This window comes from Kitasatospora sp. NPDC089913, assembly GCF_044748625.1.
GTDB lineage: Bacteria > Actinomycetota > Actinomycetes > Streptomycetales > Streptomycetaceae > Kitasatospora.
In genome coordinates this window covers 113,570-201,149 of the sequence record NZ_JBIVGI010000014.1, presented here as the reverse complement: position 1 = coordinate 201,149, position 87,580 = coordinate 113,570, and the positions used below count along the sequence as shown (strand labels likewise).

Here is an 87,580-nt window from a genome sequence, read left to right as displayed (position 1 = left end):
CCGGGGCCCCCCCCCCCCGCCCGGGCCCCCCCCCCCCCCCGCGCCCCCCCCCCCCCCCCCCCCCCCGGGGGGGGGGCCCCCCCGGGGGGGGGCCCCCCCGGGGGGCCCCCCCCGCCCCGGCGGCACTGTCACCTCACGGACCGTCCGAGGGCGGGTTGCCGCCGCGAGGAACGGGGGTCGCACCCGGGCAAGGGATCAGACGGCCGCGGACAGGCCGAGGTTCTGGTAGATCTCCGTCGTGACCGTGGAGAAGTTCATGGTCATGAAATGCAGCCCGGGCGCGCCCTCGGAAATCAGTCGGCTGCACATGGCGGTGGCGTGCTCGATTCCGGCGGAGCGGACCGCCGCCGGATCCTCCTGAAGGTCGAGCATGCGTCCGGAGAAGTCCGCCGGAATGGCAGCGGTACTGAGGGTCGGAATACGGAGAAGCGACCGGATGGTGGTCACGGGCATGATCTCCGGAATTACCGGAATATCGCACCCGGCACTCTGGAGACGGTCGCGGAATCTGAGGTAGCTGTCCGCCTCGAAGAACATCTGAGTGATCGCGTAATCCGCGCCGGCCCGCCACTTGGCGAGGAAGTGGCGGATCTCGGAGTCCCAGTCCGGTGATCTCGGGTGCATTTCCGGGAAAGCGGCGACGCCGACGCAGAAGTCGCCGGACTCCTTGATCAGGCGCACCAGGTCCGCGGCGTACTCGACCCCGTCGGGGTGCCGGGCCCACGGGCCGAGCGGGTCGCCCGGCGGGTCGCCCCGCAGCGCCAGGATGTTGCGAACCCCCTGGTCGGCGTAGTGTCCGAGGATGTTCCTGAGTTCGGCGACGCTGTGGTCGACGGCCGTCAGGTGGGCGGTGGGCGTGAGGGTCGTCTCCTGGGCGATGCGGCCGGTGACCTTCACGGTCCGCTCCCGGGTCGACCCGCCGGCACCGTAGGTCACCGAGACGAAGGTCGGGGAGAGCGCCTCCAGGCGGCGGATCGCATTCCACAGTCCGGCCTCCGCCGCGGCGCTGCGCGGTGGCATGAACTCGAACGAATAGGAACGCTTCCCGGTGGCGAGGAGATCGCGCACGGATGCCGCCCGGTCGTTACGGGTGGAGGGGGTTCCGAGTGTCATGCGGAGAGAATATACGGGCCCCTGGACGGCTCGTCCCCGGTGTCCGTAGAGTGATACGGGATTGCTCGGAAATGCATCCCCCGGTGTCCGGATCCGATGCTTGCGGAGTGGATCCCCAGGGTCTCCGCACAGTGCACAATGGGGGCATGGAAAGACAGTTGCACACCCTCCCCGGACTTCCCGAATGGGACCGCTGCGCCGTGATGGGAATTCTCAACGTCACGCCCGACTCGTTCTCGGACGGCGGCAGCTGGCTGGACCCGGGCCGGGCCGTCGAGCACGGACTGTCGCTCGTCGCCCGGGGCGCCGACATGGTGGACGTGGGCGGGGAGTCGACCCGCCCGGGCGCCCGCCGGGTGCCGCTCCAGGAGGAGCTCGCCCGGGTCCTGCCGGTGGTGCGGGGCCTCGCCCGCGAGGGTGTCCTGGTGAGCATCGACACGATGCGGTCCGAGGTCGCGGAGGCGGCGGTGGACGCGGGTGCCCGGATCGTCAACGACGTCAGCGGAGGCCTGGCCGACGACCGGATGGCCAGGACCGTCGCCCGGACCGGCGTGCCCTTCGTCCTCATGCACTGGCGGGGACAGTCCCACGCGATGGACGGACTGGCCGACTACGAGGACGTCGTGGCCGACGTGACCACGGAGGTGGAACGCCAACTGGACGCCGTGGTGTCGGCCGGAGTCGACCCGGCCCGGGTGATCGTCGACCCCGGCCTCGGCTTCGCCAAGAGCCGCGCCGACGACTGGGCGCTGCTCGCCGCCCTGGACGCCTGGCACACCCTGGGGCGACCGCTGCTGGTGGGGCCGTCGCGCAAACGCTTCCTCGGCGAACTGCTCACCGACCCGGCGACCGGCGTACCCCGCCCGGCCCGGGAACGCGATGCCGCCACCGCGGCCACGGCCGTGCTGGCCGCCGCCGCGGGAGCCTGGGCGGTCCGCGTCCACGAAGTCCGGGCCACCGCGGACGCCGTGCGCGTCGAGGCCGCCCTGCACGCGCACCGGCCCGCGGCCGGTCGGCGGCCGCCGCACCGCATGAGGTAGGGCGCGGCTTCGAACCCGCGGCCGCGGGGCGACCGCCGAGCCTTCGTCCGCCGCGACCCGCGGGTCGCCGAAGACCACTCGCCTGCGGATTGCTCGCAGGGCGGCGGCCGGTTCTTGCGAATACTGCAAACCCAGGGCAGTGGTACCTTCGCAAATACGGGCGGGGAAAGGAACGACAGGCGTTATGGCACGACCGGCCGGGCGGAAGATCTACGCCCACGCCAAGCTGCGCCGGCTCCGCCGGGAGCACGGCATGAACCAGGTCGAGCTGGCCCGGGAGCTGGGCATCTCGACCAGCTACCTCAACCAGATCGAGCACAGCCAGCGCCCGTTGACCGCCTCGGTGCTGCTGCGGATCTCCCAAGTGTTCGGGGTGGACCCGGAGTTCTTCTCCGAGGCCGACGAGGAGCGCCTGGGCACCGATCTGCGGACCGCGCTCGCGGACCAGCTGTGCGGAGGCTCCGTGCCCGCCGAGGAGATCGCGGAGGTCAGCCGGGACCACCCGGAGGTGGCGCGCGCCCTGGTCGCGCTGCACCGCGGTTACCGCGAGGCGCTGGCGCGCGTCGGCGACCTGGGCGAGCCGGGGCCCGGCGCGGGCCTGCGTCCGGCCGAACCCCACGACGAGGTCCGCGACTTCTTCTACGCCCACCACAACCACATCGCCGTCCTCGACGAGGCGGCCGAGCGGACCGCCGAATCGCTCGCGACCGCCACCGCGGGACGCACGGCGGAAGCCCTGACCGCCCGGCTCGCCGAGCGGCACGGCGTGCGGGTGGTCGAGGCCGACCGCCCCCGGGTCGCCGATCTGCGACGCTACGACCCGGCGACCGCCACGCTCCACCTCTCGCCGTGGCTGACCGACGGCCGCCGCGCCTTCCAACTCGCCACCCAGCTCGCACTGCTGGAGCACCGCCCGCTGATCGACACCCTCGTGGCGGCGGCCGAGCACGACCTCACGTCACCCGAGGCGGCGGACCTGGCGCGGATCGGCCTGGCCAACTACTTCGCCGGCGCGGTGCTCATGCCCTACACCGCCTTCCACGCCGCCGCCGAGGAACTCCGGTACGACGTCGAGCTGCTGCGGATCCGTTTCGGCGTCGGCTTCGAGACCGTCTGCCACCGGTTGAGCACCCTCCAGCGGCCGGGCCGCCGGGGTGTGCCGTTCTCCTTCCTGCGCGCCGACCGGGCCGGGAACATCTCCAAACGCCAGTCGGCGACCGCCTTCCACTTCTCCCGCCTCGGCGGCACCTGCCCGCTCTGGACCGTCTACGAGGCGTTCTCCTCCCCCGGCCGGATCCTCACCCAGGTCGCCGAGATGCCGGACGGGAAACGCTACTTCTGGATCGCCCGGACCGTCTCCCACGGCGGCTACGGCCGCCGCACGGCGCGCGGCGAGTTCGCCGTCGCGCTCGGCTGCGAACTCCGCCACGCCCACCGCCTGGTGTACGCCGAGGGCGTCGCCGTCAACGCGCCCGGCGCCGCGACGCCGATCGGGCTGGGCTGCCGGATCTGCGAACGCCGCGACTGCGCGCAGCGCGCCCGGCCCCCGGCGGGCGGGCACCTGCTGGTCGATCCGGACCGGCGCGGCCAGGTGCCCTACCCCGTGCTCGGCGAGGCGGCCGACGCCGGTCACTGAGGCGCCGGCCGGACGACGGCCCGCCCCGGTGTCCGCGCCGCGCTCCCGCCCGGCCCCGCCCGAGCACCACGACTTCCCTCCGGCTCCGCCACTCCCGCGCGAGGGGCGGAGCCGACCACACCTCCGACGACGACTGGGCCTTCCGAATGAACCACCCGACCGACGAGACCCGCCTGCCCGCTCCCCGCGGCGCCACCGCCCCGTACGGGCACTGCGTGCTGCTCAAGCACGGCGAGGTGGCCCTCAAGGGGCGCAACCGGCACCTGTTCGTCCGGCGTCTGGAGGACAACCTCCGTTCCGCCCTGCGCGGCGCAGGCGGCTCGACCTGGATACGGTCCCCGCACAACATCACCGTGCTCGGCGGAGAGGTACCCGTCGGGACCCTGGTGGAGCGGGCACGCACGGTCATCGGATTCAGCTCCGTCGAGCCGGCGCTCCGCGTCCCCAGCACGATGGAGTCCGTCGAGGCCAACGCCCTGGACGTGCTGCGCACCGCCTGCGCCGGACGGGCCGCCACCGGCTTCGCCGTACGGGCCAAACGCCGGGACAAGACCTTCGCGCTGACCTCCACCCAGCTGGAGCGCCACCTCGGCGCGCTCCTCCAGCCGCGGATCGAGGGTCTGAGGGTCGACCTCACCTCGCCCGACGTCACCCTGACCGTCGAGGTCGACCACCGCGAGACGTACCTGTCGGCGGAGCGCCACGCCGGGTTGAGCGGCCTGCCGGTCGGTGCCAGTGGACGGGCCCTGGTGCTGCTCTCCGGCGGCTACGACTCGCCGGTGGCCGCGCACCGCGCCATGCGGCGCGGGCTCGCCTGCGACTTCGTGCACTTCAGCGGCGCGCCGTACACCGACCCGGCCTCCGTCTACAAGGCGTACGCACTGGCCCGCGAGCTCAACCGCTACCAGCCGCCCGGGGCCCTGCACGTCGTCGCCCTCGGCAAGGCACAGAAGCAGCTGGCCGTCGCGGGTGCCGGCCGGCTGCAGGTGGTGGCCCAGCGCCGGCTCATGGTCCGGACGGCCTCGGCCCTGGCCGCCGGCACCGGCGCGCAGGCGCTGGTGACCGGCGACAGTCTGGGACAGGTGGCCAGTCAGACCCTGGCCAACATGGTCGCCGTGGACCAGGCCGCCACCCTGCCGGTGCTGCGACCGCTGGTCGGCTGGGAGAAGCAGGAGATCATCGACCAGGCCAGGGCCCTCGGCACGGCCGAGATCTCCGTCCTGCCGGACGAGGACTGCTGCAGCCTGCTCGCCCCGCCGCGGGTCAGCACCGGGACCCGCATCGGCCACCTGCGGGCCGTGGAGAAGCGCCTCGACCTGGACGAGCTGGTCGACGCGCTGCTCGCGAACGTGCAGGTGATGCGGCCCGGCCAGGAGGAGGACCGGGCACCGGAAGCGGGCGCGACCTGCGCGGTCCCGTCCTGACCCGGTCCGCTCCCCGGCCGGCCGCCTACACGGTGGCCGGCACCGGCCGCTGCTCCGGCCCGTCGTAGGAGGCGAGCGGTCGGATCAGGGCGTTGTGGGCCAGCTGTTCGGTGATGTGGGCGGTCCAGCCGGTGACCCGGCTCATCACGAAGATCGGTGTGAACACCGGGGTGTCGAAGCCCATCAGGTGGTAGGCCGGCCCGGCCGGGTAGTCGAGGTTGGGGTGGATGCCCTTGCGCTCCAGCATCGCCTCCCGCAGCGCGCCGTGCAGGGCGGCCAGCCCGGTGGTCCCCGGGTCGGTGCTGCGGGCGATCAGGTCGTCGAGGGCGGCCTGCATGATCGGGACGCGGGAGTCGCCGTGCTTGTAGACCCGGTGGCCGAAGCCCATGATCTTCCGCTCGGCGGCGAGCGCCTCGTCGAGCCAGTCGGCGGCGCGGGCCGGGTCGCCGATCTCCTCCAGCATGTGCATCACGGCCTCGTTGGCACCACCGTGCAGCGGGCCCTTGAGCGCGCCGATCGCGGCGGTGACGGCGCTGTAGAGGTCGGACAGGGTGGAGGTGACGACGCGGGCGGTGAAGGTGGAGGCGTTGAAGCTGTGTTCCGCGTAGAGCACCAGGGAGATCTCGAAACAGCGGACCACCTCCGGGGCGGGGACGGCGCCGAAGCACATGTGGAAGAAGTTCTCCGCGTAGCCGAGGTCCGGGTCCGGCGGGATCGGCGCCAGTCCGCGCCGGCGGCGCTGGTCGGCCGCGACCACGGTGGGCAGCTTCGCCAGCAGGGTGAGCGACTTGGCGAGATTGGGGGCCGGGCGGCCGTCGTCCTCGGTCGGGTCCTCGGCGCCGAAGAAGCTGACGGCGGTGCGCAGCACGTCCATCGGGTGGCAGGTCTCCGGCAGCTTCGCCAGGACCTCGGCGGTGGTGCGGTCCAGCGGGCGCAGCGCGCGCTCACGGGCCCGGAACTCGCGCAGTTGGGCGTCGTCGGGCAGCTCGCCGTGCCACAGGAGGTGGGCGACCTCCTCGAAGGAGCGGTGGGCGGCGAGGTCCTGGACGGGGTAGCCGCGGTAGGTGAGGGAGTTGGTCTCCTGGATGACGGTGGAGATCTCCGTGGTGTCGACGACGACACCGGCGAGTCCGCGATGGATCTCGAGCATGGTGGTGCCTCCGGTGTGTCAGTTCCCGGGCGGGAGGGTGAAGTCGAAGACGGCCGAGTCGAAGGCCGAGTAGGCCTGGTAGTCCAGGAGTTCGTAGAGGCGGGAGCGGGTCTGCATGCGGGGCAGCAGGGACTCCTGGGTGCCTTCCGCGGCGAGGGTGCGCAGTCCGCCCTCGGCCGCGCCCATGGCCAGGCGCAGCAGGGTGACGGGGTAGAGGGCGATGTCGTAGCCGAGGTTCTGGAGGGTGCGGGCGTCGAGCAGCGGGCCCTTGCCGAACTCGGTCATGTTGGCGAGCAGGGGGACGTCGACGGCCTTGCGGAAGGCCTCGAACTCGGCCTCGTCGGCGAGGGCTTCGGGGAAGACGGCGTCGGCGCCGACGTCGACGTAGGCCTTGGCCCGGTCGATCGCGGCGGTGAGTCCTTCGACGGCGCGGGCGTCGGTGCGGGCCATGATCAGGAAGTCGGGGTCGCGGCGGGCGTCGACGGCGGCCCTGATCCGGCGGACCATGTCCGTGCGGGGTACGACCGTCTTGCCGTCGAGGTGGCCGCAGCGTTTGGGGTTGACCTGGTCCTCCAGGTGCAGGCCGGCCAGGCCGGCGTCCTCCATCAGCTGGACGGTGCGGGCCGCGTTCATCGGTTCGCCGAAGCCGGTGTCCGCGTCGACGAGGACCGGCAGGTCCGTGACCCGGGTGGTCCGGCCGGCGCGGTCGGCGATCTCGGTGGCGGTGGTGAGGCCGATGTCGGGCAGGCCGAGGTCGGCGGCGAGCACCGCGCCGGACAGGTAGGCGGCCTCGAAGCCGAGGTCCTGGATCAGGCGGGCGGAGAGCGGGTTGAAGGCGCCCGGCATGGTCAGCAGCCGCCCGGTGGCGAGCCGTTCGCGCAGGGCGCGGCGGCGCTGGGCCGGGGTGGTGCGGGTGTGGAGCATCAGAACAGGCCCTTCGGGAGGGTCTCGTCGAAGTCCCGGACGGCCTGGGTGTCGACGGCCGGGAACAGTTCGTCGAGGTCGGTGGCCCGCAGCTCGGCCAGGTCCGCCGCGGCGGTCAGGAAGCGGTCCTGGTCGGCGGGGGTGACCAGGCCGTCGGTGAGGGTGCGGAACTTGCGCTGGTAGGCGGGCCGGTCGAAGGGGCGGGCGCCCGCCGGGTGGGCGTCGGCGACCGCGAGTTCGTCCTCGACGACGGTGCCGTCGTCGAGAGTGACGACCACGCGGCCGCCGAAGGCCCGGTGCTGCGGGTCGGGGTGGTGGTAGCGGCGGGTCCACTCCGGGTCCTCGACAGTGGTGATCCTCCGCCAGAGCGCGACGGTCCCGGGGCGTGCGGCCCGCTCGGGGGCGTAGGAGCGCTCGTGGTGCCAGGCGCCGTCCTCCAGGGCGACCGCGAGGATGTAGGGGATCGAGTGGTCGAGGGTCTCGCGGCTGGCGGTGGGGTCGTACTTCTGCGGGTCGTTCGCGCCGGAGCCGATGACGTGGTGGGTGTGGTGGCTGGTGTGCAGGACCACCGAGCGCACCCGCTCCAGGGGGCCGGTCCTCTCGCGCATCCGGCGGGCCAGGTCGATGATCGCCTGGGCCTGGTACTCGGCGGAGTGCTCCTTGGTGTAGGTGTCCAGGATCGCCCGGCGCGCCTCGCCGGCCTCGGGCAGCAGCACGGTGTAGTCGGAGCCGGGTCCGTCGAGCATCCGGGCGAGGAAGCCGTCCTCGCCCTCGTAGATCGGGGACGGCGAGGTCTCGCCGCGCATCGCCCGGTCCACGGCCTCGATCGCGGCCTTGCCGGCGAACGCCGGGGCGTACGCCTTCCAGCTGGAGATCTCGCCCTTGCGGGACTGCCGGGTGGCAGTGGTGGTGTGCACCGCCTGCTGGACGGCCTGGTAGGTGACCTCGGTCGGCAGTCGCAGCAGGGTGCCGATCCCGCAGGCGGTGGCCGCGCTCAGGTGCGCCACGTGGTCGATCCGGTGCTCGTGCAGGCAGATGCCCTTCACCAGGGCGACGTGCACCTCGTAGGCGGCGACGATGCCGCGCAGCAGGTCGGCACCGGTGCGGCCGGTGTGCTGGGCGACGGCGAGCAGCGGCGGGATGTTGTCGCCCGGGTGGGAGTAGTCCGCGGCGAGGTAGGTGTCGTGGAAGTCCAGTTCGCGCACCGTCGTGCCGTTGGCCCACGCCGCCCACTCCGGCGAGACCCGCACCAGGCTGCCGAACACCCGGGCACCCGGCGCGGCGTGGTGGACGTGGGCGTGCGCCTGGGCCCGGGCCACCGCCACCGGGCGCCGCAGCAGCGAGGCGACCGCCACGGAGGCGTTGTCGATCACCCGGTTGACCGCCATCGCGGCGCTCTCGGGATCCAGTTCCTCGGTGCCGGCGGCGACGGCGGCGAGCTTCCAGGCGAGCTGCTCCTCGCGCGGCAGCCGGTCGGCACTCGGGTGGACACGGACGTGGTGCTCGATCACGGGGGCTCCTCGTGGGCGTGGGAACGGTTCCGGGCTTGTGCGGTCGAGCCTGCCCGCCGGAGCGCCGATGATCCAGCAGGCCAATCTGTCGAATCCGTACACGGTCGAGCTGTGAATCTGCGAATCCTGCGGACCGTTAGGATCCCCACGAACCCCTCGCCCGGTCGTCACCGGCGCCTCCTGGAGGCGGAAGGGCCCGGATTCCCGACCTTCCGAGGTGAGCACAGCGGACAGCTCCGTGCAGGAGACCCAGCGGCCCGTGGTCCAGCGACGCGCCCGGTCCGAGGACGGCTCGTGCCGTCACCATGTGGTGTGGCGGGCCGGCCCGGGGTGGCGGATGGTCAGCAGCGCGGTGCTGGGCGGCGGGACCGGCGAGCGCGGCTGGGTGCTGAACGCGCAGGTCCGGGCCGGTTACGACCGGATGGACCCCGACCGGCACCTGGCGGAGCTGGCGCGGGCGGAGGGGCTGCGCGGGCCCGGCGTCGGTCTGATGACGGCCGCGGAGGTCGACGACTGCACCTGGTCGGAGGACGGGGGCGCCGTCGCCCTGGTGACGACCGGCATCGGCGTGCCGACCTGGGCCGCCGCGCCGCCGGTCGTCCCGGCGCCCGCCCAGTACGTGCCCGGCACGATCAACATCCTCGCGGTCGTACCGGCACCGGTGTCCGACGCCGGTCTGGTGAACCTGCTGGCGACGGCCACCGAGGCCAAGGTGCAGGCGCTCCTGGACGCCGGGTACGACTGTTCCGGTACGCCGTCCGACGCGGTGTGCGTGGCCGTCCGCAGCCCGGTCGACGGTGGGCCGGCCGACCCGTTCGGCGGGCCGCGGTCGGTGTGGGGCGCCAGACTGGCCCGGGCCGTGCACCGGGCCGTGCGGGACGGGGCGGAACGCGATCGCGACCGCCGGGCCCGCGGACCGGCCGCGCCGCACCAGGGGCCGCGACCGGAGTGCGGCTGCGAGAACGTCCTGCTGGCCGGCCGCCTCACCGGGTGAGCGGCCCGAGGAGGTCCGGTCGCGGCCCTCGGGCCCCTCGCACGCGTCCCACAGCCGTGGCCCCGGGTCGCATTGCGCTTCCGACCCGCCCTCCGCGCCCCTCGGGGACCTCTCGCACCGGTACCGACAGGTCCCTCGGCAACCGCACCGGTCAGTGCCGCCCCGCTCTCCGCCGGAGGCACGAGAAGGGGTCGCCGACCAGGAGAATGGTGCGGCACAGTCCACCGGAAGTACCCGGAAGTACAGAGAAAGCGAACCCCCACATGGATCTCGGCGTGCGCTGGAAGCTGCACGGTGACGGGCGTACGCCCGCACCGGGAGCGGTCGTCCGTCCCGACGAACGGCTCTCCTGGCCCAGGACGGCGGGGCTGGGTGCCCAGCACGTGGTGGCCATGTTCGGCGCGAGCTTCGTGGCACCCGTACTGATGGGGCTGGACCCCAACCTGGCGATCATGATGTCCGGCGTCGCGACCGTGGTCTTCCTGCTCGCCACCCGGGGGCGGGTGCCCAGCTACCTCGGCTGCTCGCTCTCCTTCGTCGGCGTGGCCGCGGTGATCCGGGCCCAGGGCGGGACCAGTGCGACCGTCACCGGCGCCGTGTTCGTCGTGGGCGCGGTGCTGTTCCTGGTGGGCCTGGCCGTCCAGTGGTTCGGGGCGCGGATCATCCACGCCGCGATGCCGCCGATCGTCACCGGCGCCGTGGTCATGCTGATCGGCTTCAACCTCGCGCCCGTGACCGCCTCGACCTATTGGCCGCAGGACCAATGGACGGCGCTGCTGGTGATGCTGTTCACCGGGCTGGCCGTGGTGTGCCTGCGCGGCTTCTGGTCACGGGTGGCGATCTTCCTCGGGCTGCTCTTCGGCTACGCGATCTCCTGGCTGTTCGACCGGGTCTTCGGGAAGATCCACTCGGTGGACGCGGGCGGGCAGCTCACCGACCACTGGCGGCTGGACCTGTCCGGCGTCGGTTCGGCGGACTGGATCGGACTGCCCACCTTCCACGGCCCCTCGTTCGAGTGGTCCGCGATCCTGGTGGCACTGCCCGTGGTGATCGCGCTGGTCGCCGAGAACGCCGGGCACATCAAGGCCGTCGGCGAGATGACCGGCCGCAACCTGGACGACCGGCTCGGCACCGCGATCTCGGCCGACGGCGTCGGCTCGATGCTGTCCACCGCGCTCGGCGGACCGCCGAACACCACCTACTCCGAGAACATCGGCGTCATGGCCGCGACCCGGGTGTACTCCACCGCCGCCTACTGGGCCGCGGCCGGCTTCGCCCTGCTGTTCGGCATCTGCCCGAAGTTCGGTGCCGTGGTCGCCGCGATCCCCGGCGGGGTGCTCGGCGGCATCACCGTCATCCTCTACGGCATGATCGGCCTGCTCGGCGCGCAGATCTGGGTCAAGTCCGGGGTCGACCTGCGCAACCCGTTGAACCTGGTGCCGGCCGCCGCGGGCATCATCATCGGCATCGGCAACGTCACCCTGAAGTTCACCGACACCTTCAGCCTCAGCGGGATCGCCCTGGGCACCCTGGTGGTCATCACCGGCTACCACGTGCTGCGGGCCCTGGCCCCGGCGCACCTCAGGACGCAGGAACCGCTGCTCGACTCGGGCACCTCCTCCTACGACGCGGACGCGGGCCCGGCCGGGGAACCGGGCGAGGAGCCGGGCGGGGCCCGGCGACTCTCGCCGTAGCGGTCCGCCCCCTCGTCCCCGTGCCGTTCCCGCGGGTGACCGCCCCCGGTCGACCGCCCCCCGGCCGACCGGGGGGCGGCCGGCCGGGGGGCGTTGCCCGAAAGGGCCACGCCCGGCCCGCCCGGCTGGTCCCACAGGGCGTCAGATGGTCGAATCGCTCCGCACGTCCGGGCCGACCACCCGGTCGGCCTCCGACTCCGACGACTCGTCCACCCGGGAGTGACATGCCGTCTTCGCCCCACCACCACCGGACCACCGCCGGGATCGTGGCGCTCAGCGCGTTCGCGATCACCTGCGGCACCGCCGTCGCGGGCAGCTCCGCCACCGCCGCGGCCACCGTCCTGTGGACCCCGAGCACCGACAAGGGTCCTTCCTCCTTCGCCGGAGTGCAATGCGCGGAAGGGAAGTTCGGCGTCGTGAAGGACCCGGCCAAGGGCAGCGTGTGGCGGGCGTTCCAGGCCGCCGGCGAGGAACGCTGCGAGACGCTCGGCCCGAACCTGAAGGAGGGCAGCACCTTCTACCTCGGCTGGTCCTCCAAGCTGAACATCAAGGACAACAACAGCCGCTACGTGTTCCAGCTCAAGTGCTCGCCGAGCGCCGGCACGGCGAACCACCCGATCGAGATCGACGCCACCAACGGGCGCATCCGCCTCCAGGAGTGGGACACCCACCACGTGGCGCACACCTTGTGGACCGCGCCGACCAGCAACAACCAGTGGCACTCCTACGCCCTGAAGATCCGGCTCGGCCGGACCAACGGCACCATCGACTTCTGGTTCGACGGGGTGAAGCAGACCTTCACCACCGGCTCCGGCACCTTCAAGGGCACCACCTGGGACGGTGACCGCAACTACCTCAAGTGGGGCTCCTACCACCAGTCCACGGGGAACGCGACGAACACGTTCACCAGCCCGATCATGGCGACCACCCTCCAGGCGGCCACCGCCGGCTCCTGACCCGGGGCCCGGCAGATCCGGGCCCGACACACCGTCTCCCGGCTCCCGACCCGGGGCCCGGCGATCGGCCGGGGGCGGGACACGGCCCGGCGGACCGTCCGGCCTGCGCCGCTCCCGGCCCTCGGCTGCCTAGGGTCGGCAGGATGACGACCCCGACAGCCCCGGAGCCCCTGCTCGGCAGGCCGGAACGGCTGATCGCGCTGGCCGACGGCGTCTACGCCATCGCGATCACCCTGCTCGCCATCGACATCAAGCTCCCGGATGGCCTCGATTCCGCCGAGTTCCACCGCCAGCTGCACGAGCTCCTCCCCCAGGTCGGCGCGTACGCCCTGAGCTTCCTCGTCCTCGCGGCCTTCTGGCGCGACCACCACCGCCTGTTCCTCGGCGTCCGCCAGGTGGACGGCCTGGTGATCCGGCTGACGCTGTTCGGCCTGGGGGTGGCGGCGCTGCTCCCCTTCCCCACCTCCCTCATCGCCGAGTACGGGCGCGAACCCTCGGCCGTCGCCATCTACTCCGCGGCCGTCGCCGTCCTCGGCAGCACCCAGTTCACACTGCTGCTCGTGGTGTGGAGGCGCCCGTGGCTCCGGGCGGCGCCACTGCCGGACCGGGAGGCCCATGCATATCTGGCGGACCTCGGGGCGACGGTGGTCGTCTTCGCCGCCACGGCGCCGCTGAGCTTCCTCATCGGATCCCGGGTCGTGTGGGGCTGGCTGGTCCTGCTGCCGCTGAAGGTCGCCATCGGGCGCTGGAGCACGCGGGTCAGCCGGTCGGACGTGTGACCGCGCCCGCGCCGGGGGCATTTCGGGTACGGCGGGTGACGGCGTCGGGCACGGCGGGTGAGGGCTGTGGCCCGGACCACCCGGCGCCGCCTCCGGGGCCCGCCCGGGAGCCCGGTTTCCGCACCCGCCGGAACCGGGCCGCCACGCCTCGTCGACCGTGTGCCCGGCCTCACAGGCCCGCCGACGTGGCCCAGGCCACTTCCGGCCGGTATTCGATCTTGAAAATCGGGGCATTTGCCTTCAAATCAACCCATTTTCATGATCCATACCCACGGTAACCCCCCGCTGACGTGGCTAAACCTCCGAATCCTTGAAACACCACCCCCACCCCCGTAACTTCGAATGCGTTGCACCGAACGAGCCGCACACCAGGGCCTCACCGCCCCGGAGCCCGCACGGTGCCCGACCACGCGAGCGTCGCGTCCCGAAACCACTCCCTCCCCGGGGCCTGGTTCCGCACGCCCGCATCCCGCTCCGAAAGGAACCGCATGACCTTCCGTAACGAGACCACCGCCACCACCGCCACCAAGCGCCGCAACCGCGTCCGGATGGCACTCATGGCCGGGGCCCTCACCGCCCTGCCGGTGGCCGGCCTCGTCACGGCGAACGCCGCCTCCGCCGCCCCCGCCACCGTCTGGGACAAGGTCGCCGCCTGCGAGGCCACCGGCAACTGGGCCATCAACTCCGGCAACGGCTTCTACGGCGGCCTGCAGTTCACCAGCTCCACCTGGGCCGCCTTCGGCGGCACCGCCTACGCGCCGCAGGCGCACCAGGCCACCAAGGCCCAGCAGATCTCCGTCGGCGAGAAGGTCCTCGCCGCCCAGGGCCCCGGCGCCTGGCCCGTCTGCTCCGTCAAGGCCGGCCTCACCAAGTAACACCCCCGCCCCCTCCGTACTCCGGGGGCCGCACCACGACACACGCCGCTGACACCCGACCACCCCCACCACGGGGGAAGGTCCGGTATCAGCGGCGTCGTGCGTTCCCGGGCCGGACCGTCGGCCGGTCGGCCTCGCACCGGCCGGCCGGACGGCCGCTCAGCGCAGGTCGAACCGGTCGAGGTTCATCACCTTCGTCCACGCCGCCACGAAGTCCCGGACGAACTTCTCGTCCGCGTCCCCGGAGCCGTAGACCTCGGCCAGTGCGCGCAGCTGGGAGTGCGAGCCGAGGACGAGGTCGACGGCGGTGGCCGTCCACTTCACCGCGCCGGTGGCCCGGTCCCGCCCCTCGAAGACGTTCGCCTCCGACGCCGAGGGCTTCCACTCCGTGCCCATGTCGAGCAGATTGACGAAGAAGTCCGTCGTCAGCGTCTCCGGCCGGTGCGTGAGGACACCGTGCGGGGAGCCCCGGAAGCCGGCGTTCAGCGCCCGCATCCCGCCGATCAGGACGGTCAGCTCCGGCGCGGTCAGCGTCAGCAGGTCGGCCCGGTCGAGCAGCAGGGACTCGGGCGAGAGCTTCTCGTCGGCCCGCAGGTAGTTCCGGAACCCGTCGGCCCGCGGTTCGAGCACCGCGAAGGACTCCACGTCCGTCTGCTCCTGCGAGGCGTCGGTGCGCCCCGGGGCGAACGGGACCGTCACGGCGTGCCCGGCGGCGTGCGCGGCCCGCTCGACCGCCGCGTTGCCGCCCAGCACGACGAGGTCGGCGAGCGAGATCCGCCGGTCGCCGCTCTGCGCCGCGTTGAAGTCCCGCCGGATCTCCTCCAGCCGCCGGACCGTGTCGGTGACCTCGGGGAGGTTGTTGACCTCCCAGTCCTTCTGCGGCGCGAGCCGGATCCGGGCGCCGTTGGCGCCGCCGCGCATGTCGGTGCCGCGGTACACGGCGGCCGAGGCCCACGCGGTGGCGACCAGCTGGGGAATGCCCAGGCCGGAGTCGTGGATCCGCTTCTTGAGGTCGGCGACGTCCGCGTCCGTGACCGGCTCGTGGTCGGCGGCGGGGACCGGGTCCTGCCACAGCTGCGCCTCGGGCACCCACGGCCCGAGGTAGCGGGACACCGGGCCCATGTCGCGGTGCAGCAGCTTGTACCAGGCCTTGGCGAAGGCCTCGGCGAGCTGGTCGGGGTGCTCGTGGAAGCGCCGGCAGATCGCCTCGTAGACCGGGTCCTGGCGCAGGGCGAGGTCCGTGGTCAGCATCATCGGGGCGTGCCGCTTCGCGGGGTCGTGCGCGTCCGGCACGGCGCTCGCGGCCGCCGGGTCGGTGGGCTTCCACTGCTTGGCCCCGGCCGGGCTGGTGGTGAGTTCCCAGTCGTAGCGGAACAGGTTGTCCAGGTAACCGTTGTCCCAGCGGGTCGGCTCGGTGGTCCAGGCGCCCTCGAGTCCGCTGGTGAGGGCGTCGGCGCCGGAGCCGCTGCCGCAGGTGCTGCGCCAGCCCAGGCCCTGCTGTTCGATCGGGGCGCCCTCGGGCTCCGGGCCGACGCAGGACGGGTCCACGGCGCCGTGGCACTTGCCGAAGGTGTGTCCGCCGACGATGAGCGCGACCGTCTCCTCGTCGTTCATCGCCATCCGCGCGAAGGTCTCCCGGATGTCGACGGCGGCGGCCCTCGGGTCCGGATTGCCGTTGGGGCCCTCCGGGTTCACGTAGATCAGCCCCATCTGCACGGCGCCGAGCGGATTCGCGAGGTCGCGCTCGCCGCTGTAGCGCTCGTCGCCGAGCCAGGTGTCCTCGGGGCCCCAGAAGACCTCCTCGGGCTCCCAGATGTCCTCGCGGCCGAAGCCGAAGCCGAAGGTCCGGAAGCCCATCGACTCCATGGCGCAGTTCCCGGTGAAGACCAGCAGGTCGGCCCAGGAGATCTTCCGGCCGTACTTCTGCTTGACCGGCCAGAGCAGGCGCCGGGCCTTGTCCAGGCTGGCGTTGTCCGGCCAGCTGTTGAGCGGCGCGAAGCGCTGGGCGCCGCTGCCGCCGCCGCCCCGGCCGTCGGAGATCCGGTAGGTGCCGGCGGCGTGCCAGCTCATCCGGATGAACAGCGGCCCGTAGTGGCCGTAGTCGGCGGGCCACCAGTCCTGGGAGTCGGTCATCAGCGCGACGACGTCCCGCTTCAGCGCCTCGACGTCGAGGGTGGCGAACTCCGCCGCGTAGTCGAAGTCCTCGTCCATCGGGTCGGAGAGCGGCGAATGCCGGTGCAGGACCTGGAGGTCCAACTGCTCGGGCCACCAGTCGCGGTTGCTCCTGGGCCCGGTCGCCTTGGGGGTGGGGGAAGGAATTGCTGGGTTCTCGCTGTCGCTGCCGGACACGTCCGCCCCTTCGTCCTCAGTTGTTATCTGCCCTTTCGCCCGTATGGTCCCGCACCCGGGACCGTACGGCGGGCAGAACACGCGGGGCCTTCACCGGACGGGGCGGAGGCACGGCACGCGGCCGACGGGCGGCGCCCGGCGGCGCCGGCGCCGGGCTCAGGACCCGTCGGCGAGCCCGGCGCGCAGCACGTCGAGCCGGGCGGCGGCGCGGGCGGCCCAGCCGTCGCGCAGCTCCAGCGGCACGGTGACGGTGACACCGCTCTGCACCGGGTCGCGGATCTCGACCACGAACGGGTCGGCGGCGTGCAGCCGCAGGTAGGCGCTGCGGCCGGACTCCGGCCAGTCGGTGGCGGCGCCGTCCGGCGGCGTGCCGGCCTCCTCGGCCGCGGCGCGGGCGGAGAGCCACCCCGCGAGGTCCGCGAGGTCGGCGTCGGTGAGGTGCACCGGCAGCTGCGCGGTGACGAAACCGGTCCTGATCACGATCTCGGCCTCGTACCGGCCCTCCCGCCGGGCGCGCGCCGTCGGCCCGTCCAGCTCCACCGTGACGTTCCGCGTCCGGTCCGCCAACCTGATGATGTCCCCGCCCACGGTTGTCCCCGCTTCCGTCCGTCATCGGCCGGCCGCCCGCCGCCCCGCTCCCCCGACGGGGACCGGCGCGGCGGGCGGCCGCGGTACCGGGATCGTGCCAGGCCGCACCGACGGCCCGGCCGCCGGGCGGGCGGGCCGGTCAGCTCCACCGGCGCAGGGCGTCCAGGTACACGGCGGTACGACCGGTGGCACCCGGTGCGGGGGTGAGGACCACACCGATCTCCCGCACGTGGGCGGGGTCGGGCACCCCGGCCAGGTCCAGCCGCAGGACCCGCCCGTCCGGGCCGACGGTGACGGCGGGGCTCTCGGTCCAGCTCCAGCCGGAGGCGTCGCCGGTCCCGGCGCGCACGTACAGCCTGGCCGTGGTGCCGCCCGCCTGCTGCCCCCAGGGCGCGGTGCCGGCGGCGACGGTGAGCACGGTGGCCCCGGTCAGGTCGACGGGGGCGGTCCGCCCGAGCCGGACGGCGCCCCGCTCGGGCTCGACGTCGGCCTTGAGCGCGCTGCGGCCCTCGGCCGCTCCCTCGTCGGCGACCGCCCAGGGTCCGGCCGCCGCACCGGACCCGGACCAGCCCTCGGTGCCGTGCTCGAAGCCGGCCAGCAGGCCGCCGCGCCGCACGTCGTCGAGGTAGACCGCGGACCGGCCGCCCGCCCCGGCCGCGGGGGCGAACTCGACGCCGATCTCGCGGACGTGGGCCCGGTCCGGGACCCTGGTCAGGTCCAGGACCAGCCGGGTGGACTTGGTGTCGACGGTGACGGCACCCGAGTCCGTCCAGGTCCAGCCCGCGGCGTCGCCGGTGCCGGTGCGCACGTAGAGCTTGGCGCGGGTGCCGCCCGCCTGGTCGCCCCACGGCGCGGTGCGGGCGTCGACGCTGAGCACGGTGTCGCCGGAGAGGTCGAGCGGGCCGACCTTGTTCAGGTAGGCGGCGCCGGTGCCGAGGTCCACGTCCGCCTTGAGCGACCCGCTGCCGCGGGCGGACCACTCGGTCACCTGCCACGGGCCGGCCGCGAGGTGCCAGCCGCTCCAGCCCTGGGTGCCGCTCTCGAAGTCCTGGTAGGACACCGGCGGGTCCTCCGCCGGGGCGGCGGCGAGGTCGACCCCTCCCCGGTTCACCGTCCACGGGTCGTTCATCAGCTCGGCGCCGTTGACGTTCCGGGCCGGACTCCACTCGTTGTTCCAGGCCAGGAAGTAGGAGGTGCGCGGGAAGCGCTCGTGCAGCGCCTTCACCCACAGGTCGTAGTCGAAGGTGCCGCCCGCGCCCGCACCGGGGCCGATCTCGGTGAACGCGAACGGCTTGCCGAGCTCGAGCAGCTTCTCGTAACCGGTGATCGCGGACGGGTCGGCGGTGTAGCAGTCCAGTCCGACCACGTCGGCGTAGGCGCGGCCGACCCAGTAGGCGGTGGGGTCGGCGGAGCCGCAGTTCGGCGCGTACGTCCACAGCAGGTTGTGCAGGCCCTTGGCGGTGGTGAGGTAGTCGTAGGTGCCGCGCCACAGTGCCGCGAAGTCGGCCGGGTCCTGGCGGCCCCACCAGAACCAGTCCCCGTTCATCTCGTGGAACGGCCGGAACAGCACGGGCACCCCGGCGTCGGACAGTCGCCGCAACCCGGCCGCGACGTCGTCGAGTTCGCTCCGCCAGGCCCGGCCGGCGGCGGTGGCCGGGTCGGACAGCTGCCGGAACGCCGGCTGCGGCAGCGGAGTCCGCCACGCGGCGCCCGCCACCGGGTTCGGCAGGTGGACGCTCACCGAGACCAGTCCGCCGCGACCGGCGTGCTCGATCATCTCGCTGTCGCAGCCCGAGTCGATCGCGGTCGGCTCCCCGCCTGCGTTCCAGCCGCTCGCGTAGTCGCAGGCGAGGATCGCCGGGAACCGGCCCGTCCGGTCGGCCAGTTCGGTGACGTCCCGGTACTGGGTGGCGAAGTCCTTTCCGGACCCGGCCGCGGCGCTGCCGCTGTACCCGGCGAAGAATCCGGACGCCGTCCTGTTCCGCAGTCCCCGGTCGGGCAGGTGCGCGAGCCAGTCCAGCACCGCCCGCGCCTGCGGGCTCGCCCCCGCGTCCACCGGTGGAACGGCGGCCGCCACCGCCACCGGCGCGGCGGCGCTCCCGCCGCCCAGCACGCTCGCCACCGCGAGCAGGACCGCGACGGATCGTCGACGCAGCCTCATCAGCACCCCCCGTTGCTTTCGGCACAAGCAGGAGCATCCGTCCTGCCGATGATCACACTAGGGGCTGGACGTCCGTCCGGACGACGGCCGGTGGGGGCGTCACCCCGGCCGGACCAGACGGTTCTCGTGGGCGTAGACCACCGCCTGGATCCGGTCGCGGAGTTCCAGCTTCTGCAGGACCCGCCCCAGATGGGACTTCACGGTCGCCTCCGCCAGGTACAGGGCGGCCGCGATCTCGGCGTTGGACAGCCCCCGGCCGACCTCGACCAGCACCTCGCGCTCCCGGGCGCTGAGCCGGCCGAGCCGGTCGTCGCGCGCGGCAGCGCGGCCGTCCGGGATGTGCGGGCGGAGGGTCTCCAGCAGGCGCCGGGTGATCCGCGGCGACACCACGGCGTCGCCCGCGGCCACGGTCCGGATCGCGCCGAGCAGCTCCTCCGGCCTGGTGTTCTTCAGCAGGAAGCCGGAGGCTCCGGCGTGCAGCCCGGCGAAGGCGTACTCGTCCAGGTCGAAGGTGGTGAGGATCAGCACCCTGCTCCGCGGGGAGACCCGGACCACCTCGCGGGTCGCCTCGATCCCGTCCGTCCCGGGCATCCGGACGTCCATCAGGACGACATCGGGGCGCAGCTCCCGGGCGAGCCGGACGGCCTGCTGCCCGTCCGCGGCCTCGCCGACCGGGGCCATGTCGGGCTGGGCGTCCAGGACGGTGCCGAAGGCCATCCGGAGCAGGGCCTCGTCGTCGACGATCAGGATCCGGATCGTCATGCGGGCACCGCCCCGGCGCTGTCGAGGAGCAGCCGGGTACGGACGCCCCAGCCGCCGCCCGGGAGCGGTCCGGCCCGCAGCGTGCCCCCGTAGGCGGCCGCGCGCTCGCGCATGCCGGGGATGCCGTGGCCGGAGGGTGCGGCGGCGGGGGCTCCGGCGGAGGGTGGCGGGCAGGGGCCGTTGTCGGTGACGTCGACGGTGACGGTGCCGGGCGAGCAGCCGATCCGGACCGTCGCGCCGGTGCCGGCGGGGGTGTGTTTGAGGGCGTTGGTCAAGGCTTCCTGCACCAGGCGGTAGACGGTGAGCTGGGCGGTGGCGGGCAGGTGGCCGTGGCCGCCGTGGACCTCCAGCCGGGTCGGCAGGCCGGCGGCGGACATCTGCTCGGCGAGGGCGTCCAGTTGGGCGATTCCGGGCAGCGGGTGGCGCTCGGCGTCCGGTTCGTCGGCCCGCAGGACGCCCAGCGAGCGCCGCATGTCGGTCAGCGCCTGCCGGCCGGTCCCGGAGATCTGCCGCATCGCCGCGTCGGCCCGGTCGGGCGACCGCTGCCGCGCGTAGCCGGCGGCGTCGGCGAGCGCGACCATGACGGAGAGGTTGTGGGTGACGATGTCGTGCATCTCGCGGGTGATCCGCGCCCGTTCCTCGGCGACGGCGAGTCGTGCCCGCTGTTCCTGCTCCCGCTCCCGGTGTGCGGCCCGTTCCTCCACGGCGGCGAGGTAGGCGCGGGTGGTGCGTACGTTCGTCCCGAGGACGGCGGCGGCCACGGTCGTCGCGGTGACGGCGACGAACGGGGTGGCGAACGCGCCGTCCGGCGCCCAGCGCAGGCAGGCCAGCAGGACTCCCGCCTCCACGACGGCGGCGGCGGCCAGTGCGGTGCGCCGGTCGGAGCGCGCGGCCACCGTGTAGAGGGCCACCAGGACGGCGATGTCGGCGGGGAGTTGGACGTCCAGCAGCCACTGGACGGTGGCCGCGGCCACCACCGCGCCGAACACCGCGAGCGGGGCCCGGCGGCGCCACAGCAGGGGCAGCGCGAGGGCGGCGGTGAGGGCCACGGTGAACGCCCGTTCCTGCGGCACGGGCACGGTCGCGGCGTTGAGGAGGAGGAGCGCCGGGAGCAGCGCGTCCCACACCTGGGGCGGCAGCCGGGGGATCCGGCGGGCCGCGGCGGTGGCCGCCCGTTCCAGCCGGCCCGCCCACGGCCGGGGGGCCTTTCCGGGTACCGCGGCCGCCTCGGTCATCGCACGTCCTTGTCGTCCTTGTCGTTCTGGTCGCTCTGGTCGCTCTGGTTCGCTCTTGTTGTTCTGGTTGTACTGGTTGCTCTTGTCGTTCGGGTCACGCTTGTCGTTCGGGTCGCTCTTGCAGCCGTGGGTGCTGCGCTTGCCCCGGTCGCTGTCGCCGTCCGGGCGTTTCCGCGGCCCTGTCACGGTAGGCCACCGGCCCGCCGGGCACATGCGCCCACCGTCGGACGGTGCCGGGGCCGTCTACGACCCGAGGAGGAGGGCGGACACCTCCCCCGGTCGCAACGCGACCGCCGGTCCGGGGAGCCCGGCTGCCACCCCGGTCGCAGCGGCAGGGGTGCTGGCGCCCGCCCGGGGTGGGACCGGGCGGCGACCCGGGGGCGATGCGGCGTCGGGTGACCGCCGCCGACGATGGCCGGGTGAACGAGATCATCTCGGGACTGTTCCTGTCCCCCCTGGAAATCCTCGCCCTGCTGGCCGCCCTCGCCCTGGTGGTGGCGCGCTGGCTGCCCCCGGCCGCCCGCCCCCGCACCACGGTCGTGGCGGGCGCGGTGCTCGTCCTGTCCGGGCTCGTGCTGCTCGTGACCGGGATCCGCTGGCAGCTGCTGCCGGTCCTGGCCGGTGCCCTCCTCGCCCTGCCGTTCGCCCTCGCCCCGCTGCTGCGCCGGCGGTCCGGCCGGACGACGTGGCGGGCCCGCTGGTGGCTGGCGCTGCCGGGATCGCTGGCCTGCGCCGGGCTGGTCGCCGCCGGGCCGGTGTCCGCCTGGGCCTTCCCCGTTCCCGAGTTCCCCGAGCCCACGGGCGGGTTCGCGGTCGGCACCCGGGTGCTGCAGTGGACCGACCAGCAGCGGCCGGAGACCTTCACCCCCGATCCGGCCGACCGGCGCACGGTCGTGGTCCAGCTCTGGTACCCCGCGGGGAGGAGCCCCGCCGGTGCGCCGCGGGCCCAGTACCTCGGGCGCACCGAGGCCGAGGCGCGGACCGTCGCCGGGGCCCTCGCCGGCGGGGTCGGCCTGCCGGACTTCCTGATGGACGGTGTGCCGCGGGCCCGCAGCCGTTCGGTCTTCGACGCCCCGGTGGCCGGGGACGGCGGCCGCTTCCCGGTGGTGCTGTTCTCGCCCGGATCGGGCGGGGTGCGCACCCAGAACACCGCCTGGGCGGAGGAACTCGCGAGCCACGGCTACCTGGTGGCCGCCCTCGACCACCCGTACGACTCCGCGGCCGTCGTCCTCGCCGACGGCCGGACGGTCACCACCGAGACCTCCTCCTCCGGCGACGCGGACCAGGACGAGAAGCTGGCGGCCGGCTGGACGGCGGTCCGGGCCGCCGATCTCGGTTTCGTCCTCAGCCAGTTGGAGGGTCTGGACCGGGCCGGGAGCGGCGACCCGCTGACCGGGCGGCTGGACACCGGCCGGGCCGCGGTGACCGGCCATTCGATGGGGGGCGCCGCCGCGCTCCAGGCCGCCCGGCAGGACCACCGGTTCCGTGCCGTCGTCGATCTGGACGGCTTCCCGCACGGCCCGGCCTCGCCCTCGCTCGACCGGCCGGTGCTCGCGATGACCCAGGCGCTGACCGGGGCGACCGACGCCCGGTACCTCCCCCGGCTGACCGAGGCGCTCGCGGCGAACACGGCGACGAGCTACCGGCTGACCGTTCCCGGCGCGGCGCACCTCAGCTTCATGGACGGCCCGCTGTACCTGCCGCCGGTCCCGGGCATCGTCGGCTCCCTGGGCCGCGCCCGGAGCCCGCGCGTCGTCGCCGGGGCCACCCTCGCCTTCCTGGACGCCGCTCTGCGCGACCGGCCGGGCGACCTGTCCGGCGCGCTGTCGGCCTACGGCAGCCTCACCGTCCGGGCCCCGGGCGGGCGCTGAGGGGGCGGGCCCACGGCCCCGGGGGGGGGGGCCCCCCCCCGGGGGGGCCCCACACCCGGTGCCGCCTTAGCGGTGCCGCCTTAGCGGTGCCGCACGCCGGAGGCCCCGCGGACTCACCCCGCCGGGGCCGGGCGGAGCACCCGCCGCACGGCGGCGCGCAGCCACTGGTGGCCGCCGTCGGCGGCATGGCGCGGGTGCCAGGCCATCCCGATGGCCAGCGGCGGCAGTTCGAGCGGGATCTCCAGCAGCCGCAGGCCCAGGGTCTGCGCCGCACCGGAGAGCGGCGACGGCGGCTCGCCCGGCCGGGCGACCGGCACCAGGCAGACCACGTCGCCGGTGGCGGCCAGCGCCATCGCCGCCAGGTGCCCCGGCAGTACGGCGCTCACCCGGCGGCTGAGGCCCCGTTCGGCGAGAGCCGCGTCCAGCGGGCCGGTGAAGCGGCCGCGCCGGCTCACCACCACGTGCTCGGCGGCCGCCAGCCGGTCCGGCGTCAGCGGCCCCTCGGTCAGCGGGTGCCCGGCCCGGACCCCGACCGCCATCCGCAGCGTGGCCAGTTCCTCCACCAGGGTCTCCGGGTCGACGTGGTCGATCGCCCCGATCTCCAGATCGATCCGGCCCTCGCGCAGCGCGGGTCCCGCCTCGAAGTCCTCCGCCAGCACCCGCAGCGAGACGCCCGGCGCCCGGCGGCGGGCCAGGGCGAGCAGGCCGGGCGCCAGGGCCGCGCCGACCAGGTCCGCGGCCTGGACGGTGAAGGTGCGCCGCAGCGCGGCGGGATCGACCCCGCCGCTCGGGGTGAGCAGCGCCTCCAGCCGGCGCACCACCGCGGCGGCCTCGTCCCGCAGTTCCTCGGCGCGGGGCGTGGGCACCATCGCCTGGCCCGCCCGCACCAGCAGCGGGTCCTGGAGGACCCGGCGCAGCCGGGCCAGGGTGCGGCTCATCGCCGCCGGGGACGTGTGCAGCCGCGCGGCGGCCCGGGTGACGCTCTGCTCGGTCAGCAGGGCGTCGAGGGCGACCGCGAGATTGGCGTCGAGGTTCGGATCCTGGCTGCTCACCGGCATTGTTCCGTTCTGGGCAAGGATTGGATGCTGAAGTTCCCATTGTGGCAACAGGGTCGCCGTCCGCACGATGAGGGGGCACCACTGATCCGACCGAGACCGTGAGGTTTTCATGATCGTCATCACCGCCCCCACCGGGAACATCGGCCGTCGACTGCTGTCGCTCCTGGTCGAGGCCGCGCCCGCGCACGGGGAGGAACTGCGGGTCGTGGTCCGCGATCCGGCCCGGCTGCCCGCGGCCGTCCGCGCCCGGGTCGAGGTGGTCACCGGCTCGCACGGCGTCGCCGCGACCGTCGAGCGCGCGTTCGCCGGCGCCGACGCCGTGTTCTGGCTGGTGCCGCCGGACGCCTCGGCCGCGCCCGAGGACGGCTGGAGCGGCTTCACCCGGCCCGCCGTCCGGGCCTTCGCCGCCCACGGCGTCGACCGGGTGGTCGGGGTGTCGGCGCTCGGCCGCGGCACCGCGCAGGCGGCCCGGGCCGGGCTGGTCACCGCCTCCCTCGCCATGGACGACCTGATCGCCGGCTCCGGCGTCGCCTACCGCGCCCTGGCCTGTCCGTCCTTCTTCGAGAACCTGCTGGAGGACGCCGACTCGATCCGGGCCGACGGCGTCTTCACCGACACCGTCGCCGCGGACCGCCGCGCCCCGCTGGTGGCCGTCGCCGACATCGCCGCGACGGCGGCCGGGCTGCTGCTGGACCGCTCGTGGAGCGGCGTGGACAGCGTCCCGGTGCTCGGCCCGCAGGACCTCTCGCCCGAGGACCTGGCCCGGATCATGACCGAGCAGCTCGGCCGCCCGGTCCGCTACCGGCGGCAGTCGCTGGACGAGCTGCGCTCCGACCTGCTCGGGTACGGCCTGCACGCGGCCTTCGCGGAGGGCGTCGTCGAGATGAAGCGCGCCAAGGACGAGGGCCTGGACGCGGGCGTCGGGCGACCGCCGCGGCCGGCGGTCCCGGCCACCTCGTTCGAACGCTGGTGCGCCGAGACCCTGAAGCCCGCCGTTCTCGCCACCACCACCGCCACCGCCGCGCCCGCCACCGCGCCCACCACTGCCGCCCCCACCGACACCCTCACCGCCCCGGAGGCCACCGATGCCCGCTGACCCGACCGTGCCGGCCGTCACCGCGTTCATGCTGGTCAAGACCACGCCCGAGTGGCTGGGGATGAGTGTGGACGAGCGGGTCCACGCGTTCACCACCCAAGTCCTCCCGGTGATCGAGGCCCGTGCCCGCGGCGTCCGCTCCCGCTTCTACGACACGGAGTTCTACTCGGCGCGGGTGACCGACATCTGGGTCTGGGAGGCGGACGACCACGATTCCTACCGGCTGCTGGTCGACGCGCTGCGCGAAACCCCGTTCTGGGACCGCTGGTTCGAGGTGGTCGAGCTGCTCGTGGGCACCGAGAACGGCTACGCCCGCACCTACGGCCTGGACCCGGTCGCCACCGTCGCGGTCTGACGGCCGCCGCCCCGGTGCGCCGCCCCGGTGCGCCGCCCCGGCCCGGTGCGCACCGGGCCGGGGCCGGTTCAGCGCTTGGTGCCGTCGACGATGACGGGCGTGCCGCCGTTGGAGCCGCAGGGGCTGGCGTAGACGGGGTTCTTCTCGGCCGCGGCCTTGAAGGCCTCGATGCACTGGCTCAGCAGGATCTTGTCGGTCAGCGAGCCGGCGATCGCGGCGTTGGCGGCCGCGGTGCTGTCCGCCTCGATCTTGCGCTTCTCGGCCTCGGCCTTGGCCGTGCGCACGGCCGCCTCCGCCTGGGCGGTGGCCTGGTCCTGCTGGATCTTCTGGTCGATCGCCTTCTGCAGGCCGTCGCTCGGCCGGACGTTGCGCAGGTTGACCCCGTTGACGAGGATGCCGCGCGGGGCCAGCCGGGCGGTGATCAGCTTGTCGATCTCGGTGCTGATCGCCTCCCGCTGCGAGCTGTAGCCCTCGACACTGGTGTGACGGGCGAAGACGTTGCGCACGATCTCCCGGCTGTCCGGGTAGACCAGCCGCTGCTGGACGGCCCCGGCGCTGCCGGCCAGCTTGTACAGGTCGACGGTGTGCTGCGGGTCGATCGACCACTTGACCGTCAGGTCGGCGTAGAGCACCCCGCCCTCGGAGGACCGGACCTCGACCGTCGAGTCGCCCGTCAGGTCGAGGTCGACGGGCCGGGTCGAGAAGGTGGTGACGTCGGTCAGCGGCGACTTGAAGTGCAGCCCCGGCTGCCAGGCCGTACCGACCCTGCCGAGGCTGGTCGGCACCCCTACATCGGTCGGATCCACCACGTGCACAAAGGTGGTGAGCCCCAGCAGCAGCCCGAGGGCACCGGTGAGGAGTGCGCCCAGGGTGACCGGCCAGGACCCGACCTTGCGCCGGCGGAGTACGAGCAGACTGGCGCCGACGGCCAGGAACAGCAGGGAAACGATCAGCATGGTGAGTCTCTCGGACTGAAATGATCACACCGGACGGCCGCAGCCTAGACAGCCCTCCCGCACCCCCATAAGTCACGTCAGCCGATGTTCATGCGATGAACCCCCGACGTTGGCCGAGCGGAACGGGAGACGACCCGGCGCCGCGCGACGCCCCCTCACCGTCCTGGGCCCGGCCGCACTCGGGCCGACCGAATACGAAGCCCGGACAGCTCGCCACCGGTAGGCCCACAAGTCCCTCCGATCACGGTGTTTGACGATCAGTCAGCTCCAAGCCGATCGCAACGGCCGCAACGGCTGGCCGAATCCGAACGCGACCCCGGCCCGACTCCCCCGCCGAGGGACCGCTCGCACCGGGCCTCCGGGAGGTACCCGGAGTGACGACGCGGTGAAGGATCGGCCGGCGGTCACCGGGGGCGCCGAGCTGCCCTCTTCGTCGATGCGGCACGGACCGCTCCCCGCCGGACCGCGTCACCGGCGCCCGCGCGGACCGGGCTGGCACCACCACCACCGGGGCCTACGCATGCGGACGAACCGGGCATCACGACACCCCGGCCCCCGCACCGCCCCGCCTCCGACCGGAACGACTTACCGGCCAATGTGGTCGAGGCACTCTCTCGGCGGCGCGCGGGGCGACCTAGACTCGGCTGCGCGGTGGCACCCGGCCGTGATCGATCCGAGCCGGGCACCCACGGGGGACCAGGCACAGCGGCACCACCCGCCCGGGCACTCAGGTGCGCCGGAGCACGCAGGTCGCACTTCCGCCCGGTACGTCCTTCACCTCCAGGGAGCCCGCCATGTCCGACATGTCCAGCGACTTCGGCCTCGACCTCCAGGACCTCGACCTCAGCGAGCTGACCGTCACGGCACTGCGCGACACCGTCGCACTGCCGGAGAACGGCGCGTCCCACGGCTCGTGCTCCTGTCAGGCCTCGTCGTCCTGCGTTCAGCCCAACCTGTCAGCCACGGAACTGATCTGACGTCCGATCAGACAGATCCTCAGCGATATTCCTCGGGAGACCCGCATGTCCGACCACCTGCAGGACGCCCTCGCGTTCGACGGTCTCGACCTCGACCTCGACCTCGGCGAACTGACCGTCACCGCGCTCCGCGACAGCATCGCCCTGCCGGAGGGCGGAGCCTCCAGCAACCCGGCCTCCTCCTCCTGCCAGTCGTCCTCCAACTCCAGCGTCATCATCCACCCGCCGGCCACCCGCTGGTGATCGGCGCGGACCCGCACCGCCCGGTCGCCGAAGGTGCGGCCGGACGCTGAGCGGTGACGAGTCACCACCGGACCCGGCGCGTTCCGCAGCGGAACGCGCCGGGTCCCCCCGTGGGCGCGTCCCCGGACCGACGCCCGCGGAGGTACGAGATCACCCGCCCGATCCCCAGCCACCGGAGGTGGCCCGCAGTGCCCAACCGCGCCCCCGCCAGGGCCGTTCCGGCGCCCGCGCCGCCGGCCGCCGCGCCCGCCGAGGCCTCCACCACCGCCTCCACCGCGGCGTACGCGCTGGTGCGCAGCACCGTGCTCGCCCGGGCCCCGCAGTCCGCGGCGTCCGCGCTCGTCAGGGACCTGCTGGCGCGGCTCACCGACACGGAGACCGCCGACGCCGCCCTGCGGTCCGCCCTCGGCGACGACCTCTACGCCAGCCGGGACGGCCACGACGAGGAGTTCCACCGGCGCGTCGTCCTGCCGCTGCGCAGGGACCTGCACAACGGCCGTGCGCCGCGCACCGCACAGCTCGCCCGGCTCGGGGACCTGCCCGCCCGGGTCCCCCGCCTCGCCGAGTGGCTGGAGCTCCGCGAGCGCCGCACCCGGCTGCTGGCCGGCCTCGCCCAGGCCGTGCCGTCGGCGCTCGCGGCGGAACGGGCCGCATTGGCCGCACTCTGCCGGGAGCCCGCGTTCCGCCGTGCCGTCGCCCTGGGCAGTGCCGACCTGCTGCGCGCCGTGGTCCACACCTCGGAGCGGGAGGCGGACCGGCCGGGCCGGGCCCGCAAGGAGGAGGCCGCCGTGCTGCGCCACGCGCTGCGGGCGACCTGCAAGACCAGTCCGCTGTCCTGGTTCACGGCGGTCGGCTGGGCCCCGGAGGAACCGCTCCCCGGCTCGGGCGAAGCGGCCCCGCGGGCGGTCGTCCGGGTCAACCGGACCCTGGTCGGAGCACTGGTCCAGGCCCTGCTCGACGAACCCCGGCGGGCCCGCTGCCTGCCGCACCGGATGACCAGCGCCGCCGGCGTCGACGGCGGCCGTGCCCACTACCGGCGCACCCGGCCGGTGTTCCTCGGCGGCCGCTACCTCGCCACGCGCGAGGAGGACGTGGAAGTCGGCGCCCGGCCGCACCTGGCACTGCTCGCCTCCCTCACCGGGACCCCCGAACCGCCGGGGCCGCTCTCCGCGCGGCTCGCCGCGGCCCTCGGCCGCCCCGCCGACGACCCGGCGGTCCGGCGCTCCGTCGACCAACTCCTCGACGCCGGGCTGCTGGTGCCCACCGAACCGGTCGACCCGCAGGACCCCGACCCGCTGGAGCGGCTCGCCGAATGGCTCGACGCCTGGCCCGAGGACGCCGCGCTCGCCCGCGCGCTGCGCAGGCTCGCCGAGGACACCGCCGCCTACGCGACCACGCCCGCCGAAGCCCGGCCGGCGGCGCTCGCCGCCCTGGCCACCGACTGGCGCGACCTGCTCGCCGACGCCGGCCGGCCCCTCCCCGGCGGGTCCGTGCCGATCACCGTGCTCAGCGAGGACGTCCACACCGCCGCGCCGCCGCAACCCCGTCCGAGCGCCGTCGACCGGGCCGTGCTCGCCGAACTCACCGCACTGGCCGAGCTGTTCGACCACGGCCACCTGACCAGACTGGCCACCCGGGACCGCTTCGTCGACCGGTACGGCACCGGCGGCGTCTGCGCCGCGCCGTGGGAGTTCGGCGCCGGGACCGGCGACGCCTGGGCCGACGTCCCCGTCCCCGGGGACATCGCCGCCCTGCGACGGGAGTTCACCGGCCTGCCCGAACTGGACGGTGAGGTCGTCCTGCCCGCCGACCGGGTGCGCGCGCTGGCCGGCCGGCTGCCCGCCCGGACGGCGACCCGGCCGCTCAGCTACTCCTGGTTCGTCCAACGCGAGGCGTCCGGGGGCCTGTTGTGCGTCAACCACGTGTACGGCGGCTGGGGCCGCTTCACCAGCCGGTTCCTCGACGCGACCGCGCCGCAGGCCGCGGGCGAGGTCGCCCGGCAGATCCGCGCGGGGCTCGGCGCCGGCACGCGCGCCGCCCAGATCCGGCCGGTGGGCGGCTTCAACGCCAACCTGCACCCGCTGCTGCTCGCCGAGGAGGTCGGCCCCGACCGGCGTTGGTCCGCCCTCTCCGAAGCCGACCTCGATCTCGTCCACGACGTCGCCAGCGACCAGCTCCGGTTCCGGCTGCGCTCCACCGGCGAGTACCTCGACGTGCTCTACCTGGGCTTCCTCTCCCCGGTCGTCCTGCCGCAGCGAATGGCGCCCCTGCTCGCGGACCACCCGAACGGCGTCGTCGTCCTCGAACCGCTGCTGCCCCGTACCTCCCTGGCCGCGCCCGGCGGCACCGTCGTCCGCACTCCCCGGCTGCGCTACCGGCACGTCGTGCTCGCCCGCCGCCGCTGGCACCTCCCGGCCGAGGTCCTCGACGCCTTGCGGGCCGACCTCGCCGCCACCCCGGCCGATGCCCCGCGTTCCTCCGGCTCCCCCGCACCGGAGCGGGTACCGGTCGCCGCCGTCGCCCGCTGGCGCGCCCGCCTCGACCTGCCCGAGCAACTCTTCGTGCACCCCGTGACACCGCCCACCGAGGGCACTCCGGCGGCGGAGGCCTTCCTCGACCGGCTGCGGGCGCCCAAGCCCCAACCGGTGGACCTCGGCAACCCGCTCCACCTGCGCCACCTGGACCGGTGGCTCGCCCGCCACCCGCACGGCGTCCTGCTCGAGGAGGCACTGCCGCCGATCGGCGGGCAGACCGAGCCGGCGCGGGCGGTCGAGCTCGTCGTGGAGACCTACCGCCCGGCCCGGACCGCCGCCGCGCCCGCCGCCACTGTCCACCTGCCCGCTCTGCCAGTCCTGCCCGTCCTGCCCGCCCTGTGACCGCACCGCCCCTGCGGCGCCGAGGAGTTCACCGATGACCGAGCCCAGGAGTGAGCCCGTGGGCGGCCCGGCGGCCGGACAGCCGGCCGAGGCCGCCTCCGGGACGGCCCTGACCGACGTGATCCTGTACCACTACCGGCCCGTCAAGGCACCCGCGCTGCGCGAGGCCGTCCTGCCGCTGGCCCACCGGGCGACGGAACACGGGCTGCGCGCCCACGTGGAACGCCACTGGCGGTTCGGTCCGCACCTGCGGCTGCGACTGGAGGGACCGGCCGGGCAAGTGGCCGCCGTGGCCCGGGAGTCCGCCGACGCGCTGCGGGCGTGGGCCGCCGCGCACCCCTCCGTGGCCGACCGTACGACGGAGCAACTGCTCGCCGAGGCCGCCGTCGCTGGGCGGGCCGAACTGATCGCCCCGCCGTACGGCCCGCTGGTACCGGACAACACCGTCCGGGTCGCCCCCGTCGAGCCGGCCGCCACGGCCGACCTCAGGGCCCTGCTCGGGGCCGAACCGGCTTCGCTGCGGGACGAGTTGATGCGTGCCGGACTCGCCCCGGTCACGTCGGCCTGCGCCTTCCTCGGCGAGCGGGGCGACACCGCGGAGGCCCGGGTGCGGCTGGTGGTCACGGCACTGACGGCGCACGCGGGCACCCACCCGGACGGACTGGTCGGCGGCCACTACTCCTTCCTCTCCCACCTGGAGGACTTCCTCCTCCACGAGGACCCGGACGGGCGCCTGCGCGCCGCCTTCGACCGGCACTGGGAGCGCGGCCGACCGGCGGTCGCGGAACTGGTCCACCGCGTCGCGGCCGGGGACGCCCGGAGCTGGGAACGGGACTGGGCGCACTGGTCGGCCTCGGCCTGGCGGCGGGCCGAGCTCCTGCTGGCGGCCGGGGTGGACCTCTCGGGCCGCAGCGAGGAGTACCGGGCCCGCGCCGCCGCCCTCGGCGACCCCGCCGTCGCCGAGCGCTGGGACTTCGAACTGCGGACCCGCTACAGCGAGTTCCACCGGCTGGTGGCCCGCAGCGACCCCGACGGCACCGCCTTCGGCCGCGCCCACTACCTCGTCTACCGGACCACCACCAACGCCCTCTACCGGCTCTTCGCGATCTGCGACGTCCGGCCGGTGGAACGCTACCTGGCCGCCCACCTCGTCGTCCGTGCCGTGCCCGGGCTCACCGGGCACCGGTGGCAGGACCACCTCGGCGCGGCGGTCGCCAGGGCCGAGGGGGCGGCATGACGGCGGAACCGGCCGCCGGCCGCCCGCGGCTGCGCCCCGGCGTGGCGGTCACGCCGCTGCGGGAGGGTCTGCACCTGCGCGGCCGCGGTACCAGCCTCACCCTGGAGGGCAGCCGCGCGCTGCCGGTGCTGTGGGAGGTCCTGTCCGCGCGGCTGGCGGACGGTCCGCCCGCCGCCGAAACGGATCCACGGCGGCCGGGCACGGCAACGGCAAGCCCCGAACCGGCGACGGGCCCTCCGGACCCCACCGCCGGGCACCCGAAGCTGGAGGCGGCACTGGCCACCGTCACCGCCCGCCTGCGTGAGCACGGCCTGCTGGTCGACCGGTCCGACGAGCCCGAACCGCCGCCCTGGCCGGGCTCGGTCGCCGAGCGTCCCGGGGACGCGGTGGCGGCGATCGCCGCCGCCCACCCCGTGGTCCTCGCGGGGGACCCGCAGGAGGCGACGGCCCGCGCGGTGGCGCGTGCCCTCACCCGGGGCGGGGCGGAGCCGACCGTCGTCGCCGACCCCTCGCTGCCCGCCGGACAGGTGCTGGTCGTCGCGGCCGAGCCCCCGGTGGCCGTCGGACTGCAGTGCGGCGCGGACGGCGGGTTCGTCACCGCGCCCGCCGGTGCGGCCCGCGCCCGCGCCGATCTCGCGGCGCTCACCGAACGGCTGCGCCCCGGCCCCGGGCACGGCCCCGACCCCGGGCGACGCACCGGCCCCGAGGACGGCTCCGACCCCGGGCGACACCCCGGCTCCGAACGCCACCCCGACCCCGCGCGGGCGCCCGACGGTTCGACCCCGAGGGCTCTCCCGCTGCTGCTCGCCGCCGCGACGGCCCAGCGGCTGCTCTGCGCCGTCGCCGGACTGCCCGACCCGGCCGACCCCACGGACAACCCCCGGCTGCTCGCCGGCCGCCCCGCCGTCCTCGTCGCCGACGCCCGCCCGTTGCGGGCCGAGCACCGCCCGTGGGCGGCGGGGCCCGGACCGGCGTCCGCACCGCCCGAGGACCTCGAGGGGGCCCTGCGCCGGGTCGCCGCGCTCGGCGACCCGCGGCTCGGTGTCATCGACGCGCCCTCCCCCGGCGACCTCCCTCAGCTGCCCACCGCCCTGGTGACCAGCCGGACACCGGACGGCCCGCTGCTGGCCGGAGCGCCCCGGACCGACCTCGCCCGGCTCACGGGTGCCGTCCGCGCCCTCGAACTCCGGCTGGCGGCCGCCGATCCGGGCACGGCCGGGGCCGCCGGAAACGCGCCCCGGGTCGCGGTCGGCGCCGGGCCCGCGCAGGCGCTCGGCCGGGCCCTGCGGCGCGCCGCACTGGCCGTCCCCGGCGGCCCCGCCGACCCACGGGCAGCCACCGCGCCGGCGACGGTACCCGGGGAGCGGTGGCGCGAGCACCCGCAGGCCCGGTACTGGACGGCGGCCCTGGCCCGACGCCTCGGCCGCCACGCCGCCCCCACCGTCCGCCGGATCGCCGAGTCCGTCTTCCTCGCCACCGTCGAGGGGAGCCGGGCCGTCGAGGCCACCGCGCCCGACGCGGTCGCCCTCGCCGCGCTGGCCGCCCTCACCCGGCTGGCGGCCCTCGACCTCGGCCCGGGGCGCGTCCACCACACCGCGTTCAGCGGCGCCGACGCCCCTCCGGCCGCCGCCGGACGGCCCCTCCCCGACTGGGTCGGCGAGGGCTGGACCGGCCGCTGGCTCGCCGGACTCGCCGACCGCGAGACGGAGTTGCAGGCCGCGCTGCACCGCCTGACCGGACTGCGCACCACCCCCTGGCAGCCCCGTACCAACGCCGCCCGGCAACCGGCCGACGCCCTGGCGGGCTGCGGCTTCACCGCCCTCGTGCCCGTGGCGGACACCCGGTGACCGCCACCGATCCGCCCGTTCTCGACCCCGAACAGGCCCTGGCGACCACGAGCGGCACCGCGGTCGTCCACCTCACCGCCTGGACGCTCGGCCTGGCCGAGCGGCTCAGCCGCCACGCCCTGGCACACCCCGTCCGGCTGGTTCCGGTACGCGAGGACGGTGCGCTCACGGTCGTCGGGCCCGTCCTGCACCCCGGTGCGCCCGCCTGCCTGAGCTGCACCGAGGTCCAGCGGCTCGCCAGCGCCGGCGGCCGGGTGCCGTGGCAGAGCCCGGCCCTGGCGCTGGCCGGCACCGGCACCCCGGCCTTCTCCGAGGCGGTGCTCGCCCTGGCCGCCGACCTCGCCGACTCCGACGCCGCAACAGACCCCGGCACCGCCGCCGAAACAGGCACCGGCACCGAAACAGGCACCAGCACCGGCACCGGCACCGAAGCAGCCACCGACGGCCGGGCCGCCACCCACGCCACCGTCCACCTGGTCCACGGCGACCGCGCCACCTGGTCCACCCACCGGGTCCGCCCCGTCGGCGGCTGCCCCGTCTGCCACCCGCTCCCCGAGGACACCCCCGACGCCGCCCGCCTGCCCGGCACGCCCCGCGCGCTCCCCGACCCGACCGTGCTGCGCGGCGCCAACGACCGGACCACCGCCGACCGGCTGCGCGCCGAACTGCACGACGAGCGCTTCGGCCCGGTCCGCCGTCTCTACCGCACCGAGGACTCGGCGTTCGCCCTCACCAGCGCCCTGGTCACCGACGGCCGGGCCGAGGAGGACGGCGGCTACGGACGGTCCACGGACTTCCGGTCCAGCGAACGCGTGGCCCTGTTCGAGGCCGTGGAGCGGCTCGCGGGCATGCGTCCGCTCGGCCGCCGCACCACCCTGCGCGCCTCCTACGCCCAGCTGGCCGCCGCACGCGGCCCCGGGGGCGTTCTCGACCCGGTCCGGCTCGGCCTGCCGGACCCCGGCGACCACCCCGGCCGCACCACCGTCCCCTTCACCCCCGAGCTGGTCCTCGACTGGGTGCACGGCTGGTCCCTCACCCACGAGCGTCCGGTCGCCGTCCCCGAGCACCTCGCCTACTGGGACCCGCCGGGCCGCGACCGCCCCCGGATCGCGCACGAGTCCTCGAACGGCTGCGGCCTGGGCAACAGCCCCGAGGAGGCGGCACTGTACGGTCTGTTCGAGATCGCCGAGCGGGACGCCTTCCTGCTCGCCTGGTACGCCCGCACCCCGCTGCCGGCCGTCACCGTCCCCGTCGACGACCCGGAGACGGCCGCGCTCGCCGACCGCGCCGAACTGCTCGGCTACCGGCTCACCCTGCTCGACGCCACCAACGACCTCGGCGTCCCGGCCGTACTCGCGCTCTGCCGCTACCGGGGCACCCACCCCGACGCCCCACTGACCTTCCTGGCCGCCGGAGCCCACCACGACCCGCGCACGGCGATCCGCTCCGCCGTCGCCGAGGTGGTCACCAACGTGCAGGACGAGCCACGCCGCCCGGCCACCGACGGCGGCGCCAGGGACCGACGACGTCTGCGCCCGATGCTGGAACGGCCCGAGCTGGTCGCCGTGCTGGACGACCACGTCGGCCTCAACACCCTGCCCGAGGCGCAGCCCCGCCTGGACTTCCTGTTCGCCGGCCCGCCGCCGGTGCCGTGGCGGGAACGCTGGCCCGGCGCGCCCGAACCGGTGGACGACCTGACCGCGCTGCTGGGGCGGACGGTCCGGCGCCTCGCCGGGGACGGCCTGGAGGTCGTGGTGGTCCGTCAGGACGAGCCCGGTGTGCGCGACCGGCTCGGGCTGCACTGCGCCAAGGTGATCGTCCCCGGGACGCTCCCGATGACCTTCGGCGAGGCCAACCGGCGCACCCTCGGTCTGCCCCGCCTGCTGGAGGTCCCGTACCGGCTCGGCCGCACCCCGCGCCCGCTGCGGCACGACGAACTGCCGCTGCACCCGCACCCGTTCCCCTGATCCGCCGCACCGCGCGACCCACCGCGCCACTCGGCCGGCCGACTCCCCCGCCCGACCCGCCCCCTGCCCGACCCGCCCACCGTCCGGAGAGGACCCGATGACGAACCGACTGCCGCCGGCCGCACCCTGGCAGAGCCTGCACCTGGCCCTGCCGCTGCCCGCCCGCGAGACCGACGCCTTCGTCACCGAGGACCTCGCGCCGCTGATGGACCGTCCCGCCGACAGCGACTGGTTCTTCATCCGCTACGGCGAGGGCGGCCCGCACCTGCGGATCCGCTTCCGGGGGACGGCCGCACGCGCGGACGGCCTCGCGAAGGAACTCGCCCGGCTCGCCTCGCTCCGCAGCCCGGCGGACGGTCCGTGGGCGGCCCGGCACGGGGAGGTCACCGCCGTCCCCTATGAGCCGGAGACGGAACGCTACGGCGGGCCCTCGCTGCTGCCGGTCGCCGAGGAACTCTTCACCCGCTCCACCCGCACCGCGGTCCTCGCCCTGCGCACCCTCGGCCCGGCCCCCGCCGCCCGGCTGCCGCTCGCCCTGGACCTGGCGCACACCACCACCCGGGCCCTGGGGCTGGACGAGCTCGCCGCCGCCCGCTGGCTGCGGAACCACTCGGCCTCCTGGCGCTGGGTGACGGAGTTCCGGCCACTGCCCGGGGCCGCCGTCCACAGCAGGGTGAACACGGTGTTCGCCCAGCAGCGGCAGACCCTGGCCCGCCGCGCCGCGGCCCTGCGCGAGGCCCTCGGCACCGGCACGGCCGCGCCCTGGCTCGGCGACTGGTCGGCGCACGTCATGGCGGCCGCCGCCCGGATGCGGGCCGTCGCGCCCCAGGACTCCGAGCAGCGGCTCCTGCGGGTGTGGGCCTCACAGTTGCACATGCTGTTCAACCGGCTCGGGGTCGGACCGGACGAGGAACGCGCGGTCTGCCGGCTCGCCGGCCGGACGCTCCTCGAGACGGACCCGCCGTTCGGCTTCTTCCCCGAGGGCCCGGACGCCCCGGACCGCCAGTACCTGGAACGCAGCAAGTTCCAGATCGGGCGCCCCGAGGACACCGCACTGCGGGAGGCGGCGCCCCCCGACGTGCCGCGCCCGTCGCCCGGCGACCTGCCGCTGCCCGCCGACCCACTGCCGGCCGTCCCCCTGGCCGACGCACTGCTGACCCGCCGGTCCACCCGGGGACGGCTGGCCGGACCGCTCACGGCCGGGCAACTGGGCGGCCTGCTCTGGTCCGCCTGCGCACCGAACCGCCCCACTGGCGACCGCCCCTACCCCAGCGCGGGCGGCATGCGCGCCGTCCGGGTCCGGCTGATCGCCCTCGCCGTCGAGGGCCTGCCCGCCGGCACCTACCACTGCCTCCCGGAGCTGCGCTGCCTGCGCCCGATCGGACCGGCGCCCGACCCGGAGCAGCTCAAGGCCCTCTCCTACTACCTCTCCCGACCGGCCTCGGACCCGCAGGCACTGGTGGTCGACGAGGCGCCCGCGGTGCTGGCGGTCCACCTCGACCTCGCCGCTCTGCGGCAGCGCTACGGCCTGCGCGCGCTGCGCCTCGGCCTCGTCGAGACCGGGCACCTCACCCAGAACCTGCTGCTCACCGCCGCCGCGTTCGGCCTCGGCACCACGCCGCTGGGCGGGCTCTTCGACGACCTCGCGCACGAGTTGCTGGCCCTCGACGACCTGGACCAGCCGATCCAGTACCTGCTGCCGCTGGGCCGCCCGGCCGCGGGTGAAGGGTCCGGCAGCAGCACGACGGCTCGTGAGCGGCGCCCCTCGGGCTAGGGGTTGTCGAGGGGGACGGGTGCCTGCCCGGTCTGGGCGGCGACGAGTTCGCGGTAGGGAGCGCAGCGGGCGAGGAGGGTGGAATGGTCGGCGGCGTCGACGACGGTGCCCCGGTTCATCATGATCACGTGATCGGCGTGCTGGACCGTGGAGAGCCGGTGGGCGACGACCACGACGGCACTGCGGCGGGCCAGTCGGTCGACGATCTCGCGGAAACGCAGTTCGTTGATGCCGTCGAGCTGGCTGGTGGGCTCGTCGAGCAGGACGATGTCGGCGCCGCTGAGGAGGGCGCGGGCCAGCGCCATCCGCTGGCGCTGGCCGCCGGACAGGTCGAACTCGCGGCCCAGGACGGTGTCCAGGCCGTGCGGGAGGCGGTCGACGTCCTGGGCGAGGCCGACGGTGGTCAGCGCCCGGGCGAGTTCCCCGTCGGCCGCGGTGCCGGTGCGGCCGAGCTGGAGGTTCTCCCGGGCGCTGGCCTCCAGGAGGGTGAACTCCTGGTCGACGTAGGCCATCCTGGCCCGCAGTGAGCCCAGCGGCCAGGTGCGGATGTCGTGGCCGAGGATGCTGACCGAACCGGCGCCGGGGCGCACGAAGCGGCCGACCAGGGAGAGCGCGGTGCTCTTGCCCGCGCCCGAGGGGCCGACGACGGCGGTCAGGCCGGTGCGCGGGATGCTGAAGGAGGCGGAGTCCAGGGCGGGGCGCCCGGTCCCGGCGTGGGTGTAGGAGACGCCGCGGAAGACCACCGCCGGGGCGTCGGGCACCGGGGTGGGGGTGGGGCGGGCCTCGTCCTCCGGGTCCGCCTCCCGGGGCAGCATCAGCAGTTCGTTGCAGCGGTCCCGGGCGGCGAGTCCGGCCTGGAGCCGGCCGAAGCCGGTGGCGAGGGTGTTCACCGACGGGACGGTCTGGAGCAGGTAGAGCAGGAAGGCGGCGAACTCCGCGACCTGGAGGTGGCCCGCCGCCATGCGCGCGCCGCCGGTGAGGATCACCGCGATCATGGCGAACTGGTTGCCGAGGGTGAGCGCCGCCGGTACCAGGGCACCGAGCCGGGCGCCGGTCAGCGAGACCACGCGCAGCTTCTCGGCGTCCTGCTCCAGCACCCGGTCGGCCAGCGGTTCGGCGCGGCAGGCCTTGATGGTGGTGAGGGCCTCCAGGTGGGCGGTGAAGCGCTGGGCGATCTGGCCCACCGCGTCCTGCTGGCCGGTGACATTGGCCCGCATCCGGCGCATGATCAGCAGGACCAGGGCGGTCAGCCCGGCCAGGGCGGCCACGGTGACGGCGGTGAGCACCCAGTCGATCCACACCATCACCGCCAGGGTCGCCAGCACCCCGAACGCGGCGAGCGGGAGCTGCATCGCCACTTCGACCACCTGGCCGAGGAGTTGGGCGTCGGAGGTGACGCGGGCGGCGAGCTCGCCCGTCCCCCGGGCCCGTACCACCAGCAGCGGCAGGCGCAGGGCGTGGGCCATCACCGCGGTGCGCAGGCGGTAGGTCATGCCCTCGCCGACCCTGGCGAGCTGGAAGCCGGAGAGGGCCTGGGCGGCCGCCCCGCCGACGGCGGCGCCGGCCATCATCAGCAGCCCGGGAGCGAGCGAGCGGTGGGCGGAGAAGTCGCCGACGATCCGGCGGACCAGCAGCGGGAGCGCGAGGGCGGCGACGGTGGCCACCACCGCGAGGATCAGGGCGGCGGCGAGGCGGACCGGCTGGACGGCGAGTTCACGGCGCAGCCGGACGGGCGACGGCGTGGAAGCAGTCGCGGAAGCCGTCGCGGAAGCGGTCTCCACGGGCGGGGCGACCCCGGCCGCGGCGGGCCGGGCGGAGACGGTCTCGACGGGCTGGGAGGCCTCGGTCTCGGCGGGCTGGGCGGCCACGGGGCACCTCTCTGCTGGACGGGTCACGGATCGAGGGGGCGAGGTGCGGGGCAGGAAGAGGGCGGGGCAGGAAGAGGGTGCGGGGCAGGAGAGAGGGCCGCGGCGTCGAACGCCGCGGCCCGGGGGGCCGGGGGGGGGGGGGGGGGGGGCGCGCCCCCCCCCCCCCCCCGGCGGCCCGCCCGCCCCCCCCCCCCCCCCCCGGGGGGGGGGGGCGGGGGGGGGGCGGGGGGGGGGGGGGGGGCGGGGGGGGGCGGCGGCCCCCCCCCCCCGCCGGGGGGGGGGGGGGGGGGGGGGGGGGGGCCCCCCCCCCCCCCGGCCTGGCCGCTCGGACCGCACGGGCCGCCCCTCGGGCGACCGCGTGGATCAGAGGCAGATGAGCGTGCTGACCGTGCTGGTGCCGCAGTTCAGCACGCTCAGCGAGCTGGTGCTCGCGAGGGTGTCGTCGATCGGGGCCGCCTCGGTCTCGGGCAGCTCCATGGTCTGGAGGTCGAGGATCGCCATGATGGTCTCCTTCACTTCGCGGTGGATCACCCGGCCGGACGGCCGGGGGTCTGTGGCGGCGCGCACGCGTGGCGGCGCGCTCGCGGGTGCCGGTGGGCCGGGCGGGCCCTTCGGCGGGTGGCGGGACGTGCGGTCGGTGGGGCCCGGTCAGCTGGGCGCGGTGGCGGCCGGTCCGGTGAACGGGAGGAACGGGGTGCCCGCGAGCGCCGTGCCCAGGGCCAGCAGCACCCCGGCCGAACCGGTCGCCAGGTCCGTGGAGAGCCGCAGCAGCTGGTCGCCGGGGAAGGCGAGGCGGCCCCGGTAGGGCACCTGGTGGAGCGCGAGCAGCGCCCGGTGCCGGTCGAGCAGCCCGCCGCCGTCCCCGTTCCCCGGGCCCTCGGCGGCGCGGTCGCCGGTCAGGGCGAGGTAGCCGAGGAGTCCGGCCCGTCCGTTGAACAGGCCCGGCTGGATCACGAACTCCGGTTCGGCGGCCCTGCGGATCAGCGCCTGCCGTTCGGCTGCGGCACTGTCGGGCCGGTGGCGGAGCACCGCGGCGAGGGCGATCCCGATCCCGGCGCTGCCGGTCTCGACGTAGGGCAGGACCCGGCGCCGGTCGACCACCTGGAGGGTGCCGTCGCTCACCTCGACGCAACGGGCGAGGTCGAGCTCGAGCAGGGCCTCGGCACGGTCGAGCAGGGTGCGGTCACCGGTGTGTTCGTACAGCCGGACCAGCGCGAGCGCGGCTCCCGAGGCACCGGCCAGCAGTCCGGCCGCACCGCCCCCGTGCTTCTCCCAGGCGGCCGCGGCGGCACCGGCCGCGTTCAGGGCCTGCTCCAGCAGCCGCTCGTCACCGGTGGCCCGGGCGAAGTGCAGCAGGGCGAGGGCGATCCCGGGCCCGCCGGAGGCCAGCGTCGGTGCCGGGGCCGAATCGCCGTCGGCGGTGTGCCCGCCGAGCCGGTGCAGCAGTTCCGACGCCCGCCGGCGCTCCCCCAGCAGGTCCAGGACGTACGCGACGCCGTGGCCGCCGTGGTACAGGCCGGGTGCCGGGCGGCGTTCGAGGGCGGCGTCGGCCAGCCACCGCACGTGCGCGGGGTCGACCTCGGCCCCGGTGCTGTGCAGGGCGTAGAGCACCCCGGCCGCGCCGTGCGCCAGGCCGAGCCCACCCTGGGTGAACTGGGCGATGTCGCCCGGGAAGAGGCGGTCGGAGCGTTCGGGAGTGGCGGCCGCGGCGATTCCGGCGGCGAGCGAGTCGCGGATCGCCGGCCAGTCGGCGACCGGCGCCTCCAGCAGCGCGCGGGTCTCGGCACGGCCCTCGGACAGTTCCGGACGGGGCGTGCGCCCGTCGTCGGGGGTGCGGCCGAGCAGGCGGCGGATGTCGTCGGTGTAGCCGGGCGGCACCGGGAAGCGGCGGTCGACGGCGTCCGCGAGCTGCCCCGCCTTGTCGGCGTCGAGGGCGGTGAGCTGGACCAGCGGGAAGAAGAGCCACAGTCGCAGTGCCGCCAGCGCGTACCGGTCCACGCCCGTCCCGGTGTGGCCGGGCGGTGCGGTGAAGCCGGCGGCTCCCAGTGCGGGGCGCAGGAAGTCGTCGACGGTGCTGGCGAGTTCGAAGTCGATCAGGCAGAGCTCGCCGTCCGGCCGGACGATCACGTTGCGCGGGTGGAGGTCCCCGAAGACGACGCCGCGGTCGTGGATCCCGGCCACCGCCCGCTCCACCTGGTCGACCACGGCCAGGGCGTCGCGGGTGTACTCGGCGACGGCTTCCTCGTCGGCGTCGGGGTGGATCAGCGGGTAGCGGGCCGTCAGCCACTCGCTCAGGGACTGCCCGGCGACGTACTCCTGGACCAGGAACTCGTGCTCCCAGGCCGTCAGCAACCCGTGCTCCCGGGGCACCCCGGGGACGCCGGCCAGCCGGGCCAGGACGGCGTGCTCGTTGCGCAGCCGGGTCACGGCGTCGACGCCGCGCTGGTCCAGCCCGGCGAACGGACGGGCCTCCTTGAGCACCAGCTGCGGCCCGTCCTTCCCGTCGCGGGCCAGGTAGACGCCGCCGGCGTTGGAGAAGTGCAGGACCCGCTCGACGGTGTAGGGGAGTCCGGTCTCCTGCGGTGCCGCGCGCTCCGCGACCGCCGCGGCGATGCACTCCGGCACCGGCGCCCAGGCCGGCACCGAGAACGCGGCCCCGCGCACGTCGGGCACCAGCCGGCCGTCCGGTCCGGCCAGGGCCAGGACGAGTTCCCCGGCGTCGTTGCGGCAGTAGCGTTCGGCGAACCCGCCGTACCTCAGGTACAGCGGCCCGTCCTTCCAGCGCAGGTCGCTGAGGATGTACGCGCCCTTGTGACCGGCCAGCAGCGTGCCGAGCCCGTCCAGACAGCGTTCCAGCTCGGCGTCGTCGACCGGGTAGAGGGTGCAGAACTTCCCGCTGGAGCCGCGGGGCGCGTACTTGGAGTTCTGCACCTGGAGGATGGGCAGTCCGCGCAGGAACTTGAAGGTGACGCGCTCCCGCAGACAGAAGGAGTGGACGGTCTCGAGCACCTCCTCCGCGGTGCCGAGGCACGCGGAGACGTGGATCTTCCAGCCCTGGTCCGGGATCCGCACGCCCGCCGGACGCACCACGGCCCACATCTCCAGGTCCCCGCGCTCCCAGCCCTCGGGCAGCGGCCGGGTCACGGCGGCGAACTCCTCCTGCGCTCCCCAGCGCCGGGGCGAGTCGTAGAACAGCGGGTCGGCGTAGGCGTAGGCCTCGTAGCGGTTGTCCAACGGAACCCTCCTCCTGGTGGCGGAGCCGGAACGGGCGGGCGGTGCGGGTGGCACGGACGGGGCGGGTGGCACGGACAGGGCGTCGTACGGTGCGCGGCGGAGCACGGCGTGCCGCGGGCACGGCGGGAGAGCGTGGTGGGGCGGACGCGGTGGGACCCGGTGGGACGCGGCCGTCCGGCGGGCCGTGGTGCCCGGCGCGGAGGGACGGAGTCGCGGTGCGGCGTGACGCCCCGGTGACGGCGGGGCGGTGAATGCGGAGACCGGGCCGGCCCGGGGGAAATCGCGGTCGTCCTGGTTCGTGCGGATCGGGAGCGGCCCCGGCGGTCGGAATCCGGTATCGCGGTGAGGCCCTCCGAATAGTGGAGCCGCCACGAATTCTCCGCAACAGCGCATGTTCGGGCCGGGGACCGCGCGCAATGCCCCCGGCTCGCGCTCGGTCGCATTTCCGACGGAGGGCGCGCCGCCGCGCGCCACCCGGTCCGGCCGGCCTCCGTTCCCCGGCCACCGTCCGGCGGACGGAGGTACGCGAACGCTCCCCCTGCGACGACCGCGCTCCGCCCGGGGGACAGCCGTCGACCGGCCGCCGGGCTGGGACGATCCGAAGGCGATCGGTTCGGCGCCCGACCGGGAGCCGGCTTCGCTCCGTACCCGAAAGCCCCCGGCGCACTCCCGGCGGACGACCCGTACGCGGCCGGTCCACCACGGCTCGACGAATCGGTCATTTCATCGGACGGAACCGAACACGATCGAGTTGATCATATTTCTGTTCTATTTCAGGAGTATTTCGGTGGCCCCTGAACTTTGTTCTTCCTTGACCATCGGACCGGCTCATCGGAATGACTCGTTCGCACAAGTCCGGCCCCGGCCGAACCTTCCGTCCATCGGGCCCCGTCCGCGCGGGCTCCCGCAGCAATGACAGCGGCCCCCGGGCCGGAGCGCGGGACTCCTCGTCCCGTGCCCGCGTGCCCGGGGGCCGCCGAAGCGTTCCGGATCAGTGCGCGTTGGTGTACATGTACGCGCCGGTGTCGTAGTTGTAGACGGCGAGCTTGATCAGGACGCCGGCGTCGGACCTGATCTGGGTGGGGATGTCGCACCTGTCCGCCCAGACGTTCGTGTCCGCGACCACTCCTTCCCAGTTCCAACCGCCGCTGCCGTTGGACGTCAGGATCCAGAGGTTCTGGCCGCAGTGGTTGGTGTGGAAGTCGATGTAGGCCACGTCGTGGCCCCCGGTCTCCGAATTGTTGAGGATCTTCAGGTCCGCCACGGTGCCGGTGGAGGAGACCTGGTCGCACCAGTAGAAATGGCTGCTCGAACAGGTGACCCGGTAGCCGGGGCCGGACGGGGCGGCGGCCTTCGACGGAGCCGCCGCGGCGGCCGGCGCGGCCACCGCGACGGGCAGGGCCAGCAGGCCCAGGACGGCAGCCGCGCGGCGGAACTTCTTGCCGGTCATACGTGATCCTCTTCCCTCTCACGCGCGGCGTCCTCCGGCCGGAGGACGCTCACAGGTGCGCCGGGGAAGCGGCGGCGACAACGCGGCGGCACAGGGCACCGGCGCCGGACCGGGGACGCCGTTCCGGGCGTCCCCGACTCCGTGGGGGGCGACGGTGCCGCGCCACGTCGTCACGAGGAGCTTTCGACCGGAACCCTAGGCCACCGCCACCGCCGGGGGATTGTAGGAATGCGCAGAGTCCCGCTCAGCCGGGCTCGTGGATCTGCTGGAGGTCGTCGAGCAGCCCCGCGAGCCACACCGCCACGTCCACCGCGTGCAGCGACACCCGTCCGTCGGCCCCGGGCCCGGGCGTGCCGTCGAGTTCGGCCACCAGCGCGGCTCGCGCCCGGGCCACGGCGGGCTGTGCGGCGCCCGCCGGCTCGCGGGCCCGCAGCGCCGCCGCCTGGCGGCGGAACGCCGCCACGACGTCGTCCGCGTGGCGCAGCAGCGCCCGCGCCCCGCCCCGGTGGGGCACCGCCGTCCCGGGCGGGATCCGGGCCAGCAGCGGTTCGGCGCCCCGGACGGCGTGCTGCCCGGCCAGGACGGCCGCCTGCCAGTTGGGGCCGTCCGCGGCCGGGTCGTGCCGTTCGCAGCGGTACTGGGCGTACATCGCCTCGGTGAGCAGGGTGGAGCGGCGGGCCCGGCGCAGCGCCCCGCCCGGGCGGCCGGTGCCGGTCAGTACGGCGACCGTCTCGCGCACCGCGTCCGCGCTCTCCTCCAGCAGACCGGCGGTGCGTCGGCGCAGGTCCTGGGCGCCGCCCCGCGGCCAGGCGCAGAGCCCGGCGAGGAGGCCGATCGCCGCGCCGGTGGCGACGTTGACCACCCGCGCCTCCGCCAGCCGCCAGCTCGCGGGCGCCAGCTGGGTGAAGACGAGGGCGACCACCAGGGTGAACAGTCCCTGGCCCCAGGCCGGCCCGAGCGCCGGTCCGGCGCTGAAGGCGATCAGCATCACCGGCGGCAGCGCGAGGGCGTAGACCAGCGGGTGCTCCCCCACCACCAGCAGCACGGCGGCCGTCGCCGCGGCGCCAAGGGCCGTCCCGACCAGTGCGGGGCGCAGGGTCGTCCGGGTGTCGGCGGCGCTGGTGCGCATCAGGGTGAGCGTGGCGAGCAGCACCCAGAAGCCGTGCGACAGGTCCAGGCCCCCGGCCAGCAGCCGGGCCGCGCCCAGGGCGCCCGCGGTGCGCAGGGCGTTGCGGAAGGCGACCGAGCGCGGGGTGAGGTTGGCGCGGAACCGGCGCCACCACAGCAGCGGGGCCGGGTCGTAGGCGTACCAGAACGGTCCGGGCCGCTGGTCCGCGGGCGTCTCGTCGGGCGGCAGCGGTGCGCGCCGGCCGACCCGCACCGCCCGGACGACGAAGCGGGCACCCTCGGCGGAGTCCAGGGCGGCGGTGCCGAGCGCGGGCCGGACACGGTCGGTGCGATCGGCGTACCCGGTGCCGGCGGCGTGGTCGGTGCCACCGACATGACCGGCGTGACCGGCGTCATCGGTGCTGTCCGGCACGACGGTGCTGTCCGGCACGGCGGTGCGGGCGGTGTCGAAGGCGGCGAGCTCGCGCTCGACGACGCCGGTGTCCGGGACCGGGCCCGCCCGCGGCAACCCCGCGGCGGCCGCGCGCAGCGCCTGCGCGGTGACGGCGGTCAGCCGGGCCGCGCCGGGGTACGGCCGGGCGAGCCGGAGGATCCGCAGGAGTTGCGGGCCGGTGTACCGGAGGGCGGCGGCGCAGTGGGTGAGGGCGCGGTCCACGGCGCCGGCCCCGGCGGGGCGCTCCATCACCGGGACCCGGCTGAACCTCAGGTCGTCCAGGCCCGCGCGGGCCCGGTCGGCGGCCGCGGTGACGGCACCGGGGGGCGCCGCCCGGCCCGCGCAGGCGTCGGCGGCGAGGTCCGCCAGCTCCGCCAGGGCGAGGGCCGCGCGCGACAGCCTGCCCCGGTAGTCCGGCGGTGCCGGCTCCGGCCACAGCAGCCGTTCGGCGGCGGCGAGCAGCAGCATCCCGGCCGTCACGCCGAGCAGCCGCTGCGACAGGGTGTCGGGGGCGTAGGGCGGGAAGCACGGGAGGATGTAGAGGAGCTGGAGGCCGTTGGCCAGTCCCACCATCCGGGGACCGCCGACCGAGCCGTAGGACACCGCGAAGCCGACCGCCACCATGCCCAGGGCGGCCGCCCAGGAGTGCACCGCCAGGACGGTGCCGAGGCAGACCAGCGCCCAGGCGCACGGCAGCGTCCACAGGATCGTCCGGGCCCGGGTCCGCGCGGCGCCCTCGACCCGGGCCAGCACCCCGAGGGCGACGGCCGCGAACAGCGCGTAGGTGGCCGCCACCGGGCGGTCCAGGCCGTAGCGGAAGAGGTAGAACCCGGCGCAGGCCGCGGCGGTGACCCGGACGGCGCGGTGCACCACCGCCGGGGCGGGGCGAACCCGCCGCGGCTGCTCCGCGCGCCCCCGCGATCGGCGCATCGCACCTCGCTCCCGTGTCCGCGTGGGGTGGGCCGCCCCGGCGCGGGAGGCCGCCGCCGGGAACGGGTCGGACCCCTTCACCGTAGGACGCCGCCCGGCCGCTCCGCAGCAGGAACGGAAGCGGACGTGCCGCAGCCGGAACGCGGAGCGGAACGCGGGGCGGGTGGGAAGGCGGCGGACGGGAACGCGGGCCGGAACGCGGACCGCCGGGTTCAGCGCTCGCGCAGGCAGAGCACCACGGCGCCGAAGTCCTGCGAGAGCTTCCCGGTACCGGTGGCCCAGTCCGGGACGACCTGCTCACAGGTGGCGGTCGCGGGCGCGTCCAACCGGGCGAGCACGGTGAAGTACTGGTCGCCCGGCTCGTCCCGCACGGGACCGCGCACCGACAGCAGGCCGCAGGGCGCGGTGAGCCACTTCGGCCGGTCGACGTCGAGCCGATCGCCCCGCTTGAGGATCTCCTTGCCCACGCAGTCACCGGGCCGGGCCGCGGTCACCTCGTCCTCGAACAGCGGGCTGAACACGGCGACGGACCCGGCGATCAGCCCCAGGACGAGCAGCACGCCGAGGGTGTACGCGGTGCGGCGCAGCGCGGTCAGCGCGTGGCGCACCGCGCGGGGCCTCGGCAGGGTGGCCGTCGGGGAGCCGATGCCGGCGATCACCGAGCCGGTGCGGGCGGTCGTCCCGGCCCGGCGGTGGACGGCGTAGAGCATGCCGCCGTGCGGGGCGGTGACGACGACGTCGCCCCGGCCCGAGGCGACCTCCAGCAGCGGGTCGCCCTTCTCGACCGTGTCCCCGACCTGCTTGAGCCAGCGGACGACGACGGTGCGCTTCATCCCCCCGGTCTCGCCGGGTATCCAGGGCAGCGTGACCGTCGCGTAGCCGGCCTTCAGCTCGCCCACCCGGGCCGCGAGCGGAGCCAGGACCGGCGCGGGGGCGGACGGTTCCCCGGCCGGTTCCCGCGGATCCACCAGGGTCGGCCCAGGGGGGAGCACGGCGGTGGTCAACTCGGACGTGCGGCGCACCTGTTCGACGATCATCGCGGTCACGTCCGGCGGCAGCCAGACGGTGGCGGGCGCGGCGGAGGCAGCGGCGCAGCGGGTCAGCACCTCGGCCACGCCGGGGCGCTGCTCCGGGTCCTTGGCCAGGCAGGCCCGGACCAGCGGTGCGAGGGCCGGCGGCAGGCCCTCGAGGTCGGGCTCCTCGTGGACGACGTGGTAAACGACGGCCTCGGTCGGACCCTCACCGAACGGCGGGCGGCCGGTGGCCGCGTGGGCGAGCACCGCGCCCAGGCTGAACACGTCGCTCGCCGGGGTGGCCGGGTTCCGGAGGATCTGCTCGGGGGACATGAAGCCGGGGGTGCCGATCACGGTGGTACCGGTGAGGCCGGAAGTGGCGTCCAGGGCGCGGGCGATCCCGAAGTCGATCACGCGCGGGCCGTCCTCGGCGAGCACGACGTTGCCGGGTTTGAGGTCCCGGTGCACCAGGGAGCGGGCGTGGATCGCGGCCAGCCCCTCCGCCAGGCCGGCGCCGAGCACGGCGACCGTCGCGACGGGCAGCGCGCCGTGCCGGGCCACCACCTCCCCCAGCGAGGGGCCGGGGATGTAGGAGGTGACCATCCACGGCGGGTCGGCCTCGGCGTCGGCGTCCACCACCTGGGCGGTGTAGAACCCGCCGACGCGCCGGGCGGCCTCGATCTCCTGGGCGAACCGCCGCCGGAACCGCGCGTCCTCGGCCAGTTCGGGGCGGACCAGCTTCACCGCGACGGTCAGCCCGCCGGGCGAGCGGCCGAGGAAGACCCGCCCCATTCCGCCGCCGCCCAGGCGGGCGAGCAGACGGTACGGTCCGACCTCGCGCGGGTCGGCGGCGGACAGCGGCTTCATCAACGGTCCTCACGGGTACGGCGGGCCTGGGTCGGGAGCGACATGATCCCATCGACGCGACGCGTGCGGAGGCGAATCCGAGGATCGGCGGCACGTTCCGGCCGGCCGCACCGCCGCGGCTCCCGGCGCCGGCCGCGCCGTCCGGCGTTCAGGCTTCCTTCACCGGGACCATGACGGGGCGTCGACCGCACTTCCCGGGGGCGTGGCACCGTGCGGCGGTCCGGACCTGCCGACCGGCGGTCCCGGAACCCACCCGACATCCACCCGAAGGGTCGCCGTGAAGCGCACCGCCCCCCTGTCCGTCGCCGTGGCCGTCTCCATGACCGCCTCCCTGGCCGCCGGAGTGCTGTTCACCGCGGGCACCGCCGCCGCGCACGACCGGTCCGGCCTCTCGCGGGTCGACCGCGACCTCTACGGCACCAAGGCTCCGTACGAGCCGCAGGGCCGGCCCGGGCACTACCAGAAGGTGCCGAAGGGCTTCGCCCCGGTCTTCACCGAGAACGTGGCCCGCCACGGCTCCCGCGCCATGTCCGACGGCGAGGACGGCGAGGCGGTGCTCGCCGTGCTCGACCGGGCGCAGCAGCAGGGCGCCCTGACCGACCTCGGCGCGCGGCTGGCCCCGCAGGTGCGGACACTGCTGACGGCGGCCTCGACGCTCGGCTTCGGCAACCTCTCCGCCCGCGGCGCCGACGAGCAGCGGCAGACGGCGCTGCGGATGGAGCAGCGGCTGCCGTCGCTGTTCCGGTCGATCGCGGCCGACCGGCGGCCGGTCGTGGTGGAGACCTCGGGCGTGGCCCGCGCGGTGGCGAGCGCCGGTGCCTTCACCGCCGGCCTGACGGCCGGGGACCCGGCGCTGGCGGGCACGATCAAGGCTCCCGTCACCGACAAGAACCTGCTGTACTTCCACAAGCAGCCGCAGAACGCGGACTACCAGGCGTACCTGGCGAGCGACCCTGACCTCGCCGCGGTCCTCTCCGGCGTCGAGCAGCAGCCGGGCACCGCCCGGGCGGCCCGGCACGCGGTCGGGCGACTGTTCCGCGCGGGCTTCGCCGGGGCGATGTCCACCGAGGAGCAGATCGCCTTCGCCCGTTCCCTGCACGCGCTCTACAGTGCGGCGCCGGACCTGAGCGTGGAGGCGCCGGGCGTCGACCTGACGCCGTTCCTGACCCAGGACGACGCCCGCCGGCTCGCCTACCTGGACGACGCCGAGGAGTTCTACCAGTCGGGACCGGCCTTCAGCGGACGCACCATCACCTACCGGATGGCCGGTGTCCTGCTGGACGACCTGCTGGCCCGGGCCGGGGCCAGGGCCGCGGGCACCAGCGGTGACGGCGCGGTGCTGCGGTTCACCCACGCCGAGGAGATCGAGCCGCTCGCCGTGCTGCTGGGCCTCCCCGGCAGCACCGAGCAGGCCGACCCGGACGAGCCGTACACCTACCGGAACAACCCGTGGCGCGGCGCCGAGGTCGCGCCGATGGGCGCGAACATCCAGTGGGACCTGTTCGCCGACACTCCCGCCGACGGCCGCCCGGCCGCCTACCTGGTGCGCATGCTCTACAACGAGAAGGAGACGGCCTTCAAGTCCTCCTGCCGCCCGGTCGCCAAGGGCAGTTACTTCTACCCGCTCGACGAGCTCAAGCACTGCCTCGCGCACTCCTGACCCGCCGTCCCCCGGGAGGGACGGAGCCGCCGCGGCCGGGGCGACCCGGCCGCGGCGGCGTCCCGTCGCACCGGCCGGTGACGGGGGCAGTCCCCCGGCGCTCGCGGGCCGTGGTGATCGGCACCCGGCACCGGCCCGGCCCGGGTGGCCCGGGTGGCCCGGCCGTGGCTACCGGGTCGTGAAGTCGATCTCCGCCGCCGGAAGGACCCGGACCGTGCGCCCGGCGTAGAGGATCGTCGCGAAGAGCGCGTTGTGGTGGACCACGACCTGGGCGGCGGCGGGCAGCGGGCTGTCGGCGGGGCGGGTGGGCGTGGTGTGGCCGTCGGCGGCGAGGACCAGGTCGTAGCCGTGCGAGAGTGCGCTGCGGCCGGTGGAGTCGACGCAGTACTCGGTGGCGTAGCCGGTGAGGACCACCCGCCGGACGCCCCGCCCGCGCAGGAGCTCGTCGAGGGAGGTGCCCAGGAAGGAGTCGGCGCTGTCCTTCTCCAGCACGGTGTCGCCCGGGTGCGGGGCCACCGCCGGATGGACCTCCAGCAGGTCGGCCGGCACATCCGGGTGGTCCACCCGTTGGCGCAGGTAGACCACCGGCGCACCGGCCGCGCGGGCGCGCCCGGCCAGTGCGGCGACGCGGGCGAGACAGCCCTCCACGTCGTGGGCCCCGACCAGCAGGGCGCTCTGCAGATCGACGACGAGCAACGCGGTGTCCGGCATGCCCGTCACCCTAGCCCAGCCGTCAACGCGGCGGCCCCAGGCGCTCGGTGGGCGTGGCGCCGGGCCCGGCGGGGAGATCCTCGATGCGGACCGGACCGGGGACGACCTGCTCGCTGTTCGGGCCGGCCACGGACTCGCCGTCCAGGTAGCGGCGGAGCCATTCGGCGAAGCTCATCGGGTACCGGTAGAACTCGTCGTCGGCGCCGACGTAGACCACCACCGACCAGGCGCCGGCCGCCCGGTCCCGGTGCAGGAAGACGTGCTCGCCGTGCGGGGTGCCGGTGATCGGGATCAGGCCGTCGGGGCCGCCGAAGCCCAGCGGTTCGGCGAATCCGGGGAAGTTCTCCTCGGTGAACTCGCAGTCCCGGTACACCTCGACGGTCTCGCGGATGTAGTGGCCGAGTCCGTTGACCTCCGTGGAGGGGTTCGACAGATGGACGGCCCCGTTCAGCCGCACCGGCGCGTAACGGTCGGTGAGGACCTTGAGGTCGGCCGGCAGGTCCACGCCCAGCTCGGCCTCCAGGCGCTGCCAGTCCTCGGCCGCGGCGCCCGGCCCGGAGGCCGGGCCGAGGACGGCGTACAGCCGGGTGAGGTGCTCGTCCATCTGTCGACTCCTGTCGCCGCCCCTACGTCTTGGGGCAGTTGCTCGTCCCCTTGGTGCTGCCACCGGTCGGGGTCTGGGTGATCACGCAGTGCTTGAAGACCTTGTCCTCCAGGATGAAGTAATTGTATTCAAGCGACTCCACCACCCCGGTGTTGGCGCTGCGGTAGGTGGGTTCCACCGACACGGCGACGTGCTTGCCCTTCTTGATGGCCTGGACGATGTCCCGTTCGACGCCGCTGCTCAGGTACGGCGTGTTGGTCTTCTCGTAGATCGCCACCAGGTTGCGCAGGTCGATGCCCGAGCCCTTGGCGGCCGCCGGGATCAGGTGTCCGTTGGCCGCCTTCGGGTTCCCCGGCTCGGCCTCGATCTCGGTCATGCCGGGCGGCCGGGTGGAGCCGTTGGTGTTGACGCCGGGGCAGTTGCGGCCCTTGCAGTAGTCCGACCCGTCCAGCATCGCGAACACCCGGGTGGCCCGGCACTCGGAGCGCTGGAGGTGGTTGTCGTAGTAGCGCTGGCGCGGCATGAAGACGGCGTGCCCGGTCTCGCTGGTGCCCGGTCCGTCGTCGCACTTGTCGTCCTCACGGGTGCGGCCCTTGTTCTTTCCGCCCGGCACCGAGTCGGGGACGGGCCACAGGGCGGTCCGGTCCTGCTCGGTGGGCGCGAAGTGGGTCGGGTCGAGGCCGAGCAGGCGGGTGAGCTCGTCGGCCAGGTAGACGGCGGTGAGGTTCATCAGCAACTGGGCGAAGTCCGGGGCCTTCCAGTCCGGCAGCGGGGCGGGCCGGTCGGGGATGGGCCGGGGCTCGGGAGCGCGTGGCAGGACGACCCGCTTGCAGCTGATGCAGGTGCCACCGCCACCACCGCCGCCACCACCACCACCGCCACCACCGCCTGCCCCGGTACCGGTGCCGGTCGGTGTCGTGGTGGGCGGCACGCCGTCGCCGCCGCACTCCTGGCGCCACCACTGGCGCTGGCAGCGCCGCTCGTTTCGGTCGTCGGTGCGGTCCACCGTCGTGGGCCGACCGAAGTAGTCGGCGCAGCTCATGCCGTAGCGGCCGGTGCAGGAGTCGTCGCCGAGCGGCTCGGCGTCGGAGATGATCGAGATGATCCGGCCGATGGGGCCCAGCAGCCGGCCGCCGAACTTCAGGGCCTTGCCACCGTTCTTGCCGCCCTGCTTGACGACGAACTTGCTGCCGCCGGTGATGGCCTTGTCGACGCCGCCGAGGCTGATGTCGGGGAAGACCGTGATGCAGGCCATGTTGGGGGCCGGGGTGACGCAGAGGTGGCCGGTGGGGTCGGTGCCGTCCAGCGGGTCCCCGTTGGCATAGCCGTAGCGGTTGGCCTGGGCGGAGCCGTCGCTGGGGTCGAGGTCCCAGGAGTCGCGGCTGGCGAAGCCCCCGGTGCCCGGCAGGTACCAGCGGGCGTGCATGTTGACCTCGCCACTCGCCGGGTCGGTCCACCCGCTCTGGTAGCCGAGGCTGGTGCCGGTCCCGGTCCGCGCCAGCGGCTTGCCGAAGGGATCGTAGGTGGTGCTGGAGCCGATCGCGGTGCCCGTCACGTCGAGCGTGGCCGTCACGTCGGTGTGCCGGTCGGTGCGCACCCGCCGGGGGCCGGCGGCGTCGGCGGCGGTCACCAGGGTGCCGTCGCTGTCGCGGCCGTAGCGCCAGGTGCCGTCGGAGATGAGGTTGTTGGTGCCTCCGTCGTAGGAGAAGACGGCGGTGCCGCGGCGGACGACGCGGTCCAGGCCGTCGTACTGGTAGGTGGTCTGGCCCTCGCCGACCAGGCGGTCGAAGGCGTCGTACGTCCGGGTGAGGTCGGTGCCGGCCGTGGTCGTCGCGGCGAGGGTGCCGCGCGCGGTGTAGCGGTAGGTACTGGTGCCGTCGGAGAGCAGTCGGTTGCGCTCGTCGTAGACGGCCGTCGCCGTCCCGTTCCCGGTGCGGTTACCGGCCGCGTCCCAGGTGTACCCGGTGCTGGAGGGGCCGTTGGTCCAGGAGGTCAACCGGCCGGCCTGGTCGTAGCCGTAGCGGTTGTCGGCCGCCGGAGTGGTGCCCGTGGCGCTCTCGGTACGGCGGGTCAGCCGGTCGTCGAGGTCGTACTCGTAAGCGGTGCCGGTGATCGTCGGATAGCCGTTGCCCTCCTGGACGACACGGTCGGCGGCGAGACGGCCGAGCGGGTCGTAGCTCAGGTAGCGGCCCGAGGTGGCCCGGAACTCGGCGGCCGGGTCGGCGGGGTTCTTCGTCGCGTAGTACTGGATGCTGCGACGGCCGTCGCCGTCGTAGCCGTACCAGAGCTGGGCGCCGCTCAACTGGTCGGAGGACCAGGCCAACTGGCCGTCCGCCTTGTAGCCGAAGGCCGCCCAGCCGGTCCTGCTGTCCCAGCGGTCGGTGAGCCGGCCGTCCTTGTCGTAGCCCCAGGACTGGTCGACGCCGGAGATCCGGGCCTCGATCAGCTGACCTCGGTCGTTGTAGGAGTAGTCCTGCGAGCTGATGCCGTTGCCGTTGGTGAGCACCGTCCGCCCGGCCTTGTCGTACTGGATGGTCCTGGCCTCGGTGGCGGCCTCGCCCCCTGTGCCGGTCTCCCCGGTCAGCCTGCCCATCGGGTCGTAGGTGCTGGTGCGGACGATCCCACCGGGCTCGGTGGCGCGGACGGCCCGCCCGGCGATGTCGTAGACGGTGGTCCAGGTGCGGTCGGCGGCCGCCGGGTGGGCAGCGGTGGCGGGCTCGACGGTCGACTCGGGAAGGTCCCAGGGCGTGTAGGTGTAGGTGGTGGTGTTGCCCTTGCCGTCGGTGAAGCGGGTGCGGTGGTCGGCGGCGTCGTAGCCGTAGGTGGTCGTGATCGTCTGACCCGTCGCCACCGGCTCCACCTGGCGGACCAGCCGGCCCCCGGCGTCGTAGCCGAGGGTGGCCGTCGCGCCGGTGGCCGGGCTGGTGGTGCTGGTCATCCGGCCTTCGAGGTCGTAGCCGCTCTGCCGGGTGCGCAGGACGGTGCCCGCCGGGTCGACGTCGGAGCTGCGGACGGCGTTGCCGAGCGCGTCGTAGCCGGTCACCACGGACTCGCCGAGCGGTGCGACGGTGCGGGTGACGCGTCCGAGCGCGTCGTACTCGGTGCGGGTGACCCGGCCCGCCGCGTCGGTGCCGCTGGTGGGCTGGCCGGCGGCGTTGTAGGTGGCCGTGCTGATGCTGCCCCCGGGGCTGGTGACCACGGTCTGGTTGCCGGCGTCGTCCCAGCCGTAGCGGGTGGTGAGGTTCAGCAGGGTGGGCTTTCGCTCGACCACGGTGCCGGTCAGCCGGCGGCCGAGCTCGTCGTAGGTGGACTCGGTGCGGGCGCCGGTCGGGTCGGTGGCGGAGAGCTGGAGACCGGTGGGCGTCCAGGTCGCCTTCCAGACGGGCGGGTTGTCGTCGACGGGCGGCTGGAGGCCACCGGCGGAGTTGGGGTCGGTGCGCTGGAGCTGGTGCCCGAACCGGTCGTAGCCAAAGATGGTCCGGCGCCCGGCCGGGTCGACGGAGGCGGTGACCCGGGACAGCGCGTCGTACTCGGTTCGGGCGACCGGGTTGAGCACCGTTCCGCCCGGCGGGGTGTAGCCGGGGAGCCGGCTCTCGGTGACCCGGCCCAGCCGGTCGACCGTCAGGGCAGTGGTGCGGCCGAGCGGGTCGGTGCCGGAGACCTTGTCACCGAAGGTGTTGTAGCCGGTCACCGTGGTCGGACGGACGACGGTCGCGGGCTGTCCGCCGCTTTCCGCGGAGACCGCGGGCTGCAGCTCCGTGACGAGTCGGCCGAGTTCGTCGTACCGGTAGGCGGTCGTGTACGCGGCCGGGTCAGCGCCGGGACCGTTGCCGTTCGGCGAGGTGCTGGTGAGCAGCAGGCCGCGCTGGTCGTACGTGTGTGTGGTGACGGCGGTCGGTCCGCCCGCGCTGGAGGACGACTCGGTCCGGACCAGCCGGCCGGCGGCGTCGTACGCGGAGGTGGCGAGCTGATTCACGGTGGCGCCGGCCTTGGCCGTCGCCGAGGTCACGTGGTCGTCGGCGTCGTAGCCGTAGCTGACGGTGCGGTCCAGACCGCCGGGGTCGGCCACCGTGGTGACGGTCCGCCCGGCGGCGTCGACGGTGTGCACGGTCGTGCGGCCACCGGCGGTCACCTGCCTGACGAGGTGTCCGGCGCCGTCGTACTCGGCGCTCTCCAGCACGACCGGGTGCGTGGTGCCGTCGGACCGGGTGACGGACCGGGCGGTGACGGTGGCCGGCAGGCCGTCGTCGTAGTAGGTGTAGGCGGTGGTGGCGCCCATGGCGTCGGTCACCGAAGCGAGCCGCCCGGCGGGGTCGTAGGCGCGCGACTCGGTGGTGAGGTCGCGGGCGGCCTTTCCGTCACCGTTCCATCCCTCGGCCACCGTGGTGGCCAGTTGGCCCCGGGCGGTGTAGGTCGAGCGGGTGACCTGGCCGAGCGGATCGGTCACCGAGGTGGTGCGGCCGAGTGCGTCGTAGCCGTACTTGGTCACTCCTCCCTCGGCATCGGTGGTCGTGGCCGGGCGGCCCGCCGCGTCGTAGCCGGTGCTGGTGGTGCGCGGCCGGTCACCGCCCAGCAGGTCCGCTCCGGTCACGGTCAGCAGGCGGCCGTCCTCGTCGAAGGTCCGGGTGATGCGCAGCTGGTGGGCGGTGCCGGAGACGGCGTCGGTGGTGCGGACGCCGGTCTCGGTGACGACCCGGGACAGCGCGTCGTGGTCGAAGGTGGTGGTCACTCCGCCCGGCTGGGCATCCGAGTACTGGGTCTCGGTGATGCGCCGACCCATGGCGTCGTAGGTGTAGCCGGTGCGCAGGCCGGACGGGGCCGTGCTGCCGGCGAGGTCGCCGGAGGCGAAGTAGGCGTAGCCGGTGGTGGCGCCGGAGGGGCTCACCTCGCTCGCCACCAGGCCGGCCGGGGTGAGGCCGCCACCGGTGGCGGGCTCGGTGCCGGTGGTGTAGGTCGTCCGGGAGACCCGGCCGTCGGGCAGGGTCGTGGTTTCCGGCAGGCCGAGCGCCGTGTAGCCGATGGCCGTCCGGTAGCGGTTGTCCGCGGGGCCGGTGGAGCGGGGGTCGCGGGTCTCGATCGGCTTGTCGTTGCGGGGGTCCTTGTCGTTGTCCTTGTTGAGGTAGTAGGTGGTGTAGCCGGTCCAGCAGGAGTCGAGGTCACGGCAGGTCGTCCGGGAGACGGTGTTGCCGCGGGCGTCCTGGCCGGTGATGGTGCTGTGGCCGTTGGGGTCGGTGACGGTGTGCAGGTAGCCGCCGGTGTCGTATCCGTAGGTGGTGGTGGCGCCGGTGGTGTCGGTGCGCGAGATGAGGCGCAGGCCGCGCTGGGCGTCGTAGACGTCGGTGGCAGTTGCGCCGGCCGGGTCGGTGACGGTCACCCGGGAGGCGAGCATGGTCGCGGCGGAGAGCGAGCGCGCCTGGTAGTGGGCGGCGACGCGATCGGCGCTCAGGGGGTGCTGGTAGATCGCGGCCTCGTCGATGCTGCCCGTGAAACGGCTGACATCCGCCGGCGCCGCGGCCCAGCCCTTCGCGAACCCCGCCCCCAGATAGGTGTGCACATTGCGCTGGTGGTCCACCGCACCCGACGTCGACACACCGACCAGCGCACCGTCCAGATAGAGCGAGTGCCTCGCCCCCTCCGCCGACAGGACCACATGGTGCCAACCACCATCGGTCACCGCACCGGCACTGACGATCCCGTCACCACCGTAGAAGTGCCCGTACAACCTGTTGTCCGAACCCACATACAGAATCGGCGCCCAGTCCACCCCCGCACCCGGCGCACCCTCCATCGTCAACGACTGGTCACCCACCAGCACACCCGGCTTCTGCGTGCTGAACCACAACTCCACGGCCACGTCCTTCGAACCGTGCAACACCCCCTCCGGCACCTCCACCTGCGACTGCGCACCACCCGAGAAACGCACCGCCGTACCGTCCCCGGGGCCGAACACGCCAGGGCCGCCGGGCTGCGCACCGGAGCCGTACGTGCCGTCGCCCCGGGTGGCCGCGACCTCGCTCGCGGCGCGGGGACCGGCGGCCTCGTCGAGCCGCCAGAAGCCGGCCGGCGAGTCGGCGGCCACCGCGCCGCGGTAGCCGATCCCCTGGCCGGTGACCTGGGCACTGCGCGCGCGGTAGTGCGCGACCACGTCGGCCGCGCTCAGGGGGTGCTGGTAGATCGCGGCCTCGTCGATGCTGCCCGTGAAACGGCTGACATCCGCCGGCGCCGCGGCCCAGCCCTTCGCGAACCCCGCCCCCAGATAGGTGTGCACATTGCGCTGGTGGTCCACCGCACCCGACGTCGACACACCGACCAGCGCACCGTCCAGATAGAGCGAGTGCCTCGCCCCCTCCGCCGACAGGACCACATGGTGCCAACCACCATCGGTCACCGCACCGGCACTGACGATCCCGTCACCACCGTAGAAGTGCCCGTACAACCTGTTGTCCGAACCCACATACAGAATCGGCGCCCAGTCCACCCCCGCACCCGGCGCACCCTCCATCGTCAACGACTGGTCACCCACCAGCACACCCGGCTTCTGCGTGCTGAACCACAACTCCACGGCCACGTCCTTCGAACCGTGCAACACCCCCTCCGGCACCTCCACCTGCGACTGCGCACCACCCGAGAAACGCACCGCGGTGTCGTCGGCGGGCGAGAAGACGCCCGGGGCCCGGAGGCCGACGCCGCTGCTGTAGCTGCCCGCCGTGCCGGTGCCGACCTCGCCGGCGGCGACGGCGCCCTCACGCTCGCCCAGCCGCCAGTAACCGGCCGGGTCGGAGGCCTTCACGGCGTTGCTGTAGAGGAACGAGCCGCCGGTGTACGCGGGCTCGGAGACCTTCCAGGTGCTGCCCGCCCCGTCGGTGACGGTGGCGACGCGCTCGGTCGCGGCGTTGTAGCCGATCCGGGCGGTGGTCCGGCCGGAGGGCAGTGTCACCTTGGTGAGCTGGGCGGCCGGGGTGCGCAGCGCGGCGTGCGCCGCCGCGACCTGTTCGGTCACCGGGTATTCGTAGAAGGCGACTTCGTCGATCTGACCGGTGAAGGCGGTCTGCGCGGGCGCATCCGGCCAGCCGGGGGTGTAGCCGTTGCCGAGGTAGGTGAGCTCCTGGTCGAGGTGGTCGACGGTGCCGGCCAGCGTGCCGACCTGGCGTCCGTCGAGGAACAGCGCCTGGGTGGTCACGGCCGAGGAAAGCACCACGTGGTGCCAGGTGTTGTCGGTGACCGGGGCGGTGGAGGTGATCGGACTCGGCCCGCCCTGCCAGAACTCGGCCCGCAGCCTGCCGTTGGCGTCGACGTAGAGCGCGGGGGTGTAGTGCCAGGGCGACTGGCCCATCTCCTTGTTGGCGTAGGAGAGGATCACGCCGGGCGCGGAGGTGCGGAACCAGAGCTCGACCGACCGGGAGGTCGAGGCGCTGACGGTCTTCCTCGGCAACTCGACGAAGGAGCCGGCCCGGCCGGGGAAGACGGTGGAGCCGTCACCGGTGCTGCCGGGTGCTCCGAGCGGGTCGAAGGTCACGTCGGAGGCTCGGGCCGGGGCCCGGTCGGCGATCTGGGCCTCGTTGGCGATGCCGGTGCCGTCGGCCGCGCCGAGCCTCCAGTAGCCGACCGGTCCGGCGTCCAGGACGGCGGAGCGGTAGCGCGAACCGTCGGCGTATTCGTAGCCGGTGCACCCGGTGGTGGCGGTGGTGGCCACACCGGGCGGGCAGACCTTGGTGAGACGGTCGCCGGTGTAGACGTACGTCCAGCTGCCGGTGGCGCCGGAGGCCGTCACCGAGGTGATGTGGCCGCCGGTCCAGGTGAAGTCGAGGGCCCGCCCGGACAGCACGTCCTTGGCACGGGCGAGTCGACCGGCGGTGTAGGAGATCTCCTGGGCGTGCCCGGCGGCGTCGGCCGTGCGGACCAGGCGACCGGCGGCGTCGAAGGTGTGCACGCTGCCGGTCCGGTCGGTCAGCGTCCAGCCGCCGCCGTCCTGCTTGCGCAGTTCGGCGGCCTGTCCGGGGCCCGCGACGTAGGCCTTCGCGGCGGCGTCCCAGGCGAACCTGGCGCGCGAGCCGTTGGAGGCGGTGAGCAGCACGTTCCCGGGCAAGGAGAGCCAGCTGCTGGCCTCGACATCGATCCGCATGTCCCAGCGGCTGGTCCAGCCGGCGCCGAAGGCCCCGTCGGTACGCGGGTCCAGGGAGTTGTAGCTGCGGGTGACGGACAGCTCGGGACCGACGGTGGGCAGCGTCGCGTCGGTGGCGGCGGTGGCGTAGTTGCCCGCCGCCGCGTTGATGTCGCGGCCGGCGTCGGCCGCGGTGGTGTACTGGGTCGGCTGCGGGACGACGGTGCGGAAGAAGGCGGGCTGGGAGGTCGGGCTGGCCGCCGCGCCGTCACCGACCTCGGCGTACCAGGCGTACTGCTCGTTCCACTTCAGCCATCCGTCGGGCACCACGAAGGCACCGGAGGGCTGCCAGGCGGACTGCTGGCAGCCGACGTCGTTCTTCTGTCCCTCCACCCGGCAGACGGTGAAGCGGTAGTCGACGGTGGAACGCGGGGCGTGGTCGGCGTCGGTGCCCTCGGCGGTGAGCGTCGGCTGGAGGTGGCGGACCACGGAGTGCGAGAGCGGGGCCATGCCGGTCAGCACGGGAGGGATGTTGACCGAGGAGAACCGGATGGTCAGCGGGGGTATGCCGGTGTCCGCGTAGAAGTTGCTGTGCCCGAAGTCGTCCATCGTCCAGGCGATGGTGTACGTCCCCTGGGGCAGCGTGCGGATGTGCGCGTCGAAGATGTTGCCGGCGTGGGTCGGGGTGTCGGCCGAGACGGAGGTCCAGGCGATGTTCGTCCCGTAGTTGGTGATGTTGTTGCCCCACTCGTCGAAGAGCAGGTACGACATCTTGTAGTTGCTGGACGGCGTCCAGGTGTCCTGGCCGCGGTTCCAGGCCCGGATGCGGAAGATGCCTTCCTGGGTGGCGGTGACCGGCTGGACCCAGCCGTACAGGTCGTAGTCGGCGCCGTACTTGGACCAGGTGATGTCGAGGCTGGGCGCGCCCGGGCCGTCGTTCTCGCTGGCGAACTTCTTCCAGCCGTAGGAGTCCCAGTCGTCGGCCTTGACGGCGAGCCCGTAGTTGGCCTGCCAGCCGTGCGTCCAGCGGTTGACGAGGTTCTTGCCCTCCTCCCCGAGGTCGATGGTCTCCCAGTCGGGGGCGCAGGCCCAGGTGCTGCTGCCCTCGGCGTGCCAGCCGTGGGCGAAGCTCTTCGACACCAGGGCGCCGCCGATCGACGGGCCGGGCCACGTGCGGACCGAACCCTGCGACCAGTTGGAGGTCACCGGGTGGACGGTCACCGGCCGGGCGTTGCAGGAGTAGGACCAGCTGTTGTAGAGCGCGAGCTTGGCGCTGAGCACGGTGGCGTTGCGCAGCGTGTTCTCCAGGCCGTTGAACTTCAGGAAGGCCGCCGCCCGGTTTCCGCCACCGTTGTAGGTGCCGACCTTGAGGAGGGTGTCGGAGGAGAAGTCCGCGTTGTTCGGGGAGAGCACGTAGGTGCTCTCGACCGCCTTCACCCGGGAGACCGAGGGATCCACGATGACGGGGAAGACCCGCTCGGGCGCGCGCAGCCAGTCCTGGTCGAGCTTCACCTTGAGCGCCACGCCGTCGCCGACCGGTACCAGCTCGTACGTCACGCCGCTGGAGACGACGCCCTGCCCGCCGGAGTCGGGGGCCTGGTGGGAGTCCTCCATCCAGCCGGCCGGCATCCGGCCGCGGACGGTGCCCGCGGCGTCGGTGAACTGCAGGGCGCCGTTCGGGTCGAGGGCGGCGTTCAGCCCCTGGAGGCGCAGCGGGAAGACCCACTCGGTGGGGGCGTCGGCGTTCTTGAGCACCAGCGTCTCCTTGAAGGAGTCGCTGCCGGCACGGAACGTGACGTCCGCGTGCGGGACGGCACCGGGGTAGGTGATCGTGCTGCCCTCCGCGGTGCCCGGCACGGCGGCGGCGCCCTGGAGGGCGTAGCCGACCGAGAGCCCGTCGCCGAGGCTCAGTCGGACCAGCGGGTCGTGGTCGGCGGTCAGCGCGAAGTCGAGCCGCTGTTCGCCGGAGGTGGTGGTCCAGCCGTCCTGGGTGGGGGCGGCGCGACCGAGGGAGGCCGTGCCGGTGGGCAGCAGGGTGGTGTCGATGGCCACCCAGGACCCGTCGGACCGACGGAAGTTGACCGGGGCCGGGTAGTACCGGGTGGTGTAGGTACCGTCGGTGTTGCGGAAGGTGCGCTCCTGCTCGGCGCGCTTGTCGACGACCTCGGTGCTCCGGGCCGGGTTGAATCCTTCGGTGGGCTTGGCCGGGACGTCGGGGGCCGGCACGACCTCGGCCTTCGGCGGCGCCACCGGCGCGGGGGCCGCGGCAGGAACAGCGGGGGTCGGGGTCGGGCCCTCCGGGGCGAGTTCACCGGCGGCTGCCTCGTGCCCGGTGCGGCCGCCGTCGGCGCCCGCACCGGTGAGCTCGGCCGGTACCTCGCTCGGCCGCCCGGCCGCGTCGGAGCCGACCTGCTTGGGCAGTGCCCCCGGATCGGGGGCTGCGGCCACGACGGGTGGCGGTGCGACGGCGCTCGCCCCGCTGGCGGCGGCGAGCACAGTGAGCACCGTGCAGATGAGCAGCGCAAGGCAACGACGCAGTGCCAACACCGAAAGAATTCCCCCGACTCGTACTGAAGATCGGGCAGAGATATATCGGACCGGTGTTCCGGCTGAGAAGGCCGATCGGACCCGAACCGGCACGAAGGTGACCGGTATCACAGGGGGAAACGGTGCATCGGATGCTCAAGCGTCATGTATCGCCCACGGACGGAGGGAACTGTTCCGGCCTCGGAAACGTCTCGGCGCGGCGAGTGCGGAGCCGGTGGCGGACTGCCGGCCGGCTCCGCGGCGCCCCGGGCCTCACCTCGCCTCAGGAGGTCTCCAGCCCCAGGCCCGTGACGCGGAGGAACCCGTGGTCGGCCAGCTGGGGCGAGAGCCCGATGCCCGGGCGGCGGGCGGTGATGCTGCCGGGGCCGAGGCCGAAGCCGGAGTCGCCGCTGATGCCGCGGGCCGCGAGTTCGGTGGTGATCAGTGCGGCGACCTCACGGGCGGTCTCCTCCGTCGGGTTCCGCCACTCCGCCTTGAAGCGGCGGCCCGAGGCCTGCCAGCCGTCCGCCGTCATCGCGGCCGAGCCCTCGTCCAGGTCTCCGGGGCGCGGGCCGACCCGCAGCAGCACGCCCTTCACGGTGCTGTAGGTGACCGAGAGTCCGCCGCTGATCTGCGGCGCGGCTATCGTGAACATGGCCTTCTCGCCCGGCCGCTGCACCGGCAGCTGCTCGATCCACGCCGCCAGGAGGCACTCCAGCCCCTCCCGCAGGTGCGGCAGCGACAGGGCGAGCCGCCCGCCCGGCAGGTAGTCGGCCGTACCGCCGGGGGCCTGGACCGGCATGTGCAGCTGCCAGCTGTACGGCAGCCGCGGGAAGTCGCTCGGCCCCTCGGAGCCGCCGGACGGGCCGCCCCACTCGAAGGTGCCGTGCTCCTCCTCCTCGAACGCCGCGGCCGGTTCGGTCTCCAGCCGGACCCGCCGCCCCCCGCAGAGCAGCCGCAGCAGCCGGCCGTGCTCGCCGGCCTCGCGCCAGCGGACGTCCGGCCCGTCGGGGCCGCCGCCGAAGAACGTCGGCTCGCCGAGGACGGCGCAGACCGCCCGGTAGATCTCGCCGAACACGTCACGGCGGTGCTCCAGCGTCGACGGGCCGAGCTCGAACCGGTGCAGGTCCAGCACGTCGTAGGTGCCCTCCGGGGCGCCGCGCAGGTAGCCGCGCAGGGCGAAGGACGGTGTGCAGTACGGGTCGGGGGTGCGGATGTCGACATAGCCGTCGCCGAACCCGCCCTCGGCCGCGGGCAGTTCGGCGACCGCTCGGCGGACCGCCTCGACCGGCAGGTACCCGCCGGGCGCGTCGTGCAGCAGCGGGACCAACGCCGCTACCATGGCGGGCAGTTCGGGGCTGACGTGCCGGACCTCCCGCACATGGGGCTGGATCGCTATCCAGGCCCGGCGGTCGTTGGCCTGGAGCAGCATGGTGCGCCCGGCGGACTGCCAGCGCAGGCCGAACCCGTCGGCGGCCGTCGGCACGGGCGTGGGCGCGCCGACCGCGCGCAGCGCCTCGGAGAGCGTGCGCAGCGCGGCGTGGCGCTCACCGGCCGGCGTCGGCAGGCGGAACTGCAGCAGCGGCACCCAGGCCCGCCGGAAGGTGTCGGCCTTCGGCTCGGTGGTGCCGAGGAAGAGCTCGGCACCGGCCGGCCAGCGCAGCTCGGCCTGCAGACCGACCACGAGGATGTCGGTGAACGCCCGGCGGATCTTCCAGTCGGGCCGGGCCTCCACCAGCCGCTCGACGTCCGCCCGCGTCCAGCAGTCGTCGAGGTCGTGCAGGGTACGGACCAGCTCGACGGTGGTCGGCAGATCGGCGGTCCAGGTCACGGCGGAGGCGTCGGTGTTCGCGGCGTCGTTCATGCGGGCGATCATGGCAGCCACCACCGACAACCGGCCTCGGCCGTGTCGCGACAGCCGACGGAACGGACCGGTTCAGAGGATCGCGCAGACGGCCCGCTTCAGCCGGTAGGCCTCCCCGAGGAGCTCCATCCGTTCCGTGGCGGGAAGCCTCAGCCTGCAGTAGCTCTTCAGATGCGCGCGAAGCCCCTCGGGCATGTCGATCATGTCGGACAGGTAGAAGAGTTCGGTGCGCTCGTCGTCGATGTCGGGATCCTCCGGCCACGCGAGCGAAGCCACGAGGGCGATCGACTGCAGCAGCTTGCCCAGCCGGAACCAACGGAACTCCTCACCGGTCGAGCGTTCCTCGACCAGCCCGATCACCTCCGGCAGAAGCCCTCCGTAGGCCACCATGACGGCCCGGCCGGCCGCGACGGACCGCGCCTCTTCCAGCCCGGCCCTGATCTCGTGCAGCGGTTCGACCTCGGCGTCGTCGAGGCCGAGGATCCGCAGCGACCCCAGGAACTCCTCGAACCGGTCGGGCGCGTCCTGCTGAAGCGTTGTCGCATCACCGACGGCGCAGCCTGCCTTGAAGAGGTGCAGCGGCCGGTTCGGGGCCTGTGCCCGCTCGGCCGGACCGACCGGCGCCGGGTCGGGACGGTCGTCCCACTCGGCGGCCGCCTTCTTCCGCAGCCGTTCCGCCCTCGCCACATCACCGTCCAGGTGCACGACCAGCCGGTTCAGACTGCCCTCGTTGATCAGCCGGACGCCGGTGAAGAACGGCCAGAGCATGCTCCTGCTCATCGCGGTGCCCTGCGCCATCTCGGCCAGCGAGGGCCGCCCCGCGGTCCGATGCAGTTCGTCGAGGTGCTCCAGGAGGGCGCGAACCGCCCCGTCGCGCGGCCATCTGGACCTGTCGAACCCCGCCAACCCGAATCCCGCCCCTCACGTCCCGGTCCACCGACCGCTCCCGCAGGTGTCCGCAGAACGACGCACCCGGATCAGCAACAGTCGACGAACACTCCGGTCACCGGCCCCCGTTGCCCGCCATTGTGCCCGGTCCGTGCGCAGCACGTCCGCACTTCGTTCTTCTCCGCCGAACGCACCCGATTCTTGAGGAGCGCACAGGAGCGGAGCCGGCCGGCCCCACAGCAACGACGAGGAGCCCCTCATGGACACCTGGCTGACCCTGGTCAGTGCCGCCGGCGAGATCGCCTCGTTCGCCGGCGCCCTCATCTCCGCCCTCACGGCGCTCGGCGACCGCCGCCGTGCCGCCGACAAGCCGACCACCCGGCACCACGACGAGTGAGCACCGTTCGCCGCCGCTCCGCACACGTGCTGTGCGGAGCGGCGGCGGCCCTACCCGGGCCCGGCCGTGGCCGGGGCGAGGGTGGCGGTGCCGTGGAGGACCGGACCCGCGGCGCGGGCGGCTTCCGGGCTCCGGGCGAGGGCCCGGGCCGCCCGGCCGGAGCCCGGGTCGGCGAGGTCGGGGTCGGAGAGGTCGGGGTCGGAGAGGCCGATCGGCCAGGTTCCCGGCGGCACCACGATCACCACCACCGTCTGCCTCCCGGCGGCCGCCGACAGCCACCCCGCCGACACCGGGACCTCGGAGACCGGCTCCCAGACCTCGCCGCCGGCCAGGCGCAGGCGTACCGGCACGCCCTCGCACGTCTCGACCACCGCGTCCGTGTCCGGCGGCTCTCCCGCCGCCGGCGCGAAGCCGCTCGCCGGCGCCGCCTCGACGAAGGCCGGGTGCAGTCGCCGGCCGACCTCCACCACGAGCACCGCGAACGGCGGCCCGGCCGCGGCCTCGCGCACCACGGGCGCCCACACCACAGGCACCGGCGGTGCGTCGCGCCGCGGTCCCGCCGTCCGGACGCCCCTCCGACGCCCGAGGCCCGACCCCGACGCCGGTCCCGGTCCCGGTCCCGGTCCTGGTCCTGGTCCGAACATCCCGTCCGGCAGGCGCACCGGACCGCGCGGTCCCCAGATCATCCCGCCGTCACCCCGGCCGTGTCCCGTATCCGCCGTCGGCCCGTGCTCCCGTGCTGAGGACTGATCATGCCGCCGATCCTGCCGCCCCGGCCGCACCCGCGCCTGAGTACCCGTACTCAATCCACCGGGCGGAGCGGAAGCCGGCGGGGGTTCGGCCCCGGGACCGGACGGCAGCTCAGGAGGGCTCCACCGCACCGCCGTTGAGCGCGGTGCCGGTGCCGGTACGCAGATGGAGGGCGGTGCGGCCGGTGCGGCGGGTGCTCACCAGGCCCGCGCCGCGCAGGGCGCCCAGGTGCTGCGAGACGGCGCTCGGGCTGACGCCGAGCCGGTCGGCGAGCTCGGGGGTGGACAGCGGTTCGGCGAGCGCGTCCAGCAGGGCGGCCCGGGTGCGGCCGAGGACGGCGGCCAGCCCGTCCGAGGAGGGCCGGGGCCGCTCCCACAGCAGTCCGACACCGGTCGCCGGATAGCGGATCGAGGCGGCGGCGCGCGGCGAGTGGTCGACGAGCACGTCCGGCCAGGCGAACACCGACGGCATCAGCACCAGGCCGTGCCCGCCGCCCGCGACCGTCCACGGAGCGGCGGTCCTGCGACGGCCGCCCACCAGCAACTCGCCCTCCCGCCACACCACGTCGGAGTGCAGCTCGGCGAACAGGCCCTCCACCCCGGCGTCCACCAGCGCCACCGCCCGCCGACCGAGGTCCGCCTCCAGCACCGCCCGCATCCGCCCCCAGTGCGGAGCCACCAGCCGGGAGTGGCAGCGGTCCAGCGCGTCGGCGGCCCGGGCCAGCAGTTCGGCCGCCTCCGGCAGCTCGCGGGCCGCCCGGGCCGGCCCCAGCGCAGCGGCGCACTCGGCGGCGACATAGCCGGGGTCGACCGCCCGCAGGCCCGCCAGTTCGGTGGCGAAGGCAGGCACCCGCCCGTCCGGCAGCGGGAACAGGAAGGCGGGCAGACAGCCCTCCAGCAGGGTTCGCAGCAGGGGCAGTTCGGGCTCGGCCGCGAGCGCCGGACGGGCCTCCCGCAGCCACGGCAGGTGGACCTGGTGACCGCCCGCGCCGAGCGCCGCCCGCACCCCGAGCACCGTCTCGGCCAGCGGCGACACCGCGAGCCGCACCCGGGCCACCTCCGCCGCCGACAGCCGGATCTCCACCGCCACGACCGCCGCCCCCTTCCGATCATTAAGCCGTGACTGAACGATAGCCGCACCGACCGACCGCCCCGCAGGCTGTTCGGCATGGAGACCTTCACCTCGTACGACGGCACCGAGCTCGCCTTCCGCACGGTCGGCGACGGCCCGCCGCTGCTGGTCCTGCCCGGCGGGCCCGGCCGTGCCGCCGCCTATCTCGGCGATCTCGGCGGCCTCGCCGCGACCCGTACCCTGATCCTGCCCGACACCCGCGGCACCGGCGCCTCCGCGACCCCGGCCGACCCGGGCACCTTCCGCGTCGACCGCCTGGTCGAGGACGTCGAGGCGCTGCGCCGCCACCTCCGCCTGGACCGCGTCGACCTGCTGGGCCACTCCGCCGGGGGCAGCCTCGCCCTCCTGTACGCCGCCGCGCACCCCGACCGGCTGACCGGGCTGGTCCTGGTCACCCCGTCCTTCGCCGCCGTCGGGGCGGCCTCCGACCTCGACGCGGAGCGGGTGATCGCCGCCCGCGCCGCCGAGCCCTGGCACGCCGGGGCGGTGGCCGCCTACCGGAAGGTGAAGTCGGCCCGGAGCTTCGCCGAGGCCGCCCCGCACCGATTGGCCTTCGAACCCCTGATGTACGGCCGCTGGGACGACGCCGCGCGGGCCCATGCCGCCGCCGACCCGGCCCAGCGCTCACTGGCCGTCAGCGAGAACTACTACGCCGGCTACACCCCCGACACCGAGCGGCTCCGGCGGCGACTGGGTGCCCTGCCCTGCCCCGTCCTGCTGCTGGCCGGCGAACTCGACCTGTGGCCCACCGCGGCTTCCGCCACCGCCGCGGCCGCGCTGTTCCCGGACGTGACGCTCGCCGTCCAGCCCGGGGGCGGCCACTACCCGTGGCTGGACGACCCGGCCGCCTTCACGGCGACGGTGGAGGACTTCCTCCACCGCACGGCCGCCGCCCGGGCCGCCACCACGGCCGCGACGTTCAGCTCCCGTTGACGGCGGGGCGATCGGCAGCGACGGGGCGGGCCGGGACGGCCGGGCGATCGGCAGCGACGGGGCGGGCCGCCACGGCGGGTGCGGGCAGGCCCCGGTGCGGGCCGCTCCCGGGGCTCAGCCGGTCGATCTCGGCGAGCACCCGGTCCGCGTGCGGGCGCACCCGCGACCGCAGTTCCGCGCTCCAGCTCTCCTCGGAGTAGCGGCGGTCGAGGTAGAGCCTCCTGGCGTGGGCCAGCACGGCTCGGTGCTCGGACGGGAGCCGGGCGAGGGCCCAGTCGGCGGCGGTGTCCTTCGAGTCGATCCGGCCGGTGGCGAGGGTGCTCCAGATCCGGGCGAGGGTGAGCAGCACGTTCCGGGTGTCCTGCTCCAGGTCGTCGAGCAGGCCGGGGAGGCCCGCCAGGCTCGCCCGGACCAGGTCGGCGTGCGGCACGGGGTCGAGGACCCGGGCCGGGGGCGGACCGGCGAGCGGCCGGTCGCCGGCCAGGACCATCGTGATCAGCAGCGCCAGGTCGGGCATCGGCTCCGGCCGGGGGACCGCTCCGGCCTCGTAGTCCGCGCGCAGCCACTCGCCGTACAGGAAGTCGCAGACCGGCGGGTAGCGCCAGGGCCGGACGTCGGACCGCACGACCAGTGCGAGCTCGACCGGCCGCGCGCCGGCCGCGGCCGCGTCACCGTCCCCGTCCGCAGTCCCCTCTGCGATTCCCCCCGCGGCTCCGGTGCCGGAGATCCGGAGCAGGCCCTCGAGCAGGGCCGCCCGCTCCCGCTCCACCGGCGACCGTTCGGAGACCAGCAGCACGTCCAGGTCGCTGGCCGGCCGGAGGCCGCCCAGCACGGCGGACCCGTGGAGGTAGATCCCGACCACGTCCCGGCCCAGTACACCGTCGGCGAGTGCCACGATCTGCTGCAACTGGTTCATTCCGCCAGTCTCCCCCACCGTCCGGTCCGGTAGTCCGGCCGGCCGGGCCCACCAAGGAGCCCACCGTGGCCGCCGGACCCGCGGCCGCACCCGGCCGACCCCCGTCACAGCCGGGTGCGGCCCCGGAACCGGTGGGGCGGTTCCGGAGCCTGCGGGGGTGCGGCCCCGGCCGAGGGGCGCCGGGAGCCGCACCCGTCGGGGTCAGCAGCTGGAGTTGACCGGCCCGGCCCAGTCGGCGCCGCCGTACCAGTGCTCGCTGCCGTAGGCCCAGTTGCACCCGTTGACCGAAGCCATCGCGATCCAGGCGTCCGGGTCGACGGCGTGGATGTCGACCCAGCCCACGGTCACGTCCTTGCTGTTCACGCTGTACGGGCCCCACTGGTTGCTGTAGCCGTACGGCGACCTCAGGCCGACGTAGACGTAGGCACCCGGGTTGGCCGCCTGGAAGGCCCCCGCCCACTGCCAGTGCGCCAGTACGTGACCGCAGTTGTCGTACTGCTGCTCGACCTGCCCGGCGTACTGGCCGTGCCAGTAGACGTTTCCGGGCTGTCCGATGTTGATGATGTTGCAGGCGGTGGTGCGCGCGCTCGCCGGCGCGGCCGTGGCCACACCTCCGGCCGCGATCCCCACCGCGAGCAGAACGGCGGCCGTCCTCGACCTGACGCCGGTCTTCCTCATGGGTTCCCCTCCCCGGTCCCCGGCGCGGCGCGCCAGGACCTGTGTCTGGTGTCGGTGTGCGCGCCTGGACCGCCGGCCGGAGCGGCGGGTGGTCCCGGACACGGCACAACGCTGTTGGACAGGGCGTAGCAGTCCGATCGCATTCCGCTCGCAGACTGGTAGCATCCGACCGTTCGGGCGGGGGGCGACGCTGTCGGGGGGCGGGCGTGCGGTTCGAGGTACTGGGTCCGTTACGGGTCTACGGCCCGGACGGCGAGATCACCGTGGGCGGACCGCGGCTGCGCGCCGCGCTGGCCCTGCTGCTGGTGCGGGCCGGACGGACGGTGACCGGCGACCAGCTGGCCGGGGCGGTGTGGGACACCGCCGTGTCGTCCCGCAGCCGGGCGGCGCTGCCCAGCTATGTGATGCGGCTGAGACGGGCCCTGGGGCCCGAGGCCGGCGGACGGGTGGTGACCCGCAGCGGCGGGTACGCCGTCGAACTGGGCGACGGCGAGCTGGACGTCCGCACCTTCCAGGAGCTGTGCGAACGGGCGCGGACCCTGGTCGACGACGGTGACCCGGGCGCCGCGGAGCCCCTGCTGGGCCGTGCCCTGGGGCTGTGGCGGGGCGAACCCCTGGTCGACGTCCCGGACAGCGCCGTCCTGCGGTCCGAGCTCGACCTGCTGGAGAGCGCCCGGGTCCGGGCCCAGCACCAGCACATCGAGGTACGGCTCGGGCTCGGGCGGCACGCCGGCCTGCTGGGCGAACTCGCCGCGCTGACCGGGGCGCACCCCTTCGACGAGCGGCTGCGGGCGCATCTGATGCTCGCGCTGCACCGCAGCGGGCGGCGGGCCGAGGCACTGGAGGCCTTCCAGAACGGGCGGCGGGTGCTGGTCGACCAGCTGGGCATCGAACCCGGGGCCGAGCTCCGGGAGTTGCACCGGGGAGTGCTCGCCGACGATCCGGCGCTGCTGCTTCCGGGGGTACGAGTGCCGGGGGTACGAGTGCCGGGAGCGCGGGTACCGGAAGCGCGGGTACCGGTGCCGGGGGCGGCCGTCACGGTGGCCGCGGGACCTCGGCAGGGAGTGCCGGTCGACCGCCCCGGGCCGGACCGGCCGGTCCCGCCGCCCGAGGTGTCCGAAGTGTCCGACCACGTCGGACGGACCGAACCGGCCGAGACGTCCGACCGGGACGGACACTCCGGACATGTCGGACAGTCCGGCGATCCTCAGCCACCCAGGACTGCCCCGTCGACGCCGTCGACACAATCGACCCGGGCGCCCGGGAACCGGGTGCCGGCGCAGGGCGGTCCGGTCCCGCCGGTGACGGCGGCGCGTCCCGCCGGGCCCGCCGACGGGCACTCCGCCGGTTCCCCCACCGGTTTCCCCACCGGTTTCCCCACCGCCGACGGCTCCCCGGCGGGCCCCCGGAACCACCGGCCCCGCCGCCCGCTCCGGTCCTCCCGCTGGGTCGGCGCCGCGGTGGCCGCTCTGCTGGCCGCCTCCGCCGTGTCCGACGGCGGCGCCGCGGTGCCGCACGCGGCGGTCGGCGCCCGGTCCACCACCGCCGCGGCCGCGAGCCACGGGTCCTACGTCGCACGGGTGGCCTGGGAAGGGACCCCCACCGACCTCGTGCACGCCAAGGGCGAGGAACTGGAGGTCCGCAGCCCGGTCCGGGACGGGGACACCCTGGTCGTCACCGTACTGCTGGGCGGCACCGGCCCCGGGCCGCTCACGGTGACCGACACCGTCGGCAACCGCTACCGGCTCGTCGGCTACCCGATCGACCAGGACGGCAGCCGGCTGGCGGTCTTCGTATCGGTGCGCGCCAAGGCGATGGACGAACTCGACATGATCCGGATCCTGTGGCCGGACGCCGCGCAGGGCTTCGCCGCGGTGGACGACTTCCGGGGGGTCACCGGGGCCGGCCCGTGGATCGAGACGGTGTCCGACCCGGATTCGGCGTCGGGCGGCCGGGACCTGGCGCTCGGCGGCGACCTGGTCCCGTGCGAGGACGGGGACCTGCTGTTCGGCGCGGTCGGCAGCAACGGCGGACCCCCGCCGGACCTCCCCGCCGACTGGCACCGGCTCCCCGCCGTCGAGCGACCCGGCGCGCCCCGGTCGGCGGGCCCGGCGGACCTACGGCTGACGACCACGTACCTGACCTGGCGCGGGGCTCCGGAGGCCGCCTGCGAGGGGCACGGAACCGCGAGCACGGGCTGGCGGGCCGTGCTGTTCCGGCTCCGGTAGCCGTCCTTCCGGTGACGGCAGCCGTCGTGCCGGCCTCCGCGGCCGCTCCCCGCGCCGGCTCCAACGGCCGTCAGGACGACCGCAGCGCCCGCTCGCACTCCCGGCAGCGCTGCTCGGCGAGGGCGGGCGGGTACCACGGCTCGCCCAGGCCGGCCCGGAAGTGGGCGTGCTCCATGCCCGCCGTGTCCCGCCCGCACAGGGTGCGCGGCAGCGGGTCCTCCGGCACGTCGGGGTCCGCCCCGGCCGCGTGCACGCCCAGCACGGCGGGCTCCACCCCGTCCGGGCCGAGCACCTGCCCGGGGTCCAACTCGTAGAGGACGACGATCGCGGCCATGACACGAGGATCTGCCGCCCCGGACCCCCGGACACCCCGGGTGGGCTGTTCGTGGGAGACGGCCTGGGGGCGTCCGGATCCGGGCGACGGCGGCTCCGTCAGTAGTAGTGACGGCGTCCACCGACCTCGTGGCCGATCGCGCCGGCGATCCACAGCACGGCGCCGACGACGAGCAGCACGATGCCGATGGTCCACAGGATCGAGATACCTGTGAGGAAACCGATGATGAGCAGAACGACTCCGAGGACGATCACGGAAGCCTCCCGGTGGGTTCGGGCGGGCGGGGCCGCGGAGGCCGTGTGACCTGCCGCTCTTCGGCCGCCGCCCGGTGCTGCGTCTACCACCCGCCCCAGGGCGCAAACCCGCCCCGCGACGCGAACCCTGTCGGCGGCCCGGACCCGGTCGGCCGGGGGCGCCGCGCAGCGCCCGCGGCCGGGGCACGCCGCCGCCCTACGCCGGCCGGGCGCCCGGCGCGGCGAAGTCGGTGAACAGCACACGGCGCTCCCCTTCGGTCAGACCGCCCCACACGCCGTACGGCTCACGGGTGGCGAGCGCGTAGCGGCGGCACTGCACGCGGACCGGGCAGCGGGCGCAGACCGACTTGGCGTGCTGCTCGCGCTCCTTGGCGGCGGTGCCGCGCTCGTTGGCGGGGTGGAAGAATATGCTGCTGTCGACACCGCGGCAGGCTCCCTCCAACTGCCAGTTCCAGTGCTGCTCGACGGCTCCGGGGAGGCGGGAGATCTCGGTCATCGCGGGCCCTTTCCTGGCGGATCGGTCGGTTCGTCCGCTCGTCTAACCCGGATGTCCCGGTTCATGCCCCCTGTTCGTGCGACCGTCCGTACGACCGGCCCCGGCCGGGTTCGGGCGGGCCGAAGCGGGCTCGGGCGGGCTCAGGCGGACAGCAGTCGGCGCAGCCAGCCGTCCCAGTCGATCCGGGCCGACTCCGAGCCCATCGGGACGGTGCGGCCGGTCGCGGTGAGGAACCGCGCGAGCGGCCGGGCCGGGGTGTCGAGGAGCGCCACGCCCTCCTGACCGCCCAGCGCGATGAGGACGCGCCGCCCGGTCGCACTGGGCTCGATGTGGACGTCCCCGTCCCCCGCCGGTCCGCGCAGCCCGGCGGCGAGCAGCTCCCGGGCCAGGACCCAGACCGTCTCCTCGCCGCCGCCGAAGTCCAGCCGGACCGCGTAGGGGTCCCCGGCCTCGTACCGGCACTCGACGGCCAGGTCCCGGCCCCGGTCCTCTCCGGTGATCAGACGCATCGTCAGGTGTACCGCCACCGCTTTCGACATCGGCCTCGCCCCCGCTCTTTCCTGTGCCGGACACTGTCGGCCCCCGTGTGCCCCGGACGGCCGGAATCATGCGGCGGCGTGGCGGCGTGGCGGCGCGCGGTGCGCCGGTGCGGCTTGCGCCGGTGCGCATTACGGCGGTGCGCAGTACGACGGTGCGGCTTGCGACGGCGTGCCGTGCGGCGGCCGCGCTCAGCGAGGGCCGAGCAACCGGGGGACGCCCACCTCGGCCCAGATCGTCTTGCCCTGGCCGTGCGGCTCGGCGCCCCAGCGGTCGGCGGTCCGCTGCACGATGAACAGGCCGTGGCCGCCGGGCAGCGCCGGGTTGTGCGGCCGGCGCAGCTCGGGCATCGCGGGGCTGCGGTCGCTGACCTCGACCCGCAGCCGGGCCTCGGTGACGTGCAGGACCAGCTCCAACGGGCCGTCGCCGTGCAGCATCGCGTTGGCGACGAGCTCGGCGACCAGCAGCACGAGGTCGTCGGAGGCACCGTCACCACCCCCGGGCGCGGGAGCGGACGGGAACCACTCACCGAGCGCACGGGCGGTGAACGTCCGGGCGTGGGCGACCGGTTTGGGGAGTCCGGCGAGGGTCAGCCGCCTGCGCTGACCGCCGACGGGGGCCTCGGGCCCGGCCCGGTGCGGGTCGCCGTCCAGGGTTCCGCTGCTCATCGTCATGCGAGGGCGCCCTTTCGGATCGACGGCGATCTGTCGCGTGGTCGGTTTCCCGGCAGTCCCGGAATTATGCCCGTTGCGCGTGCGATCGGGGTACGCGTCCGGGCGCGGAAGTCCGGGAACGGCCGAAGGCGGCGGTCCGGCCGCGCACGGAGGGGAGGGCCGCGCGGGGAACGGACGGCCACCGCCGCCGGACGGCCGAGACCTGCTCAGCGGGCCAGCGCCCCGGCCACCGAGTCGTGGATCGAGAACACCGCACGGGCACCGGTCAGGTCGAGCACCCGCATCACGGTGGGCGGCACGGCGGCGAGCCGCAGCTCCAGCCCACCCCGCTCGGCCGCGATCCGGGTCCTGAGCAGCACGTTCAGGCCGGAGGAGTCGCAGAATCCCACCCCGCCGAGGTCGATCACCACGGCCTCGGGGCGCTGCGCGACCAGAGCGCCGAGTGTCTCGGCGGCCGGCGCGAGGGTCTCGATGTCGAGATCGCCGACGAGGACGCAGATCATCGCGCCGCCGGGCGCGGAGCGGGTCTCCACCATCAGTCCGGGACGGTACGGGGGGAACGCCGCCAGCGTGGTGTCCCCCGGGTCGTTGTCGGATGGCATCATCGTCGTCCCCTCCGTGTCCGTGCCCTCCGACGATACGGAGGCCGTGCCCGTCGGGCCAAGTGAAGGGTTTGCGGGTCAGGCTTGCGGGTCAGGCTTGCGGTCAGGTCTGCGGGTCAGGCTTGCGGTCGGGTCTGCGGGTCAGGCTTGCGGGTCAGGGGCCGCCACGCCCTCGGCGGCCGCGCCGGACGACACCCTCAGGCGTCCTCCAGGCCGTCGCGCAGCCGGCCGAGCGTGCGCGAGAGGAGCCGGGACACGTGCATCTGGGACAGGCCCAGCCGGGCACCGATCTGGGACTGGGTGAGGTCCTCGCAGAAGCGCATCGACAGGATGCGGCGCTCGCGTTCGGGCAGGGCGGCTATCAGGGGCTTCAGCGCGACCAGGTCCTCGACCAGGGCGAGGTCGTGGTCGTCGGTGCCGATCTGCTCCCCGAGCGGCCCGGGGTCGGCGCCGCCCTCGGGGCCGCCGCCGTCGAGCGAGCCCGCGGTGTGGCCGTTGGCGGCGGTCAGGCCCTCGACGACCTCCTCCGGGGTGAGCGAGAGGTGCTCGGCGAGTTCGGCCACGGTCGGGGCGCGGTCCAGACGCTGGGCGAGCCGCTCCTGCGCGCGGGCGAGCGTGATCCGCAGCTCCTGGAGGCGGCGGGGCACGTGCACGGCCCAGGTGGTGTCGCGGAAGTGCCGCCGGATCTCGCCGAGCACCGTCGGCACGGCGAAGGTGGTGAACTCCACGCCGAGCGTGGGGTCGAACCGGTCGATGGCCTTGATCAGGCCGACGGCGCCGACCTGGAGCAGGTCCTCCTTCGGCTCGCGGTGGGCGTCGAAGCGCCGGATCGCGAACCGCACCAGGGAGAGGTTCAGCTCCACCAGGGTGGTGCGGACGTACGAGTACTCCCTGGTCCCCTCCTCCAGCGTGGCCAGTCGGCGCAGCAGCTGGCGGGTGAGGTCCCGGGCGTCCGCGGGCGCCACCTCGCGCGGGTCGTCCACCGCCGCGAGTTCGGGCGGCAGCAGGTCCCGCAGGCCGGAGCCGGTACCGGGAGTACGGCCGGGACCGTCGGCGCCGGGGGCGGTCGCGGGCGTCGCGGGTCCGGAGGGGTCCGCCGTCGGGGCAGCGGCGGAAACGAGCAGTTCACCGGTGGGGGCCACCATGGGAGTCCTTCCGTCGTGTCGGCACGGTCCTGGCCCGGTACCCCCGATCGGCGGAAGGATGCGGCCGCCCCGCGTGGAGATTCGGTGAACCGCGACTCGTGGGGATCCGGTGCACCTCTGCGGCACGGTCGCCCCGGGCGTCCTCACTCGATCCAGACCAGGACGCCGTGCCGACGGGTCGCGACCGCGCCGAGGAAGTCGGCCAGGGCGCGGTACTCGGCCGTCACCAGGTGCAGCGCGTCCTCGGAGTCCCACAGTCCGTGCGGGTAGATCCGGGCCTCGGCGAGGTCGGCGGCCGAGATCCCCTCCGTCAGCCGGCCCGGGTCCAGCTGCGCGAACGTCCCGGCGGCGAGGCGGACCCGCTCGGGGGTGATCAGGCACGGCGGGCCGTAGCCCCAGTCCTCGGCCCCGGGCAGCTCCGCCTCGCCGTACACGACGTCGACCGGGAACTCGCGGCGGCGGAGCAGGAAGTCGAGCGCCTGCCATGCCCTGCCGGTGCCGTGCAGACGCGCCCACGCTCCGCCGGACCTGCCGCCCCGCGCTCCCTCGTCCAGTTCCTCCGCGAACTCCCGGACCCACTCCGGGTCCTGTCCCGCCCGCTCCAACTCTCCGGCGCTCAGGCGGAGATACCTCCCGATCATGCTCATGGCCGCAGCCTAGGCCGGGGCACCGACAGCGCGAGCCGGTCGGGCCGGTCCGGGACGGGCCGGCCCCGGACCTGGCCCGGCCGGGTGTCAGCGCGGGCGGTAGCCGGCGGCGGGCGGGGCGGCGGCGTCGACGGGGACGGCGAGCACCGCGCCGGACGGGGGCGGTGCGCCGGGCAGGCCCAGCCGGGCGGTGGTGACGAGGAGGCGCCCGCCGGCCGGCGGGAGGCAGACGGAAGTGGGCTGGGGTGCCGGCAGCGGGACGACGGCCGACAGGGTGCCGTCGGGCTCGTAGCGGTGGACGGCCGCGCTCCCCCAGACCGCGACCCAGAGCCGGCCGCGGGTGTCGACGGTCATGCCGTCGGGGGATCCGCCGTCGGTGATCCGGACGAACTCCGTCATGTCCAGCGGGTTCCCGTCCGCGTCGAGGGTGCAACGGTGGATGACGCCCGCCGTGCTGTCGGCGACGTGGAGCAACCGGCCGTCGGCGCTGAAGGCGGGGCCGTTGACGATGGTCAGTCCGGTGAGGACGCGGTGGACGGTGCCGTCGTGGTCGGTGCGGTAGAGCGAACCGGCGCCCGGGGTCTCGTCGTACGCCATGCTGCCGGCCCAGAAGCGGCCCTGCGGGTCGCAGACGCCGTCGTTCATCCGCATCGGGGTGGCGGTGTGCTCCTCCGGGCGGGCCAGCCACTCGGTGGAGCCGTCCGGGCCGAGGAGGGCGATTCCGGTGCCCGCCGCGGCGATCCAGTGCCCGGGGCGGCCCTCGACCGGGGCGACCGCGCCCAGGGGCACGTCCAGGCGCAGGAGTTCGCGCGGCGTGCCCGGCTCGGTGCCGGAGACCTCGAGGAGCCGGCCGGTGAGGATGTCGGTGAAGACGAGCCGGCCGTCGACCCAGCGGGCGCCCTCCCCCAGCTCATGGGTGCCTGGGGCCCAGACGAAGGGCTGCTGCTCCTGCTCGGGCATGGTGGTGGTTTCCGTTCTGCGAGGTCCGGTCGGGGCGGGTGACGCCGGCGACGCGGCCCCCGCACTCCGCCCCGGGCGTCCGCCACGGCCTCACCGTAGTGCGCGCGACCGGCGCTGAGAAGATCCGTACCGGCACCGACACCCGCCCGGCCCCGTGAGCACCGACCACCGGCACCCACCACTCGCCGCCCGTCGCCCGTCGCCCGTCGCCCGCAACTCGCCACTCGCCACTCGCCACTCGCCACCGGAAGTCGCCACCGGAAGTCGGCCGTGCACGCACCGCCCACCCTTCCCCGTTCGCCGAACCGCTCGGACTGCGCCACCGGGAGTTGTCCGTACAACCTCCGCACCACTGCTAGCCTCCGGCGCGACCGTCGGCACGGACCGGCCGGGGACCGGACGCCTCCCGGCACCCCTGTCCGCCGTTCCTAGTACCGGACCACTGCGGAGTCCCGGTGCGCGGAACGGGGAATGAATGACTGTCACACCAGAGGTTGTCACATCCATGCCAGACCACCCTCACCCACCGGGACGACCATGAACACATTCGCGCGCCGCGCGCTGGCGGCGGGGGCCGCCCTGCTCGCCTGCGTCGCCATGACGGCGGGCACCGGCACCGCCGCCGGAGCCACCACGACCGCCTCCGGGCCGTCCGGGGCGGCACCGGCGGTCCTCGACGGACCCGCCCTGTCCGCCTCCTGGACCGGTCCGCTCAGCACCCGGGGCCGGTACGTCGTCGACGCCACCGGCGCCCGCTTCAAGCTGAAGTCCGGCAACTGGGCCGGCGCCCAGGGCACCTGGCAGGGCAGCGGGTCCACCACCGACCCGGCCGACAACCAGGCCGGGCAGGTGTCCTACAACCTGCCGCTCGGCCTTGACCGGGCCCCGATCGCCGACATCCTGAGCGGCTTCCACCGCCTCGGCATCAACAGTGTCCGGCTGCCGTTCGCCAACGCCCTGCTGCACGACCCGAGCACCGTGCCGGACGTCGCCGTCACCGCCAACCCTCAGCTGCGCGGGAAGACTCCGCTCCAGGTGTTCGACGCGGTCGTCTCGGCGCTGACCGCCGACGGCTTCGCGGTGATCCTCAACAACCACACCACCAGCTACCGCTTCTGCTGCGGCCTGGACGGCAACGAGCGCTGGAACAGCGGCCAGTCGACCCAGCAGTGGATCGACGACTGGGTCACGCTGGCCGGCCGGTACAAGGACAACAAGCGCGTGGTCGGCGCCGACCTGCGCAACGAGGTCCGCCGCGACACCTGGGACGACCCCAACTGGGGCCTGGGCGACAGCCACGACCAGTACGCCGCCTTCGAGGAGGCCGGGAACCGGATCCTGCGGACCGCCCCCGACCTGCTGGTCGTCATGGAGGGCATCAACTGGTACGGAATACCGGCCGCCGGGTTCAGCCACGGCCGGCCGCAGCTGACCCCGGTCCGCACCCTCTCCAACGCCCTGATCGACTCGGGCAAACTGGTCTACTCGGCACACTTCTACGGCTACACCGGCCCGGCCAACACGGGTGCGGCGAGCGGCTCCGCCGGCTCCACGGGCGACCCGCGCTACCAGGACTTCACCCCGGCACAGCTGGCGCAGGTCGTCGACGACGAGGCCCTGTTCGTCACCCGGTCCGGCCAGCACTTCACCGCGCCGGTGTGGATCAGCGAGTTCGGCGCCGGCGGCCGGGGCTCGACCGACGCCAAGGAACAGGCCTGGTTCGACAACTTCACCCGGATCCTGGCGGCGAACGACACCGACTTCGCCGTCTGGCCGCTGGTCGGCTGGCACAGCAACGGCGTGCCGAACGACAGTTGGGCGCTGCTCGACTTCGACACCGCCGGCCGCCCGCTCAGCCTGGAGGACCAGGGCGACTGGCGCGCCCCGTACTGGAACCGGCTGGTCGGAGCCCCCTCGTACACCGGCCAGGTCGCCCCCTCCCCGCACTGGGGTCTGCTCGACCTCGACCACGCCGACCTCGACCTCTCCCGGCGGATGCTCGCCCGGCCGGACTGGAGCCCCGGCAACCGCAAGGGCAACTGCCCGGACGGCCAGCGGCTGGTCGGCCTCGCCCGCGGTGACGGCCGCGGTCTGTGCACCGACGCCGGGCAGCCCGCGACCGGCACCGGCGACTGGACCACCGTCACCGACGAGCGCTACGTGACCCACGGCGACTGGGCCTCCGGCTACAACAAGCTCCAGTGCCCGGACGGCACGTTCGCCGTCGGCCACAGCGTGCGCTCCGACGCGATGTCCGCGCTGCTCTGCGCTCCGCTCGCCGCCGCCCCGGCGTCCGGCGGCAGCCGCACCCTGTGGTTCGACCACGGCGACAACCGTCCCACCACCGGCGGCTCGTCCGGCAGCGACTGGGCACCGGGCCACTACAAGGGGCAGTGCGGCGACAACGAGTACTTGGCCGGCGTCGCCTACACCTGGAAGTGGCTGCACTACGGCGTCCCGGACGCGCTGCTCTGCCGCTCCCTCGCCTGACTGTTCGTCAGGCGGTGTTCGCCGGACGGGCACCGTCCGGCGAACACCGCTCCGGCAGCGGGCGCTTCCGGGTCACCGCTCGCGGCCGTCCCGGAACACGGCCGTGATCAGCGCGTCCAGCGCCGCCGGAAAGACCTGCGCCGGGTCCGTCCCGGCGTCGCCCGTGGTCAGACCCGCGGTGAGGGTCCGGCTGCCGTCCGGGGCGGCGATCATCAGCGCCCCGTAGCCGCCCGGGGCACCTCCGTTGTGGTGGACGACGGTGCCGCGCTCCGGGCCGAGGTCCTGCACGAACAGTCCGAGGCCGTAGCCGAGCATCCCGTGCGGTGTGCGCATCTCCTCCAGCAGCGGGGCCGGCACCAGTCGGCCGCCCAGCAGTGCGGAGAAGAAGGTGTGCAGGTCCCGGGTGGTGGAGATCATGTCGCCCGCGCCGGTCAGCAGCGAGCTGTTCTGCCGAGACACGTCGACGACCTTCCACTCCTCGCCGTCGCGGTAGCGGGCGTAGCCGTGCGCGTGCGGCTCGGGCAGCTCCGGGGAGTCGCCCGGCACGACGGTGTCCCGCAGCCCGAGCGGCTCCAGGACGTACTGGCGCATCGCCTCCGCGTACGGTCGGCCGGTGACCGCCTCGACCAGCAGCGCGGCCACCGTGTAGTTGGTGTTGGAGTAGCTCTGACCCGTGCCCGGCTCGAAGCGGGCCGGCTCGGCGAGCGCGAACCGCACCAGCTCCTCCGGCCGGTAGCCGTGGAACCGGTTCTCCACCCAGGGCCCGCCGACCGAGGGGAGCCCCGGCACGAAGGTCCCGTCGGCGTCGAGCTCGCCGGTGTAGTTGTAGAGCCCGCTGGTGTGCTGGAGCAGCATCCGCACGGTGATCCGCCCGTCCAGGCCGAGGTCCGGCAGATGTCCGGCCACCGGGGCGTCCAGCCCGATCGCGCCGTCCGCGGCGAGCCGCAGGACCAACGCCGCGACGAAGGTCTTGGTGCTGCTGCCGATCCAGAACCTCCCCTCCACCGGCGGCAGTTCGGTCCCGCCCAGCTCCCGTACCCCGGCGGCGCCGACCCAGGCGCCCCGCTCGTCGTGCACCCGCAGCTGGATCCCGGCGAACCCGGCGTCGACGAACGCCCGGGCGGCCGCCAGCAGTTCGGGGCGCTCGGACCCGACGGCGTCCGGCGACGGGGTGAACGCGTCCTGGGCAGCGGTGTTGACGGACATGGTCGTGCCTCTCTTCGGGGTGCCGTGTTGCGTCGCAGACGTTCGCGAATCGTTGAACAGTGACGAAGCTACATTGCGTTCAGATTTCGGTCAACAGCACACCGGGCCATGGAAGTGCCTCGAGCGAAGGCCTCCTGACCCATCGATTGCAATGGCTGGGCGCTCAATGCAACGCCGACCACCCTCGATCGTTGCAATGGCCTGCGATGAACGCCCTCGGGGGCGGGTCCGCCGGCGACCCGCGCCGGCGGACCCGCGCGGCCCCGGTCAGCTGTGCTCGGGCGCACCGCACCCGGGGTGCGGCACGAAGCCGTAGCTGCGGAGGATCGCCCGGCCCTCGTTCGACCGGCACACCCACCCGTTGAAACCGAAGATCGCACGCAGCGCGACGCCGCGCGGCTCGGTGGAGTACCAGTCCTCGCTGCGCACAGCGGTGGTGACCAGGTACGCGAACTGCGAGGCACCGAAGGCCGAGGCGACGATGTGGTTGACCTGGTCCACCGGGACCAGCCCGCCGAACGACCGGAGGGTGAGGCTCCCGGGCTGGTCGCCGGGCCCGCCGTGGCCGCCGTAGACCTGGCCGACGTAATGGCCGGCCGAGTACGGGACGATCGCGTCGGGGTCCTGGAACTCCGGCGAGGTGCCCTGGTTCTCCGTCGCGACCCCGGCGACGCAGCCACCGAACGAGAAGGGGCTCGTGACCGAGAGCTTGTTCAGCACCCGGTAGAGGGCGAGGGCGGTGTCCGACGGGCTGAACCGGCCCCCGGGCAGCAGCGGGTGGATGGTGGCATCGGGCAGCGCGGGATCGATCTGCCGCCAGTTGGTGACCTCGCAGGCGTAGATGCTCCGCACCTGCCAGGCCGTCAGGTTCGCCGGGGCGTGTCCGCCCGCCGGCGCCGCCCAGGTCACCGCGTCCCTGGCGATGGCGACGAACAGGGTGTTCGGCAGGTCGGTGCTGAGCATGCCGCGGTAGGCCCGGCTGAAGTCGAGGGTCCGGTTCGTGCGCATGGTGAGCTCGAAGAGGCCGGCCTGGGTGCTGTTCGGCCGGCGGATCTCGTCGGCGCCGGACTTCGGGATGATGGACGTGTTCCCGGTGGCGTCCCAGCTGTAGATGCGGGGCGAGGCGGTGTCCCCGGCGGCGGCGAGTGCGGCGTTGTAGTCGCTGGAGATCCGGTTGTAGAGCCCCTGCGTCAGCGGGGAGCCGACCCCGACGAGGTCGGTGGCGGCGGGCACGGGCGGGTCGGCGAGCGCGGGCGTGGTGACGGTGAGCGCGAGCGCCGAGGCCAGCGCGAGGGCAGAGGCGGCCCGGGCAACAAGTCGGAACACGGTGTGGCTTCCTTCCGGGGAGCGGTCGACGGGATCCCGGCGTATCCTCGGCGGCCCCGTCCCGGCGTCGTAACCCCGACCCGACCGGCCCCGGCAGGGCGCCGCTGGTCGCCCCTGCCCCCGCCGCCGAGTGTTCTTCCAGCAGCCACCCCCAGGACCACGGGTGCGGGCGGCACTTGCCGACGCGGCGGGTCGTGTGATCGGATCACGGCGGCATCGCGTGCCGGTGACGGACTGCGTCAGGCATGGAGGTGCGACAACCGAAGGGACGGCCCGACGTGGCTTCCCAGGACGGCGGCCGTGCGGTCGCCCTCGGCCGGCAGCTCTCGCTGGCCCACGACGAACTGCTTCGTCTGATCAACGACCTCAAGTCCGGTGCTGGGCACCGGCGTACCGGCGGCGGGACGCTCGCCGCCCACTGTCTGGCCTTCTGCGGCGCCCTGGAGACCCACCACCGGGGCGAGGACGACGGACTGTTCGCGCAGTTGGTGCGCGAGCGGCCGGATCTCGCGGGGACGGTCACGAAGCTGGTCGAGGACCACGGCCTGATCTCCTCGATCCTGACCCGGGTGGCCGAACTCGCCCGAGCGGCCGCCACCGACGGCGGTGAGGGCCCGGACGAGGCGATCCGGCGCGAACTCGACGGGCTGGCGGCGATCATGGAGTCGCACTTCCGGTACGAGGAGCGGGTGATCGGCGCGGCGCTCGACCGCACCCTCCCGGACGGCGACTGGCCGGAGCCGGTCTTCCGCCCGCTCCGGACGTGACCCCGCGACGGTGACGCCCCGGGCGTCGGCGCCCCACTCACCCGGGACCGGGACCGCCCCCCGGAGGGCCCGGTCCCGGTCCCGGATCCGTTCGGGACCAGGATCCGGCCCGACCCCGGATCCGTCCCGGGCCGGGGGCCGTGTCGGGCCCTCCGGGGCGCCCGGCGAGAATGACCCGGTGACCACAGTTCTGAACCCCGCCGACGCCGCGTTCGCCCGCGACCCCTACCCGTACTACGCGGGGCTGCGCGCGCGGGGCCCGGCAGCCCGGGTGGACCTGTCCAACGGAACCTCGGCCTGGCTGGTGACCGGCTACCGCCAGGCCCGGGCGGTGCTGGCCGACGCCCGGTTCTCCAACGTCCCGGCGCCGCGGGCCGGCGGGTCCGCCCGGGTGGGACCGGCGGCCGGAGCCCGGTCCGTGCTGGAGCGCCACATGCTCAACACCGACGGCGCCGAGCACCGCCGCCTGCGCCGACTGGCCTCGGTCGCCTTCACCCCCCGCCGGGTGGACGCCCTCGGCGAGCGGATCGCCCGGCTCACCGAGGAGGTGCTCGGCGGGCTCGCGGAACGCCTCGACCGCGAAGGGTGCGCCGACCTCGTCGACGACTTCGCCTTCCCGCTGCCCGTCCTGGTGATCGGCGAGATCCTCGGCGTGCCCGAGGAGGACCGGGCGGACCTGCGCAACTGGACCTACCGGGTCGGCTCCCCGGCCGGCGCCCTCGCCCCCGGCGAGATCGACGACGCGTGGCAGAGCCTGCACCGGTACTTCACCGGGCTCATCGCGGCCAAGCGGCAGCAGCCCGGCGAGGACCTGTTCAGCCTGCTCGCCGCCGACCGGGACGCCGAGGCGCTGGACGACACCGAACTGCTGGCGATGGCGTTCCTGCTGCTCTTCGCGGGCTACGAGACGACCATGAACCTGCTCGCCTCCGCCTCGCTGCTGCTGCTCGGCCACCCCGGCGAGCTGGCCGCGGCCCGCCGGGAGGGCGAGCCCCGGTGGGCCGCGGTGGTCGAGGAGACGCTGCGCCACGCCAGCCCGCTGGAGGGCACCACCTGGCGGCGCACCCGGGAGGAGGTCGACCTCGGCTCCGGCACGGTCGTCCCGGCCGACTCCTCCGTCCTGGTCGTCCTGGCGGCCGCCAACCGCGACCCGGAGGTCTTCCCCGACCCGGACGCCTTCCGGCCCGGCCGGTTCGCCCCCGGTGACGGCCGGGCCCTGCCGCACGTCGCCTTCGGGCACGGCCCGCACATCTGCCTCGGCGCCCGGCTGGCCCGGCTGGAGGCGACGATCGCCCTGCCCCGGCTGTTCGACGCCCTGCCCGCGCTGTCCCTCGCCGCCGACCCCGCCGCTCTGCCGTACCGGCCGGGCCTCCTGGTGCGCGGCCCCCGCAGCCTCCCGGTCCGCCGGAAGGGCTGACCCCGGGGGAACGGCAACCCCACCGGCCTCCCGGCGCCGGCACGCCGCCACCGTCCTCCCGGCGCCTGCACCCCGCCACCGTCCTCCCGGTGCCGACCGCGCCCGGAACCGGCCCCCGGTCGGTCAGCGCTCGGGGAAGGAGAAGGTCCGGCCCTCCGCCCTGAGCCGGGGCAGCAGCCGCTCCAGCGCCTCGACGGTCTGGGCGCGGTTGCCCCCGCCGTCGTGCAGCAGCACCGTCGGGCCCCGGCGGAGCTGCTCCTCGACGGTCTCGACGATCCGGTCCGCGCCGGGCCGTTCGAAGTCCCGGGTGTCGACGTTCCAGCCCAACGGGCGCATGCCGTGCGCGGCGGCGATCTGACGGCTCTCCGGCGTGAAGGCACCACCGGGGGCCCGGTAGTAGGGGACGGGCGCCCCGCCGGTGGCGTCCTGGATCATCCGCAGCCCGTCCAGGATCTCCCGTTCCTGGTACCCGACGTCCTTGTGGTCCATGGCCGTGTCGTGGCTCACCGAGTGGTTGCACAGCCGGTGGCCGGCCGCGACCACCTGGCGGGCGAGCTCGGGACGGGCCCGGGCGTCGGGACCCAGCATGCAGAAGACGGCCTTGACCCCGTTGCGGGCCAGGACGTCCAGTATCCGCGGCGTCCACTGCGGGTCCGGCCCGTCGTCGACGGTCAGGTTGACGGTGTTCCCGGCGTCCTCGGAACGGCGGGAGATGCTCATGTCGACCACCGGCGCGGGCAGCCCCGGCACCGGCCCGGCCTCGGCCCCGGTACCCGTACCCGTACCGGCCGCGGACGGGGAGCCGGTGAGGCCCGGCAGGTGCTCGGGGCCCTTCATCAGCACCCCGGCCGCTCCCAGCAGGGTCACGGTGGCGGCGCCCAGGACGGCGGTCCGCAACAGGGCGGTGCGGCGCCGGGAGGCGCGCGACGGCCCGCCGAGGCGGGGGTACCAGCTGGACGGGGTGGCGTCGGACGGCTTCGGCTCCTGCTGCGGGCGCACGCTGCTCCTCGGAGGGGGACGGGCCGGTGGTCCCGGCGGACTGCCGGACGGCGTGTCCACCACCCTCGGCCGCGCGCTTGCGGGGCCTGTGAGCCGTGTGTGAGCGTTTCGCAACAAGGCGCCCCGGACCCGTGCCACAGCCGCGTTTCCGCAGGTGGAGGCCGGATACTGGCGGTCATGTCACGGGTACTGCTGATCGAGGACGACGACTCGGTGCGGGAGGCGCTGGCCCTGGGCCTGCGCCGCCAGGGCCACGAGGTGCGCACCGCCGCCTCGGGCGAGGAAGGGCTGGAGCGGGCGCACCGGGAGCCGCCGGAGATCGTCGTGCTGGACCTCATGCTGCCCGGGATCGACGGCTTCGAGGTGTGCCGGCGGCTGCGCGGGGCCGGGCCCACTCCGGTGATCATGCTGACCGCCCGCGGCGACGACGTGGACACCGTGCTCGGCCTGGAGGCCGGGGCCGACGACTACGTGGTCAAGCCCGCGCAGTCCCGGGTCCTGGACGCCCGGATCCGGGCGGTACTGCGGCGGGCGGGCACCGCCGGGGCCGAGGCCGACCGGGAGGCGCACGGCGACCTGGTGCTGGACCGGGCCGCGCTGACCGTCACCAAGCGCGGCACCCCGCTGCCGCTCGCGCCCGGCGACCTGCGGCTGCTGCTGGAGCTGGCCGCCTCGCCCGGGCGGGTGCTCAGCCGCGAGCAGTTGCTCGAATCCGTGTGGGGGCTGGGCCGCCAGGACGACATCCGTCTGGTGGACGCGGGTGTCAACCGGCTCCGGGCCAAGATCGAGGACAGCCCCGCCGCACCCCGTTACATCCAGACCGTGCGCGGCTTCGGCTACCGCTTCGGTCCGCTGTGACGGGCGCTCCGTCCTCCCCGCCGGGGCCGCCCGCCGGGAGGACCGTTCCGCGCCGGGTCCGGCTGCGCCGGGCGATCGCCGGGCTGCGGCCCCGGCTGCTGGCCGCGTTCGTGGCCGTCGCCGCGCTGAGCGCGCTGGCCACCGCGGCCCTCACCTACCGCGCCGCCACCAACTCCACCCTGGAACTCACCCAGGACACCGCCCTGGACGAGCTGCGCCGCCGGGTCGACGTGCTCGCCCCGGCCCTGCCGTTCCCGCCCACCCAGGGCGAACTCGACCGGCTGACGGGACAGTTGTCCGGCACCCGAGGATTCCGGGACTGGCGGGTACTGGCCGCCCGGGGCACCGACCACTCGGAGTGGACCCAGCCGTTCGCCGTGCCGGCGGCCCTGGAACGGACCGTGGGCGCCGGCCACGCCGCGTTCCAGCGGTTCACGACCGACGACCGCCCCTGGCTCGCCGTCGGCATCCCGGTCACCTACGCCGCCGAGCCCCGGACCGCCTCCGGCCTCGCCGTCTACGCCGTCCTGCCGCTCGACCGCGAGCAGAGCGCGGCGAACGGCCTGCTCGCCGCGGCCGCCGGGGCCGGCGCGTTCGCCGCCGTGCTCGCCGCGGGCCTCGCCCTGCTGGCGGCCCGCCAGGTCCTGCGGCCGGTCCGTGCGCTGGGCGACGCCGCCCACGCCCTCGCCCAGGGCCGGCTCGACACCCGGCTGACCGTCACCGGCCACGACGAACTCGCCCAGCTCTCCAAGACCTTCAACCACACCGCCCGGACCCTCCAGGGCACCATCGAGGAGCTGCGGGCCGTGGAGTCCCAGGGCCGCCGGTTCGCCGCCGACGTCTCGCACGAACTGCGCACCCCGCTGGCCGCCATGGTCGCCGTCACCGACATCCTCGACGAGGACGCCGAACAGCTGCCCGCCGACACCGCGACCGCTCTGCGCATGATCAGCAACGAGACCGGACGGCTCACCCGGCTGGTCAACGACCTGATCGAGATCTCCCGGCTGGACGCCGGCGCCGCGCCCCTGCACACCGAGGACGTCGACGCCGTCACCGCCGTCCGCGAGACCCTGGACCTGCGCGGCTGGGGCGAGGGGATCGTGCTGG

The 87,580-nt window shown here is 74.7% G+C and carries 65 protein-coding genes (1 of these 65 only partly in view); 27 read left to right on the top strand and 38 right to left on the bottom strand.

The genetic code is table 11. The annotated features are described in order from the left end of the window. Positions 1–195: 195 nt before the first annotated feature. Positions 196–1,113: a methylenetetrahydrofolate reductase [NAD(P)H] gene (gene metF, locus ACIPYS_RS22455; RefSeq protein ID WP_400748647.1), complete on the bottom strand. Its 918-nt coding sequence runs from the start codon at positions 1,111–1,113 to the stop codon at positions 196–198. A gap of 146 nt (positions 1,114–1,259) precedes the next feature. Between metF and folP the strand changes: the two genes are divergently transcribed. The 3 genes from folP (at position 1,260) to thiI (ending at position 5,213) form a co-directional block, all read left to right on the top strand. Continuing rightward, complete coding sequence (gene folP / locus ACIPYS_RS22450) at positions 1,260–2,153, top strand: dihydropteroate synthase (protein WP_400748644.1); 894 nt, start codon at positions 1,260–1,262, stop codon at positions 2,151–2,153. 184 nt (positions 2,154–2,337) lie between these two features. Further along, on the top strand, positions 2,338–3,789 hold the full coding sequence (locus ACIPYS_RS22445; protein ID WP_400748641.1) for a short-chain fatty acyl-CoA regulator family protein: 1,452 nt from the start codon (positions 2,338–2,340) through the stop codon (positions 3,787–3,789). Positions 3,790–3,935: 146 nt separating this feature from the next. Then, entirely contained in the window at positions 3,936–5,213 is a 1,278-nt protein-coding gene (thiI, locus tag ACIPYS_RS22440; RefSeq protein WP_400748638.1) for a tRNA uracil 4-sulfurtransferase ThiI, read from the top strand. A gap of 25 nt (positions 5,214–5,238) precedes the next feature. On the opposite strand, the gene ACIPYS_RS22435 is transcribed toward thiI, so the two are convergent. The 3 genes from ACIPYS_RS22435 to ACIPYS_RS22425 are packed head-to-tail and all read right to left on the bottom strand — an operon-like array spanning position 5,239 to position 8,798. Continuing rightward, positions 5,239–6,363, bottom strand: a complete 1,125-nt coding sequence (locus tag ACIPYS_RS22435; RefSeq protein ID WP_400748635.1) for a bifunctional 2-methylcitrate synthase/citrate synthase — start codon at positions 6,361–6,363, stop codon at positions 5,239–5,241. An 18-nt stretch (positions 6,364–6,381) separates the two neighbouring features. Continuing rightward, positions 6,382–7,287: a methylisocitrate lyase gene (gene prpB / locus ACIPYS_RS22430; protein ID WP_400748633.1), complete on the bottom strand. Its 906-nt coding sequence runs from the start codon at positions 7,285–7,287 to the stop codon at positions 6,382–6,384. Further along, the gene (locus tag ACIPYS_RS22425) at positions 7,287–8,798 is read right to left on the bottom strand and encodes an MmgE/PrpD family protein (RefSeq protein ID WP_400748630.1); all 1,512 of its coding nucleotides are present in this window, start codon (positions 8,796–8,798) and stop codon (positions 7,287–7,289) included. The genes prpB and ACIPYS_RS22425 overlap by 1 nt, the downstream gene beginning before the upstream one ends. Positions 8,799–9,015: 217 nt before the next feature. Between ACIPYS_RS22425 and ACIPYS_RS22420 the strand changes: the two genes are divergently transcribed. From ACIPYS_RS22420 to ACIPYS_RS22400, 5 genes are all read left to right on the top strand, one after another. Continuing rightward, positions 9,016–9,792, top strand: coding sequence for an adenosylcobinamide amidohydrolase (locus tag ACIPYS_RS22420; RefSeq protein ID WP_231978232.1), 777 nt, complete (start codon positions 9,016–9,018; stop codon positions 9,790–9,792). A 263-nt stretch (positions 9,793–10,055) separates the two neighbouring features. Next, entirely contained in the window at positions 10,056–11,486 is a 1,431-nt protein-coding gene (locus ACIPYS_RS22415; RefSeq protein ID WP_093858530.1) for a uracil-xanthine permease family protein, read from the top strand. 224 nt (positions 11,487–11,710) lie between these two features. Beyond that, complete coding sequence (locus ACIPYS_RS22410; RefSeq protein ID WP_400748625.1) at positions 11,711–12,442, top strand: heparin lyase I family protein; 732 nt, start codon at positions 11,711–11,713, stop codon at positions 12,440–12,442. A gap of 143 nt (positions 12,443–12,585) precedes the next feature. Beyond that, on the top strand, positions 12,586–13,221 hold the full coding sequence (locus ACIPYS_RS22405) for a TMEM175 family protein (protein WP_173861997.1): 636 nt from the start codon (positions 12,586–12,588) through the stop codon (positions 13,219–13,221). Between the two features lie 488 nt (positions 13,222–13,709). Then, the gene (locus ACIPYS_RS22400) at positions 13,710–14,096 is read left to right on the top strand and encodes a transglycosylase family protein (protein ID WP_400748621.1); all 387 of its coding nucleotides are present in this window, start codon (positions 13,710–13,712) and stop codon (positions 14,094–14,096) included. Positions 14,097–14,255: 159 nt separating this feature from the next. Here the strand turns inward: ACIPYS_RS22400 and katG are convergent, their stop codons facing one another. From katG to ACIPYS_RS22375, 5 genes are all read right to left on the bottom strand, one after another. After that, positions 14,256–16,445, bottom strand: coding sequence for a catalase/peroxidase HPI (gene katG, locus ACIPYS_RS22395; RefSeq protein WP_400748618.1), 2,190 nt, complete (start codon positions 16,443–16,445; stop codon positions 14,256–14,258). Between the two features lie 156 nt (positions 16,446–16,601). Next, positions 16,602–17,033, bottom strand: coding sequence for a DUF5959 family protein (locus ACIPYS_RS22390; protein ID WP_093858533.1), 432 nt, complete (start codon positions 17,031–17,033; stop codon positions 16,602–16,604). 139 nt (positions 17,034–17,172) lie between these two features. Further along, positions 17,173–19,194, bottom strand: a complete 2,022-nt coding sequence (locus tag ACIPYS_RS22385; RefSeq protein WP_400748613.1) for a glycosyl hydrolase — start codon at positions 19,192–19,194, stop codon at positions 17,173–17,175. A 99-nt stretch (positions 19,195–19,293) separates the two neighbouring features. Beyond that, the gene (locus tag ACIPYS_RS22380) at positions 19,294–19,956 is read right to left on the bottom strand and encodes a response regulator transcription factor (protein WP_093858535.1); all 663 of its coding nucleotides are present in this window, start codon (positions 19,954–19,956) and stop codon (positions 19,294–19,296) included. Beyond that, on the bottom strand, positions 19,953–21,377 hold the full coding sequence (locus ACIPYS_RS22375) for a sensor histidine kinase (RefSeq protein WP_400748609.1): 1,425 nt from the start codon (positions 21,375–21,377) through the stop codon (positions 19,953–19,955). The genes ACIPYS_RS22380 and ACIPYS_RS22375 overlap by 4 nt, the downstream gene beginning before the upstream one ends. A gap of 197 nt (positions 21,378–21,574) precedes the next feature. Here ACIPYS_RS22375 and ACIPYS_RS22370 point away from each other — a divergent pair, with 197 nt between their 5' ends. Beyond that, on the top strand, positions 21,575–23,062 hold the full coding sequence (locus ACIPYS_RS22370; RefSeq protein WP_400748607.1) for an alpha/beta hydrolase family protein: 1,488 nt from the start codon (positions 21,575–21,577) through the stop codon (positions 23,060–23,062). Between the two features lie 113 nt (positions 23,063–23,175). Here ACIPYS_RS22370 and ACIPYS_RS22365 read toward each other — a convergent pair whose 3' ends face one another. Then, positions 23,176–24,120, bottom strand: coding sequence for a LysR family transcriptional regulator (locus ACIPYS_RS22365; RefSeq protein ID WP_400748604.1), 945 nt, complete (start codon positions 24,118–24,120; stop codon positions 23,176–23,178). Between the two features lie 109 nt (positions 24,121–24,229). Here ACIPYS_RS22365 and ACIPYS_RS22360 point away from each other — a divergent pair, with 109 nt between their 5' ends. Together ACIPYS_RS22360 and ACIPYS_RS22355 are read left to right on the top strand one after the other, a co-directional pair. Then, positions 24,230–25,216 (top strand): NAD(P)H-binding protein, encoded by a 987-nt coding sequence (locus ACIPYS_RS22360; RefSeq protein WP_400748602.1) that lies wholly within the window; start codon positions 24,230–24,232, stop codon positions 25,214–25,216. Next, positions 25,206–25,571 (top strand): darcynin family protein, encoded by a 366-nt coding sequence (locus ACIPYS_RS22355; RefSeq protein WP_400748599.1) that lies wholly within the window; start codon positions 25,206–25,208, stop codon positions 25,569–25,571. The genes ACIPYS_RS22360 and ACIPYS_RS22355 overlap by 11 nt, the downstream gene beginning before the upstream one ends. Before the next feature lie 68 nt (positions 25,572–25,639). On the opposite strand, the gene ACIPYS_RS22350 is transcribed toward ACIPYS_RS22355, so the two are convergent. Continuing rightward, positions 25,640–26,527, bottom strand: coding sequence for a prohibitin family protein (locus tag ACIPYS_RS22350; RefSeq protein ID WP_093858540.1), 888 nt, complete (start codon positions 26,525–26,527; stop codon positions 25,640–25,642). A 794-nt stretch (positions 26,528–27,321) separates the two neighbouring features. On the opposite strand from ACIPYS_RS22350, the gene ACIPYS_RS22345 reads away from it, so the two are divergent. The 7 genes from ACIPYS_RS22345 (at position 27,322) to ACIPYS_RS22315 (ending at position 37,448) form a co-directional block, all read left to right on the top strand. Next, positions 27,322–27,504, top strand: coding sequence for a thiazolylpeptide-type bacteriocin (locus ACIPYS_RS22345; RefSeq protein ID WP_093858541.1), 183 nt, complete (start codon positions 27,322–27,324; stop codon positions 27,502–27,504). Between the two features lie 45 nt (positions 27,505–27,549). Beyond that, positions 27,550–27,747, top strand: coding sequence for a thiazolylpeptide-type bacteriocin (locus ACIPYS_RS22340; protein WP_093858542.1), 198 nt, complete (start codon positions 27,550–27,552; stop codon positions 27,745–27,747). Between the two features lie 188 nt (positions 27,748–27,935). Further along, the gene (locus ACIPYS_RS22335) at positions 27,936–30,623 is read left to right on the top strand and encodes a lantibiotic dehydratase (protein WP_400748594.1); all 2,688 of its coding nucleotides are present in this window, start codon (positions 27,936–27,938) and stop codon (positions 30,621–30,623) included. Positions 30,624–30,657: 34 nt separating this feature from the next. Beyond that, positions 30,658–31,860: a hypothetical protein gene (locus tag ACIPYS_RS22330; RefSeq protein ID WP_400748591.1), complete on the top strand. Its 1,203-nt coding sequence runs from the start codon at positions 30,658–30,660 to the stop codon at positions 31,858–31,860. Continuing rightward, positions 31,857–33,707 (top strand): hypothetical protein, encoded by a 1,851-nt coding sequence (locus ACIPYS_RS22325; RefSeq protein ID WP_400748588.1) that lies wholly within the window; start codon positions 31,857–31,859, stop codon positions 33,705–33,707. Before ACIPYS_RS22330 ends, ACIPYS_RS22325 begins: the two co-directional genes overlap by 4 nt. Next, positions 33,704–35,674: a TOMM precursor leader peptide-binding protein gene (locus ACIPYS_RS22320; RefSeq protein ID WP_400748585.1), complete on the top strand. Its 1,971-nt coding sequence runs from the start codon at positions 33,704–33,706 to the stop codon at positions 35,672–35,674. The genes ACIPYS_RS22325 and ACIPYS_RS22320 overlap by 4 nt, the downstream gene beginning before the upstream one ends. A 97-nt stretch (positions 35,675–35,771) precedes the next feature. Then, positions 35,772–37,448: a thiopeptide-type bacteriocin biosynthesis protein gene (locus ACIPYS_RS22315; RefSeq protein WP_400748582.1), complete on the top strand. Its 1,677-nt coding sequence runs from the start codon at positions 35,772–35,774 to the stop codon at positions 37,446–37,448. Here ACIPYS_RS22315 and ACIPYS_RS22310 read toward each other — a convergent pair. From ACIPYS_RS22310 to ACIPYS_RS22285, 6 genes are all read right to left on the bottom strand, one after another. Next, positions 37,445–39,316, bottom strand: a complete 1,872-nt coding sequence (locus ACIPYS_RS22310) for an ABC transporter ATP-binding protein (protein WP_400748579.1) — start codon at positions 39,314–39,316, stop codon at positions 37,445–37,447. The genes ACIPYS_RS22315 and ACIPYS_RS22310 overlap by 4 nt on opposite strands. A 363-nt stretch (positions 39,317–39,679) precedes the next feature. Then, entirely contained in the window at positions 39,680–39,817 is a 138-nt protein-coding gene (locus tag ACIPYS_RS22305; RefSeq protein ID WP_107452462.1) for a SapB/AmfS family lanthipeptide, read from the bottom strand. Positions 39,818–39,964: 147 nt separating this feature from the next. After that, positions 39,965–42,550: a class III lanthionine synthetase LanKC gene (gene lanKC, locus ACIPYS_RS22300; protein ID WP_400748575.1), complete on the bottom strand. Its 2,586-nt coding sequence runs from the start codon at positions 42,548–42,550 to the stop codon at positions 39,965–39,967. A 991-nt stretch (positions 42,551–43,541) separates the two neighbouring features. Continuing rightward, positions 43,542–44,000 carry a hypothetical protein gene (locus ACIPYS_RS22295; protein WP_400748572.1) on the bottom strand — a complete coding sequence of 153 codons (459 nt, stop codon included), beginning with the start codon at positions 43,998–44,000 and terminating at the stop codon, positions 43,542–43,544. A 244-nt stretch (positions 44,001–44,244) separates the two neighbouring features. Next, on the bottom strand, positions 44,245–46,491 hold the full coding sequence (locus ACIPYS_RS22290) for an FUSC family protein (RefSeq protein WP_400748569.1): 2,247 nt from the start codon (positions 46,489–46,491) through the stop codon (positions 44,245–44,247). A gap of 212 nt (positions 46,492–46,703) precedes the next feature. Further along, complete coding sequence (locus tag ACIPYS_RS22285; RefSeq protein WP_400748566.1) at positions 46,704–48,371, bottom strand: protein kinase; 1,668 nt, start codon at positions 48,369–48,371, stop codon at positions 46,704–46,706. A gap of 277 nt (positions 48,372–48,648) precedes the next feature. On the opposite strand from ACIPYS_RS22285, the gene ACIPYS_RS22280 reads away from it, so the two are divergent. Further along, positions 48,649–50,031, top strand: a complete 1,383-nt coding sequence (locus tag ACIPYS_RS22280) for a histidine-type phosphatase (RefSeq protein ID WP_400748563.1) — start codon at positions 48,649–48,651, stop codon at positions 50,029–50,031. 168 nt (positions 50,032–50,199) lie between these two features. On the opposite strand, the gene ACIPYS_RS22275 is transcribed toward ACIPYS_RS22280, so the two are convergent. The 5 genes from ACIPYS_RS22275 to ACIPYS_RS22255 all read right to left on the bottom strand — a co-directional run bounded on the left by ACIPYS_RS22275 (position 50,200) and on the right by ACIPYS_RS22255 (position 64,617). Continuing rightward, positions 50,200–50,742: an isochorismatase family protein gene (locus ACIPYS_RS22275; RefSeq protein ID WP_400748560.1), complete on the bottom strand. Its 543-nt coding sequence runs from the start codon at positions 50,740–50,742 to the stop codon at positions 50,200–50,202. A gap of 22 nt (positions 50,743–50,764) precedes the next feature. Further along, on the bottom strand, positions 50,765–51,346 hold the full coding sequence (locus ACIPYS_RS22270; protein WP_400748557.1) for an SMI1/KNR4 family protein: 582 nt from the start codon (positions 51,344–51,346) through the stop codon (positions 50,765–50,767). 22 nt (positions 51,347–51,368) lie between these two features. Next, positions 51,369–61,991: a LamG-like jellyroll fold domain-containing protein gene (locus tag ACIPYS_RS22265; RefSeq protein WP_400748554.1), complete on the bottom strand. Its 10,623-nt coding sequence runs from the start codon at positions 61,989–61,991 to the stop codon at positions 51,369–51,371. A 265-nt stretch (positions 61,992–62,256) separates the two neighbouring features. Then, positions 62,257–63,837, bottom strand: a complete 1,581-nt coding sequence (locus tag ACIPYS_RS22260) for a hypothetical protein (RefSeq protein WP_400748551.1) — start codon at positions 63,835–63,837, stop codon at positions 62,257–62,259. Positions 63,838–63,909: 72 nt separating this feature from the next. Further along, entirely contained in the window at positions 63,910–64,617 is a 708-nt protein-coding gene (locus ACIPYS_RS22255) for a hypothetical protein (protein ID WP_400748549.1), read from the bottom strand. Between the two features lie 367 nt (positions 64,618–64,984). Between ACIPYS_RS22255 and ACIPYS_RS22250 the strand changes: the two genes are divergently transcribed. Then, positions 64,985–65,122 (top strand): hypothetical protein, encoded by a 138-nt coding sequence (locus tag ACIPYS_RS22250; protein ID WP_159424743.1) that lies wholly within the window; start codon positions 64,985–64,987, stop codon positions 65,120–65,122. A 50-nt stretch (positions 65,123–65,172) separates the two neighbouring features. Here the strand turns inward: ACIPYS_RS22250 and ACIPYS_RS22245 are convergent, their stop codons facing one another. Then, positions 65,173–65,655: a hypothetical protein gene (locus tag ACIPYS_RS22245; RefSeq protein WP_400748546.1), complete on the bottom strand. Its 483-nt coding sequence runs from the start codon at positions 65,653–65,655 to the stop codon at positions 65,173–65,175. Between the two features lie 328 nt (positions 65,656–65,983). Beyond that, positions 65,984–66,961: a DUF5937 family protein gene (locus tag ACIPYS_RS22240; protein ID WP_400748545.1), complete on the bottom strand. Its 978-nt coding sequence runs from the start codon at positions 66,959–66,961 to the stop codon at positions 65,984–65,986. Between the two features lie 78 nt (positions 66,962–67,039). On the opposite strand from ACIPYS_RS22240, the gene ACIPYS_RS22235 reads away from it, so the two are divergent. Then, on the top strand, positions 67,040–67,936 hold the full coding sequence (locus ACIPYS_RS22235) for an alpha/beta fold hydrolase (protein WP_400748543.1): 897 nt from the start codon (positions 67,040–67,042) through the stop codon (positions 67,934–67,936). Here ACIPYS_RS22235 and ACIPYS_RS22230 read toward each other — a convergent pair. Both ACIPYS_RS22230 and ACIPYS_RS22225 read right to left on the bottom strand, forming a co-directional pair. Then, on the bottom strand, positions 67,923–68,852 hold the full coding sequence (locus ACIPYS_RS22230) for an aminoglycoside adenylyltransferase domain-containing protein (protein ID WP_400748540.1): 930 nt from the start codon (positions 68,850–68,852) through the stop codon (positions 67,923–67,925). The genes ACIPYS_RS22235 and ACIPYS_RS22230 overlap by 14 nt on opposite strands. Before the next feature lie 201 nt (positions 68,853–69,053). Continuing rightward, the gene (locus ACIPYS_RS22225) at positions 69,054–69,530 is read right to left on the bottom strand and encodes a hypothetical protein (RefSeq protein WP_093858558.1); all 477 of its coding nucleotides are present in this window, start codon (positions 69,528–69,530) and stop codon (positions 69,054–69,056) included. Between the two features lie 206 nt (positions 69,531–69,736). On the opposite strand from ACIPYS_RS22225, the gene ACIPYS_RS22220 reads away from it, so the two are divergent. Beyond that, positions 69,737–71,758 (top strand): BTAD domain-containing putative transcriptional regulator, encoded by a 2,022-nt coding sequence (locus tag ACIPYS_RS22220; RefSeq protein WP_400748537.1) that lies wholly within the window; start codon positions 69,737–69,739, stop codon positions 71,756–71,758. A 70-nt stretch (positions 71,759–71,828) separates the two neighbouring features. Here the strand turns inward: ACIPYS_RS22220 and ACIPYS_RS22215 are convergent, their stop codons facing one another. From ACIPYS_RS22215 to ACIPYS_RS22175, 9 genes are all read right to left on the bottom strand, one after another. After that, on the bottom strand, positions 71,829–72,092 hold the full coding sequence (locus ACIPYS_RS22215; RefSeq protein ID WP_093858560.1) for a hypothetical protein: 264 nt from the start codon (positions 72,090–72,092) through the stop codon (positions 71,829–71,831). Positions 72,093–72,190: 98 nt separating this feature from the next. Further along, a complete protein-coding gene (locus ACIPYS_RS22210; protein ID WP_400748534.1) occupies positions 72,191–72,346 on the bottom strand; it encodes a DUF6131 family protein in 156 nt (51 codons plus the stop codon). A 196-nt stretch (positions 72,347–72,542) separates the two neighbouring features. After that, a complete protein-coding gene (locus ACIPYS_RS22205; RefSeq protein ID WP_093858562.1) occupies positions 72,543–72,842 on the bottom strand; it encodes a WhiB family transcriptional regulator in 300 nt (99 codons plus the stop codon). Between the two features lie 140 nt (positions 72,843–72,982). Continuing rightward, entirely contained in the window at positions 72,983–73,351 is a 369-nt protein-coding gene (locus ACIPYS_RS22200) for an SsgA family sporulation/cell division regulator (RefSeq protein WP_159424746.1), read from the bottom strand. Positions 73,352–73,570: 219 nt separating this feature from the next. Beyond that, positions 73,571–74,053: an ATP-binding protein gene (locus tag ACIPYS_RS22195; protein WP_093858564.1), complete on the bottom strand. Its 483-nt coding sequence runs from the start codon at positions 74,051–74,053 to the stop codon at positions 73,571–73,573. Positions 74,054–74,259: 206 nt separating this feature from the next. Next, positions 74,260–74,658 carry an STAS domain-containing protein gene (locus ACIPYS_RS22190; protein WP_093858565.1) on the bottom strand — a complete coding sequence of 133 codons (399 nt, stop codon included), beginning with the start codon at positions 74,656–74,658 and terminating at the stop codon, positions 74,260–74,262. Between the two features lie 194 nt (positions 74,659–74,852). After that, entirely contained in the window at positions 74,853–75,800 is a 948-nt protein-coding gene (locus tag ACIPYS_RS22185) for an RNA polymerase sigma factor SigF (RefSeq protein ID WP_093858566.1), read from the bottom strand. Between the two features lie 143 nt (positions 75,801–75,943). Next, positions 75,944–76,447, bottom strand: coding sequence for a YfbM family protein (locus ACIPYS_RS22180; protein ID WP_093858567.1), 504 nt, complete (start codon positions 76,445–76,447; stop codon positions 75,944–75,946). Positions 76,448–76,534: 87 nt separating this feature from the next. Then, complete coding sequence (locus tag ACIPYS_RS22175) at positions 76,535–77,407, bottom strand: SMP-30/gluconolactonase/LRE family protein (RefSeq protein WP_400748526.1); 873 nt, start codon at positions 77,405–77,407, stop codon at positions 76,535–76,537. A gap of 537 nt (positions 77,408–77,944) precedes the next feature. On the opposite strand from ACIPYS_RS22175, the gene ACIPYS_RS22170 reads away from it, so the two are divergent. After that, positions 77,945–79,897, top strand: a complete 1,953-nt coding sequence (locus ACIPYS_RS22170) for a glycoside hydrolase family 5 protein (RefSeq protein WP_400748523.1) — start codon at positions 77,945–77,947, stop codon at positions 79,895–79,897. Between the two features lie 72 nt (positions 79,898–79,969). Here ACIPYS_RS22170 and ACIPYS_RS22165 read toward each other — a convergent pair whose 3' ends face one another. Next, positions 79,970–81,103 (bottom strand): serine hydrolase domain-containing protein, encoded by a 1,134-nt coding sequence (locus ACIPYS_RS22165; RefSeq protein WP_400748520.1) that lies wholly within the window; start codon positions 81,101–81,103, stop codon positions 79,970–79,972. 267 nt (positions 81,104–81,370) lie between these two features. Beyond that, a complete protein-coding gene (locus ACIPYS_RS22160) occupies positions 81,371–82,429 on the bottom strand; it encodes a hypothetical protein (protein ID WP_400748517.1) in 1,059 nt (352 codons plus the stop codon). A gap of 278 nt (positions 82,430–82,707) precedes the next feature. Between ACIPYS_RS22160 and ACIPYS_RS22155 the strand changes: the two genes are divergently transcribed. After that, positions 82,708–83,196: a hemerythrin domain-containing protein gene (locus tag ACIPYS_RS22155; RefSeq protein WP_400748514.1), complete on the top strand. Its 489-nt coding sequence runs from the start codon at positions 82,708–82,710 to the stop codon at positions 83,194–83,196. 178 nt (positions 83,197–83,374) lie between these two features. Beyond that, positions 83,375–84,613 (top strand): cytochrome P450, encoded by a 1,239-nt coding sequence (locus ACIPYS_RS22150; protein ID WP_400748511.1) that lies wholly within the window; start codon positions 83,375–83,377, stop codon positions 84,611–84,613. A 123-nt stretch (positions 84,614–84,736) separates the two neighbouring features. Here ACIPYS_RS22150 and ACIPYS_RS22145 read toward each other — a convergent pair whose 3' ends face one another. Next, positions 84,737–85,450 carry a polysaccharide deacetylase family protein gene (locus tag ACIPYS_RS22145; RefSeq protein WP_400748703.1) on the bottom strand — a complete coding sequence of 238 codons (714 nt, stop codon included), beginning with the start codon at positions 85,448–85,450 and terminating at the stop codon, positions 84,737–84,739. A 339-nt stretch (positions 85,451–85,789) separates the two neighbouring features. Here ACIPYS_RS22145 and ACIPYS_RS22140 point away from each other — a divergent pair, with 339 nt between their 5' ends. Beyond that, entirely contained in the window at positions 85,790–86,470 is a 681-nt protein-coding gene (locus ACIPYS_RS22140) for a response regulator transcription factor (protein WP_093858572.1), read from the top strand. Continuing rightward, positions 86,467–87,580, top strand: partial view of a sensor histidine kinase gene (locus ACIPYS_RS22135; RefSeq protein ID WP_400748507.1) — the 5' portion only. 377 nt of this gene lie beyond the right edge of the window; only the first 1,114 of its 1,491 coding nucleotides appear in the window; its start codon is at positions 86,467–86,469; the stop codon falls past the right edge of the window. The genes ACIPYS_RS22140 and ACIPYS_RS22135 overlap by 4 nt, the downstream gene beginning before the upstream one ends.

Coding starts and splice junctions, on each gene's coding strand:
- ACIPYS_RS22290 (WP_400748569.1), bottom strand. CDS start 46,491: ATGCGCCGATCGCGGGGGCGCGCGGAGCAGCCGCGGCGGGTTCGCCCC.
- ACIPYS_RS22370 (WP_400748607.1), top strand. CDS start 21,575: ATGCGGCGTCGGGTGACCGCCGCCGACGATGGCCGGGTGAACGAGATC.
- folP (WP_400748644.1), top strand. CDS start 1,260: ATGGAAAGACAGTTGCACACCCTCCCCGGACTTCCCGAATGGGACCGC.
- ACIPYS_RS22215 (WP_093858560.1), bottom strand. CDS start 72,092: ATGGCCGCGATCGTCGTCCTCTACGAGTTGGACCCCGGGCAGGTGCTC.
- ACIPYS_RS22230 (WP_400748540.1), bottom strand. CDS start 68,852: ATGAACCAGTTGCAGCAGATCGTGGCACTCGCCGACGGTGTACTGGGC.
- ACIPYS_RS22140 (WP_093858572.1), top strand. CDS start 85,790: ATGTCACGGGTACTGCTGATCGAGGACGACGACTCGGTGCGGGAGGCG.
- ACIPYS_RS22255 (WP_400748549.1), bottom strand. CDS start 64,617: ATGAGCAGGAGCATGCTCTGGCCGTTCTTCACCGGCGTCCGGCTGATC.
- ACIPYS_RS22400 (WP_400748621.1), top strand. CDS start 13,710: ATGACCTTCCGTAACGAGACCACCGCCACCACCGCCACCAAGCGCCGC.
- ACIPYS_RS22365 (WP_400748604.1), bottom strand. CDS start 24,120: ATGCCGGTGAGCAGCCAGGATCCGAACCTCGACGCCAATCTCGCGGTC.
- metF (WP_400748647.1), bottom strand. CDS start 1,113: ATGACACTCGGAACCCCCTCCACCCGTAACGACCGGGCGGCATCCGTG.
- ACIPYS_RS22270 (WP_400748557.1), bottom strand. CDS start 51,346: ATGGACGAGCACCTCACCCGGCTGTACGCCGTCCTCGGCCCGGCCTCC.
- ACIPYS_RS22225 (WP_093858558.1), bottom strand. CDS start 69,530: ATGAGGAAGACCGGCGTCAGGTCGAGGACGGCCGCCGTTCTGCTCGCG.
- ACIPYS_RS22445 (WP_400748641.1), top strand. CDS start 2,338: ATGGCACGACCGGCCGGGCGGAAGATCTACGCCCACGCCAAGCTGCGC.
- ACIPYS_RS22405 (WP_173861997.1), top strand. CDS start 12,586: ATGACGACCCCGACAGCCCCGGAGCCCCTGCTCGGCAGGCCGGAACGG.
- ACIPYS_RS22385 (WP_400748613.1), bottom strand. CDS start 19,194: ATGAGGCTGCGTCGACGATCCGTCGCGGTCCTGCTCGCGGTGGCGAGC.
- ACIPYS_RS22330 (WP_400748591.1), top strand. CDS start 30,658: ATGACCGAGCCCAGGAGTGAGCCCGTGGGCGGCCCGGCGGCCGGACAG.
- ACIPYS_RS22305 (WP_107452462.1), bottom strand. CDS start 39,817: ATGGCGATCCTCGACCTCCAGACCATGGAGCTGCCCGAGACCGAGGCG.
- ACIPYS_RS22435 (WP_400748635.1), bottom strand. CDS start 6,363: ATGCTCGAGATCCATCGCGGACTCGCCGGTGTCGTCGTCGACACCACG.
- ACIPYS_RS22185 (WP_093858566.1), bottom strand. CDS start 75,800: ATGGTGGCCCCCACCGGTGAACTGCTCGTTTCCGCCGCTGCCCCGACG.
- ACIPYS_RS22260 (WP_400748551.1), bottom strand. CDS start 63,837: ATGAACGACGCCGCGAACACCGACGCCTCCGCCGTGACCTGGACCGCC.
- ACIPYS_RS22355 (WP_400748599.1), top strand. CDS start 25,206: ATGCCCGCTGACCCGACCGTGCCGGCCGTCACCGCGTTCATGCTGGTC.
- ACIPYS_RS22315 (WP_400748582.1), top strand. CDS start 35,772: ATGACGAACCGACTGCCGCCGGCCGCACCCTGGCAGAGCCTGCACCTG.
- ACIPYS_RS22205 (WP_093858562.1), bottom strand. CDS start 72,842: ATGACCGAGATCTCCCGCCTCCCCGGAGCCGTCGAGCAGCACTGGAAC.
- ACIPYS_RS22200 (WP_159424746.1), bottom strand. CDS start 73,351: ATGCGTCTGATCACCGGAGAGGACCGGGGCCGGGACCTGGCCGTCGAG.
- ACIPYS_RS22350 (WP_093858540.1), bottom strand. CDS start 26,527: ATGCTGATCGTTTCCCTGCTGTTCCTGGCCGTCGGCGCCAGTCTGCTC.
- ACIPYS_RS22295 (WP_400748572.1), bottom strand. CDS start 44,000: ATGACCGGCAAGAAGTTCCGCCGCGCGGCTGCCGTCCTGGGCCTGCTG.
- ACIPYS_RS22325 (WP_400748588.1), top strand. CDS start 31,857: ATGACGGCGGAACCGGCCGCCGGCCGCCCGCGGCTGCGCCCCGGCGTG.
- ACIPYS_RS22170 (WP_400748523.1), top strand. CDS start 77,945: ATGAACACATTCGCGCGCCGCGCGCTGGCGGCGGGGGCCGCCCTGCTC.
- ACIPYS_RS22145 (WP_400748703.1), bottom strand. CDS start 85,450: ATGAAGGGCCCCGAGCACCTGCCGGGCCTCACCGGCTCCCCGTCCGCG.
- ACIPYS_RS22285 (WP_400748566.1), bottom strand. CDS start 48,371: ATGAAGCCGCTGTCCGCCGCCGACCCGCGCGAGGTCGGACCGTACCGT.
- ACIPYS_RS22175 (WP_400748526.1), bottom strand. CDS start 77,407: ATGCCCGAGCAGGAGCAGCAGCCCTTCGTCTGGGCCCCAGGCACCCAT.
- ACIPYS_RS22180 (WP_093858567.1), bottom strand. CDS start 76,447: ATGAGCATGATCGGGAGGTATCTCCGCCTGAGCGCCGGAGAGTTGGAG.
- ACIPYS_RS22195 (WP_093858564.1), bottom strand. CDS start 74,053: ATGACGATGAGCAGCGGAACCCTGGACGGCGACCCGCACCGGGCCGGG.
- ACIPYS_RS22275 (WP_400748560.1), bottom strand. CDS start 50,742: ATGCCGGACACCGCGTTGCTCGTCGTCGATCTGCAGAGCGCCCTGCTG.
- thiI (WP_400748638.1), top strand. CDS start 3,936: ATGAACCACCCGACCGACGAGACCCGCCTGCCCGCTCCCCGCGGCGCC.
- ACIPYS_RS22340 (WP_093858542.1), top strand. CDS start 27,550: ATGTCCGACCACCTGCAGGACGCCCTCGCGTTCGACGGTCTCGACCTC.
- ACIPYS_RS22380 (WP_093858535.1), bottom strand. CDS start 19,956: ATGACGATCCGGATCCTGATCGTCGACGACGAGGCCCTGCTCCGGATG.
- prpB (WP_400748633.1), bottom strand. CDS start 7,287: ATGCTCCACACCCGCACCACCCCGGCCCAGCGCCGCCGCGCCCTGCGC.
- ACIPYS_RS22410 (WP_400748625.1), top strand. CDS start 11,711: ATGCCGTCTTCGCCCCACCACCACCGGACCACCGCCGGGATCGTGGCG.
- ACIPYS_RS22250 (WP_159424743.1), top strand. CDS start 64,985: ATGGACACCTGGCTGACCCTGGTCAGTGCCGCCGGCGAGATCGCCTCG.
- ACIPYS_RS22190 (WP_093858565.1), bottom strand. CDS start 74,658: ATGATGCCATCCGACAACGACCCGGGGGACACCACGCTGGCGGCGTTC.
- ACIPYS_RS22165 (WP_400748520.1), bottom strand. CDS start 81,103: ATGTCCGTCAACACCGCTGCCCAGGACGCGTTCACCCCGTCGCCGGAC.
- ACIPYS_RS22235 (WP_400748543.1), top strand. CDS start 67,040: ATGGAGACCTTCACCTCGTACGACGGCACCGAGCTCGCCTTCCGCACG.
- ACIPYS_RS22345 (WP_093858541.1), top strand. CDS start 27,322: ATGTCCGACATGTCCAGCGACTTCGGCCTCGACCTCCAGGACCTCGAC.
- ACIPYS_RS22415 (WP_093858530.1), top strand. CDS start 10,056: ATGGATCTCGGCGTGCGCTGGAAGCTGCACGGTGACGGGCGTACGCCC.
- ACIPYS_RS22360 (WP_400748602.1), top strand. CDS start 24,230: ATGATCGTCATCACCGCCCCCACCGGGAACATCGGCCGTCGACTGCTG.